A 115,343-nucleotide genomic window follows, 5' to 3' on the forward strand; every position below is an offset into this window, starting at 1 on the left:
ACATGAATGACGAACATCGGAAAGCCGTATGAGGGAAAACCTCACGTACGGTTTGATGAGGAGGGGCAGAAATTTATCTGCCCTTTACTCTAGAAGGAACCCTTAATTTACCTCCAGTGATGTTTTTTGTTCATGTGGGGCATTGGTTACGGTTAGAACCTTCTATCAGGTTATCTAGAAGCTATAGCAAGAGCTTTTGCCAATTAGTCAAGGGCTATTGAAGCCACATAAATTTTGCACATAATTTTTGCGCATTGTACAATCGCCGTCATGTTGATAGGGTAAAAGGGGAGGACATAGTCATGGAATGGCGGAAGGAGAGATTATATGATTAGGGCAGTAGCTAATAACAACGGTACCTCCTCAATTACCCGAACCAATGCAGGGTTTCTTGCGATGATACGAAAAGATTTCAAAAAAAACAGATATCTTTATCTGCTGTCGCTTGCGGGGATCTTGTACTACATCATCTTTAAGTACGTTCCTATGTACGGCGCAATTATCGCATTTAAAAATTATTTACCGTCCAAGGGAATATGGGGCAGCCCATGGGTAGGCTTCAAGCATTTTGAAGATTTCTTTGGAAGCCATTATTTTTGGAGAGTTTTGCGAAACACTTTACTTATCAACTTGTATGAATTGTTTTTTGCCTTCCCTGCTCCAATTATTTTAGCTCTTATGTTAAATGAAGTACGCAGAGCTTTTTTTAAGCGGATGGTGCAAACGATTACATACCTGCCCCATTTTGTCTCTATGGTTGTTATCTGCGGTATGCTCGTTGATTTCAGCCAAAAAGCCGGGCTATTGAGCACTATTCTTACGTGGTTTGGGGCAGAAAGACAAAATTTACTGCTAAATCCTGATTTGTTTCGTACGATTTTTGTCGGATCCGGTATTTGGCAAGGGATCGGATGGGGTTCTATTATTTATTTGGCAGCGCTTACCTCTATTGATACGCAGCTCTATGATGCGGCTACGGTAGACGGTGCAGGACGCTGGAAGCAGATGATCCACGTAACCATACCGGGTATTATGCCCACGATCGTCATTTTGCTTATTTTACAAATCGGGGGCATGATGAACGTTGGTTTTGAAAAAATCATTCTACTGTATAATTCACAAACCTATGAAACGGCGGATGTCATTTCCAGCTTCGTTTACCGAAGAGGGATATTAGAAGCAAATTATAGTTACAGCACGGCTGTAGGCTTGTTCAATTCCGCCATAAATTTTTTGCTGCTAATTATCGCTAACCGGATCAGTCGTAAAGTTAACGAGACTAGTCTGTGGTAAAAGCCGGCAGTAAAAGCATATGGGACATGAATATTGAATGTACCTAGTTGACGTTATTTGGGCATAAAGTAAACGCTTACTTTTATACTGGCTAAGTATTGCTTATTCTGTAGACTAGGGGGGAGCCAAATCAATGATAAAAAGAAGCTTGGGCGATAAAATTTTCGATACCTGCAATTATTTTATTCTTATTCTTCTCACGATAGTTACGCTCTATCCTTTTCTGTTTGTGCTCTTTGCTTCATTGAGCACTCCGTCCGAGCTTGTTAAGCAGACGGGAATCTTATGGAAGCCTATGGGTTTTTATCTGGAAGGTTATAAGCTCGTGTTGAAAAATCCGATGATAGGAATCGGTTATAAAAATACACTCATCTATGTCCTGCTAGGGACCATACTTAATGTGTTTTTTACTGCACTTTTTGCTTTTGTTCTCTCTAGAAAAGATTTGTATTGGAAGAAATATATGATGATGATGATCGTGTTTACCATGTTCTTTAGCGGAGGTCTCATTCCTGAATACATGCTTGTTAAAAATCTCGGGATGCTGGATACCCGGTGGTCGCTTATTGTTCCGGGTTTGATTGCTACATGGAACTTGATCATTATGAGAACTTCTTTCCAGTCGATTCCTTACGAATTGGAGGAGGCAGCTAAAATGGACGGCGCCTCCGACTGGACCGTCTTTTCGAAGGTCATCCTGCCTTTATCAGTGCCGCTTCTTGCTGTGATGGTCTTGTTCTACGGAGTGGCCCACTGGAACGCATGGGCGAGTGCACTTATCTACTTGCGGGACAGGGACCTGTTTCCGCTGCAGCTGGTACTGCGTGAGATCCTGATCCAAAACAGTACGAGTGACACAACAAACTTATCGTCGGCTAGCGATCCTTTTCTGGGAGAGGTCGTTAAATATGCGACTATTATCGTCGCTACACTGCCTATTTTGGTGATGTATCCCATTATCCAAAAACATTTTACTAAAGGGGTCATGATTGGCGCATTAAAGGGGTAACTGCAACTGTGTTTAGAGGGTTTATAAAGAGAATGAAGGAGGATTAGCTTAAAATGAACAAAAAACAAGCGACAGGACTTATGGTTTCACTAACACTTGGCATCGGGGCCATCTCAGGTTGTTCCAGCGATCCGAACAAGACGGCAAAGGATACAGGGGCGGCTGGAAAGCCGACAGAGCTTACCTTTTTCATGAATACTAATTTAACTGCAAAGGCTGTAAAGGGCTTTGAGGAGATTGAAGCATACAAAGAAATACAAAAGCGGACAAATACCAAAATAAAATTTCAACAGCCCGGTGACGGATCCCAGTTTAATATCATGCTTGCTTCGGGTACTTACCCGGATATCATATACGCTCCTAGCAATTACCCAGGGGGCATTGCGAAGCTGGTTCAGGATGGCGTGGCTATTAAGCTGAATGATTTGATTGATCAATATGCGCCTAATTATAAAAAAATATTGAACGACAATCCTGAAATCCGTAAGCAAGTTGTGTTGGACGACGGTACCATTGCCAAGTTTCCGCAAATCGACATCGATCTTCACCGAATTGCTTATTCCGGACAAATGGTTAGGGAAGATTGGCTAAACAAAGTCGGATTGAAACAACCGACAACGATAGATGAGTGGTATACTGTCCTTAAAGCCTTTAAGGATAAGGATCCGAACGGAAACGGGGTAAATGACGAGATCCCTTTAGGGGACCGGGGGGATGGTCTCGGAAGCATTGGTTCGTTTGCTACCAGCTGGGGAATATTGGCCGATAGATTCCAACTTCATTCGAAAACGGGCAAAGTGACCTTCGGCCCCCTCGAACCCGGATTCAAAGATTATGTGGCAACCATGAACAAATGGTTTAAAGAAGGGCTTATCGATTCTGAATTTGCAGCGACGGACAAGAAGGCGTTTGAGGCGAAATTTGCTAAGAATACGATCGGAGCCTACGGTGGAGTCATTACCGGAATCAATGCCTTCAAAGATCAGATGAAAGGCAGCTTGCCTGATTTTAAACTGATAGGGGTTGCTCCCCCTATCGGTCCTGCCGGTAAATCATACAGCAATCACTCCCAAATGGTTCAGAACGTTCCACTGGACGGCGTGTTTATAAGCTCCCAGGCTAAAGACCCTGTAGCGGCCGTCAAACTGCTCGATTTCATGATTGGCCCGGAAGGAAGCGACCTTCAGAACTGGGGCATTGAAGGTAAGAGCTATACAACAAACAATGGCAAAAAGACGTTCACCGATGAGGTATTTCATAATCCGGAAGGCTTTGAGCCGACCGAAGCGGTCAAAAAATACGCACTGCCTACAACAGGAATGGTCAAGGTCATGGATTTTAATGCTTGGGCATCGTTTGAGCTTCGTTATCCGGAAGCGACGGAAGCTAACGATATTTGGTTCAAAGCAGACCGTTCACTCCTTATTCCTCCTTTATCCTTCAACGGAGAGGAGAGCCAGAAGCTCGGCAGCATTATGAGCGAGGTAAATACGTACGTAAAGGAAATGTGGATCAAATTTATTATGGGTACGGAGCCGATCGATAACTACGATAAATTTGTGGCTACTTTAAAGAAGATGGGGATTGAGGAAGCAATAAAAATTCAACAAACGGCTTACGATCGTTATCAAAACAGGAAGTAAATGACGGAGGGTTGGATACACCATTGTATCCAGCCCTACATTCCTTTATGTCTATACTTGCGGGAGGGGGGAAGCTCATGGGAAGGGCAAGAGCTTACCGAGTTTTTGTCAGTTATTTGGTTTCTTATCTTCTTATTCTGCTTGTTCCAGTTACGGTGATGACGTTTCTTGTTTATGACGTATTCCTCGACAAGCTGCAAGAAGAGACTCTTCTCGGGAACATGAATACACTCGATAAAGTTAGATATGCCATGGATGAGCAGCTCAAGCGGGTGGAGGATACTACGTATCAATTGATGATTGAAGATAACCGTCTTTCCCAGTACAGGGTCTCTGACGAACAAGGATTTAAGGCATGGGGAATGGTTAGAGAAATAAAAAAATATCAAAAAATGAATCCGTTTGTCCAGGAAATTTGGCTGCACTACTACGGTGAAGAAACGGTTTACACCAGCAGCAGCGTGTATTCAGTAAACTTATTAAGTGAGGTTTACCAATTTGCGGATTGGACTAAAGAACAGATGGTCAAGGATCTTAATACCTTATCCAAACAGCTGATTATGCCTCCTGCTCAAGATTTACGGGGCCAGGAACGCTATTTGAGAATCGCGGTCCCTGTTCTTCCTAACAAAAACAAGCCATATGCCACGCTAGTTTATTTAATTAAAGAGAGCTCTATCCATCAGCTCTTATCGAATTATATTTCAACGGGGGGATCGACCTGGGTACTCGACCCAAACAACCGGGTAATTACCGGGTTGGGGAATATAGAGCAATTCGGGCCAGAGAACATTAGCAAACTTTCCGCTTCTCAGTTAGATGAGGCTTCCCAAAGAATAACCATCGGCGGGAAAGAGCAATATTTGTTTATTGTCAAATCTGAGAAAACCGGCTGGAAGTACGTCACTCTGCTGCCTGTCAGTCATGTGCTGGGAAAAGTTGAGCAGGCCAAAACAATGTTTATCTACGGGATTGCTGCCGTCCTTCTTATCGGTTGTGTGATTGTTTTCTTGGGAATGCGTTGGAATTATGGTCCGATCCGGTTGTTGAAATTAGAAACGGAGCATATGTTTTCCCCTGCAGAGCCTATGCATGAGTTGGAGATAGTACGTCATGCACTAAGCTCCTTAACGCTTCAAAACCGACAGCTGGACGAGAAGGTGCGTACCCGTGATGCAGCAGCTAGGAAACAGCTGGTTCTATCCCTGATTAAAGGTGACTTCGCCTCTTCGGAAGAGCTGCGGATGTATAGTGACGAAATGGGGCTGCCGATTCAAGGGTCTTTGTTTAGGGTTGTCATTGTCCAGCTGGCTCAGAAGTTCCATGAACGGGATCGCGGCGACTTGTCTGTACATAGCCTGGAAAGCTTTCTGCCTGAGCATCTGCAGGGATTGGGCATGGAGCACATTGAAAAAAACAAGTATATATTCATTATGGTAACGGACGAAATGGACACGGACCGGTTCATGGCACTTATTTTCGGTTTTCAGGAATCGCTGCGTTCTGCTTATCATGATGCTGTCACCCTAGGAGTAGGGTGTGAGTGTTCTTTGCCGGAAGTTTCCCGCTCCTATTTGGAAGCGAATACAGCCATTGGTTACTGTTTCTTGCAGGGAGTCGATAGGGTCATAGATTATAAGGACATTCCGTCCAACCCTGCGTTAGATCAGTATCCTTTCGAAGATATGGAGAGTTTAGGGCAGTCTATACGAACTGGAAACGGGTATAGAGTGGAGGCAATCCTGTCCTCCATGATCCGGTTTATAAGGGAGAAACAGCCGCCACTCATCGTTGCAAGAAGTCTTTGTCTGGATATTATCCGAACTGTAAATAGGACGTGGAATGAGTTGGAATTCCAGGATCAAAGCTTTAACGGGTATCCTGATGTTTTTACCTTGGAGCAGTTGGATACGATTGATGACTTTGAGCAATTGATAAAGTCGCTTTGCTTCGATCTTTGTGAAGCGTTTAAAAGTGTACAGGAGGAGGTAGGAACGGGGCGGTCAGTAGACCAGATGATCGAGTACATCAAAGAAAACTACAAGTCATGCGATTTCACTCTACAAAACATGGCCCTGCATTTCAAGATTGCACTTCCGAATTTAAGCCAATATTTCAAAGACCAAACCGGGGTAACGCTGTTGGACTATACAACAAGCCTGCGAATGGAAGCCGCAAAGCAGTTGCTTACCGAGCAAGACTTGCCATTAAAGGTTATAGCCGAGCAAGTCGGTTATTATAATGTATCGAGCTTCATTCGAAGATTTAAGCAGTTGGTTGGAGTTACGCCTGGAGAATATAGAATCCAATTCAAAGAGTGAAAAAAGAATAGCTCAAATAGCCCCACTTGATGGGTTGATTTTGCAGCCGTCTTACGGCGATATGGTCTTCCTATCATTGCTGGCCCATATATTGAATGACATACTGCTTCGGTGTCGTTCCAAACATTTTCTTGAACACCTTGATGAAATAGCTGGTCTCCATTCCGACTTGTCCGGCTACCTCGTCAACGGCTATCCCGGGATGCTGCTGGAATAGCTGCAAGGCTTTGCGCAGGCGGACCATTTGGAGGTACCGGTTCGGCGTCAAGCCATAGACGCTCAGGAAGAGCCTGTGAAAATGCTGCGCGGAATAACCGACCGCACGGGCCACGTTCGACAAATGAAGGTGCTCGTTATAATGCTCCTCCAGAAAATGAACCGCGTTCTTTAAAGCCTGGTTCGACTGCTCCCGGGAGCGCGGCTCCTCCTGCCAGCCTTCCCCCTGTCTATGCTTTTGCAGGCTAAGCAAGAATCCGTATAAACGGTGCGAGGCTTCCCAGACCGTATCCGGCTTGCCGTCATTGATCCTGTGCCACAGCCGGATCAGCTCCGACCATATGAACTCAAACTCTTCACTGGGCAGCCTTTGCCAGTGGCCTGACCCCGCAGCCTCGGCGGCTATGCGGGAGGCTTCTCCCTGAAAGCCGATAAACCCGAGCTCCCAGCCCTCGTCCTTATTCTCGGGGAAATATTCATGAGGGACGCCTTCGCCTAACAAGAACACGGTCCCTTCCGTTAAGCGGAGGTCTTGCTGTCCATGAATTCGAAAGATGCCGCTTCCTTTGCGGGTAATAAACAGCTGATACACGGGAAAACCCGTGGGCCGGAAGGTCGGCTTCTGCTCATGATAGCCTATGCAGTAAATATACAGCGGAGGGAGCTGCTGTTGAGGATGGGCATTGGCCAGAATAAAGGGCAGCATGATGATCCCCTTTCATGTTAAGAATGAACGATTTCATCGCATGTATGGTGCAGGGTACAGCGGATGTACTGCTTATCTTTAAGTATACGGCAATGGCTAGAAGGTGTATAGGATCAAGCGGTTGCACCTTAGGGCAGCAGAGAAGGGAGGGAGCGGGGGTTTTGGGAAGAGAACAAACATGTTAGGATTCAACGATTTTATCCTATTTTTGTACTACAGGATCCCAGCCTGAATTCCATATAATGGGTTTACTTGTGTAAGCGCTGTCTTTCTGGACTTCGATGGCGATACATGAAAAAAGATATTGTGGGAGGAAAGGTAAGGATGAGAAGAGAGACAATACTGCGGTGGCTGGTTCCACCCCTCTTGGTGGTCACTGTCACGGCGTGCAGCGGCGGAAACCAATCTGCTGCCCCCAGTCCAACTGCTCCGGCAGCGTTCAAAATGGGCACCGAGCCCGTAGAGCTCTTTGTTGTATCGGCAAGCGGTGATTCAGTTGAAAGCTTCAACGAACGGTTCCAGGATTTGATTGCCGCTAAATACCCGAACGTCAAGCTGACCTATCTGCCTTGGAAGAAGGAAGGCCCGTCCATTCAAGAAATGATAACTGCAGGCCAGCAGATCGATCTCTACTTTGATTCCATCGGGATCTTCAGCACCGTACAAAATTACCAGCTGCAAATGGATATGACCGACTTGATCAAAAAGCATAACCTGGATTTGGGAAGCCTGGAGCCGGTAACCGTCGATGCCGCCAAAATGGCTTCGGGCGGGAAGGAAATGTGGGGTGTCCCCGTATTCAACAATAACCTGATCCTGTATTATAACAAGGATTTGTTCGATAAATTCGGCGTCAGCTACCCCAAAGAGCAGATGACCTGGGATGAATTGAATGAACTGGCCAAAAAGCTGGGCAGATCCGATGACAGCAATGTGTATGTGGGCTATACGACCTCCGCTAACCACGCGCTTCGCATGAATCAATTGTCACAGCCCTACCTGAAGCAGGATGCATTGAAATCAGCCATATCGGGCGAGCAGTGGAAAAAGTATTATGAAACGGCTTTTCTCAACTCCTATAAAGCCGCAGGGCTTGACGCGTTTACCGCCAAAAATAACCGTATGCCGAACTTTCTGACGCAGGAGGCGGCTATGTTCATGTATTTGTCCTCAGCCATGTTCATCAATAAGGAGTATGATACGCTTAACTGGGATATGGTGCCGATCCCTACGTTCAAGGATATGCCGGGTGTGGGCTCCCAGCCGTACCCTACCTTTTTTAGCGTAACCTCGACGAGCAAGCACAAGGATGAAGCCATGGAGATCATTAAATATCTGGTATCGGAAGAAGTGCAGATGAAGCTGTCCAAAAAAGGCATTATGCCGGTGTTAAACAACGAGGCTGTGAAAAACGCGTTTGGTCAGGACAGCAAATTCAAATCCAAAAACCTGAAGGCGGTATTTACCAATAAATTCGCCCCTGTGCCTTACAAAACCAAGTATGATTCCTTAGTGGAAAAAACCTACAACGAAGCCGTCGGCGTTGCTTTGAATCAAGATATCAATACGGCGCTGCGGTCAGCTGAAGAAAAAGCCAATCAAATCCTGGCTTCGGAAGCGAACAAATAGACAGAACTCTATCAAGACATGAGATTGATGCCAATGAACAATAAAGACGCTCCTGTGACTCGTGAGAGCCGCAGGAGCGTTTTGAAATTTAATAGATTAGCTTCTTCCTATCCTGGCATGAGGGAGGGCTTCGAATGCCTCAATGGCGGCGTTGGCCACGATAACATCGTTCGCGCTCGTGCTTCCGCTGACACCGATGCCTCCTATGATTTTCCCGTTCCAGGTAATCGGCACGCCGCCGCCCAGAATAACGACCCTGCCGTGGTTTGTCGTGTTAATGCCGAACGATTCTCCGTCGGGACGCGCGGCTTTGGCCAAATTGGCCGTAGGCACTCTCAATGCCAACGCGGTCCAGGCTTTGTCCTGGGCAATACTGATGCTTCCCAGCTTGGCATCATCCATTCGCTGGAATGCTAACAGATTGCCTCCTTCGTCGACGATGGCGATGACTTCGGCAATGCTGAGCTCCTTCGCTTTTTGCTCGGCTACCCTCATTAAATACTTGGCGATTTCCAATGACAAAACAGACATTTGCCTCGCTCCTTCAGTTACGGTCACTTGCCTATGGCATAGCGTATGCAGGGGCCGGGAGGAGGGTTCGGATCTATTTTTCGGTCATAGATAGCCGGGTCTGCCTGCATTACCATTAGATGCAGCTGGATAAATAGATGGAATTGTGCCATGATTGGATTATAATAGAGTAGTTAATAATAGAGTAGAATCTAATCATAGAAGGATACAGCGATGAGAAAATTTAAAAAGTTTTATGTTGAAATAACGAGCGTGTGCAATTTGGCGTGCTCCTTCTGCCCTCCTACCAAGCGGGAAGCGACTTTTATCAAGCTGGATGCGTTCACCCATATTCTTGATGAGGTAAGGCCCTTTACCGATTATATTTATTTTCATGTCAAAGGGGAGCCGCTGCTTCATCCGAAGATTGACCAGCTGCTGGATTTAAGCCATGAGCGCGGCTTCAAAGTGAATTTGACGACGAACGGAACGTTAATCCCCAAGGTGAAGCACAAGATACTAATGAAACCGGCTTTGCGTCAGGTAAATATCTCGCTCCACAGCTTCGACGGGCATGAAGGCTCAACAGATAAGGAAGGCTATATTGCCAATGTGCTCTCCTTTGCCAGGGAAGCATCCGAGAAGAACAACGTCACCATTTCGTTAAGGTTATGGAACCTTACTGAGGATAATGCAACGAATGCAGAGCGCCAACGGAATCGGGAAATTCTCGATATGATAGAGAAGGAATTCCAGCTGGATTATAACATCGAAGAGAAGGTGGTTCGCGGCAGCGGAACGAAAATTGCGGACCGCATTTATATTAACCAGGATCACGAGTTCCAATGGCCTGATCTGAAAGAGGATGAGGACGACGGCAGGGGCTTCTGCCACGGTCTTCGCAACCAGGCCGCTATATTGTCCAATGGCACGGTGGTCCCTTGCTGTCTGGATGGGGAAGGAGTCATCAATTTGGGGAATGTCCATGAGAAGCCCTTCGCCGAAATTATTCAAGGCGAGAGAGCGACAAGGCTCTACGACGGCTTTTCGCGGAGAGAGATTGTGGAGGAGCTTTGCAGAAAGTGCGGGTACCGCAGAAGGTTTAATGCATAATGATGCCTATACAGCATGTCCATTTGTGGGCGTGCTGTATTTTTTTACCATAAAATTCATAAGACTCCGAGGTCATCGGATGTGTACATTCTATTCGGCGATAAAACCTGCCTCAAAACGCGGCCGCACGTCTTTGAAAGGCCTCCTCGATAGAGGTTTTCTCATATTTCGGGTCTCCCCGCAAAGAACCTGAATCAGCTATGAAGCCAAGTCACCCCATGCTTGGGTCATGTTCTGTTCCAAATATGATAATGGAGCAAAAAGAGATGAAGACTGGACATTTCCTCATCTGCCTGTTCGGTATATGCTTCTGTATGAATGCCGGAATCTTTTAGAAAACAATATGGAGGTACATCATGCAGAATGATGTGACAGTATGGCAGGAAGAAGCTTCGGTGGAGCTGATACATGAAAGCATGGACATTCGAATAGGTTATCCGTCTATATTGGCACCGGGAGACCGTTACCCTAAGGTGGCGATTACGGCGGCTGAGCAAGGCAATGTTAGGGTCACCATAACACATCTGCAGTCCGGCGAGCTTGTGTTGTCCGCCGAGGTGCGGGATGTCGCGGCAAAGGTCCGAACGATGGTTGGTTTTCAGGAAGTCTGCGGACGGCAGGGAGGCTACAAAATCGATGTGGAGCTATCCCTGGCAGGAGGGGCGAGCCGCACCGATGCTTTTTATTTTACCGTCGTTGAGAAGCTTCCCGCACGCAGCAGCAGGGCCACTTACATCGATGAGGCAGGTGCTATGATCTATTTGCCCGATTATCGCGGCAACCGGCTTCCGGATTTCTCGGGAGTCGGATATCGCGGCGGCGGGAAGGCCATACCCGAAGTGCCCGTACAGGTGACGTTATCTCCGGTACCGGGAGATAATACGAGCCATATTCAGGAGGCGATAGACCGGGTATCCCGATTGCCATTGGATGCTAATGGTCATCGCGGTGCAATCCTGCTGACAAAAGGGATTTATGAGATCGCCTCCTCCCTCGAAATCAGAGCTAGCGGCGTTGTGCTGAGAGGAGAAGGGCAGGGAGATTTCCGCAAGCTGTGGCACGATCCGGACCAATGCTCGAGTCTTGAGCAGCTAAAGGAACATTTGGAAGGGCAAGACGCCACGATCCTTATCGCAACCGGGAGCGAGCGGCGCAGAATCATCAAAATTTATGGTTCGGAAGAGGCATTTCGGGAACGAATAGGCGACAGCAGTGAGATCACGGACAGCTATGTGCCAGTGGGAGCCAATACCTTTAGGGTGCAGGATGCCAACGGGTTTAGTGTTGGGGACGCTGTCATTGTACAACGAAGCGGCAATGCGGCCTGGATACATGAAATCGGCATGGACCGTATTCCGCCGCGCTCCGACGGCTCCAGGATCACGCAATGGTCGCCGTTCGAGCTGGAATTCGAGCATATGATTACGGCGATTCAAGGCAATCAGATCACGGTGGATTCCTCCTTGATGAATGCGATTGAAGACCGCTGGGGGGGAGGCCGGATTTATAAATTCAATGATCAGGCCCGGATTAGTGAGGTCGGCGTAGAGAACTTAAGAGGGATAGCATTCTGGCTTCCGAACGGCGACGGGGTGGACGATACGCGGCATGCCAACGAATTCATCGATCTGGATTATTGCAGGAACGGCTGGGTCCGCAATGTAACGGCAGAGCATTTTAACAGTACGAATGGCGCCTTCCGAACAGGCCGAGGGTCCAAGTGGATTACGATTCAGGACAGCTCGTCCCTGATTGCAGACAAAAAATTTTATAGCGGTAAAGGCTACGATCCTACCGGCCGTACCTTCTATGAGACGAATATTTATGTCGGCCGTTACGGCTTCTATTTGATCGGACAATCCGGACTGGTGCTGCGCTGCTTTGCGTTGAATAACCGTCACGGGTTTACGCTTGGCTCCAGAGTAACCGGCCCCAATGTGTTTCTGGACTGTGAAGGCGAGCAGCCGTTAACCTGGAGTGAACCGCATCATCGGTGGTCGGTTGGAGGCTTGTACGATAACGTGCATGATATGATCTCCTTGATGAACCGTCTGAATATGGGCTCGGGTCACGGCTGGGCGGGAGCCAATTATGTGGCGTGGAATACGGAAGGGACGCTGGTTACGCATCAGCCGCCTACTGCACAGAACTGGGCTATCGGTCATGTCGGGAAAAAAGATCCGGGCGGCAATAGAGGTCCCGACGGCTTCTGGGATTCCCATGGAGAGCATGTGGAGCCGCGGAGCTTATATTTGCAGCAGTTGAAGGATCGGATGGGTGCATCTGCGCTGCAGCATATCGGGTATCGTACTCAAGATTGAGGGAATAAGGCTTTGCTTCGGCAAAGCCTTATTTTGCATTTCAGAAGCTTTTCATTTGTGCTCCTTGAAGGATCGTTAGAATACTAGGTTTAAATATAGCCGCTTCGGGTATCAAAAAGGCTCGGGTCCAACGCGGAGCGGGGAGGAAAGGTAGTCGTCAACGAGTATCGTTGACCGGATTCCGCTGATTGATAAGCCCCGAACAGGATCTCATGAACATGCAACTGCTGTCTGCACGATTGGGCCGGCTGCTCGCCGCTTCTAAGACAGTGAACGAAGTGAGCGATCACGCTTTCTTTTTTTTGCTTGCGGATGCTCTCCGAGGGGGTGTAGCAAGACTCCAGCCCGCGCCAAGTTACTTGCTCTGCTCCGGGAACAGGTTCTCCTGTCGTATGGATCACCAACGGGAATCCGCTGTCATTCAGGGCCAAGGTTCCTTTGCGGCCATAGATGATGGTGTTGTTCTGCTTGTACGATAGTCCCCACAAGGAACGGATAACGGCATGCTGTCCACCCGCAAATTGGACGATGAGTGTCACATTGTCGTCCACATTGCTGCGCACTTTTTTGCCATCCCCGACAATTCGGTAAGGAATTAGCGTATTGACTTCAGCCATGACGCTGACTGCCGGTCCCAACAGCCCGACAAGACGGCTGACCGGATATACCAGGCAATCCAGAACGGCGCCTCCATGGGCAATCGATTTATTGTAATACCAATTGTCGCGCCAAGGCCCCGGAAGGGAAAGCTGCGCTTCAGCCCCTGTAATCTTCCCGATATACCGCTCGTCAATATATTCACAGGCCGCCAGAAAAGCGGGGTTCCAATCGAACGGCAGGCTCATGAAGATAGCATTCTTCTCTTCGGCTAGGGCCGTCATCCTTTGGCAGTCCTCAAAGGAGGTGGCCATAGGCTTCTCATTAAGTACGTTCAATCCCCTTTCGAGCGCGGCAAGCACCGGCTCTGCATGCATGGAATGGGGAGTAGTGACGACTACGCCATCAAGCTCTTCCGTATCCATCATCACCCGGTAATCGTCATACCAGCTTGGGATGCCGTAAGCAGCAGCCTTTTTTGCCGCGTTGTCCTTATGCTTGGCACAGGTTGCAACAAAACGAACCCCTTCCATCTGGGCAGCCTGCTCGAAGTAACGGTTGCTTACATGGCCGCTGCCAATCATGCCTAGCTTTATCGTTTTCATTGGATTCTCCTTTTTTCGGGATAGCAGATATAGATAGAACAAAAAATATAACATTTTGAACAAAAAAATGAAATGTTTTCCTGACTAAATCCCATACAATAAGAGTATAAAAAGTAAGCGCTGTCATAACGAAAAGAATGCTCCTTGGTAACATGCCCTTACTGTTTTACCAGAATAGGAGGTTATCGCATGCCGAATATGAAACGATTGCCTATGTTGGGAGCATTCCTTGTCTTAGCCGTTATGGCTTCCTGTTCGAGTCAACCCAAGGATGACCCTTCGACGACCCCGCCAAGTTCACCGACTGTTTCCAAGGAGCCTGCAGCGGACAAGAGCACGGAGAAGGCCGGGCTTGTGATATACGGTGCGGCAGGCAACACGGAGGAGGAGTTCAATAACCGCTGGGGGAATGCATTAAGAGCCAAATTTCCTAACTACACGCTCCATTATATTGTAAATCAAAAAGGAAGCACACTGCCAGAGCTCATCACGGCCGGTCAGCCTATAGACATCATTTTCGATTCGATCGGCGGCGCTGCCGGCAGCCTGATTCAGAATGGGTTTCAATATGATATTTCGGAGCTTGCCAAAAAGCATAATGTAGATTTAAGCCGGTTCGAACCTACCTTTCTTGATGCGACGAAACAGCTGGGAGGTTTATACGGGCTTCCCGTTAACGGAGGCGGGCTCGTTTTATACTACAACAAAGATATCTTCGACAAGTTCGGTGTACCTTATCCGGTAGACGGCATGACCTGGGACGATCTGCTGGCTTTATCCAAGAAAGTGACGAAGAATGAGGGAGGGAAGCAGTATGCCGGTTTTGCCACCTCCGTTACCCACCCGATGAGGATGAATCCGATGTCGCTGGATATTGTAGAAAAACGACGCTCAAGGCTGCAATCGATAATGACAAATGGAAGCAGTTTCTCCAAACTGTGATTGTAAGCCCTGTCGTTCAGGATGCAGGGTACAAGGCTTTTATCCAGGAAAAGAAAGGCTTGCTGTTCACGAACGATTTTGCCAAGGAGCAGAATTTGGCCATGTTTGTGATGAATTTCGGCCTGCAGTATGCGGTTAAGGAATTTGAAACGATGAATTGGGATATGGTCTCGCTTCCTACTGTGAAAGAGGCGCCGGGTATCGGCACCCAGCCGTACCCTAACTTTTTCTTCATTACCGCATCGAGCAAATATAAAGATGCCGCGATGGAGGTACTGAAATACGTGACCTCCGATGAGCATGAAATGATCGAGTCCAAGAAGGGAAATATACCGGTGCTCAAAAACGAAGAGATCAAGAAGGTATTCGGTCAGGAGACCGCGTTTAAAAATAAAAATATGAAAAATGCGGTGTTTTACAACCGTTTCGCCTCCCCGCATGCCAGAACGATTTACGATGATAAAGTCATTGGCGCGATGGATTCGAACCTAAAAAAGGTCATTTACGGTGAAGCGGACCTGAACACGGCCTTCCGAATGGCGGAGGAGGAAGCCAACAAGGCGATTGAGGAAATGAAGCTGAAGAAGTAATTCGATCCGAGATCCTCCGGCAGGAATTGCGGTTTTCCCATCATAACAGAAACTTCGGGGCTCGCCGCAAAGCATCTCCATCTGCCTGGAAGCGAAGCCCCCGCTTTGGCGGGTTTTAGTAAGACAAGATGACTGAAAATTTCCGCAATTTAGGGTTGACAAATGGGCGGAAAGATCGTTAAATTAAATACAACTAAACACATAGGAATTATATAGTATCGACCGGTTCGACTGGAGATACATCCTTTTCCCCCGGGAAGCTGGATGTGTCTCCTTTTGTTTCTATGGACTTGCAGATAAAAGGAAATAGGGGGAAGCACTATGGAGGCTGCGTATGAACATTGAGAATATCGAGGCATTTGTGTATGTCATTCATTTTAACAGCTTTAACAAGGCGGCGGATGCGTTGTTCCTGTCTCAGCCCTCCATTTCGGCGCGAATACAGACATTGGAGCGGGAGCTGGACGTGAAGCTGTTCGAACGGGAGGGGAGGCATTTTACATTAACCGAGAAGGGAAAGCAGTTTCTCCCCTATGCCCAGCAGATTCTGCAATCGATGAAAAAAGGCAAGCAGCAGCTGCAGCAAATGAAAGCTACGCCCCATGAGGTGACCATCGGATGTACTGTATCGGTATCGAACTACATTCTCCCCGAGCTCGTGCCGGTTATGAAGACAAGGTTCCCGGAGCTTCAGGTAAAGCTTCTCACAGCTTCAAGCGAGGCCATTATGGAGAAAGTCATGAGCAAGGAAATCGATCTGGGCTTGGTACGTAATATGACGCATCCGCACATAGACTCCGTGAAGTTTTACGAGGACCCTATCAGGTTATTTGTGCATGAAGGGCATCCCTTCTTAAGAATGAACCACGTAGCTCTTGAGGACGTAGGCCGTCAGCCGCTAATCTTCTTCGAGTGCGGTTCGCTGGATTGGATGAAGCTGCATCATTGGTTCGAAACGTTGGATCATCCCCCGAATATAGCTTTTCATATGGATAATTTGGAGACGGCGAAGAAGCTGATCATGAAACAGATGGGAATCGGCTTCCTGCCTTCGTTATCCGTAACGGAGGAGATTAAGGCCCGCAGGCTGTTTCCCGTCGATGTACCGTCGCTCGCGAGTCTTTCCTTGAGAACGAACCTGATCGTACGCAAAGGGGAATATGCGGAGTTCTATAAGCCGTTTTTGGAAATGAGCCGGGAGGTATTACTGCAGACGGCGCTTGCATAGAATGTTTCGATTTTATAATAGAAAAAGCCTATTAGCTGGCCCGTTGACGCTCCATTAGGGCGGTGATAAGCTTTATCCATGCAAATAAAACCGACAAAACCAATAGGAAATATGGTTAATGTGATCGAGAGGAGGAGAGGAACGTGGGGCTTAAATTAAGCATTTTAGACCAGAGTCCAATAGATGAAGGAGAGACAGCCGAAGAAGCGTTCCGTCATACGGTAGAGCTTGCCCGAAAAGCAGAGGAGCTCGGCTATTACCGGTTTTGGGTATCTGAGCATCATGACTCGGAAAAATTGATGGGGTCATCCCCTGAAGTTTTAATTTCCTACTTGCTCGCCCATACGAAGCGAATCCGGATCGGTTCAGGCGGGGTCATGCTGCAGCATTACAGCCCCTACAAGGTGGCGGAAAATTTTAACGTGCTTGCTTCACTAGCCCCAGGCCGGATAGATCTCGGAATAGGCAGAGCCCCGGGAGGGCTCCCAAGGTCGACGAAGGCGCTGCAGCAGGAGAGCTATAGAGGGGCGAAGCCGCTGGAGGAAAAGCTCGTAGAGCTGGAGCAATATCTCAACGGCACGCTGCCCGAGAGCCATCCGCTGTACGGAGTTAAGGCAGTGCCGGCTCCACAAACGCCGCCGGAGCTATTCTTGCTTGGCACCAGCGCATCCAGCGCAGCATTAGCCGCACAAACCGGAATTCCTTATGTTTTTGCAAAGTTTATTAACGGCGACGAGGCTGTAATAGAGCAGGCCCTTCACACGTACCGGACCAAGTTTGTGTCTACACTAGGGTCGAAGCCGCAAGCGATATTAGGAGTGTCCGTTATCGTCACGGATACCGATGAAGAGGCCAAAGCATTGGCTGTCGATTCCAAGCATGTGAAGATCCAGCTGGAAAGCGGAAAAACGATCAACGTGAAAAGCCTGGAGGCGGCGGAGGAATACGGCCGGCAGTCCGATGAGAAATTTACGGTTGAGGTCAAGGATGCCCCTATCCTTCACGGGTCGAAGCATACGGTGCGAGAGCAGCTGCTCGAGCTTCAACGGCGCTATGATGTGGAGGAGCTGATCCTTATTGTCGTGATGAAAAGCTTTGCCGAGAGGCTTCATGCTTATGAGTTGCTGCAGGAGGCCTTCTCGGAATTGACCGTGTAGCTGTCAAAGCAAGAAAGAGCAACTGTCGAAGAAAATGACCAAATCAAACCAATCCAGGGAGGATTTCCAATGAGTAAAGATAGAAAAATCAAATTCGGTGCGATCATTCATGGGGTAGGAGGCAATATGGCGGCATGGAGGCATCCGAAAGCCATTGCCGATGCAAGCGTCAATTTCGATTTTTACAAGCAGCAGGCGCAAAAAGCCGAGGAAGGCAAATTCGATCTGGTGTTCATTGCGGACGGTCTGTACATTAATGAGAAGTCGATACCGCATTTTCTCAACCGCTTTGAGCCGATCACCATTTTGTCGGCGCTGGCCGCAGTGACCTCCCGTATCGGGCTGGTAGGGACGCTGTCTACGTCCTACAGCGAACCGTTCACCGTAGCGAGACAATTCGCTTCGCTGGATCACATCAGTCACGGGCGTGCCGGCTGGAACGTCGTCACTTCTCCGTTAGAAGGCTCCGCCCTCAATTTCAGCAAGACGATTGAAGAGCATCCCGACCATCCGAAGAGATACCGGATTGCGACCGAATACCTTCAAGTGACGAAAGGATTATGGGATTCCTGGGAGGATGACGCATTTGTCCGTGACAAAGAAACCGGCGTCTTCTTCGATCCGAAGAAGCTGCACCGATTGGATCATAAGGGGGAATTTTTCTCGGTTCAAGGACCGCTCAATATCGGCCGATCCAAGCAGGGACAGCCGGTTATCTTCCAGGCAGGCTCCTCGGATGACGGCAAAAACCTGGCCGCCAAGGAAGCCGATGCCATATTCACCGGACACCCGACCCTAGCCGATGCGCAGCAATTTTATCAGGATGTGAAGAAGAGAGCCGTATCGTTCGGCCGTTCTCCAGAAGATATCGTGATCTTACCGGGCATCGGCCCGATTATCGGGCAGACTCACGAGGAAGCGGAGCGCAAATATCAGGAAATCGTAGACTTGATGAGCATCGACAAGGCGTTGGATTACCTCGGAAGATTTTACGATCATCATGATTTTACGCAATATCCGCTCGATGAACCGTTCCCGGATTTGGGCGACCTCGGCAAGAACAGCTTCCGCAGCACCACGGACCGCATTAAGAAGGAAGCGCAGGAGGAGGGCTTAACGCTGCGCCAGGTAGCTCTCAGAGCAGCTACCCCCAAAACACAGTTCATCGGGACGCCGGAGCATGTGGCTGATCTTATACAGGAATGGTTCGAGCAAAAAGGAGCCGACGGATTCATCATTTCATCTGCGGTGCCGAACGGACTGAATGATTTTGTCGATCATGTCGTGCCGATCCTTCAGGAACGGGGAGTTTACCGGGAAGAATACGAGGCGGATACGCTGCGCGGTAATCTCGGCTTAAAATTCCCTGTAAACCGATATGCAAAACAGGAAATACGCAGTTAGTCTAGAGTGGAGTGGTTAACATGAGGAAGAAATCGATACATTGGATGAAATATATCGCGTTGGCCTCCGTCCTGCTGCTTGTTCTTTCGGGCTGCGCCAAGGATGCCGGGAATGCAGCGACGACGGGCTCAACGTCGAATGCGAACGGACAGCCGGGGGCACCGGGAGGGGATCTGACCTTCGCGCTGGCGACCTCGCCGGATACGCTCGACCCGCATCGGAGCGGTCTTGCCGTAGCCGTCCGGGTCATACGGACCATCTATGACAGCCTGGTCGTCCAGCTGCCCGACAACTCAATCAAGCCTTGGCTTGCAACCGAATGGTCCATATCGCCGGACGGCAAGAGCTACACCTTCAAGCTACGCAAGGATGTCGTGTTTCAGGACGGGACTCCTTTCAATGCCGAAGCGGTGAAATTCAACTATGACCGGATCATTAACCCGGAGACGAAAGCTGGGAATGCATTGGCGCTGCTGCGGCCTTATAAGTCATCGGAAGTTCTCGATGAATACACAATCAGGCTGAATCTGGAGACGCCGTCGACGGCATTTCTCGGCAACTTGAGCCAGGCGCTGCTCGGTATCGTGTCCCCAACGGCGGCCAAGAAGTACGGAGACGACTTCGGCAAACATCCTGTGGGAACCGGACCGTTTACGTTCGTCAAGTGGAACGAAAATGCGGACATTCAGGTCGCGAAAAGCTCCAATTATCGTTGGGCGCCTGAGCTTGTGGACAATAAGGGGCAAGCGTATCTGGACACCATTACGTTCAAAATTGCTCCGGAGGAAGCGACGCGGATAGGCAGCGTTCAGAGCGGTCAAGTGCTGGCAGCGGAGACCGTACCGCCGCAAAATGTGCTGTCTCTCAAAAACGACCCGAAAACCCAGCTTCTTCAGGTGAATACGGTCGGCCTGCCGTACACGCTATTCTTCAATCAGCGCAGAGCTCCCTGGAATGAGGTGAAGGCAAGACAGGCGGTGCAGTACGGGCTGGATGTGGATGCCATCGTCAAGACGTTGTATTTGGGTACCTATCCTAGAGCTTGGTCCGCTCTGACTCCGGGCATATTCGGATACGATGCCTCCTTGGAAAAAGGTATCAAGCAGGATATCCCTAAAGCCAATAAGCTGCTTGATGAGCTGGGATGGGTGAAGGGAGCCGACGGTATTCGCGAGAAAGACGGCAAAAAGCTCACGCTGCATTATGTGGACGGCTCGCCGAACCGCGAGAAGCGCAACGATATCGCTGTCATGGTTCAGCAGCAGCTGAAGCAGATCGGCGTGGCGGTAGAGGTGGAGATAACGAAGGATACCGCTACGGTCGTCTACAAGAACGGGGCTCATGATCTGTACGGGAACAGTCAGGTCAACTCCGATCCTGATGCGCTGCGAAACTTCTATCATACGCAGGACCCGAATGCCACGAAGCTGACTATAGCGGGGGCATCCGACCCCGAGCTGGATAAGCTGCTGGAGCAGGGAACGGTAGAGCAGGATCCGGCCAAGCGTGCGGATATTTATAAAAAGGTCCAGCGCAATCTAAGCGATAATGCCGTCATCATCCCGATCTATGTATTCCCGTACACGATAGCGGCCTCCAAAACGGTTAAAGGTCTGAAGTTCGATTCGTTGGGTTATCCGTTATTCAATGATGTCACCATTCAAAAATAAAGGAGTTCATGGATATGATCAAGACGTTGATTGAACGGCTGCTGTCCTCCATTCTAGTCATCCTGGGATCGCTGGTGCTCGTATTTGCCATCATCTATGTACTGCCCGGCGATCCGGTTCTCTCGATGCTTGATCCTTCCACGGCAACTCCGGAAATGATAGCCAACCTGCGTCATCAGCTGGGACTCGATCAGCCATTCCACGTGCAATTCGGACGTTATTTCGCCGGGATATTGCAGGGGGACTTCGGCAAGTCGATGATCAACAGCGAGCCCGTGCTGCCGAAGATCATGAATCATTTTCCGGCAACGTTAACGCTGACCTTGGCAAGCACGCTGCTCTCCGTTGTGTTCGGGGTCCTGCTCGGCGTATTGTCTGCGGTGTACCGCAACCGGTGGATCGACGTAGTGGCACGGCTGGTTGGATTATTCGGGATCTCCATGCCGACCTTCTGGTCGGGGATCCTGCTCATTCTCCTGTTCTCGGTCCAGCTGGGCTGGTTTCCGGCTATGGGCTCCGACGGGTTGGCCACTCTAGTCCTGCCGGCGGCAGCCTTGGGGATTGTAGGGGCCGGCTTTATCGTCCGCATGGTGCGCAACAGTATGGTAGAAGTGTTGAACGAGCCGTTCATCGTAACGCTTCGAGCCAAGGGATTGGCGGAGAAAAAGGTCATGTACCTTCATGCGCTGCGCAATGCGCTGATCCCGGCTATTACCGTCATAGGAATTCACATAGGCGATCTGATGGCGGGAACGGTCGTGGTCGAGACGGTATTCTCGAGACAAGGAATCGGGAGAATCATCGCTGATGCCATTATGGCGAGGGATTTGCCGGTCGTTCAGGGGGTTGTGTTTTTCTCGGCTATTGTATATGTGGTCGTCAATTTTCTCGTGGACCTTTCTTACAACTACATTGACCCTCGGGTCCGCAGGTCCAATGCAAGCTAAATCAACAGGCTATGGATTTGGCCATCATTCAGTACAGCTTGGGAGGGAAACGGTTATGAAGGAAGTGATATCATCCGCAAAAACCGTCTGGAAGGAAAGGAGTGAGAGCGCGCCTCGAAGGAAACAGGGTAGATCGCTAACGGCAGCTGAGCTGTTTGTCTGCGCTGCGTCTCTTATCGTGCTGTTCATCATCGTCTGCGCCGTCATTCCAGGGGCTGTCGCCCCGTATGCACCGACTCAGATGTTTACGGATCATATATTGCAGCCGCCCGGCACGGCACATTGGCTTGGAACCGACTATTTCGGAAGGGATATATTCAGCCTTGTCGTCTATGGAGCCCGCGATTCCCTGTTTATCGGCGTTGCCTCAGTGCTGGCTGGCGGGATTCTAGGAGGGACGATCGGAGCGCTATCCGGTTATGTCGGAGGTGTACTCGATCAGGTTCTGATGCGATTCATCGATGTGCTGATGACCATTCCCGGCATTTTGCTCGCCCTGGCTATTGCAGCCGCCTTAGGCCCTCATTTATTCAATATTGTATTCGCTGTAGCCGTGTCCGCAGTACCCGGCTACGCAAGAGTGATGCGGGGACAAATTATGAGTATCAAGAACCGGTCCTTCGTAACAGCTTCCCGTTCCATAGGGGCTTCGGCCTTACGGAGATTCTGGTGGCATGTGCTGCCGAATGCTTGGTCCCCGCTATTGGTTATGGCCACTATCGGGCTCGGTTCGTCCATATTGATTGGCTCGGGCTTAAGCTTTCTTGGGCTGGGCGTCATTAAGGAAATTCCGGATTGGGGCACCTTGCTGTCCCAAGGCCGAGGCTACTTGACGGTAGCCTGGTGGATTGCGACGTTCCCCGGCTTGGCGATTACGTTATTCGTCCTATCGGTCAATTTGATCGGGGACTATATCCGTGATCAGCTGGATCCGAAGAAAAGCAGGACATAGGACAGGGAGGCGGCATCAATGAAACCATTGCTTGATATTCAGCATTTGTCCATCGACTTTGCGACCAAGGAAGGGCCGCTTAGAGCGATTGCGGATGTAAGCCTGCACATTCAGCCCGGTGAAACCGTCTGCCTGGTCGGCGAGTCGGGAAGCGGCAAAACGATAACCTCCAAATCTATCATGAGGTTATTGGATTATGAGAACGGCCGGATCGCCGAAGGGACCATTACGTTTAACGGGGTAGATGTAACGGTGCTGCCCGAGAAAGAGCTTCGTTCCTTACGGGGAAAAAAGATAGCGATGATCTTCCAGGAGCCCATGTCGGCATTTGATCCTGTATTTACGATAGGAAGCCAAATAACGGAGGTCATTCTGACCCATAAGCAGGGCAGTAAGGAGCAGGCGTGGGAGCGTGCCGTTCATTTGCTGCAAAGGGTCGGCATTCCCGAGCCGGAGCTGCGAATGAAGCAGTATCCGAATGAGCTGTCAGGAGGCATGCTGCAGCGTGCGATGATTGCGATGGCGCTAGCCTGCGGTCCGGAGTTGTTGATCGCCGACGAACCGACTACCGCGTTGGATGTGACCATTCAAGCGCAAATCCTTCATTTGCTGCAGGAGCTGAAGACGGAGTTTCGGATGTCCGTTCTGCTAATCACCCATGATATGGGGATCGCCGCCGAAATGGCGGATCGAATCCTTGTCATGTATGCGGGCAAGGTAGTGGAGCAGGCCACCGTGCAGCAGCTGTTCGAGCTGCCCCATCATCCATATACCAGAGGATTGCTGCAATCCATTACAACGCTGGACAGCGAGCATGGAGCGAAGCTGTTCTCCATAGAGGGCTCGATCCCGAGCCTGGCGGAGCTTCCTCCGGGCTGCCGGTTTCATCCCAGATGCCCATACGCTGCTGAACGCTGCGTGAAGGATAGCCCTCCTCTGTTTCATGTGAACGGCAGGCAATCCGCCTGCTGGTATGCAGAGGAGCTCGTTCAAGAGGAGGATTGGATGGCTTCTGTGCCTGCCGCCTCCATCTCAGCGAATCCAGAAGTAACGGTCCATTCTGCTCTATCGGACACCGAAGTCCCAGAGCCCTCAACGGCTCCGGTCCATTTGATCGAGGTGGAACGGCTCAGCAAATATTATCCGATTAAAAAAAGCGGGCTGCGACGCCCTTCGTCCTTTATTCATGCGGTCGATGAGGTGAGCTTTACGATTCGGAAGGGGGAAACGTTCGGCCTGGTCGGAGAGTCTGGGAGCGGCAAATCGACGCTCGGGCGATTAATCCTTCAGCTGGAAAAGGCAACATCAGGCAAGGTTCGCTTTCTGGGCGAGGAGATCACAAATTCCCAATCGCTTGACATGCTGAGAACCCGGCGTGACATGCAGATGATTTTTCAGGATCCGTACGGCTCCGTCAATCCCCGGTGGAAGATCGGTGAGATTATCGCCGAGCCGTTAAAGGTGCATCGGACGGTCAGTGCCGGCGAAAAGCGCAGCCGGGTAGAGGAGCTGCTGCAGGCCGTCGGATTGAATCCGGCTTGGTATGACCGATACCCGCATGAATTCTCGGGCGGACAAAGGCAGCGTATCGGGATCGCCCGGGCCCTCGCGTTGAACCCGCAGTTTATTCTCGCTGACGAGGCGGTCTCCGCATTGGACGTATCCGTTCAAGCGCAAATCATCAATTTGCTCCAGGAGCTCCAGCGGGAGCGCGGATTGACGTATTTGTTTATCGCTCACGGCTTGAATATCGTCCGCCATATATCAGACCGGATCGGGGTTATGTACCTCGGCAAGCTGGTGGAGGTGGCTCCCGGCAAAGAGCTTTTCAAGCATCCGGTTCACCCCTATACCAAAGGGCTTATTGCGTCCATTCCGACAGCCGATCCGGCCCGCAGAAAACCGTTCGTATCGATTCAAGGGGAAATTCCTTCCCCCTCCAATCCTCCGGCGGGCTGCCGTTTCCATACGAGATGCCCGGCTGCAACGGCCCTATGTCGGAGTGTAGAGCCGGAATTAACGCAGGTCGCAGAAGGACGCTGGGCTGCATGTCATTATCCGTTATAGCGAACCATTAGGCTATCCCCCCGTTATGACGATGAAACCAAAGGAGATGATCTATTTTGATGAAGAAAACCATCGCAGCATCCGTACTCGCACTTGTCCTGCTTGCATCGGGATGCGGTACAGCGCCGGCATCCAAGGATGCCGCTTCCGATAAAACGGCCGCCGCAGGCGCCGTGAAGCCCAAGAAAATCATCGTCGGTACGGGGACACAGTTCGCAAACATTTGCTTTATCGACGACAAGGGCAATTTGACAGGCTACGATGTGGAGCTCGTCAAGGAAATTGATAAGAGGCTGCCTGAATACGAATTCGAGTTCAAAACGATGGACTTCGCTAACCTGCTGCTCAGCCTTGAAACGAAGAAAATCGATTTTATCGCCCATCAGATGGAAGTAAACAAGGAACGCCAGGAGAAATTTTTGTTCAATGATGAAGCCTATAACATTTTCCCTAATAAGGTTGTCGTCCATAAGGACCGGAACGATATTAACTCTATAGACGATTTGAAGGGGAAAAAAGTCATCGTGGGCGCGACAAGCAACGCATCGGTTCTGCTGCAGGATTACAACAAAACTCATAACGATGCCATTAATATCGTCTATTCGGGAAGCGGCGGAACGAACGATGTCATTGCCCAGCTGAAGGCCGGGCGTGTCGATGCGACGATCAGCACGCAGTTCGCTGTAGACCAGCGCAATGAGAGTGCCGATGCCCAGCAGAAAACCGTCGGACCTGCTATCTCCAACTCCAAGGTGTACTTTATTCTCCGTAAAGATGAGGAAGAGCTGAAGGCCAAAATCGACGAAGCGATTAAATCCATCAAGAAAGACGGAACGTTATCCAAGCTGAGCACCAAATGGCTCGGGGCTGACTATACCGTCTCGGAATAACAAGGACGCTGCGGTCAGAAAGGAACACGATGTACGATGGGCAAATCGTTTGATATTCAGCTGGTAGCGGTGTTTCTGCCTAAATTATTGTCTTACCTGCACATTACGCTGTTCATCCTGGCTGCCTCTCTGCTGCTCGGGATACTGATCGGATTTATGATCGTCCTGCCGAGATTGTACCAGGTTCCCGTGCTGAATCGGCTGGTCATTATCTATGTTTCATTCATCCGGGGAACGCCGATCATTATTCAGCTGTTCCTGGTCTACTACGGGCTGCCGGAAGTGCTGCATCTGCTCCATATCGATGTAACGAGCGTGGAAGCCATCATATTCGTTATCATCACGTATGGGCTGCACATAGGGGCTTACGTGTGCGAAATCGTCCGCTCGGCGGTGAACAGCGTGGAGCGGGGGCAGCTGGAAGCAGCCTATTCGACCGGGATGACAGGGAAAGACGCCTTCTTGCGTATCGTGCTGCCTCAAGCCATGGCTATTGCGCTTCCGAACTTCGGCAATCTGGTCATTTCCAGCATGAAGGATACGTCGTTAGCCTTTTCCATCGGGGTCATGGATATGGTAGGGCGAGCGGAGACACTGCTGACGACAAACCATTTTTTGGAAATTTATATTGCGCTGGCCATCATCTACTATGCTCTTTGCATTGTGCTGGAACGATTGTTTGCCGTATCGGAGAGAAGGCTTTTGCGGCATGAACGTAAGCTGGGAGCCGGTCAGACAGGAGGGCTGCATTATGGCGCTTGATATTGCTTTTATCGGCAAAGCGTTTGTCGAGATCATTAAGGCACTTCCTCTGACGCTGGCGGTTTCCCTGGTTCCTCTGCTGTTCGGCTTCGTTCTCGGCACCGGCATAGCGCTCGTTCGAATTTACCGAATCCGGTTCATTCACTGGCTAGCCGGCTTCTATGTCTCTTTCGTCCGCGGAACGCCGCTGCTGCTGCATATTATGCTCATTTACTTCGGTCTGCCGATGCTATTCGATTATTTGTCCGACCTGTACGGCTGGGGAATCCGGTCCAAATCCGTACCGCTGGTGACCTTTATCCTTATCGCCTTTTCGCTGAACTCCGCTGCGTATATGTCGGAGGCGATCCGCTCGGGTATTTTATCCGTATCGCACGGTCAGATGGAGGCTGCCTATTCAGTGGGGATGACTACGGCCCAAGGCTTGAGGCGGGTCGTTATCCCGCAGGCGCTTATGGCCAGCTTGCCCAATTTGCTGCATAAGTTCATAGGGCTGCTGCACGGCTCGTCGCTCGCTTTTACCATTTCCCTGGTTGAGCTGAACGGCAAAGCGCATATCGTCGCCACATCCAATCTGAAGTTTCTCGAGGCTTTTATTGCCGCAGCGCTGATTTATTGGGGATTGACCCTCATTTCGGAAAAGATTACGTCCATGCTGGAGCATCGTTTAAATCGGTACAACCGGGGGGGAGTGGCATGATTCAACTCAGCAATATTCAGAAATCGTTCGGTAAGCATCAGGTGCTGCGCGGCATCGATCTTACGGTAAGCAAAGGGGATGTCGTCGTCATCCTGGGACCGAGCGGTTCGGGCAAAACAACGCTTCTGCGCTGCATTAACTTTTTGGAGAGACCGAACGACGGCGAGGTGCGGATCGGGGATTACCGGGTGCAATGCAAGCATCCGAGCAAAACGGATATTTTGACGCTGCGCCGTAAGACGGCGATGGTGTTTCAGCACTACAACTTGTTCAAGCACAAAACGGTTATCGAAAATGTGATGGAGGGACTTGTCGTCGTTCAAAAGCTGTCGAAGGAGGAGGCGCGCAGCAAAAGCCTGCTCATGCTGGAGAAAGTCGGCTTGTCGCATAAGATAGACGCTTATCCGGTTGAGCTGTCGGGCGGTCAGCAGCAGCGGGTGGGGATTGCCCGGGCGCTTGCGCTCAATCCGGAGGTAATTCTGTTCGATGAACCGACGTCCGCCCTTGATCCCGAGCTTGTAGGCGAGGTGCTGTCCGTGATCCGCCGTATCGCCCGGGAAGGGGTCACGATGATCGTGGTAACGCATGAGATGAGCTTCGCGCGCGACGTCTCCAATCATGTGGTGTTCATGGATGAAGGGAGAATCGTGGAGGAGGGCAATCCCGAGGATATTTTTGCAAGGCCGAAGGAAGAACGTACGAAGCAGTTTTTGAAGCGGATAACTCCGGAATGGAGCTACGTGATCTAGATCGGCTGCAGGTCTATACGTAAATCCATCACGCATAAACTGGGAGGTGCTGTCTATGAGCTATTCATACCGGTTGGCTGCTGAGGACGATGCAGAACAGGTTCTGCGTGTGATCCAGGGCGCTTACGAATCTATACGGCAGCTTGGGATTGAGTTCAGAGCCGTGAATGCGGACCTGGAGATGGTTGCAGACAATATCAGGGACAATGCCTGCTATGTCTTGCTTGATGAGGATTCCATTGTGGCCACCTTGTCCCTCAAATCGCTGAAGGAAGTGACGCCCCACCCGTTCCTGTATTGGTTCGCCGTAGATCCGCTACGGAGCGGTCAAGGCTTGGGAGATCTTCTCCTTACGTATGTGGAGGAACGGATCGTGCGGGACCAATTGCATGCCGAGGCGGTTACATTGGCTACCTCCAGGAAGCATCCTTGGCTGCTCCCGATGTACGAAAGAAGGGGCTATGAGCGATTTTTCGAGAGAGATCTGGGAACCGACGATAAGCTTGTTTATTTAACGAAAAGACTAACCGCTGCGGAAGCAGCCACTATGACATTGGGAGGAACCTATCATGAGTCAAACCGTTATTGATCTTGCGCCTTATACAAGAACCTTGGATCAATTGAAGCAAGCGATCGAAGGTCTGACGGAGGAGCAATTAAAGCAGCAGGAAGCCCCGGGGAAATGGAGCGTAACCGAAGTGCTGTCCCACTTGGCGGATCACAGCATCGTGTTTTCGTTTCGCATCCGCAAGCTGATATCCGAGACGGATGTGCAGCTGGCCGCCTTTCAGCAGGACCCTTGGGTCAGCCATTCCAAAGCGAACGAGGGCTCGGCCGCCGATATCCTGGCTGTATTCGGGGCGCTGCTAGCCTATAACAGCTTGCTGTTCAAGCGGCTGAGCGCAGAGGATTGGCAAAAATCCGGCATCAACGCTAAAGGAGAAACGGTTACGCTGGAAAGCTCTTACCGGGCGTTTATCCAGCATGTGCAGACGCATCTGGCGCAAATTGAACGTATCAAGCGAGGCTTGTGATGAGTACGGCGAGGGAGCTGAAGCTGGCGCCGGAGCAGTGGCTGGAGGAAGCGAGAGCCTTGTATCCGGTATTGGCGGACTTCCGCAGGGATTTGCATCGTTATCCGGAGCTGTCCATGCAGGAAGTGGAGACGACGCGGAAAATCAAACAATTTTTGTTGAACGAAGGCATAACGGTGCTTCCGCTGGAATTGCCTGTCGGTGTGCTGGCTGAAATCGTGGGCGATGAGGATGGGCCCATCGTTGCTTTAAGAGCCGATATCGATGCGCTTCCGGTTCAGGAGGAAACCGGACTGCCCTATGCATCGGAGATAGCTGGAAAAATGCACGCCTGCGGACATGATTTTCATACCGCGGCGATTCTGGGGGCAGCCGTGTTATTGAAGCGGCATGCTTCCAAGCTTCGCGGCAAGGTGCGGCTGCTGTTCCAGCCTGCCGAAGAGAAGGGGACCGGGGCGCGGGCGATGATCGAAGCCGGCGCACTGGAAGGCGTCGAAGCGATCTTCGGCATGCATAACAAGCCGGAGCTGCCGGTAGGCACTATCGGCTTAAGCGCCGGGCCGCTTATGGCGAGCGTCGACGGCTTCAAGATTAAAGTGCACGGCAAGGGCGGCCATGCGGCGGTGCCTGATGCGGCGATCGATCCTATCGTGGCGGCAAGCGCCATCGTGGGAGGAATTCAGACCGCGGTCAGCCGCAACACGAGTCCTTTCGACCGCGCGGTCGTCAGCATTTGCAGCTTTCATGCGGGCACCACATGGAACGTCATCCCGGATCTGGCCGTGTTAGACGGCACGGTACGGACCTTCCGCCAGGAGGTCAGGCATGATATGCCGGACCGGCTTCACCGCATCGCCATGGGCATAGCCGCAGGCTACGGGGCGGAAGCCGAGCTAAGCTGGTTCTCCGGCATTCCGACGGTGAACAATGACGCTGCAGCTGTTGAAACCGTTCGTTATGCCGCTGAGGCATTGAAGCTGCAGGTCGCCGAAGCCATTCCCTCGGCCGGAGGCGAGGATTTCGCCCATTATCAGGAGAAGGTGCCGGGCTGCTTCATCTGGATGGGCACGAGCGGAACGGAGGAATGGCATCATCCGAAGTTCACTTTGAATGACGAGGCGCTGGTCCCCAGTGCGGCGTTATTTGCTTTAACCGCTGTTCATGCTCTGGAAAAGGACAGGTGATGAAGGATGGGGAGCTTGAGCACCCTAACGATCCGGGATGCTGCTGCATCCGACCGGGAAGCGATTCAACAAGTGATGCTTGCCGCTTATGTGCAGTACGAAGCCGTGATGGCGCCTCCCCGTTGGGAGGCTTATAGGGAAGGGATCCTGGCTGCGGTAGATAATGAGAAAGCAATAGCGACCCTCGTCGCAGAGCAAGACGGCGAGATCGTCGGTAGTGTGCAGATGTTTGTATCCTCAGAGGCCGCTTACGGAAGACCGGAGCTGGAAATCCACACTCCGATCATCCGTTTGCTATCCGTCCTGCCCTCCGCCCGCGGACAGGGTGTGGCGACGGAGCTGATTATAGAAAGCGTCAAACGGACGATCGCTTTGGGCGCTCCGGTTCTGCATCTGCACACTTCGGATCTGATGCAGTCAGCCGTCCGGCTGTATGAACGGCTCGGCTTTGAGCGTGCCTATGACAAAGACTTTTCCAATGGGGAAAACTTGGTCAAAAGCTATCGTCTTCCGCTGCACGCGAAGGCTCTGGAACAGCTGGTATCGAGAGCAAGCACCCGCGAAGCAGAGAAAAGGAGCTCGTAAACCTGCCTGCCAAATTTAATGAAACTCACGGATTTCAACGGTCAGGAGCTTGTGGAGCAAAGCCTGCTTGTTAAGCTATGTCGGAGGCATATACCCCAAAGGGTATATTGTTGTTGCAGGCTTTATAGGTTTCAACAGCCTTAGGGAGTTCATAGCGGTTGAACTCCTTTTTTTCTTTACTTGACTGGCACTATAAAGGGGTTCATAACAACGCACGCGGCTGCTAAGATTGAATTATCGCAACGGAATGAAAAAGGAAGGTGACTCCTATAAGTACTTCATACGATGTTATCGTCGTTGGCGCCGGTTCGATGGGGATGAGCGCAGGCTACTATTTAGCGAAGCAAGGTGTGAAGACGCTGCTGCTCGATGCGTTCGATCCGCCCCATACGTCGGGGAGCCATCATGGCGAAACAAGACTCATGCGTCACGCCTATGCCGGAAATCCGACCTATACGGCCATGGCGCTTCGTTCCGATGAGCTGTGGTCGGAATTGGAATCCGTGACAGGAGAAACATTGCTTGTCCGTTCCGGGGTGTTGAACCTGGGTCCCGCCGAGGCTTCCGGCTTAAAGAGCAAATGGGAGCGAACGAAGGAGCACGGGCTGTCCGTTGATTATCTGACGGCGGAAGAGATTCGCTTCCGTTGGAAAGGCATTCGGCTGCCCGATTCGTATATCGGGCTGTATGAGCGGCAGGCTGGCTTTCTCTTAAGCGAAGCTTGTGTCGGGGCCTTCCGGAAGCAGGCTGCTGCTCACGGCGCGGTAATCTTACCCCACAGCCCGGTGGTGCGTATTGAAGCTGCCCCAAGCCATGTGGCCGTGCATACGCCTACCGCGAAATTCACGGCTGAACGGATCATCGTCAGCCTGGGGGCTTGGTTCGGCTTCCTCGACGGCTTCAGCCAGCTGCCTATACGGCCTGTCAGAAAAGCGGTGGGGTGGTTTGAAGCGGACGAGACGCTATTCGATCATGCCGAATTCCCCGGATTCACGTTTGGATGGGAAGGGAGAGGGTACTATGGCTTTCCCGGCTTGAAGGGCTCCGGCGTCAAGATTGGCCGGCATGATGCCGGGCAGCCGTGGCAGCCGGGCAAAGCTTTTGAGCCGTTCGGCACGTATGCCGAGGACGAACAGGATTTGCGCCAGGCGCTGGAGCAGTTCATGCCCCGCGCTTCCGGCCGTTTGCTTCGTGGAGCCGTGTGCAAATATGAAATGACGCCGGATGAAGATTTCATTATCGACACATATCCGGAGCATGATCGGATCTGGCTGGCCGGGGGATTCTCCGGTCATGGCTTTAAGTTCTCAAGCGTCGTCGGAGAGATACTATCCGATCTCATCGTGAAGGGCTCAACGTTCCAGGATATCAGCCCTTTCTCCCTCTCCAGGTTTAACCCCTAATCTATTTACCCTTTGGACGCCTTCAGGCGTCTTGGGTCTGTCGGGAAACCCTGTTACGGGAAATATGTTATATGCAGAAGTGGGGTATGCCTCGGAGGAGTTTACGTCAGCCTTTGAAATCCGTGAAATACCGCTATATTGAATCAGATTCACGGGTTTCAACAGCTGGGGGCTTTGCGCAGCAAAGCCTGCTTCGGAAGCCTGGCTGGAAGGGAAATCCCGCTGAAGGATAATAGCATATTTCGAGTCCTTCTATAGGTTTCCCGAGAACAACAGTGGCCGTAGGGGGATACCCCACCGGGGGACCGAAGCCATTTTTCATATCCTCAGGTTTCCCGACATCCCTTCCACACCTAAGGCGTCCTAACCTTCAACCGGTATTGATGCGGAGTAATCCCCATCGTTTCCCTGAATAGCTTGCAGAAATAGGAGGGGTTGGGAATGCCGACCCTTACGGCGATCTCCGGGATAGTAAGCGAGGTTTTGGTTAACCAGATGCAAGCATGCCGGATTCTTGTCGCTTGAACATAGGCAAGGATCGTGGTCCCTGTCGCTTCCTTGAACAGATGGGCGATATGATAGCGGGAGACATGCAAATCCTTGGCCATCGTCTCCAACCGAAAGGGCTCCTGATAATGCTGCTCGACCCACTGCATGACTTCCTCTGCTCGGTGGGAAAATTTGGACTCCATATTCGAAGCGGCTTCCGGCTGCCGCTCAAGCTGCTGCAGCTGCTTGATGAAGCTTAACAGGAAAAACATATACTCCTCTTGGTATTCTTGTGGTTTAAGCCTGCACTTGCTTTCATGAAACTGCTTCATGACCGTTACGAGGGCACCCGATTCGTTCAGGTGATGCCAAGGTCTGCCTCCTGCTTGCTGCTGCTTAAGTGAATGAAAAAAATGCTTGAGCAGCGGGAAGCTGTCCCAATAGGGCTGGAGCAGCAGCGGATCGAACTGGATCAGGCTTCTTACAAAAGGACGCTCCGGTGCGACATGGATCTGTACGCGATGCAGCTGAAAGGGTTGAAAGACCATCAGGGTGCCGGGCTCTACAGGATAGCTTTTGCCATCCACAATCAGGCTGCCCTCCCCTTCATGTACATAGGTAAATTCCATTTCAGGATGGGCATGAAACACTTCCTTGAATACAACCTCCGAAGTTCTTCGATAGTCAAACTCGAACGGTCTGGCTCCCATGGCGTTCACCCTCCATGCATCCATCGAATTCATTTCTTTCCATTATAGCAAGATCCCAACATTTAACCACAACATTGCTTCATAAATGAGGGAGCCAATCTTTTATGATTAGGAAGGAACAACCATTGCAAAGGAGTGGGAAAGTATGATTCGAGTCGCGGTTATTGGGACGGGCTCTATATCCAGGGCGCATATGGATGCCTATTTGTCATTTTCGGACCGATGCCAGATTGTTGCGGTCGCCGATGTGTTCAAGGATAAGGCGGAGGAGGCCATACGCAAATACGGATTGAATGCGGTTGCAGTGCAGGATTATAAGGAGCTGCTCGGGCAGGGCATTGATCTTGTCTCCGTATGTACGCCTCCCTATACCCATGCTTTCATTACGCAAGATTTCTTACGTGCAGGCTCCCATGTGATTGTGGAGAAGCCTATGGCCTCATCCCTGCAAGAATGCGACGACATGAACCGGGCTGCCGAGGAATCCGGCAGGATCTTATCGGTTATTGCGCAAAATCGTTTTACGAACCCGATGATGAAGCTGAAGCAAACCCTGGAGCAAGGGTTGGCAGGCAACATTGTTCATGCTCAAGTCGACTCCTACTGGTGGCGGGGACATTGCTATTATGATCTTTGGTGGCGCGGCACATGGGAGAAGGAAGGCGGCGGCTGCACGATCAACCATGCCGTTCATCATATCGATGCACTGCAGTGGATGATGGGAATGCCGGAGGAGGTACAGGCCATCATGAGCAATACTTCCCATGATAATGCGGAGGTCGAGGACCTGTCCGTCGCGATTTTGCGCTATTCGGGCGGTGCGCTTGCGCAGGTCACCAGCTCGGTAGTTCATCATGGAGAGGAGCAGCAGCTCATTTTCCAAGGGACGGCCGCACGTATTTCTACGCCATGGAAGGTAAAAGCTTCCGTCTCCAAAGAAAACGGTTTCCCTGAACCGAACGTTCCGCTGGAGCAGCAAATACAAGCGCAATATGATGCGCTGCCCGATCTACCGCACTTGGGACATAGGGGGCAAATCGATAACGTGCTGCAAGCGATTGAGAACGGTTCCAGCATCTTGATCGATGGAGTCAGCGGCCGCAATACGTTGGAGCTGATTACGGCTATTTATAAATCGGCCAGCACGGGAGAGCGGGTGAAGCTGCCGCTGACCAAGGACGATCCTTTTTATACGAGGGAAGGAATCCAGGCGAATGCAACGCATTTCTATGAGAAGACACGCTCCGTTACCGGCTTCGGGAATAATGAAATTAAAGTATCAGGGGAGTAAAAAAGCTAGCAGGTGGCGATAAGAAAAACGCGGTTACAACTTTGGGGCGGAACGATATCACTGTGAGCGGCGAAGGCCGATAGGAGGGCAGAATATGAACAATCTGGAAAAGAATCGATGGATCAGCCTGACCATCCGCGAGGATGCGCCGATGCCTGCCGTGGTCCGAGCGGAGCTGGACGAAGCGGTATTTGTCACGCTGAGCGATTGGGCCGGCGATGATCATCTCTTTGCCGTCGACGAGGCGAGCGGAGCCGAGTATCCCTGCCAGCTAAGCCGGGCGGGCATGGCGTCGACACCAACAGGCGCCGTGCCGGAGCCGGCGCTGTATATACTGCTGCGGGAACGGCCCGCAGGCGGCGAATCCTCGCTGCTTCTCGTCAAGCGTGCGCGGACGGAGGCAGTGCCGGTCGACCGCCGGCAAAACCCGTGGGCCGACATACCGGGTGTCTTCCTGGACATTCAGGAAGAGAATGCCCGCGTCATTTTCAGCATCGAAGGGCATCTTGTTACCCGATACATGTACTCCCGCGATGTCGCCAAGCCTTACTTGTATCCGCTGGTCGGACCTCACGGCAAATCGCTGATTCAGGACGGTCCGGACGATCACCTGCACCATCATGGCATATGGTGGGGCCATGACGATGTGAACGGCCACAAGCTCTACCACGAGTTCCGCGGGGAGGGCCGGCAGGTTCACCGCAAATTTTTGACGCTGGAGAGCGGTCCGGTGTTCGGTCATCTGACCGCGCTGATCGACTGGCAGGATGAGAACGGAAATCTCCTTCTTCAAGAAACCCGATCCATCCGGGTCTACAACCTGCCTCGGGAATCGCGGTATTTGGATCTTGCTACTCAACTTCATGCGATTAATGGGGACGTGACCTTTGGCAGCACCAAGGAAGGCGGCTTTCCGTTTATTCGCGTCAACGAGCAGATCAACGCCCATCACACGGGACGGTTGACGGCGGCGAACGGCGCCGTAGGCGAAGCGAATATTTTTGGAGCCGTTACCGAATGGGTAGATTACAGCGGCAAGCTGTTTCTCCGCATGAACCCGGCGGATGGCAAAGATGCCAAGGAGTTCGCGGAGGCGGGCATTGCCGTCTTCTCCGCGCCGGATAACGAAACGTTCGCCAAGCAATGGTTCGTACGTGATTACGGCCCGTTCACGCCTGCGAACTTCCACTTTAACGGCGGGTATGTCCTGCGGAGCGGGGGGACAGTCGGGATGCGCCATCGGCTGTATGTACATGCAGGTAACGTCGAGAGCGGAGCTGTCGGGGAACGCTATGCCGAATACATATCCCCTGCGGTGGCTGTAGTGAGGGATGCTCCAAATCCATCATTCCCGGTCTGACGTGGTTCTGCTTCAGAAGCTTGGCCGGAGAATATACCCCGCCTGGTATCAAAGCAATTTTTCAGGTTTCTCGATAAACTCAGGACGCTCAACAGCGTCCTTAGGCTGTCAAGAAACCTAAAAGAGCTTGAACTATTGCCAATATACTCCGGTGGGGCATGCCCCTCCAGCCGCTGTTGAAACCCGTGAAAGGGATCCGATTTAGTGGTATTTTCACGGGTTTCAAAGGCGGACGTAAATTCTTCCGAGGAATACCCCACCTCTATATTTAGCAAAGTTCTCGCAAAACTAGGTTTCTCGACAGACTCAGGACGCTCAACAGCGTCCTCTTCTTTTTTCGAACAGGCTATGTCGCCCGTTTATAGGAACCCGGGTTCACGCCATAATGCTTGCGGAACTGCTTGGTGAAGTGATTGTAATTCTGGTAGCCGACGTCATAAGCGATTTCGGTCAAGCTCCGGTCGGTATGCTCGATCATAAGAGCAGCCTGCCTGATTCTCATCCGGTTCAAGGTATCAATGATGGAATGTCCTGTACTCTCCTTGAACAAATGGGACAGCCGGGAGGGGGACAGACCGATGCTGCGGGACAGCTCATCAATGCGAAGCGGCTTGCGCATGTGCAGGGATAAATAGTTCAGCGTCTCCTCGATCCGCGCGTCGAGCCGCTGAATGCTTTTTTGGGCTAACAGAAGCAGGATTTCACGCAAACCGTTCAGGCACAGCTCATGCCAATATTCGCCGCGTTCCCTGAAATCATTAATAATTTTTTTGAAGGTACGGTAGATTCGTTTGCGGGAGGAGGAATTGTCAACGGACTGAACCACCAGATCGGCCTCCGGCAGCAGGCGTGATTCCATGAAACGATCGGAGAAGTGAGCCCAGACAAAATGCCAGCTTTGCCCGCTTACGGTTCCATATTGATGCGGAGTTCCCGCTCTAAGCAGCGTTACATCGCCCGCTTTGCAGACGGTTTCCTGCCCCGGGGTCCTAAAATAGCCTTCGCCGCTCAACGTGTAGGTGATAAGCCAATCGCTCATGCCCTCGGGCCGTTTGGTCACATACGTATCCGGCTTGTCAAATTGGCCTGCAATGACAATGCCATACGCTTTCCCATCGTAATGAAAGGTTCGGTTATCGGGGTCTGTTCTCATATCCCTGTGTCAGCCTCCTTGCTAGTGCGGATTATGCTGATACCAGCATATACGATCAGCTCCCCATTTTCCATAGCAATAGCAGGATCGTAGGATTAGTTAGCATCTTTGTTACTTCATCCTGACAGCCTTTTGCCTTATGCTAGGAGCATAAATGATCACTCATCAAGATCCAGTAAAAAGGAGATGTCGAAGATGAAAGTCAGCTTGCAGACCTTATCGCAGGAGCAGAAGGATTTTTTTGAAACGGAGGGCTATTTAATTGTCAAAGGGCTGTTCAGTCCGGACGATATTGCCGAAATTGAGCGTACGTTCGAGGAAATCAGCCATCACACGATTCCGGGTCATTTTGAGCCTGACATGGATGCGGAGCTTAACGATCCTTTGAAGCGCTATCCGAGAGTGATGCACCCCCACCGCTTCAACGAAACGGCCAAACAGTACATGCTCCACAAGCCGGTCATGGAGGTGCTGGCGGATTTATTCGAAGAACCGGCGCTGGCGGCGCAAAGCATGTTTTATTACAAGCCTCCGGGCTCGCGGGGGCAGGCGCTGCATCAGGATAATTTCTATCTGAAGGTAGAGCCGGGCAACTGTATCGCGGCATGGACGGCCATCGATCCGGCAGATGAGGAGAACGGGGGTCTCTTGGTCGTACCCAAAACGAATCATTATGAAATCATTTGCCCGGAGAAGGCCGATGCCGACGAATCGTTCACGACCCATTATGTGAAGCCTCCCAAGGATCAAAAGGCGATTCCGGCTATTATGGAAAAAGGCGATGTCCTGTTTTTTAACGGCAATTTGATTCACGGCTCTTACCGAAACAAAACGAAGGACCGGTTCCGCAGAGCTTTTATTTGCCATTATGCCAATGAATCCGCGGCTAGGATCAGCCATCATTATCGCCCGTTATTCCGAGCTGACGGCACACCGGTTGATCTGGAGATGAATCCGGATGGGGGGCCTTGTGGAGTTGAGCATGATAACGTCTACCCGCACTAATGGCAGAAGCCCTAAGCTTGATGTTCAGATGTCCTGGTGGGGGATGAACGGCATCCGACCCGCCGACCCGGATCATGCCTTGGATTTGGAGGCGAAGCTGCGCTTCATTGCCAAGGCGGGGTTTGACGGAGTGAATGCCTTCATTCCTGAGCGTGAACAAGCCGCAGATTGGAGACGCCTGCTCGATCAATACCGTTTGACCTTGAGTGTCAACGCGTATCCCAAGACAGCGGAGGACATGGTTGCATTCATCAAGAAGCTTACTGCTTATGAAGGCACTGTCCAGTACGTGAATGCACAAGTGCTGACGCCTTTTGTCATAGACGCCGAAGCCGAGCAGCTGCTTTATGATATCGATCGGCTGGCTCGAGACGCCGGGATTCAAGTCTTTATCGAAACCCACCGGGGGACCATCACACAGGATTTGCTCCGGACCGTTCAATATATAAACCGTCTGCCTTCCTTACGGCTTACGATTGATTTCTCCCATTATGTCGTCGCCGGTGAAATGAGGACGGTTAGCGAGGAAGCGGAAGCCTTGCTGCAAACGCTGCTGACCCGGACCTCGAGCATTCATGCAAGAGTATCCAACGGCGAGCAGGTGCAGGTGAACGTCGGAGAGAATGGCGAGCATCCGATGCTGGAGCATTATGAGCGCTGGTGGGAGAGCGGGATGAGGCATTGGCTCGCTCAAGCGAGCGGTGAGGACCGATTCCCTTTCGTCTGCGAGCTGGGGCCTCCGCCCTATGCCATTACTGTGGATGATTATGGAGCTAGAACGGAAGAGATCAGCGACAGATGGGCTCAGTCGTTGCTGTTCGCGGCTAAAGCCCGCAGCCTATGGAATCGTATCGGCAAGTAGCGGAAGGGCACCGGTCTGGTTGAGAGCCAGATGCGGTGCTTTTCGCTGCGCAGCGAGGCTTCTTTCAGAGCATCCTGCGTACGATGACGAGCTTCCCACGGCAATCCCGATCGTCCGGCTGTATCACTTGATCATGCCTCTGCGCTGAATTTGGGTATGGACCTGAACCTTCACCTTCTGCTCCGGAAATAGCTCGCTCTGCCATTGCTCCTTATCCAACGCTCCCCCGTTCGCCAGACGGTAAGCTTCACCGAAGCCGGCCGGGTCGCTCCGCAGCTTTTGCAGCCTGGCTATGAACGATCGCATCTCTTCCTCGATTTGATGGCTCAGCTTCTCCTGGGTCTCTTTCAGATCGGGCAATGTTTCCATATTCAGATGGGGAGCTTGATCCAAATCGAGCTTCAAATCAAGACGGACTTCAAAATGATCTTCTTTCCAGCCGATTCGGCTTTTATAATTGAGCATGGAGAAAGAGACCTTCTCATCCTTCATCGATAGAGTAGTGGAAGCGAGCTTTCTATTATTCAGCATGGACAAGTATTTCACGTCGGATGCAGGAATCGTTCCTGCCAGCTTATCATTCCTGAAGACAGCGGCTTCCGTTATTTGCAGGGAGGTGGAATCGTCCGACGTATCAATAACCATCGCATAGGGCGAGAAGCCGGGCTCGCGGATGTATGTATAGAACTGATACAAGTAGATAGGCAGCACCTCAAATGTATCCGACCCCGCAGTGGAAAACATGTCAACCATCCAATCACTGACAGATTCGGGCACCGCTACTCTGGTTCTCAGGATCTGCTCCGGGCTTTTATTCGTGACGGCGACCCAGGCAATATTTTGGATTTCGCTGCGGCGCATCAAGAAATCCAGCTGGTCCTCCAGCCCTTTTTTGGCTAGCTCGCTGGAAAAGAGCACGATTTTGGTATGACCGAACTGGATGTCCCTCGCTGATTTGCGTTTAAGCTTATAGAGAGCATCGGAGATGTTGGCGCCTTCAGCCGTCAAAATGAAATCGGGTGCCTCTTTACCGGTTAGCGATCCGCCGGAAGGGGCAAGGGCAGCGTATTTGCCCGGTATGGCGGACAACGCGTGGATAAGCACTCCCTTGGAAGAGGGTTCGATGCCGATGCAGGTTACGAATGTGATCCGGTTAATTTGCTTCACGTTGCTGCATCCGGTAAGGAGCAGGGACAGCAAGATCGAGCATGCCCATAGCTTGCTGTATTTTCTCATGCAGCCTTCCCCCTTACTTTCATCCATAGGTACAACAGAACCGGAAGAACGATCAGGATAAACATGCTGTAGCACCCCAACCAATAGGAGTAATTAATAAAGAAAAAAGGAATATGAGCCTTGCGCAACAAGAAGGCAAGGATGACGGTTATCAGGATGATGAGATAGGGAGACAGCCGGATACGAAGCATCTGGGCAAAGCAGAAGGACGCGCTTCGGACAAAAAACGCTGACCCGACAATGATCAGAAATTCCCAGAGCAAAACGGCGAAAAACATGATTCGCTCCAGCACGAAATTTTCCAGCCGGATTGCTCCGTAGGTGCCGTTAGCGACAAAGGACAGCCTGCTGGCAGTGGCGACTCCGTAAGTCGTTATCCCCATGGCTAGCATAAAGCTGCCGAATAAAGAAGCAAAGAGCATGAGGATCGTGAGCAATGCGTAGCTCTTTTTGATTTGAGGGTCCTTGAGCGGACTCATCAGCATCGTACAGGCAGCTGCCGGTATAAACATCAGCATAATCCCGGCGATGGACCGGAGGGGGTCCTCCCAGCCGTTGTTATCCACAAGGGGAAGGAGGAAGGACCAGTGCGCATTTTTTACGGGAAGCAAGGAGATCAACAGAAAGGGAGGTACGATGAACAGCAGCAATAAATGAGCATATCGGCCGATCGTCTCCATGGTGAACATAGCCATGAGCCCCGCCAGCACGGGACCGAGGGTCATCAACAGCTTTTGATCTCCATACAGCAGCGTTCGCGAGAAAAAATCCCCGACCAGCATTAATGCGTAGCCGGCTCCTCCCAGGAAGAGAGCCCCATATAATAAATAAAGGAATGGCGATAAGATCGAGGGACCGACCTCACCTCCGGCCATCATGATGGAGCTGCTCTGAAGACGGGATACAATGCTCAGGCTGACCCAGGCTCCTGCCAAAACCACCAGCGCGCAGGGGAAGAACAGCCAAACCCCGTTGCGTCCGGCCGATTGGATCACCGTATTCTCAATTCCCCGCGTAATCGATAATCCGACAGCAACTACGAATAGCAAAATCGGATATTGCACTTCTCTTTCCTTCAGTTTCCATTTCACAGCAGCTCTTCTCCTTCCTTGCGGCTTATTCGACGCGATTTGGCCGGGTTCGTACGGTATGTCTTAGGTCTAAAAGCGGACATGCCGATAGGGGCCCTTGTCATGGCATCTCGAAGCAGGTCTTTATAAAAAAACGTATTAAATGGCGCCAAATACGGGACCCCGAACGATTTTAAATGGCACAGTGCCATAAAAATTAACGCAGTCCCAATTGTCATGCCGTATAACCCTAGCGGTATCGATAAGGCAATCAGCAGATAGCTGCACATGCGTAGCGCTACGCCGACCATGTAATTCGGTGTAGTAAAGCTGCCTATCGCCGTGGCCGCCGTAATAACGATCATAATATTGCTGATCAGGTGCGCTTGGGCTGCGGCTGTGCCTATTATCAGACCGCCGACAATGGTGGCCGTTCCTCCGATGACCCTGGGCAGCCGCACGCTGGCTTCGTTAATGAGCTCCAGCAGAAAGACCATAATGCAGACCTCAATATAAGCCGGATAGGGAACGCCTTCGCGGCTGGCCGCAATGGCCAGCATGAACTGAATCCGTAAGATATCCTGGTTCACCGTTGTGATCGAAATATAGAGAGCGGGCAGGAAAAGCGTCATAAACATTCCGACCAGACGGATAAACCTGAGGAATGTTCCGGATAAGAAAGGGAAGTAGTAGTCATCGGCAGTTTGGTACAGCGCGGTTAACGTGACCGGCAAAATAATGGCCGTCGGGGATGTATTCATCAATAAGGCTATACGTCCCTCAAGCAGTGCGGATACGGTTTTGTCTGGTCGTTCCGTAGATTGCATGAGAGGAAAGGGGGACCACCATTTCCGTTTCTCCACTATGAGATGAGACAGCTGAGTCGTATCCAGCAAACTGTCGATTTGGATGTTTCTTAACCGGCTCTCTAAACTATTGATAATATCGGGATCGGCGATGCCTTTCAGATAAAACATCGTGACATTATTCGAGGCGGCTTGTCCTACAGTGAAGGACCGGACGATGAGATTGGGGTGGCGAATCCGCGCGCGAATCAGAGCAATATTAACGTTCAGATTCTCTATGAAGGCGTCCCGCGGTCCGATCAGGGAGCTTTCCGTCTCCGGAGGCGTGATAGACCGGTGCTGCCAATCCGCCACGTCAATGGCTAAAGCCTCTTTCGTTCCTTCCAGCAGCAAAATGCAGTGACCAGCAAATAGCTTGGCTCCGATGCTTTGGACATCCGAGGGTATCCATTGCCCCATGGAGGAGTACTGCCTAAAGGAAGGATGCTTAACCAGCTCCTTGGGATGCAGATTCTCCTTATTTACGAGGCTTTGCAGCGGGAGAAAAAGCAGGCGCTCCATCTCGATTCGGTTTGTAATCGTCGACAAGAATAGCAGGGTGCCAGCGGGCTCAATGCCGTCAGGCTGGTAGAGATGCTGTAATTCCAGATCAGAGGGATTTCCCAACGATTCAATCAAGCGTTCGATGGCGATCATGTGAAAAGCCTCCCTTCCAAAATATACATACCTTGTAGTATAAAGCTTTTGGAAAACGGTTATTCGCCTCTTGGGCAGGACGGCGGTGGTGGATTATGGAATGTTTTTACATTTGCATCCAACTACGGGGATAATGAATCGCACTGCCTTGTATCTCCCGGGTCTTCTTGTTATAGTAGGAATACTAGGAATAGCGGAGGAAATCCATGGAACTTCATTTACATTCGGCAAGAGACAATAAGGGACTCATTCGGGATTACGTTCACAGCACGCTGAAGAAGAACATTATGGAATTACGGTTGGAGCCCGGCCGGTTTATTTCGGAAAAGGACGTCATCGAGATGCTGCAGGTTAGCCGCACTCCCATTCGCGAAGCCTTCGTCAAGCTGGCCCAGGAGGAATTGATCGAGACGGTTCCGCAAAAAGGCTCTTTTATCTCACTGATCGACTGGCAGCATGTTGAAGAGTCCCGCTTTATTCGGGAAACGCTGGAATCGGCGGTTGTCAGAGAGGCTTGTACCGTACTGAGCTCCGAGCAGGTGCTGCATTTGCAAAACCTGATCAATCTTCAGCAGCTTTGCGCAGCGGAGAAAAATTATGAACGGCTGTTTGAGCTGGACGAAGAATTTCATAAAGCGATTATTACCGGCTGCGGCAAAATCCGAACCTGGAATATGATCCAGCAAATGAGTACGCATTACAACCGCGTTCGTTTTTTGCGGCTTGCTTCCAATACAGATTGGGAGAGTATTCTGGAGCAGCATCAAGGACTAGTACAGGCCATCCGTGACAAACGGGAAGATGCTGCCGGAAAGATTATGAAAGAGCACCTCAGCATGGGAGATATCGATAAGGATCAGCTGAAAGAAAAGTACCCGGCGTATTTCAAGTAAGGCTGGGAGAAATGCCATGACCCAAGGCATTCCTTAAATACCAAGCTTGTAAGCGTATTCTTTTTTGTTCAATAAAAAGGATGAGAGGGTGGCGGATTCTATGACGGATGTGTTGAACGAGATCATGGGGCAGAATGAGGAAGGCTTGTTTGCTATTGAGACCCATTCGGCGGGCCCTGCGGGCACACTGCCTTTGACCAAGGACATGCTGCTTCACGCGCCAAGCGGCGAGCTGTTCGGACTAACGCAAAATGCGGGGATGGGATGGGCGCCGGGCGGATTGGGCGGCAGGCAGTATTTGCTGTTAAGCACGCAGGGCGGCATCCGGAATGAAGACGGAAGCCCGGCTGCGCTAGGCTACCACACCGGTCATTGGGAGGTCGGGCTGCTAATGAAGGCGGCTGCGGAGGAAATAAGCGCGAGTGGAGGGATTCCGTTTGCCGGATATGTCAGCGATCCGTGTGATGGACGGTCCCAGGGAACGGAGGGTATGTTCGATTCCTTGCCTTATCGGAATGATGCCGCGATGGTCTTCAGGCGGCTGATCCGTTCTCTGCCGACGCGCAAGGGCGTGATTGGAGTCGCCACATGCGACAAAGGGCTGCCGGCGATGATGATGGCGCTCGCTGCCATGCACGAGCTCCCCTGCATCCTTGTGCCGGGGGGAGTGACGCTGCCGCCGACCCGTGGCGAGGACGCGGGCAAGATTCAGACGATCGGCGCACGTTATGCCAAAGGCGAGATCACGCTGGAGGATGCCGCCGAGCTTGGGTGCCGGGCCTGTGCGACGCCTGGCGGGGGCTGCCAGTTTCTTGGGACGGCGGCTACCTCCCAAGTGGTCGCCGAAGCGTTGGGAATGACAGTGCCCCATGCGGCTCTGGCTCCGTCGGGACAGCCTGTGTGGAAGGAGATGTCCCGCCAATCCGCACGCGCGTTGATGCTCATGGACCGGAAGGGAATCGTTATGAAGCACGTGTTAACCGAAGCGGCCGTCCATAATGCGATGGCCGTGCATGCGGCATTTGGCGGGTCGACCAATCTGCTGCTGCATATTCCTGCCGTTGCCCATGCCGCGCGTCTTACGATACCGACAGTACAAGACTGGATTCGCATCAATCGGAACGTGCCGCGGCTGGTCAGCGTCCTCCCTAACGGTCCGGTTGATCATCCGACCGTTCGAGTGTTTCTGGCAGGAGGCGTACCGGAGGTGATGCTTCATCTCCGCCGGGAGGGCGTATTGGAAGAGCAAGCGATGACCGTCTCCGGGGAAACGATCGGTACGGTATTGGATTGGTGGGAGCAGAGCGAGAGGCGTCATCGTATGAGACGCCTGCTTATGGAGAAGGACGGCATCGATCCCGACGAGGTGATCATGAATCCGGCGAAGGCCCGGCAGCGCGGCTTAACCTCGACCGTAACGTTCCCCGTCGGCAATTTGGCACCGGAAGGCTCGGTCATTAAATCAACCGCCATAGATCCGTCGGTTGTACAGGAGGACGGAGTGTACCATCACCGGGGCAAAGCCAAAGTATTTACCTCGGAGAAAGAGGCGATAGCCGCTATCAAGCAAGGCAGGATTGAGGCGGGAGATATTATGGTCCTGATCGGGCGCGGACCATCAGGCTCAGGGATGGAAGAGACTTATCAAGTCACGTCTGCATTGAAGCATCTCCCCTTCGGCAAACGAGTATCGCTGATTACGGATGCCAGATTTTCCGGGGTATCGACGGGAGCCTGTATCGGGCACGTCGGTCCAGAAGCTCTCGTTGGCGGTCCGATAGGAAAGCTTCGTGATGGAGACACCATAGAGATTAGAATCGACCGAAATCGGCTGGAAGGCAGCGTACATTTCATAGGGCACGGAGACGACCTGCTAACCCCGGAGGAAGGAGCGCAGGTGCTGGCATCCCGAACCCCTCATCCCGGCCTAAGGGCCGACCCGAAGCTTCCCGACGATACCCGCTTATGGGCTGCGTTGCAATCGGTCAGCGGCGGAACTTGGGCGGGAAGCGTGTATGATGTGGACCGCATCCTGGCTGTTCTTGAAGCGGGGAAGCGCGCTATGGAGAGGTCTGAGTAAAGCAAAAGGATCCGCATCAGCGGATCCTGAGTTTGTCGAGAAACCCTGTTTTGCGTGAACTATGCTACATATGGAGGTGGGGTATGCCTCGGAGGAGTTTACGTCCGCCTTTGAAACCCGTGAAAATACCCCTAAATATAATCTAATTCACGGGTTTCAACAGCCGGGGGCTTTGCGCAGCAAAGCCTGCTTCGGAAGCCTGGCTGGAGGGGGATACCCCATCGGAGTATATTGGCAATAGTTCAAGCTCTATTAGGTTTCTCGACAGCCTAAGGATCCGCATCAGCGGATCCTTTTCCTGCTTACTCCGGCACTTATCGAAGCGGAGCGAACCCGGCGACTTTTTGCAGAATACGGTCAATTTCATCGAGCGTATCCTGCTGAAGCGCGATATCCACCGCTTTTACATTTTCCTCGATTTGCTGCGGATGGCTGGCCCCGATCAAGGCCGAGCTGACACCCGGCTGTCTTAGCACCCAGGCCAACGCGAGTTGGGACAGCTGAATACCGAGCCGTTCAGCAACTTGTCCGAGCTCCTCCACACAAAGCAGCACATCTTCCTGAAGATAGCTGTTGATGACATGGTTGACCGCCCGGTTGGCAGCCCTGCTGTCCGAAGGCAGCTGCTGATTCGGCTTGTATTTTCCCGTCAATATCCCTTGGGCGAGAGGCGAGAACACAATCTGGCCCAAGCCTGCAGCCATGGATACAGGCATCACCTCGCGTTCGATATACCGTTCAAACATATTATAAATCGGCTGATTCGAGATCAAGGGCCGCAATCTCAACGATGCTCCGATGCCGACGGCGTCGGCTATTTGAGCTGCGCTCCATTCGCTGACGGCGGCGTACAAGATTTTGCCTTCGGCTTGAAGATCATCCAGAGCGCGGAGCGTCTCCTCCACAGGAGTCTGGTCGTCGTACCGGTGACAGAAATAGATGTCGACGTAGTCCACGCCTAATCTTTTCAGACTGGCCTCGCACTGCTCCTTAATATGCTTGCGGGATAATCCGCGGTCATTGGGATAGAACACAGAATCGACAAATATCGATTATCCGATTGCAGCTGCTGCTGCGGATAATGAAACGTACGATGCCAATGCGATCGAACAAATACAAATGAAATTGGATCAAGCTCCTTTTTCCATTGGGGACAGTAACGAATCTATTTCGACCATGACAGGTTCCCTGACGGTTTCTCAAGGGGAGTTTACTTTGCCCGGAAGAAATGGACTCTCGTTTACATTAAAACGGATGTACAATAGTTCCGATGCAGGATTTTTTGATCAAGACGTTGAGAAAGTTTATAGCTGTGACTGCAAAGCGACATTTGCAGGATATCAGTACACGCAAACCAAACGAAATGGCGAAGTGATTGCAACATCGCCTAAAACCAGAATCACCTTGGTCGAAGACTATGATTTTATTGAGGATAAGGACATTGGTGTCAAATGGTTGGAAGAGCATCCCGGAATTATCTATAGCGATACGGGCTTCGTAGGTCCAGATGGGAACGGAAATTACACTCGCACGGTGAAAGAAATTGCACCTGCTAATGAACTCAATGTGGTTGAAAGACACAACTATAAGGATGGGCCTTATTATCGGAACGTAGCCCTGAACCCCCCAGCAGGCGAAAACATGTATCATTTCGGAAAAGGATGGACATGGAATATTCCTTATACGTACCGTTATGCTGGTTCGTATTATTACAATACGGGCGAAGGGGTAACCTATAAAATAGAAGGAAACACGTTGAAAGACTATCCATGGAATGACTATATCCTCAATACGGAATTGGGGAGCGATTCCACTACGAGTTGGATTACTGCAGAATTGACCAATAAACTATCAGGAATTACCGATAAATTTGATAAATACGGTCGATTGTACGAACGCAGGGACCGTTATGGAAATACGATTACGTTTTCGTATGCAGCAGATCCCAAATACGGCACGGTACTTTCGGAAATTAAAGATGCCATAGGGAATACCATTCAATTCCAATATACGGGCCTTAACGTAACGATTACCCAAGGAGACCGGACCATAACATATGAAAAAGATACCGAGACGACCTATGATACCGGGAAGTTTTATCTATGGAAAAAGAGAGAAAGTGAGAAATTACGTTCCGTCACGGATGCTATGGGTCGTAAAACATTCTACAACTATCAGACGGCAGATAGTCCGTTTTCCTTTACAGCCGGTTATGCTATAAATCAAGTGGCCTTATTGAGAGAGGTGACGTACCCAACAGGCGGGAAAACGTTATATACCTATGCTGCGAAAAACCAATTACTTGGGGAGCGTTCGAGACAAACGGTCTTTCCGATTGCTTCACGCGAAGATCAAATTTTATATGCTGATGGCAGCAGTTCTTTTACCAATCGGAAGGAATTTCAAATTATCGTAGGACCCGATTCTTCTCATTTAAAAACGAGCTATGACTTCACCAACGTGGTTTGCCAGGGAACATTAGAATCTTGTGTGAATCGAACGGAGTATAAGTACACAAGGAAAATCACGGAATTGATGATGCGTCCTAACCAAATTGATTTTTATAACAGATCCATCGTTCGTGTACTCGATAGCAAAATCAGTGAGAAGACTACGATGACATATGATGAAGGACGAAGAAGGCCGACGCCGATACAAATCGACACGACCCTAATGAACAATGGGACTCCGGTAGAAACGACAACCATCAAGCGAACCTATAACACCTTTGGTCAAATGACATCGGAGACCGATCCGCAAGGACAAACAACAGATATAACGTATGATCCAACAAATGGATCGCTGCTGACCGTGACCAAACCCATCAATAGCGAATTAAAGAGTTACACCGGGTATTCAAGAAATGATAAAGGGAAAGTCACGAAGGTTGTTGTAAAAGAGAATAATGAAGACGGCAAATTGCTTAAGCAAGTGGAAATCTCCAAGTTTGATACCTATGGAAATCCGCTTGAAATTGTTACAAAGTTAGATGCTACTCGGAATAAGGTTACCTCCATCGAATACAGTAATGATTATGCAGGTGCATTTCCAACGAAGCAGTCCACCAAAGTAATGAATGTTGAAAAGCAGGAATCTTTAGTCACCATTCAGGCGGCATTTAACAAAGCAACAGGACAACTTTCTCGTTATACCGATGGTAAAAATCAAGAAACCACGTATGATTATGATGCTCTGGGCCGTCTCACTACAATTACCAACCCGGATGGAACCAAGAAGATAGCAACATACAATGATGCGGAAAACAAAATATGGAAAGCAGATGAAACGGATGCGAAGGTATTTGTCAAATGGGATCCACTGGGGCGGAAAATTCAAGAGGGTATCGTCGATGGAGTAGAGAAGGTCAAAGTCAAGTATGGCTATGATGTTTATGGGCGCCTAGCCTGGTCCGAGGATGCCGAGGGCAACCGAACCACTTCGACGTACGATAATTGGAATCGTCCAATAGAAGCACGCTATCTGGATCAGGGGAAAGTGGAGACCCAATACGATGATATCAACCGGGTACAAACGCAAATCGATGGCGAAGGCAACATCCTGAAAACCACCTTTGACAAAATGGGTCGGGTCATTCAAACAGCAGAGTATCGCAATGCCCAAACGTTTGTGCAAGGGGAGTATACGTATGATTATGCCGGACAAACCCTAACAGCAAAAGACGCAAACGGCAACATGACGAACTTTGCTTATGATGCATTAGGCAGAGTCACCTCGGTCAAAGATCCAAAACAAGCGACCACAAGCATCACCTATTCATTAGCAGGGCAGCCGGTTCTACTTACCTACCCTGACGGCAATGCGATAAAGAAGACGTATGACGAACTGGGACGTTTGATTCAAAAAGAGTCTCCATTACAAGCTCCGGAAACCTTTATCTATGACGCAAATGGTCAGGTCATTCAGCATAAAGATCCAAAAGGGCAAATCTTCACGTCTCACTATTCCAATCGGGGTTTCTTACAAGAACTTCAAGCACCTGATGAGAAAATCCGATATACCTACGATGACGCAGGCCGACGATTAACGATGACCGACAACATCACTACAGGAAACCCAAGCGGAAATACGACCAAGTATACGTATAAAGCAAATACCAAAGAATTGGATTCGGTCGAGTATCCGGACCAAAAGAAACTTTCGTATACCTATGATGCGCGGGGAAATACAGATACGATGAAAGGTCCATTCGGACAAGTAGACTATTACTTCTACGATAAGAGAAATCGACTCGAAGTGGTTTCGGCTTCAAGTTCCAAGACGGATAGCAGTAGTATGTTTGGTAAATATACGTACTATAACAACAACCTTGTAAAAAGCATTGAAGAGAATCGGTATAACACCGATTTCACCTATGAGGGACTCCAACTCGATACATTAACGTTAAGAGACCGATATGCGGGAACGATCCTCGGTTTTTATGATTATACTTATGATAAAAATAAAAACATCACACGCGCGGAAGGAAAAAAGGGAAATAGGCCATTTGATATCTCCTATACCTACGATGCACAGAACCAGATCTTATCTTCAAGCCAATATGATGAAACGTACGAGTACAATAATCGGGGGAACCGGACGCAATATGTCACGAACAGGGAATTAAATGATACCCCGGTTCAATATGAGTACGACAGCTTTAATCGCCTGCGTACAGCTGTAACAGGGGATAAAACGGTTACGTACAAATATAACGGAGACGGATTGCTGTACGAGCGAACCGAGAACGGCCAAACGACCCGCTACTACACGGCAGGAGATCAAATCATAGCGGATGCGGCTGTTACGGGGAATGGGCCGGTGATGAATGCTCGTTATGTACGAGGGCTGGGGTTACTAGCCAGACAAGGTAATGATAGTAGCTTATCGTACTACTTGCATAATGGGCACGGGGATGTCGTGCAACTGATGAATGCAAGTGGAATTGAACTGAATAGCTATGACTATGACCTATGGGGAAATACCATAAAGGAGAATACGAAGGAAACGGTATCCAATCCATTCCGGTATTCGGGAGAATTATGGGATAACTCCAGCAAATTGCAATATCTTCGTGCAAGATGGTATGATCCGGATAGCGGAAGGTTTATTAATAAGGATACGTATGAAGGGGATATAAAGAATCCGCTGAGTTTGAATCTTTATACCTATGTGGAGAATAATCCAATCCGGTTTAGAGATCCTACAGGGCATATGACAGATAGTTTTAGAGCTGCACTACCAATGCCTACAGGAAATCAAGATCCTACACCATTCCTTCAGACTGCACAAACGAACTGGTGGAACGCTCAGACGTACATTGATAAAATCAATTCTGGACAATTGACGGGGTTAACGTGTGATGGTTGTAATAATGTACAAACTTGGAAGGACTATCAGACAAGTATGCACGCTTGGGCAGAAAAGATTCGATCTGGCAAAAAGATCGCAGATTCTATATCGTTAAAGCTAGAGGGTGCAGCAAGTTTATTTGTTGGAGGAAAATTAGGGGTGGAAGCAAAAGGTAATACGGTAAAGCTATACTTTACTGCTTCTTCTGGAAGTACTGTAGGAGCTGAAGGAGGGGCAAAGATTAATTATTCAATTACAAGTGATCTTAATGGCACAATGTCGTCTACTACAACTAATGCAGGAATATCTGGAGGAGAAGTATTACTTGGTGAATTTACTTATAAATCTGATCAAAAATATGTAGAGATTAGTACTGGTGTTGGTGTAGGGGGAGGAGCAAGTTGGTGCTAGACTCAATATTGGACACGGAGAACCGAGAGTGCGAAAATAAAAGCATCCATAATCGAGGTGTCCGACATGACGAAAAAATACGACAAAGAATTCAAACTTCAAACCGTTCGACTCGTTCAAAAAGAAGGAAAGTCGGTGGCGCAGGTAGCCCGTGAGATGAGTCTGCATGAGAATACGATCTATCGCTGGATCGCCGAGTTTAAACAGGACGGCAGCGGTGCGTTTCCCGGTAGTGGGCAACTAAAACCGGAAGACAAGGCCATGCGTGATCTTCAGAAACGGATTCGTGATCTGGAAGAGGAGAACGAAATCTTAAAAAAGGCGATGCACTACTTCGCAAAAGACCGGCGCTGATCTATAAATTCATCCACGATCATCGCTTCAAGCTCCGTGTCGCGAAGATGTGCGCCGTATTTGGAATCTCCCGAAGCGGTTATTATGATTGGACCCGGCGAAAAGAAAGCGGTCGAAGCCAACGTCATGAGTGGCTAAAAAAGCAGATTCGGCGTATCTTTTTTGACATGTATCCAAGCTTTCGAGAACGCCTGCAGGGCAAGAAGTGCTCGCGGAATGATTTATCATAGCGATCGCGGCAGTCAATTCACAAGCCGCGCTTTCCGAGAGAGCCTGGCTAAACGTGACGCCGTTCAAAGCATGAGCGGCACGGGGCGTTGTTATGATAACGCACGAATGGAAAGCTTCTTTGCTACGCTCAAGAAAGAGAAGCTGTACAAGATCAAGACCGAGTACTATCCGATGGCCTACATTAAATCGATCATCTTCAGATACATCATGGTCTACTACAATAGACGGCGGATCTACACCTCTAATCCGGGGGGCTGGCCGCCATCCATTTATCGCGAAAGAATGTTGTCGCAAGCAGCTTAGTAACGTGATGCCTGTATGAGTGTGTTTTCAAACTGCACTTTTATTGACAACTCCAAATGCATTCAAGTCCACATTATACTTCCTAAATAAGCGGTGTTAGATCTTGTTGCATATTGTATTGAGGGACGCTAACGAAAAAACCGCCTATGGACTCGTAATAGATATCTACAGTGACGCCGGCAACGATCAAGTTTTGCAGCTTCTGTGCCTCGTTGTTGCGCGGATTGATAAACTTGAAGGTAATGTTAGGATATTTTTTGCGAATTGGGTCGCCAAAGCGTTCGTTCCACGATTCTTCTGAATCCCCGGGAGCCGAGTATACAGTTAGCTCTACCGGGTAATTAGCAGGTGTCGAAGATGCGCTTGGAGAGCTCTGAGAGTCGTTCTTTCCTGCAGCATTGTCGTTGGTTCCAGTATTGCTGCAGCCGCTGCCGGAGAGCACGAGAAGCACGGAGGATAATACAATAGCGATACCTTTATTCCGATTTGACATACAAACACCCCTCTGAAATCATTCCTTTTATAAAAACCAAATAGACACCTAAAATGTTTAGTCGATTTTACATCTGTCCGTCTAGAAATTAAAAAAATATGATTATGAAAGCGCTGTATTTTATGTCAAACTCATGATATCATTCCGATTTATCAGCGTCAATTAAATATTTTAATAAAATAAAACTAGAATATACTAAAATTATGTTTTTGTTTTAGTTGCTATGTTTAAGTTTCCTATGGCTGAATACTATCATTCCGGCTTGATTTGTACCTGAAAGTACGTCGTTGCTAGAAAAGAGGCTTGATCAGATTTTCCTCCAGATGGGAGAGTGTTGAACGATATGCGTTTTGAATTAGTTTTACAAACGGTCAGTAAATGAATCTCTATCAGTCGATCAAAAGGTCGTCTGGCAGGGACTTTCATTTACACATAAGGTACTACCGACGCCTTGGAACTGACGGGTAGGCTTGGTTCCGCAAGGATGTGCAAACCAGCAAGATAGTTGCAGACAAAATCGCATGGTGTCAAAATAGTACGATTGTTAAGCAAAAGGAACTTCCTATATAGTTTGGGATAGATCAAAGAAATTGTAATTCATTTGTTGAGGAGATGAGCTTGCATGGCCCAATTCAATATGCAATCTTTTGCGCAGCCGGAAGCTGCTTACCGGATTCATCCGTTTTGGTTTTGGAATGGAGAAATGGACGACGAGCAAATTCGTTATCAGATCGATGAGATGGCGGACAAGGGCTTGGGTGGATTTTTTGTCTGTGCGAGACAGGGGCTGCAGGTGCCGTACTTATCCGATGCCTGGTTTCAAAAAGTACGCGTAGCGGTCGAGGCCGCCAAGCGTCGCAATTTGCATGTGTGGCTTTATGACGAGTATCCATATCCAAGCGGTATCGCCGGCGGTGAGGTGACGCTCGAGCATCCGGAGGCCAAGCATTACACGCTGGAGCATCGGGCTGAGCGGGTGCAGGGCGGACAGCATCTGTCCATCGAGCTGCCTTGGGCGCGCATTGTGTACGCGAAGGCGATTCCAATTAGTCCGGAAGGTGAAAAACTGTGGAGTGAAGCAGTGGATGTCCGTTCGTCCATCGGCAACTTCCAAGCGGAGCCGATTTTCCAGAAAGCAGGTTTGACTGCTTATAACCAAAAGCGGTTCTTTACGTACCGCACGGTTCAAAAGATGGAATGGATTGCGCCGTCGGGCGATTGGGAAGTGCTGATCCTCCAGGAGAAGGAAATCGAGGACTTCAAATATTACGGTACGTTCGTCGATCCGTGCAATCATGAAGCAATGGCAACCTTTATTCGGTTAACTCATGATAAATATGCCCAGCATCTGGGCGAATATTTCGGCGGCACGATCAAAGGCATGTTCACCGACGAAATCGGGCTCTTGGGCAGCATTCCATGGTCGCCGAAGCTGCCGCAGTTTTTCCTGGAGCAAAACGGCTATGATCTGAGGGATCATCTGCATGCGCTGTTGTATAAGGATGCCGATCAGGCGGCCCGTATTCGATATGACTATTATCAGGCGATTCATGAGCTTCTGCTAGGCGCTTATCATAAGCAGGTGCATGATTGGTGCGAGCGCTACGGGCTGCAATATGTGACCGAGGTACCGTCCGTACGGCATACGACACAAAGGTACAGCCATGTACCCGGAGGCGATACTGCGCATGAAAAGCTCGGGCGTTCATTGGATTGGATTCTGAACATTCAAGCGGAAAGCTTCCGAAGCAGTGCCAAAATGGTTAGCTCTATTGCCCGCCAGCTCGGTCGTGAACGCAATTTAATCGAGTGCTTCCACAGTGTAGGATGGTCGATGACGCTCCAGGATGCCAAGTGGATGATTGACCGGATGGCAGCGCAGGGAACGAACTTCTTTAACTTCCATGCCTTTTTCTATACGCTTGATGCACTGATGAAGCATGACGCACCACCGTCACAGTTTTTGCAAAATCCGTATTGGAAGCATTTCAGACATCTCGGCGATTACGTCGGACGGATCAGCTACGTCATGAGCTGCGGACAAGCGGAGATTAAAGCAGCGGTTCTTCAGCCGACAACCTCGCTTTGGGCGCACATGGGTAATCCGTTCCACCATTTTGATTACGGCGGGAAAAATGCCGATGAGAAAAAGAAGCTGGGCGACCTGAAAGCTTGGTGGACACGCATTTGCAACGAGTTGACGTACAGCGGCAGAGACTACGATCATTTGGATACGGAACTGCTGGCGGAAGCCGTAGTAGAGAACGGACTAATTACGCTGGGGAATGCCAGCTATTCCATTGTAATCGTGCCGCCGATGACCAATCTGGAGAACGGGGCATGGGCTAAGCTCGAAGCCTTTCTCGAGCAGGGCGGAACGGTGATCAGTATGGGGCAGCTGCCTTATCAGGCAATTGAATCGAGCTGGGATGCAGCTTCGTCTGCGAACACCTTTGGTTTGCCGCTTTCGAGCGCTGAACAATTCTGGAGCGAAAGCGGTGAACAAGCGCTGTCGTGGTCCAAAGGCACAACGAACGCGTATCATTTGCCGTTCACAGCAAAGGCGGACGAAGCGGCCGTGCTAGGCAGCATGACTTCCTTGCTGGAGGAGCTGCAGCCACTGACCGTGAAGCTGGAGCCTGCATATGGCGAACGGAGTATCCTGATGCAGACGCGCCGGATTGATGAGGACAGCTTCCTTGTCTTCATAAGTAATCAGGAGGAAACAGTGAGCGACTTGTCCTTGCTGGTTTCATCCGCCTTATGGGATACAGATGGGGTGACAGCCGCAGTGTTCACAGAGCTATCGTTGGATCGTGGAGACGAAGCCCCTGTACACGCAGAGCAATCGGGCGATCGATGGACGTTGCCTGTTCTGTTAGGCTCCTTCGAATCCAGACTGTTCCGTCTCACCCGTAGTGAGGTATCTGGCGCCGCTCCGAGCAAACCATGGGATTTGAAGGTTGATGCGTCTGAGGCGACATTGTGGACTATGCAGACCGAAGAGGATAATGCGGTACGCTTGGATGCGTTCCAGCTCTCACTTCAAGGAGTGAATGGTTCGGAATCCGTAACGGAGGATACTGGACAGCTGGTACAGGTCAAGACGTTCATTGATCAATGTGCAGATCTGGCTGCTTCCACGAAGCTGCCGGTGCAAATGAGTCAGCTCTTCGGAACTCCGATGCGCATCCGCTTGGCGTATCCGCTGCAAGCACGCTATACGGCAACCATCGTCGCGGGACAATCGCTCGACAAGGTGCATCTGGTCATGGATCAAGGCGCGTTGTCCGGTGAGGGATCGATTCTGATTAACGGTCATCATCTCCAGAAGGCGGACTTTGCGCGCAGCAACTTGTATGACTATATGAACGTAGGCTGTGATATCACTTCTTATATCCAACCCGGGGTAAACGAAATCGCGGTAGAGGTGACAATCGAGCACGATTGGAACGGTCTTATCGATGCGCTGTACATTACAGGCGACTTCCAAACCGGCTTTGACGCTGAGCAGCGTCCAGTCTTGAAGCGACCGGTTGTTCAGGAGCATCCGCTCGCAGCTAGTCCCTATGCGGGTTATCCTTACTTTGCCGGAACCATGACATTCCGCCGCGAGCTTCAGATGGACGTATTACCAGTGGAGGACAGTTTTGAGCTTACGTTCGAAGGCTTGGACAGCGAGTTCCATGACGTGGCTGAAGTACTGGTGAACGGGGTGTCTCTTGGAGCCCGTACATGGATGCCTTACCGATTCCGCGGCCAGACGTCGTTGCTTGCAGAAGGTACGAATCTTATCGAAGTTCGAGTAACCAATACGTTGATCGGATTATTGGAAGGCAAATATTTCGATTATGCGAAGCATGAGTTGAAGCCCGTCCATACGGCTCCACGTGCATATAAGGAATACAATAACCGGGAAGGGAAGTAAGACGTTCATGCAAAACAACACAGAAAACGTACCAACCAAACCGAATATTATTTTCTTCATGACGGATCAGCAGCGCTGGGATTGTATCGGTAAATACAATCAGCATATTCATACACCGAACATTGACAAGCTGACGGCTCAGGGCATCACATACAGCCAAGCGGTATGTCAGGCGCCGATGTGCGTGCCCAGCCGTACCTCTATGATGTTTGGCTATTATCCTTCCCAGCTTGGGGTGCGAACCAATCACGGTGGTTTGTACGATGAAGACAAGCTGCCGAGTGATCCGCTTCCAGAATTGATGCGACAAGCGGGATATCAGACAGCAGGCTTCGGGAAGACGCACTGGAATCACGGCGTGAAAAATTCATCGCCTTCCACACGCGGCTTCGAGGTGCGGGCAGTCGGGCTATCCCGCGATAGCGGACATTACGAGAATGGCGCCGTCATGATGGGGGATGTCGAGCCGGAAGGGCTCGCGGCTTATTATGAAGAAACAAAAGACTACGGTGGCGGAGAGGAAAATTCCAAAGGCTATATCGGCTGCACGAGTCAAGTGCCGATGCATTTGCACCGCGACGGCTGGGTAGCTGAGCAATGTTTGAAGTTTATCGACGAGGGACTGGATGAGTCGCGTCCGCTATTTCTATATCTATCATTCCTAAAGCCGCATGCCGGCTTCAATGTTCCGAAGGATTTCGAGGATCTGTATGATATCAACGATATCCCGGACATAGCTCAACCGCCTTGGGAGCTTGAGGAAGGAACGCATCTGGCGGCTACTGATGCTGTCAATGAGAGCAGTCAGAACAACTACTGGGAGAAGCGGCATGTATGGGAAGCGATGACTCAGGAAGAGCGCAAGCGGACGACGCTTCGTTATTGGGCGAATTGCTCCTGGCTCGACGATTATTTGGGCAAGGCGATGGAGAAGTTGGAGCGGCAAGGGCGGCTCGACAATGCCCTGATCGTCTTCGTCTCCGATCACGGCGAGATGCTGGGAGAACGGCAGCACCGCTTCAGCAAATACTGCTTGTATGAGAGCAGTGTCCGTGTCCCTATGATCTTGGCCGGTAGCTATTTGCCGCAAGCGGCGCACGGGACGGTGGACGACCGTCCGGCTGAGCTGGTGGATCTCGTGCCGACCTTATCTAAGGTAGCGGGACTGCCGCGCAATCCGCAGCTGCCCGGACTTGATTTGCTGGGAGAAACACAGCGGTTAGGAACATTCTGCGAATTTCATGGTAAAGGAGCAGAGCCGCATCATTCGGCTCCAGCATTAATGTGGAGAAAGCAGGATTATAAGCTGATCATGTATATGCCTGGTACGCTCGGAGAGGCGATTGGCCAAATTGGTGAGTTTCAGGGAGAGCTGTATGATCTGGCGGCGGATCCTAACGAATGGCACAATGTCTATGCCGATGAGAAGTATGCGGCTGTGCGCGAACGCATGACTGGAGAGCTTCTTATGCATTTGGCATGCGTCTGGTCCCGCGGCCCGGTCTTCTATGACCGACACGGACTAGCGGCGCTGGAATAAGCAGGGCGTCATTTCATTATACCGGTATAAAGTAATGCAGGGTCCAAACACTAAGTGCTTGGGCCCTATTTGTGTAACACAGGAATCAATCATCAGAATTCTGATTCCTATACTTGGGTACTGCCCTTGAACTCGATTAATCTGCGCCACGACGTCATTCTTAAGCCTTTGTACAATATTGTCTCAATCGGCAAAATAGTCTCAACCCCCATTCCGGCTGCGACAATATTGTCTTTATCCCGGGCAATATTGTCTGATTGTCAACGGTATGATTTTATTTTAAGTTGTTAATCATCCAGTGTTTAAGCCTTTAAGCACTTCGCGTTGATAACGCATTGTAGTTGACATGAATACAAGAAAAATCTAGAAAGGGGAATAGAGAGGATGGCAATAGTACAACCAGAGCCTCTGGCTTCCAGCAATTCCGCCAAATCCCAAACTCAGCGCAAGGGAGGCATTTTAAGGGATTTAAGACGTGACAAATACTTATATCTGCTGGCTTTGCCAGGTGTGTTGTTTTTTCTGATTTTCAAATTTGTCCCGATGTGGGGCGTCGTCATTTCATTTCAGAATTTTTCCCCATTTGCCGGAATCACAGGCAGCGAATGGGTAGGGCTCGAGCACTTCGAGCGATTTTTCTCCAATCCGGACTTTATGCTGCTCTTCCGTAATACGATGGCGATCAATCTGATGAGCCTCGTGCTCTTTTTTCCGCTGCCGATTGTTCTCTCCCTGCTCTTGAATGAGCTGCGCAGCGTTGTGTACCAGCGGGTTATTCAATCCATCGTGTACATGCCGCACTTCTTGTCCTGGGTTATTATTTCTGGCTTAACGTTCTTGTTGTTCGCAAAGGGCGAAGGCTTGGTCAATAAAATGCTGGAGGGCATTGGCTTGGCAAGAGTTGACTTCTTAACGAATCCGGATACGTTCTGGATCATGCTCACGATTCAATCCATCTGGAAGGAATGCGGCTGGGGAACGATTCTGTTCCTGGCAGCGATGGCAAGCATCGATCCGGGGGTGTATGAAGCCGCCAAGATTGACGGAGCGGGTCGTCTTCGCCAAATGTGGAGCATCACCCTTCCGGCCATTCGCAACGTCATCATCACACTGCTCATCTTGCGTCTCGGACATATGCTTGATGTAGGTTTTGAGCAAGTATTCCTGATGTACAATGGCGCCGTTTCCCAAGTAGCCGAAGTATTTGATACCTATGTGTACAGGGTCGGTATTCAACAAGGGGAATTCAGCTACAGTACCGCTGCCGGTTTGTTTAAATCCGTTGTAGGCTTAGTATTGGTTGTTCTAGCTAACTGGATTGCTAAAAAAATGGGTGAAGAAGGCGTATATTAAGTCCGCTACACCCCAAATTACAACAGGCGTTGCATTTGTCAAAGCCCAAAAGTTAAGGCTTATGGAGAAGAAAATGCTATAGCAATGCCCTTAGGAGGGAATCATATGAAACTAGGACTGGGAAACCAGTTGTTCAACGTATTTAACATTGCATTGCTCGGACTGGTCGGCATCATCACCTTTTTCCCGCTGTATTACGTGTTTGTCGTTTCGTTTACGGATCCGACGGAATATTTGAAAGAAAGCTTCGTGCTTTTTCCTAAGACGTGGTCGCTTGAATCGTATAAATTTTTGATGGCGACAGGAGCTTTTCCGAAATCGATCGGTGTGAGCGTCTACGTTACCTTAGTAGGAACGGCGCTCAGCCTGGTGGTTACCGCTTCATTGGCTTATGCCTTGTCCCGTAAAAGACTCCGCGGCAGACAAGTTGCCCTGCTCGCGATTCTGATCACCATTTTGTTTAATCCCGGCATGATCCCGAACTACATGCTTGTTCGCGAGTTGAAGCTGATCGACAGCTTATGGTCGCTTATTTTACCGGCGCTGGCAAGCGGCTGGAACGTCATCTTGATGAAGGGATTTTTCGATAGCATCCCTGCCGAGCTGGAAGAGTCCGCTTCGATGGACGGGTGCAACGATTTGTCTACGTTTTTCCGGATTATATTGCCGCTGTCGCTTCCTTCTCTGGCCGCTTTCGGATTGTTCTACGCGGTCGCTTACTGGAACCAATTTTTTAACGCATTGATTTATATTAATGATGCAAGCAAATGGCCGCTTCAGGTTATGCTGCAGAACATCCTGCTAAATGCGAATAACGCGGATCTCAGGATGGATATTTCCTCGGTTCCTCCTCCGTCTGAAACTTTAAAAATGGCTGCAGTAATCGTAGCAACGGTTCCGATTTTGCTGGTTTATCCTTTCTTGCAAAAGCATTTTGCCAAAGGTGCCATGGTAGGCTCGGTCAAGGGGTAAGCTCCTTAAAGGAAGGGATTTCAGCACAAGATGTCGAATCGTGTAGAAAATCAGATTTTTTGGAAGGTGAGCATCTTGACTGGAATCTTCAAAACTTCACTTGGCTATATTCAGAAATATAAATATAACAAACGGTTTTTCCGGAAGAGTCTTGCAATGATTTTGATTATGGCAAGCATTCCGGGGCTTATTATCGGCCTCAGCATTTATTGGATAGCAACGAGCAATGTGGAGGAAGAGCTGCAGCGGCTTCATCAGAATCAGATCACGAACCGGGCAGCCAATATCGACGACCAGCTTGCATTCCTGGAGATGACGGTATCCCATTGGGCGTTCGATTCCAAGTTCGATGAGAAGCTGAAGACGATTAACTTTGCATACAATTATGACATGGTGCAGGACATGTACCGGACCCTATTGTCGCTGGAGAGTGCGCATCCCTTTCTGCAAAAGGTGGAGCTGTTTCTAGACAAGCCGCGACCGCTGGTGTTCACCACGGAAAAGTACAGGTTTCTTAGTAATTCGAACGACATTGAAACTTACGAAGCATTGCTCAAGCATGAAAAGTCGATGTTTTGGACTCTCCCGAATTCGCAAGGAACCATCAATCATGGACTTTCGATTGTCAATAAAATTCCCGGCGACAGCACCGAGCCCTTCGGTGCTCTTGTTGCCACATTGAATCAGGACAGACTGTTGAAGGTGCTAAAGACGCTGACTCCTTATGATGAGGGTGTCACGATGCTGTTCAATGATAAGGACGAATGGAATTTATCAAGCAGTGGAGCAGGTGGTTCGGAACTCGATAATGCGCTCAAACAGGTCTACATGAAGCATCAAGCGGAGCTAGGGGAAGCAGCGGTGAATGACGCGAAGCCGGAATCGTTCTTATTTGAATATAAAAAGGTGTCGTACTCCGTATCATATGGTCATTTTAACCGGCTAGGTCAGAAGTGGGTGTATATATCCGCAGCGCCGCTGTCATCAATAACCGCTCCTGTCGTATCTATTTCCAAATGGATTCTGATCATTAGTTTCTCCGGACTGCTCTTTGCTTTGCTGCTCTCCTGGTTCGTATCCCGCCGGATCTATCATCCGGTACAGCGCCTGCTGACGCTGCTGTCCGGGGAAAAGAACGAAGAGGTGAAGGATGAGTTTGCCCTGATTGAGAAGCATTGGCAGCACCTCTCCAAGGAAACCGAAACGATGAGGCATAAGCTTGAAGAGCAGATGCCGCTCCTGCGTGAAGGATTTTTCCTCCAGCTGGCTCAGGGCTACCTGATTTCTCTGCAAGAGAACGATATGAAGGAGCGGATGAAGCGGTATGGCTGGGAGACGGAGGATCGTCAATTTGTAGCGCTCATGTTTCAATTGACTGGTTTTGCGAACCTCGAAGGGAGATTCTCTCAAGGAGATGAGAGCCTCGTGACCTTCGCTGCATCCAATATTATCGACGAGCTGATCAAGAACCAATATGAGCAAGCGGAAATCATTAACTTCCACAACTTTTCGATTGGGGTTATGTTATCTTTCCCGTCCTCCCATCCGCTGACATGGCTGGAGGATGATATGGAGCAGGTATGCCAAGAGATTATTGGTGCTATCAACCGGATTTTGAAAATGCAGGTTACAATATCGGTCAGCAAATGGATTCACAACGTGAAGCAAATTCCGCATTTGTTCGAGGAAGTAAGGCAAGCACTGGTTTATCGGGATCTGCTGGATGAGAATCAAATCATAAGAACGGATCAGCTGTCCAAGTTAAACGTATTGAAGGAATCCATCTATCCGTTCACCTTGGATAAAGAGATCATTAATGCCATTCGCAACGGCCAAGAATCGGAAGCAGTTGAGTTGATCAGCGAGTTCATGAAGGAATTGGCTGCGAACGGCTCTACGGAATTTATGCTTCAGCAAGGGATGCTCCAGCTGTTAGGCAGTATCCGGTATGCCTCCCTGCAATCAGGGATGAATCCGGTGCAGCTGTTCGGCAGCGTGAACTTGTTCGAGCAGCTCGCACAGATTAAAGAACCGGAGCAAATGCTCAAATGGTTCCAACACAAGGTGATTGCGGTCTTCGTACAGGAAATGATCAGCCGGCAGGATTATCATTTCAAGCAGATCATAGAACAGGTCATCGTTTATTTACGTGATCAGTACATGACGCCGTTATCGCTCGAGTCGTGCGCGGATTTTTTCGGCACCAGTCCTTATACGCTAAGCCGTGCATTCAAGCAGATTACAGGGATTAACTTTATCGATTTCTTGACGAACATTCGGATCAGCAATGCCAAGTCACTGCTCATCGAAACGGATATGAAGATCAACGAAGTCGCCGATTCCGTCGGCTACCAGCACAGCTACTTCAACCGGCTCTTCAAAAAATATGAAGGAATTACGCCAAGTCAATTCCGCGAGCTAAACCGTACGGAATAAGGATTCACAGCCCTTGTGCATCGATGTGCAAGCTGCAATATAGTCCAAAATGCACAGAAATAGCCCTACAAAAAAGTACGATTGTCGATCAAAGTCGAATGTACTAATGTCTACCTTGTGCTCAGTTGGAGCGTTCGATACTCAGAAGTTCATAACAAGGGAGGATCTCAGAATGAAAGTAAGAAAAAGCAAAAAAGCCGTCTTAGGCTCGATGGTGCTCATGTTGGCGCTTTCTAGTGTAGTCGCGGCATGCGGTAACAAGAACAATGCGGTAAGCAGTGCCGCAGGCGGAGCGGAAGGGCCGCTTGAAGTAAGCATTATGACGATTTTGCTTACGCCGTCTCCGGCAGCAGACGATAACAAGATTAAGCAGGCCATTGAGAAAGCAACGAACTCCAAAATGAAAATTCAATGGGTGTCCGGCAACAATTATACGGATAAGCTGAACGTAACACTGGCATCCGGAGATATTCCGGACTTGATTACCATTAACGATCCGTTTACTTCGGTTTTCCGTAATGCAGTAACCCAAGGTGCATTCTGGGATTTGACTCCTTACATTAAAGATTATCCGAACTTGAGTTCCAAAATTTCCAAAACCGCTTGGGAACTGACTAAAATGCAGGACGGTAAAAACTATGGTATTCCTCGTCCGCGTCCAGCTGAAGCCGACTCCTTCTTCATTATTCGTAAGGACTGGCTCGACAACCTGGGCTTGAAGGTTCCAACGACAACGGACGAACTGTACGATGTCATGAAAGCCTTTGCGGAAAAAGATCCGGATAAGAATGGCAAGAACGATACGATTCCAATGGCTGCCTATATGACGCCTCCAGCAGATATGGGAACCCTGGCTATGGTCGAGAACAGCTTCACTGGCGCAAACGTGAAGAACGATAAATGGAAGCTGGTGGACGGCAAAATCGTGAACACCGCGCTGTTGCCAGAAACTCGCAAATCCATCGAATATTTGACAAAAATGTACAAGGATAAATTGCTGCCGGAAGACTTTGCATCCTTGAAGCTGTCCCAGGCATCCGATCTGTTCAACAGCGGCAAAGCAGGTATCATCATGGATAAAGCCGGTACGATGAACGATCATTACGAGCAGCTGAAGAAAATCAATCCGGACATGAAGCCGACCGATTTCTATCCGTTGACCAATATGAATGGATATAACCCTAAAGGACCTGGCTTCTCCGGTATGATTTCTATTCCGAAGTCCGTACCTGAAGCGAAAATGAAACGTATCTTGAAAATGGTAGATACTTGGATGAATGACGATGTATTCGCTATTCAGCAATATGGTATCGAAGGTGTGGATTACACGGTCAAAGACGGCCAAAAAGTGATCAACACTGAGCAATTGGCTAAAGATAACGGTCCTGACTTTAACCAAATCGTATATGTAGCAGATCCTTATGCAAGCTCCACAAAGGTATACTTCCCGAAAGAAGCTAACGATCTGTTCATGAAAATTCAAGACGAGCGTGCAAAAACAAGCGTAGCCGACATCAGTATCGGTCTGTACTCACCGACGGCGCAAAAGCTGCTGCCTGAGTTCGAGAAAAAAGTACAAGACTTGAAAACAAAGATTATCCTGGGCCGCGAGCCGATCACCGCTTGGGACGATTTCGTTGCTAAAGCCAAAACGGACGCAGACTTGACGAAAATGAGCCAAGAAATGACGGATGCGTATCAAAAACGCAGCGGCGGTGCAGCAACAAAATAATATAAAATAGCTGCTGCGGAAAAGAGATGTATCTCCGGTCGCTGTTGAAATCGTGATCCTTTTTGATACTACGGAAAAAGTAGAGAGAAAAGTAAAGGGGCGGAGAGACTCCGCCTCTTTACTTTTACAAAAATACGGATAATTACACAGGGGAGGAAGAGACATGACTGAGCGTTACATCGACATCAACGAAAGCATCTTTGCCAAATGCGGGAACCGCGTGAGCGAAATTCTAGCAACCATAGCGGACCGGTATGTAGGAAACAACCCGCCCTATCCGATGACTTACAGGGCATTTAGTGCCGAGGGTATTTTGAAGAAGCACGATTACAGCTACGATTTTCAATTAACAGAGCGTTTTCCCGAGCTGCAGAACGGGCAGATAGTCTATGCTTGGAGCAAATATTGGAGCGATGTGGAAACACCGCTCAATTTCATTTTGTATTGCTATGGTCCGCTCATTTTGTATGCAAACGGACAACCCATTTATAAAGCGAATATCGCAGACGAATTGAATCCTAAACGAAGAACGGTGGTTACAATTCAGATGCAAAAGGGCTGGAATCACTTGGTGTTCCAATTTACCAAGACGGAAGCGGGCTGCGGTGGCTCTCTCGGACCGGGTTCCTATAAGTCCAATCCGGTTCATTTCCTCGCACCATCGCCCGAGCGATTCGGCCACGAAGGATGGATATATTCCGAGCCGCAGGACCATGTATGGGGCGAGCTTCCAGGCGAGGGCAGCACGGAAGCAGATAATGGCATTTCTTGGTATCCGAAGCTGGAGTGGAGCGAAGTAGAGCAGGCTAAGAACCCGACAGCACGTATCTTCGGTGAATTGAGCGGCAAGTACGCACTTGCTTGGACGAAGCTGCGTTCATTCGCGCAGGAGCTTCGCAGCGTTGAACTGACAGGCACTGCAGCAGGGAATATTGCAATATATATGGATGGAGAATTGCAAGCAACCATTGACACAGCAGGCGCTTTCCGTGTTGTGCTGAAGTTGGCGTATGGTGAGCATAGCCTCGTCATTCAAAGCTTCAGCACGAACGGTGACGCAGGTTTCCGTCTGGATCCGTTGCCGGCAGGTGTTCAGCTTGTGGAGCCTTATCCTGTTCACGGGACGAAGGACGAATGGCTGTATTTGGGACCATTCGCTGCAGAGGAATCCATTCCTGATGTTGAAGAATCGCTTCATGCTTTGGTGGAGACGCAAGAGGGCGGGACGTTCTGGAGACTCGATCAGCCGAACACGTGGGTACGGCCGTTCACGGAGAATGCTTTGTTCGGTAAATGGAACTATCCTCTTGGCGTGACATTGTATGGCATGCTGCAGACCGGCAAGCTGCTCGGCCGCGATGATTTGCTGCAGTATGTATATAAGCATATTGAAACATGCACACGACTCTACACCTATGCGAATTGGGATAAAGAGCAATATGGCGCCTCCGGTGTGCTGAACACGCTGGCTACGCTGGACAGCTTGGATGATTGCGGCTCGTTCGGTGCAACGATGCTGCTTGCGCTGCAGAATCAGCCGCTTCGAGGCGCTGAGCGGATTGCTGATGTTATTGCGGACTATATCAGCAACAAGCAGGATCGCTTGCCTGATGGCTCCTTATACCGTAAGCCAAAGCATGTCGATTTTCCGAACGCGACGCTATGGTGCGACGATTTGTACATGAGTGTGCCGTACTTGTGCCGCTGCTATCAGCGGACCGGTGAAATCAGCTATCTGGAGGATGCGGCGAATCAATTCATCCAATTCAAGAAACAATTGTACATTCATGAGCTGCAAATCATGTCTCATGTCTATGACTTCGGCATTGACAAGCCGACCAAGATCGCTTGGGGCCGCGGTAATGGCTGGGTGATCTTCTCCTTGTCCGAATTGCTGGCCGTACTGCCAGAAACACATGCGAAGCGAGAAGAACTGCTGCAGTTCTTCAATGAACTGAGTGAAGGATATCTGCGTCTGCAAGGAGAGAATGGCCTGTGGCACCAGGTGTTAACGGAACATGCATCATATGAGGAAACTTCGTGCACCTCGATGTTCGTGTATGCCTTTGCGCGCGGCGTAAGGTATGGCTGGATTACAGATACGGAAAAGTATATCGCAGCGATTCATAAGGGCTGGAACGGCATGGCCCGCATCTCTATCGATAAATTCGGTAATGTGTACGGTGTGTGCCGCGGATCGGGATACTCTTATAGCGTTGGCTATTATAAGGATGATCTGTCTTGGCTCCTTAACGATACGCATGGAATCGGTATCGTTTTGCTTGCGGGTATTGAAGTACTTCAATTAGAGCGACATTTGGCCAATGGAAAGACGTCTGTCGCTGTGGATTAAATTGTCTGGGATTATGCTTTGTAATCCCCGTATATGCCCAGATAGTTTGGTTACTCTTGCACTAATGCTTCCAGATTCACGTCGACAACGTCAATTTTGACTGAAATTTTTCATAGGTTGGATACTTCCACCTCTTTCATGAAGGAAAGGGGGGAAAGCGTCCAACCTTTTAAAACACCTACTTTTGTGAAGAAGACCCCCGCGGCATCTTTGCTGCGGGAGGCTGCTACTTTTTTACTGGTGCAGACTTTTTCAGTGAAACGATATTCCAAACATTATGGGACCAGATAAATTTTGGTGGCCTATCTTATAATTCGACTCCCTCGTTCCTCATATGAGTTGCATAGGCATGGCGGAGGCTATGAATCCGTACATCAGCAAAATCACAAATAATTAACCGTTCTGTTTATGGAAGAGCTCGGGGAATAAGACGCAAGTGAAAACGTGGATGAAATGGTATTGCAATGGTGAGCTGAAAAGGCTAGAGCAGCCTGTCGGCAAGCAATACACCTACGGCAAGGGACCGGAGTATACATCAGAGTTGGATCAGTTAAAGGTAGAAAATCGGTTTTTGAAACAACAAATCGATGTTCTAAAAAAGTACAAGGAGTTGGAAAGGAGGTATCGCCAAAGATCATAGTGGAACTGGTGGAGTCTGTTCGAGGAGAAATCACTGTTACTCAGGCATGCAGCTGGTTCGGAGTTCCTCGAGCTACCTACTACCGTTGGAAAGTCACTCTTGCGAATGAGCAATCGGACTACGTCGTGGAGAAGATACGGGAACTCTGTACACAACATAAGTTTTGCTATTGATATCGGAAGATTACAGCATTATTACGGGCGGATGGAACAATTAATCACAAACGTGTTATGCAACGTGAGCAGCTGCAATGCCGTGTGAGAGTCAAGAAACGGAAACCTACGGGACAGCCAGCATACGTTGCAGAGCATCTGTTAAAACGCGAATTTCAAGCGGATGCTCCGCTAAAGAAACTGGTGACGGATATTACATACTTACCGTGTGGCGGAAAGATGATGTATCTGTCGTGTATTTTGGACTTGTTTAACGGGGAGATTGTTGCAAGTAGTATAGCGGATAGGCAAGATACGGCTTTAGTACTCGATACGCTAAATCAACTGCCTTCTCTACCAGGGGCCATACTCCATAGCGATCAGGGCAGCGTCTATACGTCTCAAGCTTATCAGGAAGCTGTAACGGGAAAAGGCAATACCATGAGCATGTCCCGCAAGGGTACGCCCGCTGATAATGCCCTCATCGAATCGTTTCATTCCACGCTAAAGTCTGAAACGTTCTACCTCGAAGGTTTAACCAGCACAACGACGGCAATCGTTGAGCAGACCGTTCGAGATTACATCACTTACTATAACTCAATTCGCATTCAAACGAAACTAAATAACCAGTCGCCGGTTGATTTCCGACGACTGGCCGCTTAGACTTAGACTTTTGAAAGGTGTTTTGATCCCTGTCTCAAAAACGGGGGTCAGTCCCTGAGGTTTAGCCTCGGGTTTTTATCTGCCTTTACGGTATTTTCCGTTAGAGTAAGTCAATTGTAAAGAGGATGATGAAATCGGAAGTTGCGACAAATATTGTTTGCTAGTTGGAACATCTTTGAATGGTAAGACAGGAATGTGTGGTTCCCAGTGTAAAGCCAAAACTGTAACAGAACAGCCTTACGAGCAAAGTATTTGACCTTGTAATCCATCTTAAGTTGTAAAAATGCACCTGTTTATGTCTGCTTTGATTTGGACAGTCTAACCGTAAAACAGCAGCCGTATAGAGGGGGAGAAGCCGAAAAAGACAAGAACATATATGGTTAACAGCGATCGATAAGGAAGCTCATTATTACAGATGTAGTTTTTAGCGTCAAAACGAGTTACGGTTACAGAAGTCTATCCTTCATTACGGCAACGGCTTATTTTCTAATGTTCCCTTCATCGCCAGTAGCGCCAATTTGTTGTTTAGCATCCGGGCGAGAAGAGACTGCGATTCTTCCAATTCTCTTTTTCTACGGTCCATTTCCTTCATCTTCTTCCGCAAAAATTCAATGGCCCGGGAGAGCTCAAGTTTGTTCCCGTCTTCTTCCTTCAAAATAACTTTGATTTCCCTTATCGTAAAACCCGCAGCCTGAACTCTTTTGATCAGTAAAAGGTGTTCGACTGCTTCCTCGGTATAGTCGCGATAATTATTGTCCCTGCGCTCAACGTGGCGTCTATCCAGCAATCCTTCCTTCTCGTAATAACGAATGGTCGGCGGATTTAACCCGGTATTCTGTGCCAGCACATGAATTTTCATGCTTTCCTCCCGCGTAAGACTTGACATTCAAGTATACTTTATAGTTTATACTTTAGAGGTCTAATGGAATCTTGTCAAACCTATTGGCACAATAGTCGATCAGAAGGAGGATCTGTGAATGAACGCTCAGAAAAGGAATTCACCGACCAGAGCTGTAGTTTTGGGGGGAGGTGGCGTGACGGGTATCGCATGGGAGGTTGGTGTCTTAGCGGGACTGCTCGAATCCGGTGTAGACCTCCATCAAGCTGACGTGATCATCGGCACGTCCGCCGGTGCATTTGTCGGAGCAGCCCTGGCCAGTGGGTACGACATGAATAAACTATTTACCTCCCAGTCGGAGACGAACTCGGCCGAGATACCGGTCGCAGCGTCTAAAGAATTGATGCAAGCGTGGTATAAGGCATTTGACACGGGAGGAAGCGATCCGCGAAAAGTCGGGGTAGAATTCGGCCTTATCGCCAAAAATAATCCCTCCCCTGTGTCGCCTGAACAGCGGCGTACCGTGGTCGAGAGTCGCCTTGTGACTAGAAAATGGCCGGCGAATCTTAAGGTGACCGCTATCGATGCCGATACCGGGCAACTTCATACTTTCGATCATCAATCGGGAATTTCTTTGCTCGATGCCGTGTCGGCCAGCGGAGCCGTTCCGGGAGTTTGGCCGCTTGTATCGATCGGTGACCGCTTCTGGACCGACGGAGGAATGGTGTCCACTACCAATTCAAGGCTGGCTGAAGGTTATGAACGGATCGTGATTCTCTCCCCGATGCCAAATGGTTATGGCTCCATCCCGGGAGCGGCGGAGGATGCGGCAAGCATGCGTACAAGCGCGGACGTTTATCTCATAACACCCGATGAACGCAGCGTTGTGGCCATCGGCCCGAATCCGTACGACCCGGCTCGCAGCAGAGTAACAGCGATCGCCGGGCGGGAGCAGGGATGCTCTATCGCCGAAGCTGTTCTGACTATGTGGTAAGAAGCCGCTTCTTTCTGTCCTAACGGACAAAAGGGTGCAACAGATGGCGGCGATTTCGCTCGCTCATCTAATATTTAAGTACAGCCGATAAGGAAAGGTGCTTATTTTCGAATCCATCGAAACGATAAGCTATTTCAAGGGCCAATTGATCTGTACGTCTTGTTTACCGAATATAAGAGAGACTGCATCTCATTTGGCCAAGAGAAGACAAGGGAAAAACAAGTGGATACTCGGGAACGATTGGCTGAGGTCATACGAACGTTTATCCTAATGCTACTCAAATAAAATAGGCAGGATGCTCGGAATCACTTAAGGTTATGTCAGTTATTTGATTCGAACTATGGAAAAAGCCAACTCAGATGAATGAGTTGGCTTTTTTGTAAAGGCATGGTTTGATTACATATTAGTCAAGACTCACGATCCGGCCGTTTCAGGTCTTAAGAAAAGAGGATCTATAGAGTGTCTAATTCGCTGAATTCCAACGGGTTGTTCGATAAAGTGTACCATTCCAAGTTCTATATCTCTTTTGCGTTTATCTACATCCCCAGTAATTGCGATGATATATAGATAGAGGGGAAGGAGTGGAAGAAAGAATTTAAAGGCCGCTGGTTGTACCATCCATATCGGGCATATGAATGTTCATGAAGACCAGCTGAATGACTTTTAATGCCCCGCGTAGCGAGAAACGATGTCCATAGTTAGCTGAGATACATACTCGATAGACCACCTGCTTAATTTTTTGGCATAAGATCCGAATTCTTATGCGATCCGGATCGGGGTGCATATATGTTAGGTATAAAGAAGCGTTTTGTTTTGTTGAATTTCACTTTTCACCTTAAGAACTAGTCGTGAAAGTTATGCTCTCTGCTTATTCTTCAATGGCAATAATTGACGAGTGGCAATGACAATCACTCCAACAAAAGCAGCCGTTACGCCGATTAACAAGGCTGTACCCCCAAGAGGATATAAAACACTCCCGATCATCGGCGCTGCAGCCATGCCCAAGTAGCGAACAAAGTTGTAGATTCCCATCGCAGTTGCTCTTTCTTGAACGAATTCTGCAGATAACAAGGTAGGCATCGTAGGCATAGCCAATCCGCTCACGAAGCCAGTGAGCATTAATGCTAGAAGCAGTGTTATAAGCGAAAATTTAGCGGCAAAAATAAAAATCACAAGACATACTACAATGGAGAAACTGACCCATAATAACGATATTATTGAACCGATTTTGGTTTGAAGTTTTCCGCTGAGTCTGCTACCGACAAGATTAAGTGCCATTAACGCAAGCGAAAAAACGCCGATGTTCGCAGCACCCAAGTGATATTGGGACTCCAATATCATAGGCAGAAATACGATAAATGTGTAAAAGACATCATAGAGAACAAAACCACTCAACAACACGACACGGCCAGTCTTACTTTTAAAAATTCGTCCGAATGCCTTTAGTCCAAACTGTTTTTCAGTTAAGGTTGTAGTTGTCGGTTTGGTTTCCGGAAGCAGGAACAGAGCGATAAACATCATGATCATGGCACTTGCCGCCGCAAAACCAAAGGCACCAGAATATCCGAACACGGATCCAATGAAACCCCCAATCAAAGGGCCAATTGCAGGCGAGATTCCTAAGATCATTTGGTATGTAGCCATACTTTCGGCCCGCTTCTTTCCTTCAAAGATATCTCCAATCATGGTTGCGGCAACGAGAGGTACAGCAGCCGCACCAATTCCTTGAATGACGCGGAAGATCAGCAGCATTTCAATCGAAAAAGAAAACATACAACCAATCGTAGCCAATACATATACAATCATGCCGGGTATCAGTATTTTTTTGCGACCGTTACGGTCTGCAACCGGTCCGAGTACTACCTGCATCACGGCCATCGTGATCGTAAATAATGTAACGGTGAGGTTGGCCATAGACAAGGAAGTGTGAAGGTCACGCTGCATGTCGGGGAGCAGCGGGACATACAAGCTTTGGGCTAGTGAAACTATCGCTGCAGAGAGTCCAAGCACAAATAAAATCTTTTGTTTGTTCATAAAAGTCCTCCTATTCATTTATTGACTGATTGTCAGTCAGTATGTAAAATAGTTTATATCGTTGACTGACATTCAGTCAATTGGATATATTAAAAATATGACAGGAGTGATAAAAAGGAGGTCTTCAAGTGCCAAGAGTTTCAAAGGACCCGCAGGAACGAAAAGATGAGATTTTGAATGCCGCAATGGAGTTATTTGCCTCGAAGGGCTATGAACAGACTTCGGTCAGCGATATCGTCAAGAAAATCGGAGTTGCCCAAGGAACGTTCTACTACTATTTCCAGTCCAAAGAAGAAGTCGTGAATGCCGCTTGCGAGCGTACCTTGGCCTCGCGACTTGAAAGTGTAAAGAACTTGGTTGAAAGTTCGCAATGGAATGCACTTGAGAAACTTACACGTATGTTTACGGATGCTTCCCCGAACGAAGAAGACGTGGATGTATTTGGTTACCTTCATCAAGAAATCAACAGTACATTGCATCAGAAATGGATAGTCGCCGAGATTATGGGTTTACTCCCCTATGCTCGACAGATCGTTCAACTAGGTGTAGATGAGGGAATATTCCATGTTCGGCAGCCAGAATTGGCTGTGGAATTTTTATTAGTAGGCGCTTCATTCTGGTTTGACAAAGGTATTTTTGACTGGAACGAACAAGAATATGAAGCGAAAAGACAAGCGCTGACCGACATTATCGACCGTTTGCTTGTCGGCAACCCTCCCGCTTCTCCCGATGTTCTATAATTTAAAGGAGGTAGAAAAAAATGATATCTACAACTAATCTGGATTTTAACGAGGTTATTCACAATCGACGTACCATAAAAAAATACGATCCGGAGGTGAAAATCAGCCGTGAGGAAATGAGCCAAATCTTGAAGGAAGCAACTCTTGCGCCTTCATCGTTCAATCTGCAACCTTGGCGGTTTGTTGTTATAGAAAGTCAGGAAGCCAAGGAGAAGTTGATTGAGCTTGCACCATTTAATTCAACGCAAATCTATACCTCATCTGCTGTCATTGCCGTATTTGGCGATCTCCAGTTTGCGGACCGTGCCGATGAAATTTATAGTAAGGCAGTAGAACTAGGCCACATGCCACAGGAGATGAAAGAAAAAATCCTTTCGACTGTCGTACCGATATTTGATCGTTTCTCCGTTCAAGAAAAACGAGAATCCATTATGGTTGATGGCGGACTGGTATCTATGCAATTATTACTAACAGCTTACGCACATGGCTATGCCACCAATCCGATGGCCGGGTTTAACAAAAAAAAGATTGCAGAAGCGTTTGAACTTGATGCTGAGCATTACATCCCAATCATTATTATTTCGATTGGTAAAGCGGCTGCCGATAGCCGCCCTCCAGTTCGATTTCCAGTTCACGATATTGCTCAGTGGAAATAAACACAAGATCTTGAGGAGCTCGTCAGTGTATTCATTCATCATGGAGAGCATCTAATCGGATATGCAGATCTAAGCGGCGGCAGCTTTGGACCGAGATTAAAGTCCTAAACTGCCGCTGTTTCATTAACTACGACCACTTAGGAGATGATTGTAACAGTGAACAGTGATCCTCTCTACGACGGAGAGTCAAGTGAGCACACAGAGTGAACAATTTAATTAGTCGCCATATTGCATTGCGTCACTGAAAAGGCGCCGTTATTTTGAAAGGCAGGGTCGTTGGAGTAACGGGCTAGAATAACAATTCAGCAAACTGAAGACGAGTCATATAAAATGCACAAAGTCCGCGAAGTTCGCGGACTTTGTGCATCTGGCAGCGCAGGCCCGCTTTAGCTTTCAGCAGCAGGACTGCCTTCGTCTTTTGATTTCTGAGATATTTTCATCGGTTTAATAAAGAATGACAATACTAAAGCAAAGCATGCCAAAACGGTGGAGAGCGTAAAGGCAGAGGAGACCCCACGAATCATTGGATTGGGAATGTGTTGCTGAACGGCAGCCGTTGTATTGTTCGTCATAACCGTTACCAGCAAGGCTGCTCCAACAGAAGCGGCCAGTTGCGTTAACGTGTTACTCATTGCGGTCCCATGTGGAATCAAATGGTCAGGCAGTTGGTTTAATCCGGCCGTCATGACTGGCATCATCATAAGAGATATTCCGAACATTCGTATGGCGTAAATTACCATCATATAGATGTATGGCGTTGAAGCGGTCATGTTACTGAACAAGAACGTCGTACCTACTAAGATAACCGAACCGATAAGAGCCAACGGTCGTGCTCCAATCTTATCAAAGATCCTCCCGGTAATCGGCGACATAACCCCCATTACAATCGCACCAGGTAACAACAGTAAACCTGATTCCAGCGGTGTAAAGCCTCTTGCCGTTTGTATATAAAGCGGAAGAAAAAGCTCTACGCCAATCATCGTCACCATAACAACCATACCGATGACTAAGGTCAATGAGAAGGTCCAGTTTTTTAACACCCTGAACTCAAGCATCGGTTTTTCAACAGCCAGCTGCCGCCAAATAAACAAACCAATTGCGACCGTACCGACAATTAAAGCAATGACCACCTCTGAACTGTTCCAGGCATGATTACCTGCGCTGCTGAAGCCATACAACAATCCTCCAAATCCAAGAGATGACAAAATAATGGACATGACATCAATTTTAGGATGGGTCACTTTCGAAACATTTTCAAGCATAAACGAAGCCAAAATGATTATTAATACAGCAATTGGGAAAATCATATAAAAGAGTGCCCGCCATGAAAAGTTACCAACAACCCAACCGGAAAGTGTCGGTCCAATCGCAGGAGCAAAAGCCATCACCAGTCCCACCATCCCCATTGCTGACCCGCGTTGCTTAACAGGAAAAATCATTAAAAAGATCGTTTGCATTAACGGGAGCATGAGCCCGTCACTTACCGCCTGTAGAATTCTACCGAATATTAAAACAGGAAAGTTTGGTGCTAAAGCAGCCAGCAACGTCCCGGACGCAAACAGGCACATGGCCGTAATAAATAGTCTCCTTGTTGAAAATTTTTCTATTAGAAAAGCTGAAACCGGAATCAACACCCCAGTGACAAGCATGAACCCGGTCGTTAGCCACTGAGCTGTATTAGCGGAAATGGATAGATCCTTCATGATTTGTGGCAAAGCAGTATTGAGTAGCGTCTGATTTAACATGGTAACAAATGCACCTGCAAGCATAACGACCACAAGTATAGTCCGCTTAAACGTTGGAAGAGACTGTTCTTTCTCCATGTTGGTTTCCTCCTATCCAGAATGGAATAAATGACACCCATTAAAGTGCCTAGCATCATCGATACAGCGAAATGAGCGACGGCTTTCGTGTTTCTATACTACAAGTATATTTTTGAACTCGTAGTTTACTGGGACTATATTATACTTGATTGAGCAAAAAATCAATCACTAAATATATTCGGAGTATATATTTGAACAGCCAGTATATGGTGTATAATGTGAACAGAAAGGATGATAATGGTGCAGGTGAAAAAATCCGATATATTAATGACGGCTCTCCGTCTTTTTATTGAACAAGGTTATCATGCCACATCGATCCAGGACATTCTTGACCAAACCAATATTTCAAGAGGAACCTTTTATAAACACTTTCAAACCAAGGGAGAACTATTTAGGGATGTACTTGTGTATTCCGAAGAAAAAATGTATGTGGATCGGGATCAACTTTTAATCGGACAAGATGAAACGAATAAAGATATCTTTATTCGTCAGTTAGAAGTTATGATGAACTATCGCATAGAAAAAAAAGTCGATGCATTACTCATGGACGCTCTAGTTTCCAACGATAATGAAATTATTGCTTTCTTAACACAGATCAGGCAACAATGGGCATATTGGTTCTTCACAAGGATGAAGCAGATTTACCCGGAATATCGGGATTATATTGCGGATGCTACCATTTTTTTAACGGGGATTCTACACAATGCCAACGAAATAAATAATGTTCAAATCCAACCCAAACCTATGATTGAAATTTGCAATTATTGTTTTAGTCTAGTAGATGAAGTACTTCCATTACTCAAACATAAGCGTATACGGCTTTTTAATATTGAAGACTTTGAACAGTCTTTACTTAGCAAAGGACAAGTAGATTTCCCTTATAATGACCTTATGTTAAGTACTGGGAATTTAAAAAAATTACTTGAGAAACTTCCTGCAAATAACGATCATAAACAGCACGCCCTTGATTTGTTACAATTTGTACAGAATGAAGCAATGTCTGAGATACCGCGGAAAGCCGTAATCTCAAGTTGTTTGAAATCTTTATTGAATATAAAAAGTATTAGGAATACGGATGAATTGGTAATTTATGTGAATACATTAAAGAAGCTAGGGTTTTATCCTGTAGACCTGAATCCCTAACCAGATAGGGTCCGTTTTTAAAAAATGGGGTCAAAGCGGAAGGGTGATCCCAACCATTCGACATTCTAAAAAATTCGAAGGTTTTGCAACGAAGCCTTGGCGAAGTGGCTACGATGAAAAAAATCGGTGACGCTCTTGATGAGCTGCTCCACGATGCGATGCTTAAGATCGTCTATGGCCAAGAGTCGCTGCCTTACTTCGATCACGTCGTCGCCAAATAGCATGAGCTGGGCGGCGACTCAATAACTGACGAGGTGAACGAATGGTATGCATCGCTGGATAAGAACCGCCATTACCCGGGATATTGAAAACAGTGAGCAGGAATCTTACCTTAACCTAAGCATTTACAAACCAGATAGCCGATTTCAAACTCTGCATCGTATGCACGAAAATGGAATGTTTCATAATGTCGGTTCAGATGATATGTTTGAGACAGGACTAAACATTATCATCTCAGGAATTGAGCAATTAACTTATAAATTCCCCCAATGATCTGACTCCCCAAGTACACATTCCTCCAGCCATGTACAAGTGCGGTTCCGCACGCAACAACAAAAAAAGCCTGCTACGCCCCGGATATCGACCGCATTTCTGTGAGTCTAAGTACCGCAAGTACAGAGGCACGATATAGATTCACGCCGGCCGATCAATTCCCGGCAGTATAGAATAGATAAGGCAGACAGTCTTGGATGACTGTCTGCCTTTTTTGACTAACAACAATGTAGGCGAAAGAACGGATCTAAGCTGGTGAGGACTTTCGCTGATATACCGTCTTTGTCATTGGATCACGCCTTGGCGTGATAAGCATCGTTTGGGTGGAAAGAACATTACCGATCCGAAATCTCGCTTGGAGAACCTGGGGCTTGCCATGATTGTTGAGTAAAGCATTTTTAGATTATCAAAAACCCGTTTTCTTTTTACATATGTCCATTTCATGGGTTTCAGCTTATTGAACCCTGCGTGCTTCCCAAAAAAGGATCGACATTCCGTGGTGCACCGAGGTCGTTGGGGTCAGAATAACGGATGGGTTCGCGACAACGTAGATAACAGACCTCCCTCGCCACCCGTAAGAATAGTATTAAATGGTTGCACTTAATTTTCATTATTCTGTGGGAAACGATAACTCAATAAAACTAATGAAGCAGCTGATAGCGTGATCGGCTGCTTTTATTCATTGACGGCCCATCAAGACGGTCTAAGAAATATGCAAGTTATGGGCTTTTAAAGAGGAGTTATATGTCATACATATCACAAGAAGTAACAAAAGTGATGAATATAAGATGCATTAAAGAAGGTTATAACCGTTAATCTTTACGTAATTATGATTAACGGTTTTCATCTATGAACAAGGTTTGTATCACTCAAAGCTTTCTATTTAAATAGCAAGACCAGTTTGAACGAACATGTAATATCTTATAAGTATTAACGTGAGTTAGTATTTTCTCTTAGTACCAATGTTAAGGATGATACCAGGAGTACTAGTATACTACCCAATAACACCCAAACGACATTTTTAAAAACAACTAAAGTATGGGCTTGGTCCAGGCCACTAGTTAAATTCTTAGTATATAGCAAGGTGATTACAGCTGTGCCTATAGATGCTCCAATTCGTTGCAGCATGTTTAGGATAGGCGAAGAATCGGGTATTTGATCGGGAGCAACCGTGGTTAAACCGGCGGTCATAGCTGGAACAGTTGCTAATGCTGTACCTAGCCCCCAGATGAAGAAAATGAGGGCAACCCATGTAGTGCTTGCATTTACTTCAATAAAAATTAGCGAATGCATGGATATCATCATTATGATACCGCCTGTAAATATAAGTCTTCCAGCTCCATATCGGTCTGTAAAACGACCTGCAAGTGGAAAACCAACAGCTGTGCCTATAACTTGAGGCAAGATTAGTTGACTTGCAGTAAGCAGACTCAAGTGGCGGACATCAGTTAAGTAAAGGGGGAGAAGCAGCTGTGCTCCGAAGTTTATTGCACCACCCAAAAACATAACGACAGCAGCTACTGAAAATACCCCATTACCAAAAAGTCTTAGTTGTAATATGGGTTTGTCAAGTTTTAATGACCTTACAACAAACCCAATGATAAGAACGGCTCCTATAATGATAGAAGTGCCAATCGGAACTGCGTTTGCGGTGTTTCCAATGGAGGTTACACCATAAATGAGCAGGGGTACGCCGCTTAAAACAAATAAAAAGCCAATCCAATCAAATTTTCCAGCCTCAGAAACCTCGATTTTTGGAAGCCACTTCAAACCAGCAAAGAACGCTACCACACCAAGAGGGATGTTGATCCAGAATAGCCAAGGCCAGCTTAAACTACTAAGAATTGCACTGCTTAAGGTGGTACCTAACGTTGGAGCAACTACAACGGCTATGCCGACGATGCTCACCACTCTACCAAGTCGCTTCGGACCTGCTGCTATGCTTGTGACAATTTGCCCGGCAGGTACAAGCAAACCACCTGATAAGCCCTGCAGAACTCTACAGATGATAAGCATATAAATCCCTGTTGATATTGCACACAATATTGAAAAAACCATGAACAAACCCAGGCTAATTAGCCAGAGTTTGGTTGGTCCGAGTTTACGGGATAACCAGGCACTGGGGGGGACACCTGCAGCTAAAGATAAAAAGTATCCTGTAGCTATCCATTGTGCAATGGAACTTGAAGTATTCAGACTTGCTGCGATTGAGGGTAGGGCTGTGTTAAGCATTGTAGAAGACAACATAGATGTAAATGCACCAAGAACAATAATTATGGCTTGTCCCCATAATATAAAGGGTATAGCGGCAAGTTTAGCGGATTGTTTGTCAGAGCTATTCATTACAAATTTCCTCCCAAATGATCAATGTGTAAAATAACAACGGGTCAAGAAGCTGAGAATTCATGTATATTGCAGTGAATGTGATAACGATGTAGTAAAAATTTATGTAGGTCAGTCTACAGGATCATTATGCGCGGAACCATCTCCTTTACTGCAATCAGCTGAAAGATGGAGCCTTGTTCTTAATTCCATATCGACCTTGAAAAATTGACCTGGTACCAGAGGCTTCGAGCTTCATTTCTTCGGGCTCACCCCAATTGATTTGCATGTACTCAGCAGCTTTTAAATTCATTATGCTAGCTCCTCTCGATATAAATAACAAAAAATCTACCATTGATAGATTTTAGGATGTTTTGATGATAATCTATCATTGATAGATTTGTCAATATGATATACTAGATCATTGATAGGTTTTAATTCGAAAAAAGGAGAACTTCTAAATATGGCAAAGATAAAACGTGAAGATGTTATAGAGGAGGCGCTTGAACTTCTTAAGGAGGGTGGATTAGAGGCGATTACAACAAGGCGTTTGGCTCAGAGATTGGGAGTTGAATCAGCATCACTATATTGGCATGTAAAAGATAAAGCAACGCTGCTTGGTGAGATGGCTTCTAGAATAATCGCCAGATATCATACCATTCAGACGCCGCATGATCCGAAAGATTGGGAGAAATGGTTCATAGATCATGCTTACAGCTTTAGAAATGCTTTATTAGCTTATCCGGATGGAGCGATGCTTCATGCCGGCTCAATTCCCACCTATAATGATCTTGCTCAACTAGAGCTTAAAGTTGAATATTTAGTACGAGCAGGTTTTTCTCAGAGAGAAGCTCAAATGGCTATGCTTACCATGGGGCAATTTGTTTTGGGATCTGTAATGGAAGAACAAACACGAAATAAAAGGAGAATATTAACACCATCCCAAATGGAGAAGGTTAAAGAGTCTCAACCCGATGCAGATGTGGATACATTAACTTCTGATGTAATGAATACGATTGAGAACGAGGCAGAAATGGCTTTTGAGTTTGGAATACAACTTATTGTTAAGGGATTGAAAAAATAGAGCGGCCGAAGGGAATCGTTTCGCATGTTCGTAGTGAACATCCATCGTCGTAATTTTAGATAACGGGATTCGCTTCCCGCTCCGACGCGTTGCCGCCAGGAAACATAAATTTTAATCGAGTCGGTTTTAGGCTCTTTTATAGGCCGGTAACCGCTTACACTAGTGTCTTGGTGGAGAGTTGTTCTGGCCTCTTTAGTATTCACTAAATGGCGGAAGCTGGACCCCGCTTCCATTTGATCAATAGGTTAAATTTCAGCCGGGTGATGTGGTAGATGTTCGTGAAGCAGCGAGAGGTGTGCATCCTGCAGTAGCCAAAGAAACTTATACATTTTATCCGGATTTTTCTATAAAAGCTAAAGCCGCATATTGCGGCTTTTTTGCTTTATAGTGATGTACACGAATCGGAGAGTTATAATAGGCAATAACTAGAGTGATTTTTTCTGAACTGAAATAGTCGTCTATCTTCAGTGGATACTGATCAAACTACGAAATCTGATAATTCTACAAGTGTGGCTCAGTATGGTGTATGCCTGATCTCCTAAAGAAAGCAGAACACTGATGTCGGACGACACAAACATTGTCCTTTTCATGGTCACATATAATACGGCTTTTTTTAATAATGGGACAATGTTCTTGTCGCGAGCTAACGACACAAACATTGTCCCATTTTCAGTTTGCGACACAAACATTGTCCCATTTTCGACATGTAATCAGGAAGTACTTGTACATGAAGAAGGTAGTTGAAGTATCATAGATTATACCAAGCAATTTAACGGGGATGATGTGCAACCCCGATCCCAGAAAGAACTGAAAAAGTGATGAAGATATTGTTTCAATCAAAAGCAATAATTGATATGATATCGTATTAAATACGAGATGTTAATGCTTATTCCATAATGTTAATGCCATCCCGCAATAGATGGCCATCTCAACAAGCTACATCGTTGCGCTAACGGGTACGTTAGTTGAAAGATCCCAGGGAGCAGTTTGTCGCGGCAGCTGCTCCCTTTCCGCATTGAAGTAACGGGCAGGATAGTTGAATGTTTTCGCGAATAACTTAAGTCATGACGAATTTACGAAGTTCGCAAAAAAGACGTTAGCCGAAAGAAGTTCTTAGTTTAGGAGGAGTCTATATGATATTAGAAAAAGTTATAAATAGAATTGTAATACAAAGTGAATATAAGGATTTTGTTGATAAGTATATAGATAATATACTTACCGAATTTAAAGGTAAGATTCATAGCATTTATATGTGTGGCTCGATTCCAAAAGGAACCGCTAAACCTTTTAAGTCAGATGCAGACTTTACTATTGTATGTGTAAATCCCAAAGATATTGATTACGAAAGATTGTCAAATATTAAAGACAGGCTTTTGGAAGAATATCCAGTAGTAACTAAGATTGATACGACAATTTGCTCGATTGACGATGTATTAAGTAAACCAAATGATTGGGGTTTTTGGGTAAAGATAATTTGTGTTTGCATATATGGTCATGACGTTGGTGAAAAAGTACCACCGATAATTATTTCTCCAGAGTTCATTTTAGACTTAAATACAGAGACCAAGAAAGAAGTAGATCGTAGACGTAGTTTACTTTCTAATGCTAGTGATAACACAATGAAAAATAGATATATTAAAGGTTACTCTAAGAGATTAATTCGTGCATTATACTCTTTGGTTTTAGAAGATACAGGTGTATGGCAAGATGACATTATTAAGATGAAGAATGCCATATTAAACTATTGTGAGATTGACTCCGCTTTAGTTGATTATCTGTATGCTTGTTACTTGGATAGTAATAATGTACTTGTTGAAGAGTTTCTGGGAATTGCAGATGAAGTATATAGCTATTTTGAGAACGCGTTAAATGCAATGGCTGCTTCCAGAACTTCCTTAGACTAACACCATATTGACGCTTCGGGTCACTCTGAGAAGCGAGTGATCTCATCCAGCCCCCTAAGCCCGTCGGGACGTCACTGCATTAGGTGTTCGGCAAGCCTCACAACTATTAGCAGCGATTCTAATTAAAACATAAGACTATTGAGCTAACGGGTACGATAGCGGAGGAGCTTGCCGTGCGGCAGCTCCTCTTTAGTTTATTAAAGTAACTGGCAGGATAATTTGGTGATTCCCTTGAATAAAAAAAGGTAAAATCAATTTAAAAATTATCCGTGTTCGTTAATGGTTCGGATTCTTCAGAAAGTAGGCAGGGTATGAAACTCAAAGGGACTATGACTGAACAGACATACAGAGAAGCATTACAAGCCTCGAAGATTCATTTGTTCAATGATATATCCATGCGTAGGTTCTTAAACATTATTAGAACGACATTTCCCGCAATGAAGACAGCGTACGTTTTATCTTGGACACCCGAACAAGGTGAGGATATATTTAGCTTTCTTGTGGATACTCACTCAGTTATTAAGATTGAACTGGACCGTTATGATGATGCAATTGTTCCGATAGTTGAAGTGTATCCAATTGATAATTGGATAAAGGGAAGTAAAACGTTCCAGATTAAAATCGCAGTAGCATTGGATTTAGCTAAGAACGATATATCTCAAGGCTATTAAACTAATACAATAAACGATTCCACTAACGGGGAACGATAGTGTGGAGCTGCCACCAGGACAGCTCCTTTTTAATGACCATTGAAGTATCGGGCAGCATTCCTATTATGAAGAAATACGAGGTTTGAGAAATAGAAAAGCTCCTTGGTATGATGTTTATGGATCCCAGATGCTGGCCAGCGTCAGATCCAAAAACAAACCAAGGAGACTACAAAATGCATTCTACTCAAAATGAACGAATTAATCAAATCAATTCTTCTACTTTAATTGTCGGTGTCGATATCGCGAAGTTTAAACATGTGGCTCGTGCACAAGACTACCGCGGAGTCGAGTTCGGGAAGCCCATTACGTTCGAGAATAATCGGGAAGGATTCGAATTATTCGTTTGCTGGTTCCGAAGAATTGCTAGAGAGCAAGGTTCTCATAGCGTCATAGTCGGCATGGAGCCGACCGGCCACTACTGGCTGAACCTTGCTCATTACCTAAGTAGCAATCAAATATTATGTGGTGTGGTAAATCCGCTGCACGTTAAGAAAAGCAAAGAATTGGATGACAACTCACCGACAAAGAACGACATCAAGGACGCAAAGGTCATTGCACAGCTAGTCAAAGATGGGAGATATGCCGTACCTAATCTTCCCCAAGGCATTTACGCCGAGTTGCGGGAAGCGATGAAAATTCGCGATCATCTGTCGACCGACATGCGTGTAGTGCAAGGCCGTGTTCATAATTGGCTTGATCGCTACTTTCTAGAGTTCCTTACGGTGTTTAAGGATTGGGAATGTAAGTCGGCTCGTCAAATGCTCAGTCTTTGTTTGTTGCCGCATGAATTGGTTAACCAGTCTGACGAGGTCTTGCTGAAGCATCTCAGAGAAGCTGCAAAACGTGGACTTGGTCTGGGACGCGTGAAGAGCTTGAAGGCAGCGGCCAGCCGTTCTGTTGGCATTAAAGAAGGTGTGGAGTTGGCCAAGATTGAGCTCAAACTGCTGCTGGCACAGTACGAGCTGCTTCAGAGTAAGTTTGAAGAGCTCGATTCAAAGCTAGATGAACTACTGGGGCAAATCTCCTATGTGGAGCAACTATTGGCCATTAAAGGAGTGGGTCGGGATACCATCGCTGGATTCCTGGCCGAAGTTGGCGATGTTGGCCAATACCGACATCCAAAGCAGATCATCAAACTTGCAGGTTTGAACCTAAAAGAAAACACCTCAGGTAAACACAAGGGACAGACTAAGATTACGAAGCGTGGCCGAAAACGGCTACGAGCATTGCTTTTCCGCGTAATGATGCCACTTGTGGCAAAGAACCGTGCATTTAAAGCACTGCATCAATATTACACGAAGCGACCAAGCAATCCGTTGAAAAAGATGCAGTCACTCATTGCGCTTTGTAGTAAACTGATTCGAATTCTCTTTGGTGTCATAAAAAAGGGACATGCGTTCAGTGAAGAAAAAATGATGCAGGATATTCCTCGATTCGCAGAATTGTCGTTAGCAGCTTAAATACAGCCTCTTCATAGAATTGGGACGTAAATAGCAATAAAACTACAGACAACTGAAGCACTGATGAGCTTGTCCCATAGGAAAGTAAACTTTGGTAGACAGCACATAGCTCGATCTTTCATATGGCTTGAGGGCCGCCCCCATTGCCTTTTCTCCTTCTCCCCGATTGTAGGCATTCGCCGTATCGAAGAAATTGATCCCGCATTCGAACGCGGTTTGAATGCATGCGTCCGCAGCCTTTTGCTCGGCGGCAGTGCCATAGGTTAACCAGCTGCCGAGACCGATTTCGCTTACCTTTAACCCGCTTGCGCCAACGCGTCTATATTTCATGGAAGCTCACTCCTTCTAGGTTTTCTGGAGCTATTATACCTTCAATGCCAGGAAGGGAGAAGTACGCAACTTTACCTCATTTAGTTACCTCAAGTTAAGTTACTAAGCTGATCCGTAAGCCAAATGAAACCCCTGCAGCCATGCAGCATTCTTCCTTCCCGCATTCTTCCTTCCACTCTTGCAGCGATCTGGGCGATACACAGCGGTCCCCACGGCAAAAAACCGGACATCCAAGGGAGTCCGGTACAATGCCTAGCCTGATCATATTCCATTAACGATATGGATGGGCTTGCCTTCCAGAAAAGCAGCGACATTATAAGCGGCTGTATCCATAAGTCTGGCGCGAGCCTCCTGGGTAGCCCATGCGATATGCGGGGTAATAATACAATTTCTCGCAGTCAGCAGCGGGTTATCGGCTGGAGGAGGCTCGACGGAAAGCACATCCAGCGCCGCGCCGGCAATGGCTTGCCCATTCAGCGCATCCGCCAGGTCCTGTTCGTGAATGAGGCCGCCTCTCGCCGTGTTGATCAAGAAGGCGGTGGGCTTCATCCAAGCAAGCCGCTCGCGGTTGATAAGCTGCTCCGTATCCGGGGTCAGCGGGCAGTGAAGGCTCACGATATCCGAGGCTCGAAGCAGCGTTTCCATATCCGTCCATTCGACTCCTTCGACGGGTTGAGGACGGCTGCGACCGCTGCCTGCGGCCAAGACCCGCATATTCATCGCCTGGGCGATGCGGGCGGTCTGAGTGCCGATTTTGCCCAGGCCGATCAAGCCGATGGTTTTGCCGGACAGCTCGATAAGCGGCGATTTCGTAAAGCAGAAGTCGATGCTGCTTGTCCATTCTCCAGCTTTAACGGCCTCATCGTGGCGGCCTATACGGTGGCACAGCTCCAATATCATAGCGAACACAAATTGGGCAACCGAATGCGTTCCGTAGGTAGGGATATTGGTCACGGGGATGCCCTTCTCCCGGGCGGCATGGATATCTACAATATTGTAGCCTGTTGCCAGAACGCCGATATAACGAAGCTTGGGAAGCTTTTCGAGCGTTGCTGCGGACAGAGGCGTTTTGTTCGTCAATACGATTTCGGCATCCGCCGCCCGTTCTACGATGAGCTCGGCGGGAGTCCGGTCATAGATGGTGGTAAGTCCAAGCCGGGAGATTTTATCCCAGCTCAAGTCTCCGGGGTTCAAGGTATATCCGTCCAGCACAACAATGTTCATAAGGCCAGGTCCTCCTTTGATATGGGCTGCTATGAATCTCATTATACTACAAACAAATTGTGCGAAAAATGAAGTGACAATTTGGTTTGAAAGGAGTATGTTTTATATAGGGAAGCTAAATAAATTAGGAGAGGAAGAACAGGGCCTTGTCGTTCTTTAAAAAATACGTTCGTAAGTATTGGAAGCTGTTTACGATTGCGGTCTTATTTTTAACCTGTGAAGCCTTGGCGGATTTGACTCTGCCCACGGTGATGTCGCATATCGTGGATGTGGGCGTAGCCGGCAATGACATGAATTATGTTCTGAGCATGGGCGGATTTATGCTGCTGATCACATTCCTCGGCGCGTTGGCGGCAACAGGGCGCAACATTTTGGCCAGCCGCGTATCGCAGAAGTTCGGGGCGGAGCTTAGAAAAGATTTATTTGCTAAAATACAAACGCTTTCATTTGAGAACATCGACCAATTTGAGAGAGCCTCCTTAATCACTCGCTTAACGAACGATGTGACTCAGGTGCAGAATTTTACAAACGGTCTGATGCGGATTTTCGTAAAAGCTCCCTTATTGTGTATAGGCAGTCTGATTATGGCTACGCGTCTGAATCCTCAGCTGTCGATCGTGTTGGCTGTAGTAGTTCCCATAGTCGGAATTCTCATAGCCTTGAACATGAAGATCGGATTTCCCAGGTTTATCCGGGTGCAAAAGGCGCTGGATTCCGTCAACGGCGTGATGAGGGAGTATTTGTCCGGAGTGCGCGTCGTCAAGGCCTTCAACCGGTTCGACTATGAGGTCGACAAGTTTCATCATGTGAACGAGACGTACCAGGCGCGCTCCATTGAAGCGATGCGGGCTATGTCCATCTTCAACCCGGCCATCATGCTGACGGTCAATATCGGGATTATTGCGGTGCTGTGGTTCGGGGGATTGGGGGTCTCGAACGGAAGTATACAGGTCGGGCATATTATTGCGTTTATTAACTATATGACGCAAATTTTGTTTTCCTTAATGACGATTTCCATGGTGTTCAATATGTTCATCCGGGCCAAAGCCTCAGCCCAGCGGATCGGGGAAGTATTTGATCAGCAGTCCAGGATGACCTGGAAGCCGGATACGCAGTTAAACCCGCAGCTAAGCGGCAGAGTGGATTTTGAAAATGTCAGCTTTTCCTATGAAGGGGCTTCCGGCGACCCGGTGGTCAAAGGGGTAACGTTGACCTGCATGCCGGGCGAAACCGTGGGCATCATCGGCTCCACCGGATCGGGCAAAAGCAGCCTCGTCGGGCTGATCCCGAGATTCTATGACGCCACCTCGGGTACCGTAAAGGTAAACGGAGTGGATGTGACCCGGATCGATCCGGCCAAGCTAAGGGAGAAAATCGCGATCGTTCCCCAGAAAACCGTGCTGTTCACAGGGACGGTGACGGAAAACATCCGGTGGGGCAAGGAAGACGCGACGATGGAGGAAATTATCCAAGCGGCGGAAATTGCGGAGGCCCACCCGTTCATTACTTCGTTTCCGGAGGGATATGAGACCCGGCTCGGCCAGCGCGGAATCAACTTCTCCGGAGGTCAGAAGCAGCGGGTTTCCATTGCAAGAGCTCTGGTCAGAAAGCCGGAAATTCTTATTCTGGACGACTGTACAAGCGCTGTAGATACGGCGACGGAAGCGAGAATCAAGGAGGGGCTCAAGAAGTATACGCAGGGCCTTACCTGCATTCTTATCGCGCAGAGAATTTCATCGGTTATGGACGCCGATAAAATCGTCGTGCTCGATCAAGGCGAGGTTGTCGGCATAGGCAAGCATGATGAGCTGATGAGAAGCTGCCAGGTGTATCAGGAAATCTATTTATCGCAAATGGGGAAGGAGGCGCATAGGAATGTCGAAGCCTAATGACACTTCCAGAGACAATCAACCGCCGCAGGAAGTTCCTATGCTGCAGGCCGGACGACCCGGCGGCTTTGGTCCGCGCCCCGGCGGGCGGGGCGGTCCGGTCGTCAAGCCGAAAAATTTCAAGGCGACCCTGCGCAGAATATGGAAATTCGTCGGTACCCAGCGGAGGATGCTGGCCGTCGTATTCCTCTTTATTCTGGTGGACGCCTTGGTTACTTTGACCGGCCCGTACATTATCGGGAAGGCGGTCGATTCCATGACCGCCTCCAACGGCTCGGTTCACTTTCAAATGCTTGAGCTGATGATCCTGGCGCTGGTTGCGGCGTACTTGACCGATGGCGTGCTGACATTCCTGCAGAGCTGGTTTATGGCTGGGGTATCGCAGCGGATCGTAGGCAACCTGCGAACGACACTGTTCGCCAAGCTGCAGAAGCTGCCCTTGTCCTTCTTCGATTCCAGGCCGCACGGGGAGGTCATGAGCAGACTGTCCAACGATATCGATAACGTGAGCAATACGATCTCGCAATCCACCACCCAATTGATGTCGGGGACGATTGCGATTGTCGGATCCTTGACGATGATGATCATTTTAAGTCCGCTACTGACTTTGGCTACACTCATTACCGTGCCGCTGGTTTACATTCTAGGCAAGACGATAACGAAGAGAACCAGCGTACTGTTCAAGGAGCAGCAGGCCCAGCTGGGCAAGCTGAACGGCCATATCGAGGAGACGATTTCCGGCATTCATGTCGTTAAGGCGTTCAACCATGAGGAGAAGGCAATTCACGAATTCAATTCCGTGAACGATAAGCTGTACGAGGTGGGATTAAAGGCGCAAATTTTTTCCGGCTTCCTGATGCCTCTGCTTGCCGTTATCAATAACATCGGCTTCGCGGCTGTTGCGATCGTCGGAGGCGTACTGGCTGTCAAAGGACACATTACGGTCGGGGTTATCGCCAGCTTCCTCAGCTACTCGCGCCAATTCGTACGGCCGCTCAATGAAATGGCGAATACGTACAATATTCTTCAGTCCGGGGTTGCAGGCGCTGAGCGCGTGTTTGAAGTCCTGGATGAGAAGGAGGAGCCGGCCGATTCGCCTAACGCTATCGAGCTGAAAGAGACGAAAGGGCATGTAGTCTTCGATAATGTGACCTTCGGCTACAGACCGGATGTTCCCATCTTAAAGAATATCAGCTTTGAATCGCCTCAGGGAAGCAGTACGGCGCTGGTCGGTCCGACCGGAGCGGGGAAGACGACGATCGTGAATCTGATTACCCGTTTTTATGACATTCCGTCCGGCACCATCTATATTGATGGCCGTGACATTAAGGAATACACCCGGGACAGTCTGCGAAGATGCTTCGGGATCGTGCTTCAGGATACCTATTTATTTTCGGGGACGATTAGGGAAAATATCAAATATGGCAAGTCGGATGCTACGGACGAAGAAGTGGAAATGGCGGCCAGAATGGCCAATGCCGATGCCTTTATTAAGAGACTGCCCAAGCAGTATGATACGGAGCTGTCCGAAAATGGTGGCAATTTAAGCCAAGGGCAGCGTCAGCTGCTCGCTATCGCCCGGGTCATCTTGGCAAAGCCTTCTATTCTGATCTTGGACGAAGCGACGAGCAGCATTGATACGCGGACCGAGCTGCATATACAGGATGCCCTGCTGAAGATTATGGAGGGCAGAACCAGCTTCATTATCGCACACAGATTGAATACGATAAGGGATGCTGATTCGATTATGGTCATCGACCATGGCGAGATCGTGGAGCAGGGAAGCCACGACAAGCTTATCGAGCGTCAAGGCACCTACTATCAAATGTTCTATAATCAGTTTCGTAATATGGAAGGCTCTCACTAGAGCCGCAAATCAAGACCTGGCTCCGCTGATGCGGGGACGGGTCTTTTTTTTGCATTGGAAGCTCCGGGCCACCGTGAAGTAACAGGTTCTGCTTCAGCTATGGATTGCGTGGTTATTATTGCTTTCTATACTACAGATGCCCATGAGCCATGACAAAAATAATAAATAATACAAGGATAACGACAAAAATTTGTAATTTTATTTAATCTAATCGTACAAATTTTATTCGTGAACATAAATTTTATAGTCAAAAATAGCAAACTTTCAGCCGAATAACAAAAATGAGCCTAGAGTTGCCGGAATGAATTTTATTACAATGTGAAGCATAGTTTTTTATTCCAGAAATTAGGAGGGTGTGATTCTGATAAAGATCTAATCCTTGAAAAGCACCTTGTTCTAAAAATCAATAAGAAGCGCTTACACACCATAAACAATGAAAGGAGCTTTTATCGATGAACAAAAGGATCTCTTTGCCATGCTCCGTCGGCTTGACGGCATCCATGCTCATGACCTTGCTGGCAGGCTGCAGTTCAACAGGCGCCCCGGCGGGGGATGCGGTAGGCTTGTCTAGGACAGAGGAGGCTGCGGATAAACCTGTCACATTAAGTATCACTTCAAGAGCCGGATTGACGACAGAGCAGTTTGATCAACTGTATGGAAAATATTTGAAGGAGAAGTTTCCGAACTACACGTTCAATTTTATGCAGCAGAGGGGCAGTAAAATTAACACGCAGGATATGGTGACAGCGGGTTCTCCGATCGATTTGATGTTCGAATCGCTGTCAAGCTTGATTGACGGGGTCATAAACCCCGGGCTGGGGTTTGATATCAGTCCGCTGATCAAGAAGGAAAATGTCGACCTGAACCGGTTCGAACCCGTGGCGCTTGATGCCATGAAGGCGATGGCCGGAGGGCAGCTGTACGGTCTACCCAGCTCCATGCAGGCGATGTCCCTGATGTATAACAAGGATATTTTCGATAAATTCGGGGTTCCCTATCCGAGGGACGGGATGACTTGGGATGAAGTATTCGCCGTTGCCAAGCAGCTGAGCAGAAAAGAAGACGGAATTCAGTACTTGGGCCTGGTTACCTCCACCGGACATGTGCTGAAGCTGAGTCCCTTCTCCCTCCCTTATGTTGATGTTCAGACGAACAAATCCACATTGGGCGACGGCAGGTGGAAAACGATTTTGACGACGATTTTTAACGGGCAGCTGGAGGAGCCGGGGTTTAGCGATTATGTGAGGAATAATAAGAATAAGCTGCCTGGCATGGACCAATTCATTAAGGACCGCAACATTGCTATGTGGGTATTTTTCACGGATACGGCCTTCTTCCCGGGGATGGATGAAATGAATTGGGATATGGTATCCGTCCCGACCTATAAGGAGGTTCCCGGTATGGCGGCTCAGGTATATCCGAATTATATCTGTATCTCCAATACGAGCAAAGAGAAGGACGCCGCTATGAAGGTGTTGAACTATTTAACGTCCGATGAATTTCAGCTTACGCTGTCCAAGGCGGGAACGATCAGTTCTTTAACCACGCCGGAGGTGAAGAAGGCGCTTGGTGAGGACTATGCGAAAAAAGTGAATTGGGGCGCCGTGTATTACCATACCTTTGCAGCAACTCCTGCTAAAGGGCCTTATGAAAATACGGGCGAGAAGCAGCTGACGGATCTGATTCCCTCCCTGTACACTGGAGAGCTGGATGTTAACAGCCTTCTGAGAAAGGCGCAGGAGGAAGCAGATAAAGCGATAGCTTCAGCCTTGAAGAAATAGGCACTTTGAGTGAAGAAATAGTGCAATTTAAGGACGAAGCGGGCAGCCCGTTCCGTCTGTTCAGGTGCCAGAATTCACGGATTTAATCATTTTCTTGTAGGCGGAAGGCGACATCCGGGCGACTTGCTTGAACTTGCGGTTAAAATGAGTCGTGTTAATATAGCCGACCTGTTCGGCAATGTCGGTCATCTTGAGCCCGGTCTCCTTAATCAGCCTCTGCGCTTCACGAATTCGAAAGGCATGGATATATTCCGAAAAATGAAAGCCCGTATGCTGCTTGAACAACCGGCTTAAATACGAGTCGCTGACATGAAACCGCTCTGCGACGGAATGCAAGCTTATCGGCTCGTGATAATGCAATCCGCAATAATCAAGCACCGCCAAAATCGTGCGATGAAGCCGGCTATGGGGCACTTCCGAGCTCTCGGAAAGCTTGCGGATCGAGAACAGCAGCAGCTGTACGACGAGCGTTTTGAAATACAGCTCCCGTCCGTGCAGGCCCGTATTGCCATATTCGCGAATCAATTCGAGCAATATATGCTCGATGCGGCTCTGCTCCTGAAGATTCAGCTCCAGCAGACAGCTTTCTTGAAAGGGCAGCAGCAGGTCGGGCTGCTCTTGCAGGAACGGCTTGATGAAGGCGTCGGTGAAATAGAGGACGACCCGCTCATGCTCGGGATGCGAGCCCTCCATCGTTTTGTGGAGCTGATTTTTGTTGATGAATACGAGGGAGCCCTTTTTGACCAGGAACGTTCTATCCTCAATGTAGTATCTGCGTTCCCCGGCTAACAGATAATAGATCTCATAGAAATTATGGTAGTGATATTTGATAAAATTGTATGTCTCTGCCCGTTTAGCGACAGATATGGAGAAATTGCTGTACAATGAGAGCCGCCTCCCTAAGGAATCGTAAGCAAGCGCTGTCACCGGGCCTGCTATGTACAAGAATAACAAATGAACCGGGGATGTCAACGCAGAGGGTTCAGACATCTTGCGGCAGCTTGGAAGGGTGCGATATGATGAAGCTTGGTCGGACAGCCCGAATTACGGTGCTGTTACTGCTATTATGGATAACAGGATGTGGAGATGGAATGACTTCGAAAGAGCAAGGCAAAGCAGTACATAACATGGGAGGGGAAGCCGCTTCCCGGCAGATTACGGTTTACTTGGCAGGCGACTCCACCGTGTCGAATTACACGGAGGACCGGGCTCCTCGCGCGGGATGGGGACAAATGATCGGAGCCCTGCTGGACAAGCAGGTGAACGTGCATAATGCGGCTTCCTCCGGAAGAAGCTCCAAGAGCTTTATTGACGAAGGCAGACTGGACACGATCTTGGAGCAAATCGGCAAGGGGGATTACCTGCTGATTCAGTTCGGACATAACGATGAGAAGAAAGAGGACCCTTCAAGGTATACGGAGCCGAACACGACGTATAAGAGCTTTTTGAAGCAATACATCGACGGGACCAGGAACAAGGGGGCTGAACCGGTTCTGATCACTCCGGTGGAGCGCAACGGCTTCGATGCTAACGGGAGGCTTAAGGATTCCCATCGTTTCTACACGGAAGCTATGAAATCGCTGGGCAAGGAATTGGAGGTTCCTGTCATCGATTTGACAGTCAAAAGCAAGGCGCTGTTCGAGAAGCTGGGACCCGAAGCAACCAAAGAGCTGTTCTTGCATCTTGAGCCGGGGCAAAGCCCGAATTATCCGGAAGGCGTTCAGGATAATACGCATTTTTCCGAACGGGGTGCGCTGGAAATGGCGAAGCTCGTCGTGGAAGGCATCGTGGAGCTGCAGCTTCCTCTGAGCCGGCATGTGATTAAATAGCAGTTGCATCCTGAGAACTGTAACGACCGGGGGGAGGGCATCCCAACGGGTTGTGATACTATTTCCCAGTTTCTGCAAGTTTCTCGACAAACTCACATTCAATGGATCCCGAATGGCAGGGGTCCTTTTTTTGCGTCCGAAGTAAGCGATTGCATGAAAACCGCATTTTTTTATAGGCTATTTCTGCCTTCTTTGTAAAATGAACAAAAATATGAAATTTATGGGCAAAAATTATGAAGATTGTTCAATTTCTTTATGATATTGTTAAAGTGACTTAGAAATGAAGCGCTTTCTTGAAGAGGAAAACAAGGGGGATTTGAACATGATAAAGAAAAGTTTAATCGTATCGACGGCCATGCTCGTCGCCTTAACGACGGCCTGCAGCAGCAAGCAGGGAGCGGAGGGGACTTCGAGCGATGGAAATCAGAAGCAGGGAGTAAGCAATGAGCCGGTGGAGCTGGTGCTCTACTCGACGTCAGCAACCTCCGAGGAAGAAATAAAGCAAAAGTTTAGCGACCCGATCAAGGCTAAATTCCCGAATATTACCATTAAGTATATCAAGAAGGGGACCGGCACCACGATTGATGAAATGGTAGCCTCCGGTCAAACGATCGATCTTTTTTACGAAAGCACCAACTATTTTTATACGGTAGATAAATATGGTCTTGCTTATGACATGTCGGATCTGATCAAGAAAAATAACATTGATTTAAGCGCTTTCGAGCCGACCATGATTGATTTTGCCAAAAATATGTCCAAGAACGGGATTTATGGACTTCCTGTAAGCTCCATGAACGTTATCCTGTTCTACAATAAGGATATTTTCGATAAATTCGGCGTTCCTTATCCGAAGAACGATATGACCTGGGAAGAGCTGGCGCAGGTAGCCAACACATTAACACGGGCAGACGGAGATAAGCAGTATTTGGGCTTCGCCGCATCCCCTGCACATACGATTAAAGCGAATCAGCTGGGATTAAACTTCCTTGATGCGAAGACGGATAAACCGACGATCAACACGGATGAAAAGTGGAAGCAGCTGTATCAAACGTATTATATCAATACAGCCAACAACCCTGGTTACAAGAAGGCTATGGTTGGCTTGAAAAACAAGCTTCCCTATAAAGATCCGTTCCTGAAGGACAGAAACCTCGCCATGATCGCTTATTTATCCGATTTGGATTGGGCGGCTGCCGGCTCGGAAGGAATGAACTGGGATATTGCCGCATTGCCTACTTTCAAGGAGCTGCCGAAGATCGGTTCACAGGCTTATCCGTTCTATTGGGGCGTAACTCAGCAAAGCAAGCATAAAGAAGAAGCGATGCAGGTTATTCAATATTTGACTAGCGTTGAGTACCAAACGAAGCAGGTTCGCAACGGAACGATGACCGTTCTGAAGGACGATGCGATCAAGAAGCAATTTGCGCAGGACAGCAAGTACAAGGATAAAAATACGAGCGCCTTGTTCTATAACCAATACGCTCCTATGCCTGTGCGTTCGGCCTATGAAGGAGAGGCGCAAAAGGCTTACGAGGATGCTATTCATGAGGCGGCTCTCGGAGACACGGACATCAACTCCCTGTTCCGTAAAATTGAAGAAACGGCGAACAAAGCCGTGGATGCAGCTAAAGCAAAAACCAGATAAGAAGCAGGACCTTTCAAAGCACGGGATTTCGAGCGATCGGAACCCGTGTTTTTGCATTATAGAATGTATCAATGTTCGGTGAGGGAGCAGGACTACCGCTCGTTTTCATGATTTTATATGCCATGGAATGGCTTGGGATGGTTTTTTATGCTATGTTGCTTATAATAAATATACCAATGATAATGAACGTAATCCCTTTTTCTATGGGGGGAATCCTATGGTTACAAGCACCAACGCGGGAGGACAGGCCATGAACAAGCAAGAACAGGTCGTTATGGCATTCAGGGACTTATTCAATAAGATGGTTTACCTTAATAAGTCTAAGATGGAAGACAGCCTTAAAGGTTATAAGCCTTCTGAAGTACATTGTATCGAATACATTGGAAAAAACGCAGATTCTAATGTGACAAAGCTTGCGGAGGCCTTTTATATGACTCGCGGTGCCATAAGTAAATTAACGAAGAAGCTCATAAACAAAGGCCTTATCGAAAGCTACCAGAAGCCGGATAACAAGAAAGAAATCTATTTTAGGATTACGGAGCAGGGAAAAGTCATTTATAAAATCCACGAGGAGCTGCACAAACAGTTTCAAGAGCGGGATCAAGCCGTATTTGAGCAGGTAACCGAGGAACAATTTGATAGTATGCTCAGCTTTTTAGAAACGTATTGCAGGCATTTGGATGCGGAAATAAAAAAGCAGGGTATGGATATGAAGTCGGAACAAGATGAATCATGAAAATCCGCTCACAGGCAGCCGGACTCTATGGAGAACGGGTGTCTTTTTTATTGCTGATATTTTGGTGACAAGGAAACAAAAATGTGATACGATGGTTTTGTTTCCTTGGAATCAAAATTACAGTAAGGAGAGAAGTAAGTGTCCCAATTTCGATCACCTAATGAACAGAAGAACATGGCCCAAGCCGTAGATAAAAAGACGTTACTCTTCGGTCTTATGTCCGTGTTTCTTTGCGGAATAGGCTTCAGTATCATAACCCCTGTCGTCCCATTCCTAGTACAGCCTTATACAGGCAATCCGGGAGATCAAGCTGTCGTTGTTACGCTGCTGACCTCTGTTTATGCGGTTTGCGTGTTTTTTGCTGCCCCCGGACTTGGAGCTTTGAGCGATAGATATGGCCGTCGTCCATTACTCTTGATAAGCCTCTTGGGTTCTGCAATCGGGTACTTCGTTTTCGGTATGGGAGGAGCGCTATGGGTGCTATTTGCCGGGCGCATAATAGAGGGTATAGCAGGCGGGAGCATAAGCACTCTCTTTGCCTATTTTGCCGACATTACCCCCAGAGAACAGCGCACCAAATATTTTGGGTGGGTGAGTGCGGTTGCAGGTGCAGGCTCCGCCATTGGCCCGGCGCTAGGAGGGTTGATTGCCAAGTTTGGTTATTCTGCACCTATGTATTTTGGCGCCATAATAACCTTACTAAATGTTGTTTACGGATACTTTTTTATGTCGGAGAGCCTTGGCAAGAACAATAGACTGGAAAAGATCACCTTTGTAAGACTGAATCCATTCACACAGCTTGTCAACGTGCTTTCCATGAAAACCTTAAAAAGGCTGCTTGTCTCGGCGTTCTTACTATGGATACCCAACGGGTCTTTACAGGCTGTTTTTTCACAATTTACGATAGATACTTTCCATTGGGCGCCTGCACTCATCGGACTTATGTTTTCTATTATGGGCGTTCAAGACATCATTTCCCAAGGCTTCATTATGCCAAAGCTTTTGGTAAAACTCCGTGATGCACAGATAGCCATTCTTGGAATGGTTTCGGAGATGATTGGCTACAGCCTTATTGCGCTGTCGGCCTTATTCTCATTCTACCCCCTTCTTATCGCGGGGATGTTTCTATTCGGTTTTGGCGACTCGATCTTTGGGCCTTCATTCAACGGAATGCTTTCCAAGTCTGTCGATGCTAGTGAACAAGGCAGGATTCAAGGAGGCAGCCAATCTATTCAGGCTCTAGCAAGAATAATTGGGCCTGTCGTTGGAGGCCAAATCTATGTTTCCCTTGGCCATGTCGCCCCGGCTTTGATGGGTGTGATCCTTATAGCAGCGGCAATACCCGTTTTGTATAAGGGTACGTTGTGTAAATAAGTAAAGACTTAGTTCTTTATTGAAGGACTAGGCTGTGTTTTTTGGTTCCGCTGTTATATGTAGAGCTTGGGTCCAGTGGTATAATATAGGAAAGGAGCTGATAGTATGTCCAAAATGGTCTGTGTTCATTCCTTAACTGCAGAGCAGGAACAGCGTATTCGTCAAGCGGCGCCGGGGTGGGAGCTGATCCACGGCAAGGAGAAGGAGATATGGCTGCCGCATCTGAAGGAAGCGGAAATCGTCATCGATTGGAGAGCTTCCTGCGAATCGGAATGCTTGCAGCCCGATGCCAAGCTGCGTTGGGTACAGAATTGGGGAGCGGGAGTAGACAAGCTTCCTTTACAGGAATTGGCGTCAAGAGGCATTATCCTTACGAATGCCAGCGGTGTTCATGCGTTCCCGATCTCGGAAACCATATTCGGGATGATGCTCGGCTTTACGAGAAAGCTGCATCTTTCCATACGAAATCAGCTGGAGCGGCAATGGAAGGGTACAGGAACACTCGGAGAAATTCATGGGAAAACGATAGGAGTTATTGGCGTTGGAGCCATTGGAGAAGAGACCGCACGAATAGCCAAGGCATTCGGGATGAAGGTGCTTGGCGTCCGCAGATCGGGCGGATCCAGTGTGTACGTAGATCAGATGTACGATAATAGCGGCTTGGAGACGGTTCTTCGCGAAAGTGATTACGTGGTCGTAACCCTCCCGCTAACGGACGAAACCAAGCATCGCTTCGGCAGAGCCGAGTTCGAGCAGATGAAGCGAACGGCGATGTTCATTAATATCGGGAGGGGCGGTACGACGGATACGGAAGCCTTGGTGGAAGCATTGCAGAACGGGACTATCGCCGGGGCAGGTCTGGACGTGTTCGAGCAGGAGCCGCTGCCGGAGTCAAGTCCGCTCTGGAGCCTGGATAATGTGATTATGACACCGCACAATTCGGGATCGACCGATCAATATAACGAACGGGCTTTTGAAATCTTCATGCACAATTTGCAGCAATACATTCAAGGGAACGAACCGGCTATCAATCGGGTCGATTATGACCTGCAGTATTAACGGTTACTCGCGAGCCTCATCAGGGTCCCGGCTGTTGGAAGAACGAGGCCAGCTGCGGAATTCGGTTGGGGCTACGCCTATTCTTTTTTTGAACGCTTTGGAAAAATGAAAGATGTCATGAAACCCCGTAGCCATCGCAATTTCCCCAATAGACATGTCGGAGGTCATCAGAAGCTGCTTCGCTTTCTCCAATCTTCTTTCATAGATATAGGCCATCGGCGTCATACCCAGATGATTTTTGAAAAAGCGGATGAAATAATTCGGATGATGGTGCACCAGATCGGACAGCTCGGTAATGGTCAGCTCCTTGGTCAGATTGGCGTCGATATATTGAAGCGCCGTGCTCAGCTTGTTGCTGGCTAATGTTGCGGGAGCTTGGGGTGCGGCTTGCACAGCTTGTTCAATATAGCAGGAGATGACTGCCAAAAGCGCGGATTGGAGTCGAATTGATTTAGCCGGCCCCGAGCCGTTTTTGTACTCGAACACTAATTTTTCAAAAGCCGATATAACGGCATCATGATCTGTCGATGTAATGCAGAACGGAAGATGAAACAAAGTGAACAAGTTCATTAAGCTGATATTGGACGTAAAATGACACCAGAACATTTTGTATGTATGGCTCGTATCGGTGACAGAGAAATATTGGGAAAGACCGGCTGGTGCGAAGACAAGCTGCCCCGGCTTGGGGAACAGCTCCTGACCGCCTACCATCATTTTACCTTCGCCGTCCAGAATGTAATAGATCTTGCTATACGTCGGCATAAAAGGCCCCTGTACCCAGTTAGGCTTGCACTTGCTCAGCAGTGAAATCATAAGCTCTACCTTAACTTCAGACAAAAAGTGACTGATTGCCGTTTCATTTTGAGTGACCATAGGTTTTAACCACCTTGAGGAGAGTCATTCCAATTCGATAAAAGTTAGTTTGGTACAAATATGAGTTAGCCGCATCCATATGGATTATAGCATACCAGGCGTACAATAGAGGAGCAGTCAGAAAATAGTGGAGGTTCCTATGATTAAAAAAGATATGTATATGGACAATGCGGAGGCGGAAGCTGTCGAGCAAGGAACAGCATCCACGGAATATACGGAAGAGGTACAGGACCGGAGACTTGCCTGGTGGAGAGAAGCACGGTTCGGCATGTTTATTCACTGGGGCTTGTATTCCCTATTGGGCGGAGTATGGAAGGGTAAGGAAGTGCCGGGCGCCTACGGCGAGCATATTATGCTGAGAGGGCAAATTCCGGTTAAGGAATACGAAGCTTTGGCGGAGGAATTTAATCCGGTGAGCTTTGACGCCGAAGCTTGGGTGAAAGCGGCCAAAGCAGCCGGTATGAAGTATTTGGTCATTACCGCCAAGCATCATGACGGCTTTGCGCTATACGATTCTGCTGTATCTGATTTCAACATTGTGAAGCGTTCTCCGTACGGGCGCGATCCGATGAAGGACTTGGCGGAGGCATGCCGCAAGCATGATGTGAAGCTGTGCTTCTATTATTCCCATTCGATGGATTGGCATCACCCGGATTCACAGGGCAACACCCACGACTATCCTAACAATATCGGCGCGTGGGACCCGCTGGAATCCTGGATCGACGACGAGGATAAACGAACGCGTTATGAGCGGTACTTGAATGAAAAAGCGTTCCCGCAGCTGAAGGAGCTGCTGACCCAATACGGTGACGTAGCGATTATCTGGTTCGACTGCGGACATAAAATAACGGATGAGCAGGGGCAGCGTTTTGTTGATTTTGTACGCAGCCTGCAGCCGAATTGCCTGGTCAACCGCAGGGTGAGAAGAGACGGCTTCGGCGATTACGGCAATTCCGGGGACAATCAGCTGCACATTCGAATCAACCGCAAGGATTGGGAATCGATACACACCATGAACAACTCCTGGGGCTACAAAAAGACGGACCATAACTGGAAATCGGTCAAGGGCATTTTGCATAATATGATCGATGTGTTCAGTCTGAACGGCAACTATTTGCTCAATGTCGGCCCGACTCCGGAAGGGGAGTTCGATGACAAATCGAAAGAGATTCTGCGGGATATCGGTCAATGGATGAAAGTCAACGGGGAAAGCGTGTATGGCACGACCGGCAGTCCGATCGGGAAGCCGCAATGGGGGCGCTGCACAGCCAAAGGGCAAACCCTGTATCTGCATGTGTTCGATTGGCCTGCCAGCGGCGAGCTGATCGTGCCGGGGCTGCACAATCTCATCGTCAAAGCGTATTTGCTGGCGGATGAACGCAAAGCACCGCTTGCACACCGTCGTCTGAACGAAGAGGATATTGCAATATCCGTTCCAGGTGCGCCGCTTGACGCCAATGCAACTGTCGTTGTGCTCGAGATCGAGGGAACCGTCGATGCGAATCCGGTTAAACGGCTTCATCACAAGGATCATCTGAATGTGTTCGGAGCCTTTGACGGGGATATTGAAGGCAGTGAGCTCAGGTACGATACCGGGAAAGCGGGCCGTGACGTAGTAACGAACTGGACGAACGCAGCAGACCGTATTACATGGACCTATCGGGCGGCAGAGGCAGGTGCCTATGAAGTCAAGGTGGTCTATGGCGCTGAGGAAGGCACGGCGGGCGGCACTTTTGTCGTGGAAACGGCAGGACAGAAGCTGTCCGGTCAGGTGACTCCCCAAGGCAATGGCTACTCCTTTATAGACGAGACGTTAGGAGTGATCCGTTTGGATCAACCGGGTGAGTACAGACTAACCGTCAGCGCGGATTCCATATCAGGGGAAGCTCTGATGAATTTGAAGGAAGTTCAGCTGAAGCCTGTTGGTGAAACGATATAGGGTGTTTTCAAGTATAATGCAAAAAAACCGGAAAGTCGCTGAGATTGCGCACTTCCGGTTTTTTGTTTGACGATTTAATAGGTAATCTGCTGGCCGGAGGCTTTATCCAGGAAAATCGCCGTATTATAAGTGACGCTCAAGCTCATGCCTGCATCGTCGATGACGACTTTGGAAACGGTATTCTTGCTTGCATCCGTATAAACGGGCGTCACAGCAAACGCTTCGTAAAGGGTTCCTGACGATGCTGTTTGCGGCGTGAATTTGGCGACCGCACAGATCACATCTCCGGCATCAAAGCTCACCCCGCTGGATGAGTCGATCACATTGACGCGAATATCATCGGTGGACTGGATGTTGCTCTTGCCGGACTTCACGTCCCACCAAATGTTGGAGCCGATCAGCTTCTCCAGCGTTTGATTATAATTAGTGCTGGACATCCATTCCACGCCGCTGCCGACATTATTATCCGCTTTCAACTGCGGCCATCCCTGGATAAAGGCATTATCCCGGTAATTGCTTGCATTCCCGATTTTAAGAACGCTGCTGGTCAAAGTGGAAGCCGCAGCCGAGCTTAAATCGAGCACGCTGGATATGTTATTGCCGTCATAAATGTTCACAATACGCTGGGTATTGGAGAAGTTAGGCAGCCCGATCATGACGTTGGATGATTTCAGAGTGACCGGGGAATTGAACTTGATCATCGTAATGTGATAGAGAGAAGTCCCGTCCGTCAGGTAGCGCGTTTTGATACTGGCGTTGGTATTGGTGTCTGTTCCTGTCACGGTGCGCAGTGTATAGTTGTCCGTGCTGTTGTAATAATTGTTGGGAGTAGCGCCCGCGGCATTCCATACACCGTTCGAGTCTTTGTAATAAAAGCCTTCCGCCTTCTTACTGTTATAGATAATATTCTCGGTAAAAGACGTTCCGTTCACGGAAATTTCTTGAGGCTGGTTCAGGTTCCTGTCAAAATAAATGGATACATTGCCTCTGCGCAGCCCTACGTTATTATTTACGATCAGTTGTGCCGTAGACCACGGGGAAAAATATTGATGCAGCATGATAGTCCCCATGGCGCGATGTCCGTAAATTTGAGAGTTGGAGCCTGCCGTAGAGATGGCGCCGCTGTTCAGTCTGACCCGCCCCATATCCGCTCCCAGAGCAGCGCTGTAGTAGTTGTAGCCCAAGACAACAGCGGCATCCGTAATGCTTCCGGATATTTCATTGTGGCGGGTCCCCCCGTGCATCGTGCCGCTTGCCGATAATCGATAGTTCATGTATTGGGCTTGTGACAGGGCATCCGCCTGCACGTTCGCATCCGGGGATGAACCCATTAAGCTGAGCAGAGCTGCCATGAAGCTTAATTGAAAACCGCTGTAGTGCGTTTCGAATCCGCCCTGTTCGAAGAAGACTTTGTAGCCCTGGAGCGTTCCGATCTCACATTCCCTATATCCGTGTCCAGGAACATAAGCGGGGTTAGCGCATTTGGATGCTTGGGCATTGTCAAGATTAGACCCGGGGAAGCCGGTGTTATAATAAGCTATGGCTTCGTTCATAAGATTCGTATCGTTGTACAAGGAACCGAGCAAGTACCCTCCGTATATCATTCCCATCACCTGATTGGGCGTTCCTTGCGGGTTGTATTTTACAACTCGAGACAGCCAGCGCCAATGGGAGTAAGCCTGCTCTTTCAAGATATCCTTCTGGGCCTGGGTGAACAGATGGTCCCCGGTGATTCCGTCCGCTTGCAGGATCATCGCTTTAAAGACCAATGCCCAAGCGGTAGTAGGGAAGGAGGCCGAGCCGCCTGCAGGATTCCCGTTCGTAAGGGAATAAGCCGCCCAATGCTCACCCTTGCCTAGCTGGCGCAACGCACTTGTATCTGCAGGATCTGTCGTCCAGTCCCTGTTGGCAATAGCAAAGCTCAAACCCCTGTTGGCTGCCGGAGCAACCCTGGCATCCGTTTGCCCGCTATGGTGATACCAATAGGTGAGCAGCGCGACAGCCCCCCAATCCGCATTTCCAATCTCCGTATTGTCGCTTCCGGTTTCAAAGTTTCCGTTCGGTACCCCGCCAGGGGCTTGTTCTCCGCTCAGAATCGCTTCCTTCTCCTTGGTCAGCGCATCCATAACAGAAGCCTGATCGGGAAACATAGCAGTCAGTGCAGCCTTCGTATAGGTGAAATCGGCAGCGCCCCAGACTGGTGTACAGACTGCTGATGCGAGCAAGATGACGGCCGTAAAACCGATGATCCAACCTTTTTTTATCATGAAAATCCCTCCGGGTTACAGTGTGGGTAGAACCATTTAAAGAAAGCGCTATCAAGTCTTCGTTTGGTTATCGCCTCCTGTATGCTTTAGAATGATATAAGTGATATTCATTATAAAATAAGGAGGTTTCTTCTTACTCCCGGTTTATTGTGAGAAAATATGAATATATTGCGGATTAGTGAGTCTTATGGAAAGACATTAGAAGGGGGTTATCAAGATGAATTCTGCAGCACAAATCTATTGGGACGAGTTCAGGAAGGGGAAGGATATACCTGCGAAAGCAGATGCATGGCAGTTTGGCGCTAATCCGGACCAATTGGCTCAACTAGTCATTGAAGGCGTGAAAACAGCCACTTGTTCTGCTTATTTGTTCTACGAATTAGAGAATCAGCAGATACCTTCTGTCGGTGATTATAACATTATTTTGAACAGTAAAGACGAGCCGGTAGCTATCATCCAAACCGTAGAAGTTAGACTCCTTCCAATGAACGAAGTTCCAGAGGATTTTGCTATTGCGGAGGGAGAAGGCGATCGAACCTATAGATACTGGAGAGAGGAGCATGAAACTTTTTTTAAGAACGAGCTTCTCAGGCTGGGGAGAGAGTTTACAGACGATATTTTGTTAGTGTGCGAGCGGTTTAAGTTGATTGATGTCCGTAGGAAGACCGGTTTTTAGGAATCCATCAGACGGATATCAGCCGCGCGTAATTGTAATAAATGGAAAATTGAGCGATGCTGTTCATGGTACTGAATACCAACAAACTATACCAGATAAAGGGGTCTTACCATGAACACTAAAAAAATCATGCTTATTTTCGGCACACGTCCGGAAGCGACCAAAATGTGTCCTGTCGTACAAGAGCTGAAGCACTACCCGGAATGGTTTGAAACGAAGGTTGTCGTGACGGGGCAGCATCGCGAACAGCTGCAGCAGCCGCTGTCGCATTTTGGAATCGTACCGGACGTTGATTTGGGCTTAATGAGGGACAATCAGTCATTGGCCTATTTTACATCGGCGGCCATATCCGGGCTCGACAGTGTCATTGCGGAAGATAAGCCCGATATGATTCTGGTCCATGGAGATACTCAGACGGCCCTGTGTGGAGGCTTGGCCGCATTCTTCCATCAGATTCCGGTAGCGCATGTGGAGGCCGGGTTGCGTTCGCATCATAAATGGTCCCCCTGGCCTGAAGAGATCAACAGGCGAATGGTTGACGTAGTGACGGACGTATTATTCGCACCGACATCCGTAGGGCAAAGCAACTTGATAAGGGAAGGGTATGCTCCGGATTCCATCTTTGTAACGGGACAGACTGCGGTAGACGCGGCGATCTCAACCAACAAGCCGGATTACCGGTTTCACAACGATAGGCTCAATCAATTGATTCAGCATCCCGGAAGAATCATAACCATGACGGCTCATCGGCGGGAAAATACCGGGGAGCCTATGAAGCAAATGTTCAGAGCCGTTCGCCGAGTTGCAGACGAGCATCCTGATGCGATCGTCATCTATCCCGTACACCTCAGTCCTGCTGTTCGAGAGCTGGCCTCCTCCATCCTGTCCGACCATGAGAGAATTCATCTGCTGGAGCCCATAGACTATCCGGATATGATCAATCTGCTGTCCCGCTCCTACCTGATTCTGAGTGATTCGGGCGGATTACAGGAAGAAACGCCGGTTTTTCACAAGCCGCTGATCCTGATGCGCGATACGACGGAACGGCCGGAGGCGGTTGAAGCGAATGCCGTGTTTCTTGCCGGTACCGAGGAGGAGGCGATTTATAGGATTGCGGCTGATCTTTTGAATGACAGGCACAAATACTATCAGATGGCTCATGCACCCAATCCTTTCGGCGACGGCCATGCCTCACGCCGTATTGTTCAATATTTGGCGTACCATTTCGGATGGTTGCCCGAGCCTCCGGAACCGTTTCAGAGGTAAATGTTCTACCTGCCGCAGCAACCAGCTAATGGCACAGACCTTTCCGTATCATTGAAGGAAGAGAATGATCCGCCAACCATGCGATGCTTTCCTCAACATCGGATTGTAAGCCAGGACAGCCTGTATGTTATTATGGAAAGGAAAGCAAGGAACTATCGTATCATGGGAGGTAAGCATGAACCATACCATTAAATTCGCCATTATCGGCGGAGGATGGCGCACTCATTTTTATTTACATATTGCCAAGGCCAGTCCGGAACGCTTCGAGGTCGTTGGAGCGGTCGTACGGGATGAAGAGAAACGTCGTGATCTTGAGAAAAGCTATGGTGTAAAAGGACATGCAACTCTAGAGGAGCTGCTGCGATCGGAGACGCCATCGTTCGTCGTCGTGTCCGTGTCATGGGCGTCATGTCCTGATATTCTCAAGCAGCTTGCCGAGCTCGGTATTCCCGCATTGTCTGAAACGCCTCCGGCGCCGGACCTCGAAGCCCTTATTGATCTGAATTCCACTCTCCATAGATTGGACGCGCGAGTCCAAGTGGCGGAGCAATATCCGTTCCAGCCGCTGCACGCCGCACGGCAGGCATGTATCGATTCCGGCCGTATCGGCCGAGTATCGCAGGTGCAGGTATCGGTAGCCCACGGCTACCATGGCATTGCCTTGATGCGCAGATGGCTAGGCGTCGGTTATGAACCGGCTGTCATTCAGGCGTTTACCTTCGAGTCGCCGCTTATTGCCGGGCCATCCCGTGCGGGAGCGCCTGCTTCCGAGCAGCTGACGGTGTCGAAGCAGACCTTCGCATCTTTGCAATTCGCCGGCGGTCAGCTGGGCATGTTCGACTTTACGGGTGACCAATATTTCTCCTGGATCCGGTCGCCTAGGGTGCTAATACGAGGGGAAAGAGGAGAAATCGTCAACGAGACCATGACGTATTTGCTCGATTACCTGACACCTATTGAGACGCCTCTGATTCGCAAGGATGCCGGGGAGAACGGGAATCTGGAAGGATATTACCATAAGGGAATACTGGCCGGCGATCAATGGGTATACCGGAACCCGCTGGCTCCCGCAAGACTGACGGATGATGAGATTGCCGTAGCTACCTGCTTGTTGAAGATGGATGAGTATGTTCGTACCGGGAAGTCCTTCTACAGCGTGGCTGAGGCGTCCCAGGATCATTATTTCCACCTTCTTATCCAGCAGGCGGCTGCCAGCGGCGAGACCGTGACCTCCGTCAAGCAGCCATGGGCAGAGAAAGCATAAACGGCAGCATGACATAAAAGATAGCCTCGGCTGTCGCGCAAAATTAGGCTCAAAGAGCCCCTTCCAATGCGAAAGTGTGCATAGGGAAGGGGCTCTGTATATTATTAGGTTGGACAATAAGCCATCAAGCAAGCGGCGATAGGCTGTGTTTCAAGCTTCAATGAAAAGGACAGCCCTTCACTGCTTCATGAGATCTCTCAGCGGCAGGGGCCGGATCTGGTTTCGTATCGGCTGAAGCGTAGGGTGCCCGCTGATAAGAATAGCTTGGTTTGACATCGAATTCCGTGAAATAATGGTCCCAAATCGGCGTTGCCGTCGGTGACATCGGGGGAATGAGCCACGACCATTTGCCGTTCACCTTGCGTCCGGCTTCATGCTCCTGCTTCTCAAATCTCATAAACTGCTCGGCGGCAGTATGATGGTCCACGATGCTGACGCCCTTGCTCTTGTAAGAATGCAGCACCGCCGCATTCAGCTCCACTAGGGCGCGGTCCTTCCACATGGTGGAGTTCGAGGATCGGTCCAGCCCCATCAGATCTGCTATCAGGGGAAGCTGGTTGTAGCGGGACGTATCGGACAGGTTGCGCGCTCCGATCTCTGTTCCCATATACCAGCCATTAAACGGTGCTGCAGTATAGCTAAGCCCTCCCATATCCAACCGCATGTCCGATATGCAGGGGACGGCGTACCACTTGAGGCCCAGCTCGGCAAAACAATCGATAGTCGGATGGACTATCGGAACCTCCAATATGAGCTCGGGAGGAATGGGATACCATCTCGGCTCCCGTCCGTTGATTTGTATAACGAGCGGCAATACGTCGAACGGGGTCCGTTCCCCCTGCCATCCGAGCTGCTGGCACTGCTTCGTAAAAGCGACGGAGGCGGGATCTCCGATGATACCGCGATCCGTTTCATAGCCTGCGTAACGAATCAATTGATGATTCCAGATTCGGATCGTCCGTTCTTCGGTTTCAGGCGCGAACAAGGTAATGGCCGGCCGAATGCGGCCGCCATTCGTAGCATATTCTATGTGCTGCCATAGCGCCTCCGCAATGGCATCCTCTGTTGCCAGCTCCCTTTTGTCAAAAACCTCCAGGGACGACCAGAACAGCCTGCCGATACACCGGCTGTTGTTCCGCCAGGCCCATTTGGCGCCGAAGCGCAATTCATCTATCGTATGGGAATAAGTTCCGGTTTGGCTGATGCTCTCCGTTATTTCTTGTATCCGCCGCTCCGCTTCCTCAGGGTGCTTTCCGGCCTCGGTATAGCCCAGACGAATGAAGGAGACCGCCTCTTCTAGCTGCTTATGGTTCATACGCTGATCCTACTTTCGTACGTTCATTTTTGCACCTCTTTACTATACTGTATAGGATACGGCGGCAGCATACTCAGGTTTGACAAGATTGTGGACCGGATATATGATGTTGTCAAACTGTCACTTTTTAAGGAGTGAATCAAGATTGCCGCGTAATGTGGTACGGGATCAGGAAGCCCGTAAAGAACGAAGCGAACAAATATTAAGCGTAGCTGTAGAGCTGTTTGCCAAGAAAGGCCTGGACGCTACCAAAATATCCGACATTGCGGCGAAGGTAGGAATCAGCCATGGCTTGGTATATAACTATTTCCGATCCAAGGAAGAAATCTATGCTTCCTTAATTAATAAAAACTTAGACAGGATGAGAGAACAACTGGAGGAGGTCGTTCAAATGACGGCTTCTCCGGTGGAGAAGCTGACTTTTCTGGTCGAGCACATGGTCAGGGATAAGTGGGAGGAGGCGTTGTTCCATCAGTTGTTCGTGGATCAATTGCTGGCCTCCGACAGCATCGCGGATGAAATCAAAGAGTCTTTTCGCAAACGTATAGCCGAGAATCTGGATACGATAGCCGGAATATTCGCTGAAGGCCAGAGGAACGGAGAGATTTTAGCAGGGAATCCGAAGGAGCATGCTTTGTTTTTGATGTCGTGCATCCGGGCTTCGAGCTTATGCCAGAGGCAGGAGCTCTATATCCGATCGGATGCCCGCAGCATCCTGCAATATTTTATTTCTCGATAACATATCATTCATAAGGCCGGCCCGGATTTTAATGGTCATGCGGGGCCGGTTTTTTTATGTTGAAACCGCACATATGCAAAGAAAGCAGGAAAGTTTTCTCTTCATAAATTCACAACTTGACTATAAGTCAATTTATAAGGTAAGGTGTTAAAGCACCCCTCATAACTATAGAGAAACGGATAGAATTTTATCATAAGGGAGAGAACCAAAGAGATGAATACAGCTCAAAACCGAACATCCCCTCTCGTCCTGCTGATGGCCAATATGTTTATTGCCATGCTGGGGATTGGTCTCATTATTCCCGTGCTTCCTGAATATTTGAAGGAGTTCGGGGCTGGCGGGAAAACAGCAGGTTATCTTGTTGCCGCATTCGGTCTGACCCAGTTTCTATGCTCGCCGATCGCCGGAGAGTGGTCGGATAAGTACGGCCGTAAAATCATGATCGTTTCCGGTCTTGCTCTATTTACTTTGTCTAACTTTTTGTTCGCCGCGGCGTCCGACATCTGGATGCTTTACTTATCCCGATTGCTGGGGGGCATCAGCGCAGCTTCCATGATTCCTTCCATTATGGCTTACATAGCCGACGTAACCACGGAAGAGAAGAGGGGCAAGGGGCTAGGCATGCTGGGTGCGGCCATGTCACTTGGATTTGTTATAGGTCCCGGAATCGGCGGCTTCCTGGCCGAGCTCGGCCTGCGCACTCCTTTCTACGTATCCGCCGGAGTAGGGGCTCTCGCCATGCTGTCTTCCCTGCTGCTGCTTCCTGAATCGTTAACCAAGGAAGTTCGGCTGGCCAACCGGCAAAAGGTCGTGGAAAAGGTCAGCATGATGACGCAATTTGCCAAGTCTTTCAAAGCGCCTTATTTCATTTATTTGCTGCTTATTTTTACTTTGACCTTCGGGTTATCGAATTTTGAAGCGATTTTTCCGCTATTCGTAGACAAGAAATACAGCTTTACCGCACGTGACATATCCGTTCTCATTACGGTCGGAGCGTTGATCGGGGCCATTATTCAGGCCGTTCTGATCGACAAGCTAATCCGAAGATTCGGAGAGCGCACATTAATCAACAGCACGTTCCTGTTGTCGGCGGCTTCGCTGATCCTTATGCTGCTGTCCGGGAATTTCTGGTATATATTGCTTGTTACCTTGTTTTTCTTCACCTTTACTTCCATCATGAGACCTGCTATTAACACGTTATTGTCCAAGATGGCTGGAGAGGAGCAGGGCTTCGTGGCCGGAATGAATAATGCTTATATGAGTCTCGGGAATATTTTCGGACCGGCACTGGCGGGTATCTTATTCGATCTGCATCTGGATTTCCCTTATATTTTCGGTGCGGTCATCCTGTTCCTCAGCTTCGGCTTGTCTGTAATGAAAGGCAGATCAAGAGCGGTGGGAAGCCGGTTGAAGACAGATACGCAGTAATGGACGCTTGCGGGGCTTGAAAGACCTCTGCAACCGGGGAAAAAAAGAGTGTATAAATTGGGTAGATAAAGCTAAGATCTTAAAAAAAAGTACTTGGTCCTGAGGCCAGGTACTTTTTTTGTGGACTTATATTCGCTGTATCGAACAGGTTTCTAAAGCGTTCTTTTTCCTATCAAAGAAAACAGCAATCCGTGCCGGGCGATAAGATATCAATTGACAGCTGCCGCAGGCGCGGACTCCCAAGCAGGCGGCATACCGGATGGCGTGACCGCATACGCTATAATGTGGCAGCTGTGAATCGATGAACCCCAAAAAACTTGATTTAACGACAATGATAACGCTTGCAATATGAATGGATCCGGATTACAATCAAGACAATAGCAAAAAAGAATAGCTGCTCAGGCAACGATGCCTTGGGTTCCAGGAGATGCGGCGGCAGCCGGTCTCCTGCGAGCCCGGGCATCTTTTTGTTTTTTCGGCGGCTGGCAGCCGTCAAATGATAACGAAGAGGTGAGGGAGTGAGACAACAACCGATCCGTGCCGTCCCGCTTGCTGTCAGATTGATCGCCAACGTCGATAAGGGGCTGGCCTCCAAGCTGGAGTTAAAGCCGCACATCCGCAGCATCGGGCTGTTTACGTCAACCATTGATGACGTAGGATATACGGCCGTCGACGAGGCGACGAAGAAGGCGGCTGTTGAGGTCGTCTATGCCCGCTCGTTTTATGCGGGGTCAGGTCATGCGTCTGGTCCTCTCTCCGGTGAATTTATCGGCATGCTTGGCGGGGAGACGCCGGCGGAAGTGAAGAGCGGTCTGGATGCGGCCATTGCTCTTATGGAGGGCGCAGCCTGCTTCTATTCCCTCAATGAGGAGGGAACGCATGCATACTACGCCCACGTTGTATCCAGAACCGGCTCTTATTTATCCAAGGTAGCGGGTATTAACGAAGGGGAGCCGCTCGCTTATTTGATTGCGCCTCCGTTGGAGGCTGTATATGGCCTGGATGCGGCGCTGAAGGCGGCGGACGTAACGATATGCCAATTTTACGGACCTCCTACCGAAACGAACTTTGCCGGCGGCTTGCTGACAGGCTCGCAATCGGCATGCAAGGCGGCGGCCGACGCCTTTGCAGATGCGGTGCAGCAGGTTGCCGGCCTGCCGGTCAAATTTGGTTGAGGAGCAGGTGATCAAGCGTGAGCACTCAGTCGAAGCCTAATCGATTCGCCTTGGGCATGATCGAGACCTTAGGTGTTCCTGCATTAATAGCGGCAGCGGATGCGGCAGCCAAAACCGCGGACGTTCAGGTTGCGGCCTATGAGAAGGCGGATGCCGGGATTGTTACGGTATACCTATGGGGGGATGTGGCCTCGGTGAAGGCTGCCGTAGAGGCAGGTGAAGCGGAAGCGAGAAGAGTAGGGCAGCTTCTATCCGCTCATGTCATTCCGAGACCGGACGGATCGGTTTCCCTCATGCTGGAGAAGCTTCTTTCGGACAGGAAGACGGAAGGAAGCGGGATCGAGCCCTTGTCGCTGAAGGAAAAGGAGTTAAGCAAGCTTTCCGTTCAGGAGCTTCGGGAGTTGGCCCGCCATACACCGGGCTTTCCGCTGGCAGGCAGGGAGATCAGCTCGGCCAATAAAGCCGATTTAATCCGTCTGCTCTCAGAGCCTAAAGAATGATGGGAGGAGAACGCGGGATGAAGCTTGACCCGGATTTGCAGTCGATTCAGGAGGTACGGACCTTGCTCCACGAGGCAAAAGCTGCCCAACGGCTGCTCGAGTCCATGTCTCAAACGCAAATTGATGCTATTGTAGCCGCAATGGCTAAGGCGGCCGATCGGGAGGCGGAACGGCTTGGAGCTCTGGCTGTCGAAGAGACGGGCTTCGGCAACCGGGCTGATAAGGCAGCGAAGAACCGGTTTGTAGCTGCCGATGTTTATGGAGCCATCAAGGATATGCGGACGGTTGGGATCATTCGAAAAGACGAGCAGCATAGAGTCTGGGAGATTGCCCAGCCGGTCGGTGTAGTAGCTGCGATCATTCCCTCGACGAATCCGACCTCGACCGTGCTTTTCAAATGTATGATTTCCGTCAAATCGCGCAACGCGATTGTCATCAGTCCCCACCCGTCTGCGCTTCGCTGCTCGCTGGAAGCGGCAAAGCTTATGCAGCAGGCCGCTCTGGAAGCAGGCGCTCCGGACGGGATTATACGCTGTCTCACCCAACCGACGCTGGAAGCAAGCACAGAGCTGATGAGGCATAAGCTGACTGATGTCATTCTCGCCACGGGCGGTCCGGGCATGGTCAAGGCAGCTTACAGCTCAGGCAAGCCGGCCTACGGAGTCGGTCCGGGCAATGTTCCCGTATACATTCACTCGAGTGCCGATATACCGAAAGCGGTAAGGCAAATCCTGCAGAGCAAAACCTTTGACTACGGCACCATTTGCGCGTCGGAGCAGGCGCTGGTAGTGGATCTGGCGGTTAAGCCTTCCTTGATTCAGGAGTTAAAGCGCCAGGGGGCTTATTTTCTGAATGAACAGGAGAAGCAGAACATCGAGTCGGTTCTGATGGTCGGCAAAGGCTTGAATCCCAAAATTGTTGGCAGATCACCGCAGATCATTGCCGGTATGGTGGGAATTTCCGTTCCGTCGGACGCTCGAGTGCTCATCGCTGAGGAAACGGCTGTAGGGCATGAGCATCCCTTTTCGATGGAGAAGCTAAGCCCTCTGCTGGCGATGTACACAGTGAACGATTGGCGCGAAGGCTGCCGAAGATGTATCGAGCTGCTGGAGCTGGGAGGGCTTGGCCATACGCTCGGCATTCATTGCGAGGAGGAAGCGGTCATTGAAGCGTTCGGGCTTGAAAAGCCAGCGTCCCGCATTGTCGTCAATACCGGAACGACCTTCGGAGGCATCGGGGCTACGACGGGAATTCTGCCATCCTTGACGCTTGGCTGCGGTTCGTTCGGGAATAACATTACTTCGGACAACATCGGTCCGCAGCATTTGCTGAATATCAAGCGGCTCGCATTCGGCCTGCGTGAGATGGAGCCCTCCGTTCCATCGGAGATAGACGCGCCCGATCCGATAGAGCATGCGGTGGAGGCAATTCAAGCCCGGGGCAAGCCGGGGATCACGCGCGAGGAGGTCATGCAGCTGGTCAAGAGCGTGCTGGCCGAAATGCAGCTTCATTGAATCAGGATCATTTGCGCGTTCTAACAATGATTTTGAAACTCTCTTATACAATCATCCCAAAAATTAAAGGAGGACATTCCCAATGGCAGGAGAATTGGCGGCACTCGGAATGGTGGAAACCAAAGGATTGGTAGGCTCGATTGAAGCGGCTGACGCTATGGTGAAGGCAGCGAATGTGAAGCTGATCGGCAAGGTGCATGTCGGCGGGGGACTTGTAACCGTCATGGTACGCGGGGACGTAGGAGCAGTGAAGGCGGCGACGGATGCGGGGGCTGCTGCTGCGGAGAAGGTCGGAGAGCTCGTCTCGGTGCATGTCATCCCGCGCCCGCATTCCGATATTGAATTTATTCTGCCGAAGCTTGAAGGATAAGGCCTATGGCGCTCATAACGGAATCCCGTCTGCGCGCCCTGCTCGCTAAAGGAATCCCGAATCCGTTCCGTGTGAATCCGGAGGATAAGCTGACTCCCGCTGCGGCGGATTTTTTGAAAAGTAGGGGGATCCCGCTGGAAAGGGTCTCATCCGCACAAAGCTTCAGCACGTCTGATGATCTGAAAGCGGACCTCCGTATCCCCGTCGGGGTATCCAATCGTCACGTCCATTTGTCAGAGGAGCATGTCGAGCTGCTATTCGGCAGCGGGTATCGGTTAAACCCTGTAAGAGAGCTGTCTCAGTCAGGCCAATTTGCCGCACGGGAAACCGTAACCCTGGCCGGACCTAAAGGGGTGATTCCGCAGGTTCGCGTACTAGGACCTTCACGCGGTGCATCGCAGGTGGAAATCTCGCGGTCAGACGGTTATTTGCTCGGTATTCAACCGCCAGTTCGTCTGTCGGGACACCTGGAGAACACTCCGGGGATCGCTTTGATCGGTCCGAAGCAGATGGTGATGCTGCCGGAAGGATTGATTGTAGCCAAAAACCATGTCCATATGTCGAAGGAAGACGCTAACCGGTTTCAGGTGGTGCAGGGAGACCGGCTGATGGTTGAAACGGCAGGGGAACGTCCGCTTCTGTTTACCGACGTGATCGTTCGAATCCACGAACGGTTCTCGCTGGAGCTGCATCTGGATACGGATGAAGCAAATGCTGCGGAGCTGAAAACCGGACAGTACGTCAGATACGTAGGCCGCAACGGGGAAATAACGCACGCCATAAGGAGGTGACTTAAAATGCGGGCGGAGCTGAAGCAAACGGTCGAGTCGATCATCCGGGACATTTTGCAATCGATGCGGGAGGAGGCCGTTGAGCGGAGAAAGGTGCTGTACGTCTTTTGCGACAGCACGGCGCACGAGGCGTTTACGGATCATTTTATTATGCTGGCCCGGCATGGGATCTGCCATGATATTTTATTTTTGGACGGGGAGACTTCATCCTGGCTTGGCCTGCATAAAATTGAGTGTGGGGGAGCCGGCAAAATTATTGCTGCGGACGAATTCGCTCCCGCCCCCTTGGAGGTACCGCTGGAATATGACGGCATCGTCATCCCGGAAATCGATCTTGATAATGCAGGAAGAGCCGCAGCGGGGCTGAAAGGTACGGTGAAATCCGAGCTGATCTTATCCGCTCTCCTACTGAACAAATTCGTCCTCATCGGGGATGATGCACCCGGCATTAAGAGGGCGGACCGGCGCACCCTACAAACCTTAACGCTGCCTAAGCCCTATCAG

87 protein-coding genes and 4 pseudogenes (1 of these 91 running past the window's edge) are annotated in these 115,343 nt (G+C 49.1%); 70 read left to right on the top strand and 21 right to left on the bottom strand.

The window, feature by feature from the left end; genetic code table 11:
* Nucleotides 1-396: 396 nt before the first annotated feature.
* The 4 genes from GGC63_RS23215 (at nucleotide 397) to GGC63_RS23230 (ending at nucleotide 6,266) form a co-directional block, all read left to right on the top strand.
* Nucleotides 397-1,293, top strand: coding sequence for an ABC transporter permease (locus GGC63_RS23215; protein WP_412973891.1), 897 nt, complete (start codon nucleotides 397-399; stop codon nucleotides 1,291-1,293).
* Between the two features lie 133 nt (nucleotides 1,294-1,426).
* Nucleotides 1,427-2,302: a carbohydrate ABC transporter permease gene (locus tag GGC63_RS23220; RefSeq protein WP_192704360.1), complete on the top strand. Its 876-nt coding sequence runs from the start codon at nucleotides 1,427-1,429 to the stop codon at nucleotides 2,300-2,302.
* A 53-nt stretch (nucleotides 2,303-2,355) separates the two neighbouring features.
* Nucleotides 2,356-3,945: an extracellular solute-binding protein gene (locus tag GGC63_RS23225; protein ID WP_192704361.1), complete on the top strand. Its 1,590-nt coding sequence runs from the start codon at nucleotides 2,356-2,358 to the stop codon at nucleotides 3,943-3,945.
* Between the two features lie 77 nt (nucleotides 3,946-4,022).
* A complete protein-coding gene (locus GGC63_RS23230; protein WP_192704362.1) occupies nucleotides 4,023-6,266 on the top strand; it encodes a helix-turn-helix domain-containing protein in 2,244 nt (747 codons plus the stop codon).
* 73 nt (nucleotides 6,267-6,339) lie between these two features.
* Here the strand turns inward: GGC63_RS23230 and GGC63_RS23235 are convergent, their stop codons facing one another.
* Nucleotides 6,340-7,188, bottom strand: a complete 849-nt coding sequence (locus tag GGC63_RS23235; protein ID WP_079910972.1) for a helix-turn-helix transcriptional regulator — start codon at nucleotides 7,186-7,188, stop codon at nucleotides 6,340-6,342.
* Nucleotides 7,189-7,512: 324 nt separating this feature from the next.
* Between GGC63_RS23235 and GGC63_RS23240 the strand changes: the two genes are divergently transcribed.
* Nucleotides 7,513-8,817, top strand: a complete 1,305-nt coding sequence (locus GGC63_RS23240; protein ID WP_192704363.1) for an ABC transporter substrate-binding protein — start codon at nucleotides 7,513-7,515, stop codon at nucleotides 8,815-8,817.
* Nucleotides 8,818-8,913: 96 nt separating this feature from the next.
* On the opposite strand, the gene GGC63_RS23245 is transcribed toward GGC63_RS23240, so the two are convergent.
* A complete protein-coding gene (locus GGC63_RS23245; RefSeq protein WP_192704364.1) occupies nucleotides 8,914-9,348 on the bottom strand; it encodes a GlcG/HbpS family heme-binding protein in 435 nt (144 codons plus the stop codon).
* Between the two features lie 213 nt (nucleotides 9,349-9,561).
* On the opposite strand from GGC63_RS23245, the gene GGC63_RS23250 reads away from it, so the two are divergent.
* Both GGC63_RS23250 and GGC63_RS23255 read left to right on the top strand, forming a co-directional pair.
* Nucleotides 9,562-10,440: a radical SAM/SPASM domain-containing protein gene (locus GGC63_RS23250; RefSeq protein ID WP_079910969.1), complete on the top strand. Its 879-nt coding sequence runs from the start codon at nucleotides 9,562-9,564 to the stop codon at nucleotides 10,438-10,440.
* A gap of 356 nt (nucleotides 10,441-10,796) precedes the next feature.
* A complete protein-coding gene (locus tag GGC63_RS23255) occupies nucleotides 10,797-12,761 on the top strand; it encodes a hypothetical protein (RefSeq protein WP_192704365.1) in 1,965 nt (654 codons plus the stop codon).
* 89 nt (nucleotides 12,762-12,850) lie between these two features.
* Here GGC63_RS23255 and GGC63_RS23260 read toward each other — a convergent pair whose 3' ends face one another.
* Nucleotides 12,851-13,963 carry a Gfo/Idh/MocA family protein gene (locus GGC63_RS23260; RefSeq protein WP_192704366.1) on the bottom strand — a complete coding sequence of 371 codons (1,113 nt, stop codon included), beginning with the start codon at nucleotides 13,961-13,963 and terminating at the stop codon, nucleotides 12,851-12,853.
* A 189-nt stretch (nucleotides 13,964-14,152) separates the two neighbouring features.
* Here GGC63_RS23260 and GGC63_RS34955 point away from each other — a divergent pair, with 189 nt between their 5' ends.
* The 18 genes from GGC63_RS34955 (at nucleotide 14,153) to solA (ending at nucleotide 32,227) form a co-directional block, all read left to right on the top strand.
* Nucleotides 14,153-14,905, top strand: coding sequence for an ABC transporter substrate-binding protein (locus GGC63_RS34955; RefSeq protein ID WP_192704367.1), 753 nt, complete (start codon nucleotides 14,153-14,155; stop codon nucleotides 14,903-14,905).
* Entirely contained in the window at nucleotides 14,902-15,495 is a 594-nt protein-coding gene (locus GGC63_RS34960; protein ID WP_318781118.1) for a hypothetical protein, read from the top strand. Before GGC63_RS34955 ends, GGC63_RS34960 begins: the two co-directional genes overlap by 4 nt.
* Before the next feature lie 334 nt (nucleotides 15,496-15,829).
* Nucleotides 15,830-16,723, top strand: coding sequence for a LysR family transcriptional regulator (locus GGC63_RS23275; RefSeq protein WP_192704368.1), 894 nt, complete (start codon nucleotides 15,830-15,832; stop codon nucleotides 16,721-16,723).
* 143 nt (nucleotides 16,724-16,866) lie between these two features.
* Entirely contained in the window at nucleotides 16,867-17,880 is a 1,014-nt protein-coding gene (locus tag GGC63_RS23280) for an LLM class flavin-dependent oxidoreductase (protein WP_192704369.1), read from the top strand.
* Between the two features lie 69 nt (nucleotides 17,881-17,949).
* Entirely contained in the window at nucleotides 17,950-19,284 is a 1,335-nt protein-coding gene (locus tag GGC63_RS23285; RefSeq protein ID WP_192704370.1) for an LLM class flavin-dependent oxidoreductase, read from the top strand.
* 20 nt (nucleotides 19,285-19,304) lie between these two features.
* Nucleotides 19,305-20,954 (top strand): ABC transporter substrate-binding protein, encoded by a 1,650-nt coding sequence (locus GGC63_RS23290; protein WP_225948445.1) that lies wholly within the window; start codon nucleotides 19,305-19,307, stop codon nucleotides 20,952-20,954.
* A gap of 14 nt (nucleotides 20,955-20,968) precedes the next feature.
* Complete coding sequence (locus GGC63_RS23295; RefSeq protein WP_192704371.1) at nucleotides 20,969-21,901, top strand: ABC transporter permease; 933 nt, start codon at nucleotides 20,969-20,971, stop codon at nucleotides 21,899-21,901.
* A 55-nt stretch (nucleotides 21,902-21,956) separates the two neighbouring features.
* Nucleotides 21,957-22,853 carry an ABC transporter permease gene (locus tag GGC63_RS23300; protein ID WP_079910960.1) on the top strand — a complete coding sequence of 299 codons (897 nt, stop codon included), beginning with the start codon at nucleotides 21,957-21,959 and terminating at the stop codon, nucleotides 22,851-22,853.
* Between the two features lie 18 nt (nucleotides 22,854-22,871).
* Nucleotides 22,872-24,920, top strand: coding sequence for a dipeptide ABC transporter ATP-binding protein (locus GGC63_RS35205; RefSeq protein ID WP_192704372.1), 2,049 nt, complete (start codon nucleotides 22,872-22,874; stop codon nucleotides 24,918-24,920).
* A 59-nt stretch (nucleotides 24,921-24,979) separates the two neighbouring features.
* Nucleotides 24,980-25,810 carry a transporter substrate-binding domain-containing protein gene (locus tag GGC63_RS23310; protein ID WP_192704511.1) on the top strand — a complete coding sequence of 277 codons (831 nt, stop codon included), beginning with the start codon at nucleotides 24,980-24,982 and terminating at the stop codon, nucleotides 25,808-25,810.
* 36 nt (nucleotides 25,811-25,846) lie between these two features.
* Nucleotides 25,847-26,572: an amino acid ABC transporter permease gene (locus GGC63_RS23315; protein ID WP_079910957.1), complete on the top strand. Its 726-nt coding sequence runs from the start codon at nucleotides 25,847-25,849 to the stop codon at nucleotides 26,570-26,572.
* Complete coding sequence (locus GGC63_RS23320) at nucleotides 26,520-27,272, top strand: amino acid ABC transporter permease (RefSeq protein WP_306293524.1); 753 nt, start codon at nucleotides 26,520-26,522, stop codon at nucleotides 27,270-27,272. The genes GGC63_RS23315 and GGC63_RS23320 overlap by 53 nt, the downstream gene beginning before the upstream one ends.
* Nucleotides 27,269-28,021, top strand: a complete 753-nt coding sequence (locus tag GGC63_RS23325) for an amino acid ABC transporter ATP-binding protein (protein ID WP_192704373.1) — start codon at nucleotides 27,269-27,271, stop codon at nucleotides 28,019-28,021. Before GGC63_RS23320 ends, GGC63_RS23325 begins: the two co-directional genes overlap by 4 nt.
* A gap of 55 nt (nucleotides 28,022-28,076) precedes the next feature.
* A complete protein-coding gene (locus GGC63_RS23330; protein ID WP_192704374.1) occupies nucleotides 28,077-28,610 on the top strand; it encodes a GNAT family N-acetyltransferase in 534 nt (177 codons plus the stop codon).
* On the top strand, nucleotides 28,591-29,055 hold the full coding sequence (locus GGC63_RS23335; protein ID WP_192704375.1) for a DinB family protein: 465 nt from the start codon (nucleotides 28,591-28,593) through the stop codon (nucleotides 29,053-29,055). The genes GGC63_RS23330 and GGC63_RS23335 overlap by 20 nt, the downstream gene beginning before the upstream one ends.
* Nucleotides 29,055-30,239, top strand: a complete 1,185-nt coding sequence (locus tag GGC63_RS23340; protein WP_192704376.1) for an amidohydrolase — start codon at nucleotides 29,055-29,057, stop codon at nucleotides 30,237-30,239. The genes GGC63_RS23335 and GGC63_RS23340 overlap by 1 nt, the downstream gene beginning before the upstream one ends.
* Nucleotides 30,240-30,245: 6 nt before the next feature.
* On the top strand, nucleotides 30,246-30,824 hold the full coding sequence (locus tag GGC63_RS23345; protein ID WP_192704377.1) for a GNAT family N-acetyltransferase: 579 nt from the start codon (nucleotides 30,246-30,248) through the stop codon (nucleotides 30,822-30,824).
* 269 nt (nucleotides 30,825-31,093) lie between these two features.
* Nucleotides 31,094-32,227, top strand: a complete 1,134-nt coding sequence (solA, locus tag GGC63_RS23350; protein ID WP_192704512.1) for an N-methyl-L-tryptophan oxidase — start codon at nucleotides 31,094-31,096, stop codon at nucleotides 32,225-32,227.
* Between the two features lie 353 nt (nucleotides 32,228-32,580).
* Here solA and GGC63_RS23355 read toward each other — a convergent pair whose 3' ends face one another.
* Nucleotides 32,581-33,426 (bottom strand): AraC family transcriptional regulator, encoded by an 846-nt coding sequence (locus GGC63_RS23355; RefSeq protein ID WP_192704378.1) that lies wholly within the window; start codon nucleotides 33,424-33,426, stop codon nucleotides 32,581-32,583.
* Nucleotides 33,427-33,571: 145 nt separating this feature from the next.
* Here GGC63_RS23355 and GGC63_RS23360 point away from each other — a divergent pair, with 145 nt between their 5' ends.
* A complete protein-coding gene (locus tag GGC63_RS23360) occupies nucleotides 33,572-34,717 on the top strand; it encodes a Gfo/Idh/MocA family protein (protein WP_192704379.1) in 1,146 nt (381 codons plus the stop codon).
* A gap of 94 nt (nucleotides 34,718-34,811) precedes the next feature.
* Nucleotides 34,812-36,077 carry a PmoA family protein gene (locus GGC63_RS23365; protein ID WP_192704380.1) on the top strand — a complete coding sequence of 422 codons (1,266 nt, stop codon included), beginning with the start codon at nucleotides 34,812-34,814 and terminating at the stop codon, nucleotides 36,075-36,077.
* Nucleotides 36,078-36,423: 346 nt separating this feature from the next.
* On the opposite strand, the gene GGC63_RS23370 is transcribed toward GGC63_RS23365, so the two are convergent.
* A complete protein-coding gene (locus GGC63_RS23370; RefSeq protein WP_192704381.1) occupies nucleotides 36,424-37,230 on the bottom strand; it encodes a helix-turn-helix domain-containing protein in 807 nt (268 codons plus the stop codon).
* A gap of 195 nt (nucleotides 37,231-37,425) precedes the next feature.
* Between GGC63_RS23370 and GGC63_RS23375 the strand changes: the two genes are divergently transcribed.
* Both GGC63_RS23375 and GGC63_RS23380 read left to right on the top strand, forming a co-directional pair.
* Nucleotides 37,426-38,235 (top strand): phytanoyl-CoA dioxygenase family protein, encoded by an 810-nt coding sequence (locus GGC63_RS23375; RefSeq protein WP_079910945.1) that lies wholly within the window; start codon nucleotides 37,426-37,428, stop codon nucleotides 38,233-38,235.
* Nucleotides 38,213-39,097 (top strand): sugar phosphate isomerase/epimerase family protein, encoded by an 885-nt coding sequence (locus tag GGC63_RS23380; RefSeq protein ID WP_225948457.1) that lies wholly within the window; start codon nucleotides 38,213-38,215, stop codon nucleotides 39,095-39,097. Before GGC63_RS23375 ends, GGC63_RS23380 begins: the two co-directional genes overlap by 23 nt.
* A 123-nt stretch (nucleotides 39,098-39,220) precedes the next feature.
* On the opposite strand, the gene GGC63_RS23385 is transcribed toward GGC63_RS23380, so the two are convergent.
* Genes GGC63_RS23385 through GGC63_RS23395 form a run of 3 tightly spaced genes read right to left on the bottom strand, consistent with a single transcriptional unit; the run spans nucleotide 39,221 to nucleotide 42,905 of the window.
* Entirely contained in the window at nucleotides 39,221-40,333 is a 1,113-nt protein-coding gene (locus GGC63_RS23385; protein WP_192704382.1) for a Ger(x)C family spore germination protein, read from the bottom strand.
* On the bottom strand, nucleotides 40,330-41,424 hold the full coding sequence (locus GGC63_RS23390; RefSeq protein WP_192704383.1) for a GerAB/ArcD/ProY family transporter: 1,095 nt from the start codon (nucleotides 41,422-41,424) through the stop codon (nucleotides 40,330-40,332). Before GGC63_RS23390 ends, GGC63_RS23385 begins: the two co-directional genes overlap by 4 nt.
* A complete protein-coding gene (locus GGC63_RS23395; protein WP_192704384.1) occupies nucleotides 41,421-42,905 on the bottom strand; it encodes a spore germination protein in 1,485 nt (494 codons plus the stop codon). Before GGC63_RS23395 ends, GGC63_RS23390 begins: the two co-directional genes overlap by 4 nt.
* 206 nt (nucleotides 42,906-43,111) lie before the next feature.
* Here GGC63_RS23395 and GGC63_RS23400 point away from each other — a divergent pair, with 206 nt between their 5' ends.
* The gene (locus GGC63_RS23400; protein ID WP_192704385.1) at nucleotides 43,112-43,798 is read left to right on the top strand and encodes a GntR family transcriptional regulator; all 687 of its coding nucleotides are present in this window, start codon (nucleotides 43,112-43,114) and stop codon (nucleotides 43,796-43,798) included.
* Between the two features lie 100 nt (nucleotides 43,799-43,898).
* Nucleotides 43,899-45,878 carry a YjhG/YagF family D-xylonate dehydratase gene (locus GGC63_RS23405; protein WP_192704386.1) on the top strand — a complete coding sequence of 660 codons (1,980 nt, stop codon included), beginning with the start codon at nucleotides 43,899-43,901 and terminating at the stop codon, nucleotides 45,876-45,878.
* A gap of 314 nt (nucleotides 45,879-46,192) precedes the next feature.
* Here GGC63_RS23405 and GGC63_RS23410 read toward each other — a convergent pair.
* A pseudogene (locus tag GGC63_RS23410) lies at nucleotides 46,193-46,903 on the bottom strand (aldo/keto reductase); the annotation flags it as partial.
* A 94-nt stretch (nucleotides 46,904-46,997) separates the two neighbouring features.
* Here GGC63_RS23410 and GGC63_RS23415 point away from each other — a divergent pair.
* Both GGC63_RS23415 and GGC63_RS23420 read left to right on the top strand, forming a co-directional pair.
* Nucleotides 46,998-51,638 (top strand): RHS repeat-associated core domain-containing protein, encoded by a 4,641-nt coding sequence (locus GGC63_RS23415; protein WP_192704387.1) that lies wholly within the window; start codon nucleotides 46,998-47,000, stop codon nucleotides 51,636-51,638.
* Nucleotides 51,639-51,704: 66 nt separating this feature from the next.
* Nucleotides 51,705-52,526: pseudogene (locus tag GGC63_RS23420) on the top strand (transposase).
* A gap of 82 nt (nucleotides 52,527-52,608) precedes the next feature.
* Here the strand turns inward: GGC63_RS23420 and GGC63_RS23425 are convergent.
* Nucleotides 52,609-53,019: a hypothetical protein gene (locus GGC63_RS23425; RefSeq protein ID WP_192704388.1), complete on the bottom strand. Its 411-nt coding sequence runs from the start codon at nucleotides 53,017-53,019 to the stop codon at nucleotides 52,609-52,611.
* A 622-nt stretch (nucleotides 53,020-53,641) separates the two neighbouring features.
* On the opposite strand from GGC63_RS23425, the gene GGC63_RS23430 reads away from it, so the two are divergent.
* The 8 genes and pseudogenes from GGC63_RS23430 to GGC63_RS34635 all read left to right on the top strand — a co-directional run.
* Nucleotides 53,642-56,947, top strand: coding sequence for a glycosyl hydrolase (locus GGC63_RS23430; RefSeq protein WP_192704389.1), 3,306 nt, complete (start codon nucleotides 53,642-53,644; stop codon nucleotides 56,945-56,947).
* Nucleotides 56,948-56,954: 7 nt separating this feature from the next.
* Complete coding sequence (locus tag GGC63_RS23435) at nucleotides 56,955-58,487, top strand: sulfatase (protein ID WP_192704390.1); 1,533 nt, start codon at nucleotides 56,955-56,957, stop codon at nucleotides 58,485-58,487.
* A gap of 384 nt (nucleotides 58,488-58,871) precedes the next feature.
* On the top strand, nucleotides 58,872-59,840 hold the full coding sequence (locus GGC63_RS23440; RefSeq protein ID WP_192704391.1) for an ABC transporter permease: 969 nt from the start codon (nucleotides 58,872-58,874) through the stop codon (nucleotides 59,838-59,840).
* A gap of 105 nt (nucleotides 59,841-59,945) precedes the next feature.
* Nucleotides 59,946-60,812 carry a carbohydrate ABC transporter permease gene (locus tag GGC63_RS23445; protein WP_192704392.1) on the top strand — a complete coding sequence of 289 codons (867 nt, stop codon included), beginning with the start codon at nucleotides 59,946-59,948 and terminating at the stop codon, nucleotides 60,810-60,812.
* Between the two features lie 156 nt (nucleotides 60,813-60,968).
* A complete protein-coding gene (locus tag GGC63_RS23450) occupies nucleotides 60,969-63,248 on the top strand; it encodes a helix-turn-helix domain-containing protein (protein ID WP_192704393.1) in 2,280 nt (759 codons plus the stop codon).
* A 172-nt stretch (nucleotides 63,249-63,420) separates the two neighbouring features.
* Nucleotides 63,421-64,980, top strand: a complete 1,560-nt coding sequence (locus GGC63_RS23455) for an extracellular solute-binding protein (RefSeq protein ID WP_192704394.1) — start codon at nucleotides 63,421-63,423, stop codon at nucleotides 64,978-64,980.
* A gap of 163 nt (nucleotides 64,981-65,143) precedes the next feature.
* On the top strand, nucleotides 65,144-67,333 hold the full coding sequence (locus GGC63_RS23460) for a glycoside hydrolase family 105 protein (protein ID WP_192704395.1): 2,190 nt from the start codon (nucleotides 65,144-65,146) through the stop codon (nucleotides 67,331-67,333).
* Nucleotides 67,334-67,757: 424 nt separating this feature from the next.
* Nucleotides 67,758-68,788, top strand: a pseudogene (locus GGC63_RS34635) (IS3 family transposase); the annotation flags it as partial.
* Between the two features lie 466 nt (nucleotides 68,789-69,254).
* Here the strand turns inward: GGC63_RS34635 and GGC63_RS23470 are convergent.
* Nucleotides 69,255-69,647, bottom strand: a complete 393-nt coding sequence (locus GGC63_RS23470) for a MerR family transcriptional regulator (protein WP_192704396.1) — start codon at nucleotides 69,645-69,647, stop codon at nucleotides 69,255-69,257.
* Nucleotides 69,648-69,765: 118 nt separating this feature from the next.
* Here GGC63_RS23470 and GGC63_RS23475 point away from each other — a divergent pair, with 118 nt between their 5' ends.
* On the top strand, nucleotides 69,766-70,620 hold the full coding sequence (locus GGC63_RS23475) for a patatin-like phospholipase family protein (RefSeq protein ID WP_192704397.1): 855 nt from the start codon (nucleotides 69,766-69,768) through the stop codon (nucleotides 70,618-70,620).
* Between the two features lie 855 nt (nucleotides 70,621-71,475).
* Here the strand turns inward: GGC63_RS23475 and GGC63_RS23480 are convergent.
* Entirely contained in the window at nucleotides 71,476-72,654 is a 1,179-nt protein-coding gene (locus GGC63_RS23480; RefSeq protein ID WP_192704398.1) for an MFS transporter, read from the bottom strand.
* A 128-nt stretch (nucleotides 72,655-72,782) separates the two neighbouring features.
* On the opposite strand from GGC63_RS23480, the gene GGC63_RS23485 reads away from it, so the two are divergent.
* Nucleotides 72,783-73,394, top strand: a complete 612-nt coding sequence (locus GGC63_RS23485) for a TetR/AcrR family transcriptional regulator (protein WP_192704399.1) — start codon at nucleotides 72,783-72,785, stop codon at nucleotides 73,392-73,394.
* A 20-nt stretch (nucleotides 73,395-73,414) separates the two neighbouring features.
* On the top strand, nucleotides 73,415-74,050 hold the full coding sequence (locus GGC63_RS23490; RefSeq protein WP_192704400.1) for a nitroreductase family protein: 636 nt from the start codon (nucleotides 73,415-73,417) through the stop codon (nucleotides 74,048-74,050).
* Nucleotides 74,051-74,436: 386 nt separating this feature from the next.
* Here the strand turns inward: GGC63_RS23490 and GGC63_RS23495 are convergent, their stop codons facing one another.
* Complete coding sequence (locus GGC63_RS23495) at nucleotides 74,437-75,873, bottom strand: DHA2 family efflux MFS transporter permease subunit (protein WP_192704401.1); 1,437 nt, start codon at nucleotides 75,871-75,873, stop codon at nucleotides 74,437-74,439.
* A 246-nt stretch (nucleotides 75,874-76,119) separates the two neighbouring features.
* Here GGC63_RS23495 and GGC63_RS23500 point away from each other — a divergent pair, with 246 nt between their 5' ends.
* Complete coding sequence (locus GGC63_RS23500) at nucleotides 76,120-77,016, top strand: TetR/AcrR family transcriptional regulator (RefSeq protein ID WP_192704402.1); 897 nt, start codon at nucleotides 76,120-76,122, stop codon at nucleotides 77,014-77,016.
* 267 nt (nucleotides 77,017-77,283) lie between these two features.
* Complete coding sequence (locus GGC63_RS23505) at nucleotides 77,284-77,508, top strand: TetR/AcrR family transcriptional regulator C-terminal domain-containing protein (RefSeq protein ID WP_192704403.1); 225 nt, start codon at nucleotides 77,284-77,286, stop codon at nucleotides 77,506-77,508.
* Between the two features lie 930 nt (nucleotides 77,509-78,438).
* Here GGC63_RS23505 and GGC63_RS23510 read toward each other — a convergent pair.
* Complete coding sequence (locus GGC63_RS23510; RefSeq protein ID WP_192704404.1) at nucleotides 78,439-79,851, bottom strand: DHA2 family efflux MFS transporter permease subunit; 1,413 nt, start codon at nucleotides 79,849-79,851, stop codon at nucleotides 78,439-78,441.
* A 157-nt stretch (nucleotides 79,852-80,008) separates the two neighbouring features.
* On the bottom strand, nucleotides 80,009-80,143 hold the full coding sequence (locus GGC63_RS34965) for a hypothetical protein (protein WP_264082116.1): 135 nt from the start codon (nucleotides 80,141-80,143) through the stop codon (nucleotides 80,009-80,011).
* Between the two features lie 150 nt (nucleotides 80,144-80,293).
* Here GGC63_RS34965 and GGC63_RS23515 point away from each other — a divergent pair, with 150 nt between their 5' ends.
* The 4 genes from GGC63_RS23515 (at nucleotide 80,294) to GGC63_RS23530 (ending at nucleotide 84,988) form a co-directional block, all read left to right on the top strand.
* Nucleotides 80,294-80,914 (top strand): TetR/AcrR family transcriptional regulator C-terminal domain-containing protein, encoded by a 621-nt coding sequence (locus tag GGC63_RS23515; protein ID WP_192704405.1) that lies wholly within the window; start codon nucleotides 80,294-80,296, stop codon nucleotides 80,912-80,914.
* 1,133 nt (nucleotides 80,915-82,047) lie between these two features.
* Nucleotides 82,048-82,818, top strand: a complete 771-nt coding sequence (locus GGC63_RS23520; protein WP_192704406.1) for a nucleotidyltransferase domain-containing protein — start codon at nucleotides 82,048-82,050, stop codon at nucleotides 82,816-82,818.
* A 311-nt stretch (nucleotides 82,819-83,129) separates the two neighbouring features.
* Nucleotides 83,130-83,489 (top strand): hypothetical protein, encoded by a 360-nt coding sequence (locus GGC63_RS23525; RefSeq protein WP_192704407.1) that lies wholly within the window; start codon nucleotides 83,130-83,132, stop codon nucleotides 83,487-83,489.
* A 212-nt stretch (nucleotides 83,490-83,701) separates the two neighbouring features.
* The gene (locus GGC63_RS23530; protein WP_192704408.1) at nucleotides 83,702-84,988 is read left to right on the top strand and encodes an IS110 family transposase; all 1,287 of its coding nucleotides are present in this window, start codon (nucleotides 83,702-83,704) and stop codon (nucleotides 84,986-84,988) included.
* A gap of 72 nt (nucleotides 84,989-85,060) precedes the next feature.
* On the opposite strand, the pseudogene GGC63_RS23535 reads toward GGC63_RS23530, so the two are convergent.
* Nucleotides 85,061-85,318, bottom strand: a pseudogene (locus tag GGC63_RS23535) (aldo/keto reductase); the annotation flags it as partial.
* Between the two features lie 261 nt (nucleotides 85,319-85,579).
* Nucleotides 85,580-86,542 carry a D-2-hydroxyacid dehydrogenase gene (locus GGC63_RS23540; protein WP_192704409.1) on the bottom strand — a complete coding sequence of 321 codons (963 nt, stop codon included), beginning with the start codon at nucleotides 86,540-86,542 and terminating at the stop codon, nucleotides 85,580-85,582.
* Between the two features lie 146 nt (nucleotides 86,543-86,688).
* On the opposite strand from GGC63_RS23540, the gene GGC63_RS23545 reads away from it, so the two are divergent.
* The 3 genes from GGC63_RS23545 (at nucleotide 86,689) to GGC63_RS23555 (ending at nucleotide 92,079) form a co-directional block, all read left to right on the top strand.
* Nucleotides 86,689-88,431 carry an ABC transporter ATP-binding protein gene (locus GGC63_RS23545; RefSeq protein ID WP_192704410.1) on the top strand — a complete coding sequence of 581 codons (1,743 nt, stop codon included), beginning with the start codon at nucleotides 86,689-86,691 and terminating at the stop codon, nucleotides 88,429-88,431.
* A 40-nt stretch (nucleotides 88,432-88,471) separates the two neighbouring features.
* Nucleotides 88,472-90,298 (top strand): ABC transporter ATP-binding protein, encoded by a 1,827-nt coding sequence (locus GGC63_RS23550; protein ID WP_225948461.1) that lies wholly within the window; start codon nucleotides 88,472-88,474, stop codon nucleotides 90,296-90,298.
* Nucleotides 90,299-90,750: 452 nt separating this feature from the next.
* A complete protein-coding gene (locus tag GGC63_RS23555) occupies nucleotides 90,751-92,079 on the top strand; it encodes an ABC transporter substrate-binding protein (protein WP_192704412.1) in 1,329 nt (442 codons plus the stop codon).
* A gap of 60 nt (nucleotides 92,080-92,139) precedes the next feature.
* Here the strand turns inward: GGC63_RS23555 and GGC63_RS23560 are convergent, their stop codons facing one another.
* The gene (locus GGC63_RS23560) at nucleotides 92,140-92,964 is read right to left on the bottom strand and encodes a helix-turn-helix domain-containing protein (RefSeq protein ID WP_225948446.1); all 825 of its coding nucleotides are present in this window, start codon (nucleotides 92,962-92,964) and stop codon (nucleotides 92,140-92,142) included.
* A gap of 206 nt (nucleotides 92,965-93,170) precedes the next feature.
* Between GGC63_RS23560 and GGC63_RS23565 the strand changes: the two genes are divergently transcribed.
* The 5 genes from GGC63_RS23565 (at nucleotide 93,171) to GGC63_RS23585 (ending at nucleotide 98,722) form a co-directional block, all read left to right on the top strand.
* A complete protein-coding gene (locus tag GGC63_RS23565; RefSeq protein ID WP_192704516.1) occupies nucleotides 93,171-93,908 on the top strand; it encodes a rhamnogalacturonan acetylesterase in 738 nt (245 codons plus the stop codon).
* 322 nt (nucleotides 93,909-94,230) lie between these two features.
* On the top strand, nucleotides 94,231-95,553 hold the full coding sequence (locus GGC63_RS23570; RefSeq protein ID WP_192704414.1) for an ABC transporter substrate-binding protein: 1,323 nt from the start codon (nucleotides 94,231-94,233) through the stop codon (nucleotides 95,551-95,553).
* A 250-nt stretch (nucleotides 95,554-95,803) separates the two neighbouring features.
* The gene (locus tag GGC63_RS23575; RefSeq protein ID WP_192704415.1) at nucleotides 95,804-96,289 is read left to right on the top strand and encodes a MarR family winged helix-turn-helix transcriptional regulator; all 486 of its coding nucleotides are present in this window, start codon (nucleotides 95,804-95,806) and stop codon (nucleotides 96,287-96,289) included.
* A gap of 138 nt (nucleotides 96,290-96,427) precedes the next feature.
* A complete protein-coding gene (locus GGC63_RS23580) occupies nucleotides 96,428-97,663 on the top strand; it encodes an MFS transporter (protein ID WP_192704416.1) in 1,236 nt (411 codons plus the stop codon).
* A gap of 105 nt (nucleotides 97,664-97,768) precedes the next feature.
* Nucleotides 97,769-98,722, top strand: coding sequence for a D-2-hydroxyacid dehydrogenase (locus GGC63_RS23585; protein ID WP_192704417.1), 954 nt, complete (start codon nucleotides 97,769-97,771; stop codon nucleotides 98,720-98,722).
* Between the two features lie 3 nt (nucleotides 98,723-98,725).
* Here the strand turns inward: GGC63_RS23585 and GGC63_RS23590 are convergent, their stop codons facing one another.
* Nucleotides 98,726-99,595, bottom strand: a complete 870-nt coding sequence (locus tag GGC63_RS23590) for a helix-turn-helix transcriptional regulator (RefSeq protein WP_192704418.1) — start codon at nucleotides 99,593-99,595, stop codon at nucleotides 98,726-98,728.
* Between the two features lie 139 nt (nucleotides 99,596-99,734).
* Between GGC63_RS23590 and GGC63_RS23595 the strand changes: the two genes are divergently transcribed.
* Nucleotides 99,735-101,534, top strand: a complete 1,800-nt coding sequence (locus GGC63_RS23595) for an alpha-L-fucosidase (protein ID WP_192704419.1) — start codon at nucleotides 99,735-99,737, stop codon at nucleotides 101,532-101,534.
* A gap of 74 nt (nucleotides 101,535-101,608) precedes the next feature.
* Here GGC63_RS23595 and GGC63_RS23600 read toward each other — a convergent pair whose 3' ends face one another.
* Nucleotides 101,609-103,801: a hypothetical protein gene (locus GGC63_RS23600; protein ID WP_192704420.1), complete on the bottom strand. Its 2,193-nt coding sequence runs from the start codon at nucleotides 103,799-103,801 to the stop codon at nucleotides 101,609-101,611.
* 217 nt (nucleotides 103,802-104,018) lie between these two features.
* Here GGC63_RS23600 and GGC63_RS23605 point away from each other — a divergent pair, with 217 nt between their 5' ends.
* The 3 genes from GGC63_RS23605 to GGC63_RS23615 all read left to right on the top strand — a co-directional run bounded on the left by GGC63_RS23605 (nucleotide 104,019) and on the right by GGC63_RS23615 (nucleotide 107,007).
* Entirely contained in the window at nucleotides 104,019-104,477 is a 459-nt protein-coding gene (locus GGC63_RS23605; protein ID WP_079910924.1) for an ASCH domain-containing protein, read from the top strand.
* A gap of 111 nt (nucleotides 104,478-104,588) precedes the next feature.
* Nucleotides 104,589-105,743: a non-hydrolyzing UDP-N-acetylglucosamine 2-epimerase gene (wecB, locus tag GGC63_RS23610; protein WP_192704421.1), complete on the top strand. Its 1,155-nt coding sequence runs from the start codon at nucleotides 104,589-104,591 to the stop codon at nucleotides 105,741-105,743.
* Between the two features lie 175 nt (nucleotides 105,744-105,918).
* Nucleotides 105,919-107,007 carry a Gfo/Idh/MocA family protein gene (locus tag GGC63_RS23615; protein WP_192704422.1) on the top strand — a complete coding sequence of 363 codons (1,089 nt, stop codon included), beginning with the start codon at nucleotides 105,919-105,921 and terminating at the stop codon, nucleotides 107,005-107,007.
* 157 nt (nucleotides 107,008-107,164) lie between these two features.
* Here the strand turns inward: GGC63_RS23615 and GGC63_RS23620 are convergent, their stop codons facing one another.
* Entirely contained in the window at nucleotides 107,165-108,322 is a 1,158-nt protein-coding gene (locus GGC63_RS23620; protein WP_192704423.1) for a nitric oxide synthase oxygenase, read from the bottom strand.
* Nucleotides 108,323-108,467: 145 nt separating this feature from the next.
* On the opposite strand from GGC63_RS23620, the gene GGC63_RS23625 reads away from it, so the two are divergent.
* The 8 genes from GGC63_RS23625 to GGC63_RS23660 all read left to right on the top strand — a co-directional run.
* Nucleotides 108,468-109,061 (top strand): TetR/AcrR family transcriptional regulator, encoded by a 594-nt coding sequence (locus GGC63_RS23625; RefSeq protein WP_079910919.1) that lies wholly within the window; start codon nucleotides 108,468-108,470, stop codon nucleotides 109,059-109,061.
* Between the two features lie 213 nt (nucleotides 109,062-109,274).
* Nucleotides 109,275-110,489: an MFS transporter gene (locus tag GGC63_RS23630; protein ID WP_079910918.1), complete on the top strand. Its 1,215-nt coding sequence runs from the start codon at nucleotides 109,275-109,277 to the stop codon at nucleotides 110,487-110,489.
* Between the two features lie 518 nt (nucleotides 110,490-111,007).
* Nucleotides 111,008-111,664, top strand: a complete 657-nt coding sequence (gene eutL, locus GGC63_RS23635) for an ethanolamine utilization microcompartment protein EutL (protein ID WP_192704424.1) — start codon at nucleotides 111,008-111,010, stop codon at nucleotides 111,662-111,664.
* Nucleotides 111,665-111,681: 17 nt separating this feature from the next.
* The gene (locus tag GGC63_RS35210; protein ID WP_318781119.1) at nucleotides 111,682-112,164 is read left to right on the top strand and encodes a BMC domain-containing protein; all 483 of its coding nucleotides are present in this window, start codon (nucleotides 111,682-111,684) and stop codon (nucleotides 112,162-112,164) included.
* Nucleotides 112,165-112,181: 17 nt separating this feature from the next.
* Nucleotides 112,182-113,678 (top strand): acetaldehyde dehydrogenase (acetylating), encoded by a 1,497-nt coding sequence (locus tag GGC63_RS23645; RefSeq protein ID WP_192704425.1) that lies wholly within the window; start codon nucleotides 112,182-112,184, stop codon nucleotides 113,676-113,678.
* A gap of 82 nt (nucleotides 113,679-113,760) precedes the next feature.
* A complete protein-coding gene (gene eutM / locus GGC63_RS23650) occupies nucleotides 113,761-114,048 on the top strand; it encodes an ethanolamine utilization microcompartment protein EutM (protein ID WP_079910915.1) in 288 nt (95 codons plus the stop codon).
* Nucleotides 114,049-114,053: 5 nt separating this feature from the next.
* Entirely contained in the window at nucleotides 114,054-114,839 is a 786-nt protein-coding gene (gene pduL, locus GGC63_RS23655; protein WP_192704426.1) for a phosphate propanoyltransferase, read from the top strand.
* A 6-nt stretch (nucleotides 114,840-114,845) separates the two neighbouring features.
* Nucleotides 114,846-115,343, top strand: partial view of a hypothetical protein gene (locus GGC63_RS23660; protein ID WP_192704427.1) — the 5' portion only. Its footprint extends 381 nt past the window's final position; only the first 498 of its 879 coding nucleotides appear in the window; its start codon is at nucleotides 114,846-114,848; the stop codon falls past the right edge of the window.

It is taken from the genome of Paenibacillus sp. OAS669 (assembly GCF_014873645.1).
Lineage (GTDB): Bacteria > Bacillota > Bacilli > Paenibacillales > NBRC-103111 > Paenibacillus_S > Paenibacillus_S vulneris.

Coding starts and splice junctions, on each gene's coding strand:
- GGC63_RS23290 (WP_225948445.1), top strand. CDS start 19,305: ATGAGGAAGAAATCGATACATTGGATGAAATATATCGCGTTGGCCTCC.
- GGC63_RS23275 (WP_192704368.1), top strand. CDS start 15,830: ATGAACATTGAGAATATCGAGGCATTTGTGTATGTCATTCATTTTAAC.
- GGC63_RS23450 (WP_192704393.1), top strand. CDS start 60,969: ATGATTTTGATTATGGCAAGCATTCCGGGGCTTATTATCGGCCTCAGC.
- GGC63_RS23615 (WP_192704422.1), top strand. CDS start 105,919: ATGAACCATACCATTAAATTCGCCATTATCGGCGGAGGATGGCGCACT.
- GGC63_RS34955 (WP_192704367.1), top strand. CDS start 14,153: ATGCCGAATATGAAACGATTGCCTATGTTGGGAGCATTCCTTGTCTTA.
- GGC63_RS34965 (WP_264082116.1), bottom strand. CDS start 80,143: ATGAATTTAAAAGCTGCTGAGTACATGCAAATCAATTGGGGTGAGCCC.
- GGC63_RS23505 (WP_192704403.1), top strand. CDS start 77,284: ATGCATCGCTGGATAAGAACCGCCATTACCCGGGATATTGAAAACAGT.
- GGC63_RS23240 (WP_192704363.1), top strand. CDS start 7,513: ATGAGAAGAGAGACAATACTGCGGTGGCTGGTTCCACCCCTCTTGGTG.
- GGC63_RS23360 (WP_192704379.1), top strand. CDS start 33,572: ATGATTCGAGTCGCGGTTATTGGGACGGGCTCTATATCCAGGGCGCAT.
- GGC63_RS23445 (WP_192704392.1), top strand. CDS start 59,946: ATGAAACTAGGACTGGGAAACCAGTTGTTCAACGTATTTAACATTGCA.
- GGC63_RS23530 (WP_192704408.1), top strand. CDS start 83,702: ATGCATTCTACTCAAAATGAACGAATTAATCAAATCAATTCTTCTACT.
- GGC63_RS23440 (WP_192704391.1), top strand. CDS start 58,872: ATGGCAATAGTACAACCAGAGCCTCTGGCTTCCAGCAATTCCGCCAAA.
- GGC63_RS23495 (WP_192704401.1), bottom strand. CDS start 75,873: ATGGAGAAAGAACAGTCTCTTCCAACGTTTAAGCGGACTATACTTGTG.
- GGC63_RS23285 (WP_192704370.1), top strand. CDS start 17,950: ATGAGTAAAGATAGAAAAATCAAATTCGGTGCGATCATTCATGGGGTA.
- GGC63_RS23220 (WP_192704360.1), top strand. CDS start 1,427: ATGATAAAAAGAAGCTTGGGCGATAAAATTTTCGATACCTGCAATTAT.
- eutM (WP_079910915.1), top strand. CDS start 113,761: ATGGCAGGAGAATTGGCGGCACTCGGAATGGTGGAAACCAAAGGATTG.
- GGC63_RS23380 (WP_225948457.1), top strand. CDS start 38,213: ATGATAACGTCTACCCGCACTAATGGCAGAAGCCCTAAGCTTGATGTT.
- GGC63_RS23460 (WP_192704395.1), top strand. CDS start 65,144: ATGACTGAGCGTTACATCGACATCAACGAAAGCATCTTTGCCAAATGC.
- GGC63_RS23510 (WP_192704404.1), bottom strand. CDS start 79,851: ATGAATAGCTCTGACAAACAATCCGCTAAACTTGCCGCTATACCCTTT.
- GGC63_RS23260 (WP_192704366.1), bottom strand. CDS start 13,963: ATGAAAACGATAAAGCTAGGCATGATTGGCAGCGGCCATGTAAGCAAC.
- GGC63_RS23310 (WP_192704511.1), top strand. CDS start 24,980: ATGAAGAAAACCATCGCAGCATCCGTACTCGCACTTGTCCTGCTTGCA.
- GGC63_RS23490 (WP_192704400.1), top strand. CDS start 73,415: ATGATATCTACAACTAATCTGGATTTTAACGAGGTTATTCACAATCGA.
- GGC63_RS23245 (WP_192704364.1), bottom strand. CDS start 9,348: ATGTCTGTTTTGTCATTGGAAATCGCCAAGTATTTAATGAGGGTAGCC.
- GGC63_RS23475 (WP_192704397.1), top strand. CDS start 69,766: ATGAACGCTCAGAAAAGGAATTCACCGACCAGAGCTGTAGTTTTGGGG.
- GGC63_RS23300 (WP_079910960.1), top strand. CDS start 21,957: ATGAAGGAAGTGATATCATCCGCAAAAACCGTCTGGAAGGAAAGGAGT.
- GGC63_RS23430 (WP_192704389.1), top strand. CDS start 53,642: ATGGCCCAATTCAATATGCAATCTTTTGCGCAGCCGGAAGCTGCTTAC.
- GGC63_RS23365 (WP_192704380.1), top strand. CDS start 34,812: ATGAACAATCTGGAAAAGAATCGATGGATCAGCCTGACCATCCGCGAG.
- GGC63_RS23645 (WP_192704425.1), top strand. CDS start 112,182: ATGAAGCTTGACCCGGATTTGCAGTCGATTCAGGAGGTACGGACCTTG.
- GGC63_RS23525 (WP_192704407.1), top strand. CDS start 83,130: ATGAAACTCAAAGGGACTATGACTGAACAGACATACAGAGAAGCATTA.
- GGC63_RS23515 (WP_192704405.1), top strand. CDS start 80,294: ATGGCAAAGATAAAACGTGAAGATGTTATAGAGGAGGCGCTTGAACTT.
- GGC63_RS23590 (WP_192704418.1), bottom strand. CDS start 99,595: ATGGTCACTCAAAATGAAACGGCAATCAGTCACTTTTTGTCTGAAGTT.
- pduL (WP_192704426.1), top strand. CDS start 114,054: ATGGCGCTCATAACGGAATCCCGTCTGCGCGCCCTGCTCGCTAAAGGA.
- GGC63_RS23370 (WP_192704381.1), bottom strand. CDS start 37,230: ATGAGAACAGACCCCGATAACCGAACCTTTCATTACGATGGGAAAGCG.
- GGC63_RS23620 (WP_192704423.1), bottom strand. CDS start 108,322: ATGAACCATAAGCAGCTAGAAGAGGCGGTCTCCTTCATTCGTCTGGGC.
- GGC63_RS35205 (WP_192704372.1), top strand. CDS start 22,872: ATGAAACCATTGCTTGATATTCAGCATTTGTCCATCGACTTTGCGACC.
- GGC63_RS23395 (WP_192704384.1), bottom strand. CDS start 42,905: ATGATCGCCATCGAACGCTTGATTGAATCGTTGGGAAATCCCTCTGAT.
- wecB (WP_192704421.1), top strand. CDS start 104,589: ATGAACACTAAAAAAATCATGCTTATTTTCGGCACACGTCCGGAAGCG.
- GGC63_RS23375 (WP_079910945.1), top strand. CDS start 37,426: ATGAAAGTCAGCTTGCAGACCTTATCGCAGGAGCAGAAGGATTTTTTT.
- GGC63_RS23340 (WP_192704376.1), top strand. CDS start 29,055: ATGAGTACGGCGAGGGAGCTGAAGCTGGCGCCGGAGCAGTGGCTGGAG.
- GGC63_RS23385 (WP_192704382.1), bottom strand. CDS start 40,333: ATGAGAAAATACAGCAAGCTATGGGCATGCTCGATCTTGCTGTCCCTG.
- GGC63_RS23230 (WP_192704362.1), top strand. CDS start 4,023: ATGGGAAGGGCAAGAGCTTACCGAGTTTTTGTCAGTTATTTGGTTTCT.
- GGC63_RS23400 (WP_192704385.1), top strand. CDS start 43,112: ATGGAACTTCATTTACATTCGGCAAGAGACAATAAGGGACTCATTCGG.
- GGC63_RS23215 (WP_412973891.1), top strand. CDS start 397: ATGATACGAAAAGATTTCAAAAAAAACAGATATCTTTATCTGCTGTCG.
- GGC63_RS23455 (WP_192704394.1), top strand. CDS start 63,421: ATGAAAGTAAGAAAAAGCAAAAAAGCCGTCTTAGGCTCGATGGTGCTC.
- GGC63_RS23540 (WP_192704409.1), bottom strand. CDS start 86,542: ATGAACATTGTTGTGCTGGACGGATATACCTTGAACCCCGGAGACTTG.
- GGC63_RS23550 (WP_225948461.1), top strand. CDS start 88,472: ATGCTGCAGGCCGGACGACCCGGCGGCTTTGGTCCGCGCCCCGGCGGG.
- GGC63_RS23255 (WP_192704365.1), top strand. CDS start 10,797: ATGCAGAATGATGTGACAGTATGGCAGGAAGAAGCTTCGGTGGAGCTG.
- GGC63_RS23435 (WP_192704390.1), top strand. CDS start 56,955: ATGCAAAACAACACAGAAAACGTACCAACCAAACCGAATATTATTTTC.
- GGC63_RS23235 (WP_079910972.1), bottom strand. CDS start 7,188: ATGCTGCCCTTTATTCTGGCCAATGCCCATCCTCAACAGCAGCTCCCT.
- GGC63_RS23425 (WP_192704388.1), bottom strand. CDS start 53,019: ATGTCAAATCGGAATAAAGGTATCGCTATTGTATTATCCTCCGTGCTT.
- GGC63_RS23570 (WP_192704414.1), top strand. CDS start 94,231: ATGATAAAGAAAAGTTTAATCGTATCGACGGCCATGCTCGTCGCCTTA.
- GGC63_RS23585 (WP_192704417.1), top strand. CDS start 97,769: ATGTCCAAAATGGTCTGTGTTCATTCCTTAACTGCAGAGCAGGAACAG.
- GGC63_RS23470 (WP_192704396.1), bottom strand. CDS start 69,647: ATGAAAATTCATGTGCTGGCACAGAATACCGGGTTAAATCCGCCGACC.
- GGC63_RS23250 (WP_079910969.1), top strand. CDS start 9,562: ATGAGAAAATTTAAAAAGTTTTATGTTGAAATAACGAGCGTGTGCAAT.
- GGC63_RS23320 (WP_306293524.1), top strand. CDS start 26,520: ATGAACGTAAGCTGGGAGCCGGTCAGACAGGAGGGCTGCATTATGGCG.
- GGC63_RS23575 (WP_192704415.1), top strand. CDS start 95,804: ATGAACAAGCAAGAACAGGTCGTTATGGCATTCAGGGACTTATTCAAT.
- GGC63_RS23600 (WP_192704420.1), bottom strand. CDS start 103,801: ATGATAAAAAAAGGTTGGATCATCGGTTTTACGGCCGTCATCTTGCTC.
- GGC63_RS23225 (WP_192704361.1), top strand. CDS start 2,356: ATGAACAAAAAACAAGCGACAGGACTTATGGTTTCACTAACACTTGGC.
- GGC63_RS23555 (WP_192704412.1), top strand. CDS start 90,751: ATGAACAAAAGGATCTCTTTGCCATGCTCCGTCGGCTTGACGGCATCC.
- GGC63_RS23345 (WP_192704377.1), top strand. CDS start 30,246: ATGGGGAGCTTGAGCACCCTAACGATCCGGGATGCTGCTGCATCCGAC.
- GGC63_RS23335 (WP_192704375.1), top strand. CDS start 28,591: ATGAGTCAAACCGTTATTGATCTTGCGCCTTATACAAGAACCTTGGAT.
- GGC63_RS23355 (WP_192704378.1), bottom strand. CDS start 33,426: ATGGGAGCCAGACCGTTCGAGTTTGACTATCGAAGAACTTCGGAGGTT.
- GGC63_RS23415 (WP_192704387.1), top strand. CDS start 46,998: ATGAAATTGGATCAAGCTCCTTTTTCCATTGGGGACAGTAACGAATCT.
- GGC63_RS23595 (WP_192704419.1), top strand. CDS start 99,735: ATGATTAAAAAAGATATGTATATGGACAATGCGGAGGCGGAAGCTGTC.
- GGC63_RS23315 (WP_079910957.1), top strand. CDS start 25,847: ATGGGCAAATCGTTTGATATTCAGCTGGTAGCGGTGTTTCTGCCTAAA.
- GGC63_RS23480 (WP_192704398.1), bottom strand. CDS start 72,654: ATGAACAAACAAAAGATTTTATTTGTGCTTGGACTCTCTGCAGCGATA.
- GGC63_RS23325 (WP_192704373.1), top strand. CDS start 27,269: ATGATTCAACTCAGCAATATTCAGAAATCGTTCGGTAAGCATCAGGTG.
- GGC63_RS23520 (WP_192704406.1), top strand. CDS start 82,048: ATGATATTAGAAAAAGTTATAAATAGAATTGTAATACAAAGTGAATAT.
- GGC63_RS23330 (WP_192704374.1), top strand. CDS start 28,077: ATGAGCTATTCATACCGGTTGGCTGCTGAGGACGATGCAGAACAGGTT.
- GGC63_RS23295 (WP_192704371.1), top strand. CDS start 20,969: ATGATCAAGACGTTGATTGAACGGCTGCTGTCCTCCATTCTAGTCATC.
- GGC63_RS23405 (WP_192704386.1), top strand. CDS start 43,899: ATGACGGATGTGTTGAACGAGATCATGGGGCAGAATGAGGAAGGCTTG.
- GGC63_RS23565 (WP_192704516.1), top strand. CDS start 93,171: ATGACTTCGAAAGAGCAAGGCAAAGCAGTACATAACATGGGAGGGGAA.
- GGC63_RS23605 (WP_079910924.1), top strand. CDS start 104,019: ATGAATTCTGCAGCACAAATCTATTGGGACGAGTTCAGGAAGGGGAAG.
- GGC63_RS23630 (WP_079910918.1), top strand. CDS start 109,275: ATGAATACAGCTCAAAACCGAACATCCCCTCTCGTCCTGCTGATGGCC.